105 protein-coding genes, 2 tRNA genes and 7 pseudogenes are annotated in these 113490 nt (G+C 59.9%); 59 read left to right on the forward strand and 55 right to left on the reverse strand.

What is annotated here, in order from left to right; genetic code table 11:
- A partial coding sequence (locus AACY52_RS05425) for an IS3 family transposase (RefSeq protein WP_146186410.1) occupies positions 1-98 on the forward strand: 98 nt, incomplete at its 5' end.
- A gap of 177 nt (positions 99-275) precedes the next feature.
- On the opposite strand, the gene AACY52_RS05430 is transcribed toward AACY52_RS05425, so the two are convergent.
- The 5 genes from AACY52_RS05430 to dapA all read right to left on the reverse strand — a co-directional run bounded on the left by AACY52_RS05430 (position 276) and on the right by dapA (position 3964).
- Positions 276-365 (reverse strand) — tRNA-Ser (locus AACY52_RS05430).
- 83 nt (positions 366-448) lie between these two features.
- Positions 449-1162, reverse strand: a complete 714-nt coding sequence (gene purC / locus AACY52_RS05435) for a phosphoribosylaminoimidazolesuccinocarboxamide synthase (RefSeq protein WP_339414938.1) — start codon at positions 1160-1162, stop codon at positions 449-451.
- Positions 1163-1189: 27 nt separating this feature from the next.
- Entirely contained in the window at positions 1190-1948 is a 759-nt protein-coding gene (locus tag AACY52_RS05440; protein ID WP_339414939.1) for an MBL fold metallo-hydrolase, read from the reverse strand.
- Between the two features lie 4 nt (positions 1949-1952).
- Positions 1953-3068: an outer membrane protein assembly factor BamC gene (bamC, locus tag AACY52_RS05445; RefSeq protein ID WP_339414940.1), complete on the reverse strand. Its 1116-nt coding sequence runs from the start codon at positions 3066-3068 to the stop codon at positions 1953-1955.
- A 17-nt stretch (positions 3069-3085) separates the two neighbouring features.
- A complete protein-coding gene (gene dapA, locus AACY52_RS05450; RefSeq protein ID WP_339414941.1) occupies positions 3086-3964 on the reverse strand; it encodes a 4-hydroxy-tetrahydrodipicolinate synthase in 879 nt (292 codons plus the stop codon).
- Positions 3965-4237: 273 nt separating this feature from the next.
- Here dapA and AACY52_RS05455 point away from each other — a divergent pair, with 273 nt between their 5' ends.
- Positions 4238-4798: a glycine cleavage system protein R gene (locus AACY52_RS05455; protein WP_003172487.1), complete on the forward strand. Its 561-nt coding sequence runs from the start codon at positions 4238-4240 to the stop codon at positions 4796-4798.
- Between the two features lie 10 nt (positions 4799-4808).
- Positions 4809-5282, forward strand: a complete 474-nt coding sequence (locus AACY52_RS05460; RefSeq protein WP_339414942.1) for a peroxiredoxin — start codon at positions 4809-4811, stop codon at positions 5280-5282.
- A 154-nt stretch (positions 5283-5436) separates the two neighbouring features.
- On the opposite strand, the gene AACY52_RS05465 is transcribed toward AACY52_RS05460, so the two are convergent.
- On the reverse strand, positions 5437-6507 hold the full coding sequence (locus tag AACY52_RS05465; protein ID WP_339427824.1) for an AI-2E family transporter: 1071 nt from the start codon (positions 6505-6507) through the stop codon (positions 5437-5439).
- Between the two features lie 31 nt (positions 6508-6538).
- Positions 6539-6778, reverse strand: a complete 240-nt coding sequence (locus AACY52_RS05470) for a sulfurtransferase TusA family protein (RefSeq protein ID WP_010212198.1) — start codon at positions 6776-6778, stop codon at positions 6539-6541.
- Positions 6779-6872: 94 nt separating this feature from the next.
- Between AACY52_RS05470 and AACY52_RS05475 the strand changes: the two genes are divergently transcribed.
- Positions 6873-8306: a M48 family metalloprotease gene (locus AACY52_RS05475; protein ID WP_339414944.1), complete on the forward strand. Its 1434-nt coding sequence runs from the start codon at positions 6873-6875 to the stop codon at positions 8304-8306.
- A gap of 64 nt (positions 8307-8370) precedes the next feature.
- Here the strand turns inward: AACY52_RS05475 and AACY52_RS05480 are convergent, their stop codons facing one another.
- The 4 genes from AACY52_RS05480 to rpoE form a co-directional block, all read right to left on the reverse strand.
- The gene (locus AACY52_RS05480) at positions 8371-9810 is read right to left on the reverse strand and encodes a DegQ family serine endoprotease (protein WP_339414945.1); all 1440 of its coding nucleotides are present in this window, start codon (positions 9808-9810) and stop codon (positions 8371-8373) included.
- Positions 9811-10045: 235 nt separating this feature from the next.
- On the reverse strand, positions 10046-11008 hold the full coding sequence (locus AACY52_RS05485) for a MucB/RseB C-terminal domain-containing protein (protein WP_339560334.1): 963 nt from the start codon (positions 11006-11008) through the stop codon (positions 10046-10048).
- 15 nt (positions 11009-11023) lie between these two features.
- Positions 11024-11611, reverse strand: a complete 588-nt coding sequence (locus tag AACY52_RS05490; protein WP_339414947.1) for an RseA family anti-sigma factor — start codon at positions 11609-11611, stop codon at positions 11024-11026.
- Positions 11612-11643: 32 nt separating this feature from the next.
- Positions 11644-12225, reverse strand: coding sequence for an RNA polymerase sigma factor RpoE (gene rpoE / locus AACY52_RS05495; protein WP_003172477.1), 582 nt, complete (start codon positions 12223-12225; stop codon positions 11644-11646).
- Positions 12226-12684: 459 nt separating this feature from the next.
- Here rpoE and nadB point away from each other — a divergent pair, with 459 nt between their 5' ends.
- Entirely contained in the window at positions 12685-14301 is a 1617-nt protein-coding gene (nadB, locus tag AACY52_RS05500) for an L-aspartate oxidase (RefSeq protein WP_339414948.1), read from the forward strand.
- On the opposite strand, the gene AACY52_RS05505 is transcribed toward nadB, so the two are convergent.
- Positions 14270-14716, reverse strand: coding sequence for a hypothetical protein (locus AACY52_RS05505; protein WP_339414949.1), 447 nt, complete (start codon positions 14714-14716; stop codon positions 14270-14272). The two genes, nadB and AACY52_RS05505, sit on opposite strands and share 32 nt — an antisense overlap.
- On the reverse strand, positions 14700-14954 hold the full coding sequence (locus AACY52_RS05510; RefSeq protein ID WP_339414950.1) for a succinate dehydrogenase assembly factor 2: 255 nt from the start codon (positions 14952-14954) through the stop codon (positions 14700-14702). The genes AACY52_RS05505 and AACY52_RS05510 overlap by 17 nt, the downstream gene beginning before the upstream one ends.
- A 139-nt stretch (positions 14955-15093) precedes the next feature.
- On the opposite strand from AACY52_RS05510, the gene AACY52_RS05515 reads away from it, so the two are divergent.
- Both AACY52_RS05515 and AACY52_RS05520 read left to right on the forward strand, forming a co-directional pair.
- Positions 15094-16035, forward strand: a complete 942-nt coding sequence (locus AACY52_RS05515) for a folate-binding protein YgfZ (RefSeq protein ID WP_339560335.1) — start codon at positions 15094-15096, stop codon at positions 16033-16035.
- 36 nt (positions 16036-16071) lie between these two features.
- Positions 16072-16890, forward strand: coding sequence for an HDOD domain-containing protein (locus AACY52_RS05520; protein WP_339414952.1), 819 nt, complete (start codon positions 16072-16074; stop codon positions 16888-16890).
- 3 nt (positions 16891-16893) lie between these two features.
- Here the strand turns inward: AACY52_RS05520 and AACY52_RS05525 are convergent, their stop codons facing one another.
- Together AACY52_RS05525 and AACY52_RS05530 are read right to left on the reverse strand one after the other, a co-directional pair.
- Positions 16894-18279 (reverse strand): sensor histidine kinase N-terminal domain-containing protein, encoded by a 1386-nt coding sequence (locus AACY52_RS05525; protein WP_339414953.1) that lies wholly within the window; start codon positions 18277-18279, stop codon positions 16894-16896.
- Complete coding sequence (locus AACY52_RS05530; protein ID WP_010212220.1) at positions 18272-18943, reverse strand: response regulator; 672 nt, start codon at positions 18941-18943, stop codon at positions 18272-18274. Before AACY52_RS05530 ends, AACY52_RS05525 begins: the two co-directional genes overlap by 8 nt.
- A 232-nt stretch (positions 18944-19175) precedes the next feature.
- On the opposite strand from AACY52_RS05530, the gene AACY52_RS05535 reads away from it, so the two are divergent.
- From AACY52_RS05535 to AACY52_RS05555, 5 genes are all read left to right on the forward strand, one after another.
- Complete coding sequence (locus AACY52_RS05535) at positions 19176-20159, forward strand: tripartite tricarboxylate transporter substrate binding protein (RefSeq protein WP_339414954.1); 984 nt, start codon at positions 19176-19178, stop codon at positions 20157-20159.
- Positions 20160-20219: 60 nt separating this feature from the next.
- The gene (locus AACY52_RS05540) at positions 20220-20678 is read left to right on the forward strand and encodes a tripartite tricarboxylate transporter TctB family protein (RefSeq protein WP_339414955.1); all 459 of its coding nucleotides are present in this window, start codon (positions 20220-20222) and stop codon (positions 20676-20678) included.
- Position 20679: 1 nt separating this feature from the next.
- Entirely contained in the window at positions 20680-22194 is a 1515-nt protein-coding gene (locus AACY52_RS05545) for a tripartite tricarboxylate transporter permease (RefSeq protein WP_339414956.1), read from the forward strand.
- Positions 22187-23215, forward strand: coding sequence for an AbrB family transcriptional regulator (locus AACY52_RS05550; RefSeq protein ID WP_339427822.1), 1029 nt, complete (start codon positions 22187-22189; stop codon positions 23213-23215). The genes AACY52_RS05545 and AACY52_RS05550 overlap by 8 nt, the downstream gene beginning before the upstream one ends.
- Before the next feature lie 162 nt (positions 23216-23377).
- Positions 23378-24316 carry a YncE family protein gene (locus AACY52_RS05555; protein ID WP_339414958.1) on the forward strand — a complete coding sequence of 313 codons (939 nt, stop codon included), beginning with the start codon at positions 23378-23380 and terminating at the stop codon, positions 24314-24316.
- 11 nt (positions 24317-24327) lie between these two features.
- Here the strand turns inward: AACY52_RS05555 and ung are convergent, their stop codons facing one another.
- A complete protein-coding gene (gene ung, locus AACY52_RS05560) occupies positions 24328-25020 on the reverse strand; it encodes a uracil-DNA glycosylase (protein ID WP_339414959.1) in 693 nt (230 codons plus the stop codon).
- Positions 25021-25156: 136 nt separating this feature from the next.
- Between ung and AACY52_RS05565 the strand changes: the two genes are divergently transcribed.
- Positions 25157-26269, forward strand: a complete 1113-nt coding sequence (locus AACY52_RS05565) for an enoyl-CoA hydratase/isomerase family protein (RefSeq protein ID WP_339427820.1) — start codon at positions 25157-25159, stop codon at positions 26267-26269.
- A gap of 55 nt (positions 26270-26324) precedes the next feature.
- Here AACY52_RS05565 and AACY52_RS05570 read toward each other — a convergent pair whose 3' ends face one another.
- Positions 26325-26687 carry a hypothetical protein gene (locus tag AACY52_RS05570; RefSeq protein WP_339414961.1) on the reverse strand — a complete coding sequence of 121 codons (363 nt, stop codon included), beginning with the start codon at positions 26685-26687 and terminating at the stop codon, positions 26325-26327.
- Between the two features lie 263 nt (positions 26688-26950).
- Between AACY52_RS05570 and AACY52_RS05575 the strand changes: the two genes are divergently transcribed.
- From AACY52_RS05575 to AACY52_RS05605, 7 genes are all read left to right on the forward strand, one after another.
- Positions 26951-28573 carry a methyl-accepting chemotaxis protein gene (locus tag AACY52_RS05575; RefSeq protein ID WP_339560336.1) on the forward strand — a complete coding sequence of 541 codons (1623 nt, stop codon included), beginning with the start codon at positions 26951-26953 and terminating at the stop codon, positions 28571-28573.
- Positions 28574-28658: 85 nt separating this feature from the next.
- Positions 28659-28871 (forward strand): cysteine-rich CWC family protein, encoded by a 213-nt coding sequence (locus AACY52_RS05580; RefSeq protein ID WP_339415050.1) that lies wholly within the window; start codon positions 28659-28661, stop codon positions 28869-28871.
- Positions 28871-29563 carry a pseudouridine synthase gene (locus tag AACY52_RS05585; protein ID WP_339438010.1) on the forward strand — a complete coding sequence of 231 codons (693 nt, stop codon included), beginning with the start codon at positions 28871-28873 and terminating at the stop codon, positions 29561-29563. The genes AACY52_RS05580 and AACY52_RS05585 overlap by 1 nt, the downstream gene beginning before the upstream one ends.
- Positions 29564-29868: 305 nt before the next feature.
- On the forward strand, positions 29869-30753 hold the full coding sequence (locus tag AACY52_RS05590) for an alpha/beta hydrolase (protein WP_339427819.1): 885 nt from the start codon (positions 29869-29871) through the stop codon (positions 30751-30753).
- A 188-nt stretch (positions 30754-30941) separates the two neighbouring features.
- Positions 30942-31015 (forward strand) — tRNA-Gly (locus AACY52_RS05595).
- A gap of 195 nt (positions 31016-31210) precedes the next feature.
- Positions 31211-31735 carry a DUF3833 domain-containing protein gene (locus AACY52_RS05600; RefSeq protein ID WP_339427818.1) on the forward strand — a complete coding sequence of 175 codons (525 nt, stop codon included), beginning with the start codon at positions 31211-31213 and terminating at the stop codon, positions 31733-31735.
- A 23-nt stretch (positions 31736-31758) separates the two neighbouring features.
- Complete coding sequence (locus tag AACY52_RS05605; RefSeq protein ID WP_049709535.1) at positions 31759-32064, forward strand: DUF6482 family protein; 306 nt, start codon at positions 31759-31761, stop codon at positions 32062-32064.
- A 203-nt stretch (positions 32065-32267) separates the two neighbouring features.
- Here AACY52_RS05605 and AACY52_RS05610 read toward each other — a convergent pair.
- Positions 32268-32728 (reverse strand): annotated as a pseudogene (locus tag AACY52_RS05610) (MFS transporter); the annotation flags it as partial.
- Positions 32725-33888 (reverse strand): MFS transporter, encoded by a 1164-nt coding sequence (locus AACY52_RS05615; RefSeq protein WP_339560337.1) that lies wholly within the window; start codon positions 33886-33888, stop codon positions 32725-32727. The pseudogene AACY52_RS05610 and the gene AACY52_RS05615, both read right to left, overlap by 4 nt.
- 95 nt (positions 33889-33983) lie before the next feature.
- On the opposite strand from AACY52_RS05615, the pseudogene AACY52_RS05620 reads away from it, so the two are divergent.
- The 3 genes and pseudogenes from AACY52_RS05620 (at position 33984) to AACY52_RS05630 (ending at position 36325) form a co-directional block, all read left to right on the forward strand.
- Positions 33984-34591: pseudogene (locus tag AACY52_RS05620) on the forward strand (LysR family transcriptional regulator).
- Between the two features lie 694 nt (positions 34592-35285).
- A complete protein-coding gene (locus AACY52_RS05625) occupies positions 35286-35786 on the forward strand; it encodes a methylated-DNA--[protein]-cysteine S-methyltransferase (protein ID WP_065874719.1) in 501 nt (166 codons plus the stop codon).
- A gap of 113 nt (positions 35787-35899) precedes the next feature.
- Positions 35900-36325: a low affinity iron permease family protein gene (locus AACY52_RS05630; RefSeq protein ID WP_339560338.1), complete on the forward strand. Its 426-nt coding sequence runs from the start codon at positions 35900-35902 to the stop codon at positions 36323-36325.
- A gap of 52 nt (positions 36326-36377) precedes the next feature.
- On the opposite strand, the gene AACY52_RS05635 is transcribed toward AACY52_RS05630, so the two are convergent.
- The 3 genes from AACY52_RS05635 to AACY52_RS05645 all read right to left on the reverse strand — a co-directional run bounded on the left by AACY52_RS05635 (position 36378) and on the right by AACY52_RS05645 (position 38442).
- Positions 36378-36905 carry a DUF4142 domain-containing protein gene (locus AACY52_RS05635; protein WP_339494980.1) on the reverse strand — a complete coding sequence of 176 codons (528 nt, stop codon included), beginning with the start codon at positions 36903-36905 and terminating at the stop codon, positions 36378-36380.
- A 186-nt stretch (positions 36906-37091) separates the two neighbouring features.
- On the reverse strand, positions 37092-37502 hold the full coding sequence (gene fos / locus AACY52_RS05640; RefSeq protein ID WP_339560339.1) for a fosfomycin resistance glutathione transferase: 411 nt from the start codon (positions 37500-37502) through the stop codon (positions 37092-37094).
- A 13-nt stretch (positions 37503-37515) separates the two neighbouring features.
- Positions 37516-38442 (reverse strand): LysR substrate-binding domain-containing protein, encoded by a 927-nt coding sequence (locus AACY52_RS05645; protein WP_339435935.1) that lies wholly within the window; start codon positions 38440-38442, stop codon positions 37516-37518.
- 68 nt (positions 38443-38510) lie between these two features.
- Between AACY52_RS05645 and AACY52_RS05650 the strand changes: the two genes are divergently transcribed.
- Positions 38511-38999 (forward strand): DMT family transporter, encoded by a 489-nt coding sequence (locus AACY52_RS05650; protein ID WP_339560340.1) that lies wholly within the window; start codon positions 38511-38513, stop codon positions 38997-38999.
- Here the strand turns inward: AACY52_RS05650 and AACY52_RS05655 are convergent.
- The 6 genes and pseudogenes from AACY52_RS05655 to yiaY all read right to left on the reverse strand — a co-directional run.
- A pseudogene (locus AACY52_RS05655) lies at positions 39000-39539 on the reverse strand (MFS transporter); the annotation flags it as partial.
- A 136-nt stretch (positions 39540-39675) separates the two neighbouring features.
- Positions 39676-40609: pseudogene (locus tag AACY52_RS05660) on the reverse strand (hydroxymethylglutaryl-CoA lyase).
- Positions 40606-41799, reverse strand: a complete 1194-nt coding sequence (locus AACY52_RS05665; protein WP_339497071.1) for a CaiB/BaiF CoA-transferase family protein — start codon at positions 41797-41799, stop codon at positions 40606-40608. The pseudogene AACY52_RS05660 and the gene AACY52_RS05665 overlap by 4 nt, the downstream one beginning before the upstream one ends.
- A gap of 113 nt (positions 41800-41912) precedes the next feature.
- Positions 41913-42825 (reverse strand): annotated as a pseudogene (locus AACY52_RS05670) (LysR family transcriptional regulator).
- Positions 42825-43499, reverse strand: coding sequence for an NAD(P)H-binding protein (locus tag AACY52_RS05675; RefSeq protein ID WP_339414973.1), 675 nt, complete (start codon positions 43497-43499; stop codon positions 42825-42827). The pseudogene AACY52_RS05670 and the gene AACY52_RS05675 overlap by 1 nt, the downstream one beginning before the upstream one ends.
- 92 nt (positions 43500-43591) lie before the next feature.
- Positions 43592-44740 carry an L-threonine dehydrogenase gene (gene yiaY, locus AACY52_RS05680; protein WP_339560341.1) on the reverse strand — a complete coding sequence of 383 codons (1149 nt, stop codon included), beginning with the start codon at positions 44738-44740 and terminating at the stop codon, positions 43592-43594.
- Positions 44741-44865: 125 nt separating this feature from the next.
- On the opposite strand from yiaY, the gene AACY52_RS05685 reads away from it, so the two are divergent.
- From AACY52_RS05685 to AACY52_RS05710, 6 genes and pseudogenes are all read left to right on the forward strand, one after another.
- Positions 44866-45882, forward strand: coding sequence for a DUF4917 family protein (locus tag AACY52_RS05685; protein WP_339414975.1), 1017 nt, complete (start codon positions 44866-44868; stop codon positions 45880-45882).
- A gap of 171 nt (positions 45883-46053) precedes the next feature.
- Positions 46054-46239: pseudogene (locus tag AACY52_RS05690) on the forward strand (dihydrodipicolinate synthase family protein); the annotation flags it as partial.
- Positions 46240-46360: 121 nt separating this feature from the next.
- Positions 46361-46900 carry an RNA polymerase sigma factor gene (locus AACY52_RS05695; protein ID WP_339414976.1) on the forward strand — a complete coding sequence of 180 codons (540 nt, stop codon included), beginning with the start codon at positions 46361-46363 and terminating at the stop codon, positions 46898-46900.
- A complete protein-coding gene (locus AACY52_RS05700; RefSeq protein WP_339560342.1) occupies positions 46897-47865 on the forward strand; it encodes a FecR domain-containing protein in 969 nt (322 codons plus the stop codon). The genes AACY52_RS05695 and AACY52_RS05700 overlap by 4 nt, the downstream gene beginning before the upstream one ends.
- Before the next feature lie 127 nt (positions 47866-47992).
- Positions 47993-50557, forward strand: a complete 2565-nt coding sequence (locus tag AACY52_RS05705; protein ID WP_339414978.1) for a TonB-dependent hemoglobin/transferrin/lactoferrin family receptor — start codon at positions 47993-47995, stop codon at positions 50555-50557.
- 207 nt (positions 50558-50764) lie between these two features.
- Complete coding sequence (locus AACY52_RS05710) at positions 50765-51664, forward strand: DMT family transporter (protein WP_339455684.1); 900 nt, start codon at positions 50765-50767, stop codon at positions 51662-51664.
- A 33-nt stretch (positions 51665-51697) separates the two neighbouring features.
- Here AACY52_RS05710 and AACY52_RS05715 read toward each other — a convergent pair whose 3' ends face one another.
- The 4 genes from AACY52_RS05715 to AACY52_RS05730 form a co-directional block, all read right to left on the reverse strand.
- A complete protein-coding gene (locus AACY52_RS05715; RefSeq protein WP_339414980.1) occupies positions 51698-52915 on the reverse strand; it encodes an SAM-dependent methyltransferase in 1218 nt (405 codons plus the stop codon).
- 215 nt (positions 52916-53130) lie between these two features.
- On the reverse strand, positions 53131-53748 hold the full coding sequence (locus AACY52_RS05720; RefSeq protein ID WP_339414981.1) for a TPM domain-containing protein: 618 nt from the start codon (positions 53746-53748) through the stop codon (positions 53131-53133).
- A gap of 28 nt (positions 53749-53776) precedes the next feature.
- On the reverse strand, positions 53777-54496 hold the full coding sequence (locus tag AACY52_RS05725) for a TPM domain-containing protein (protein WP_339414982.1): 720 nt from the start codon (positions 54494-54496) through the stop codon (positions 53777-53779).
- Positions 54497-54514: 18 nt separating this feature from the next.
- On the reverse strand, positions 54515-55126 hold the full coding sequence (locus AACY52_RS05730; protein ID WP_049709565.1) for a LemA family protein: 612 nt from the start codon (positions 55124-55126) through the stop codon (positions 54515-54517).
- A 244-nt stretch (positions 55127-55370) separates the two neighbouring features.
- Between AACY52_RS05730 and bglX the strand changes: the two genes are divergently transcribed.
- On the forward strand, positions 55371-57662 hold the full coding sequence (gene bglX, locus AACY52_RS05735; RefSeq protein ID WP_339414983.1) for a beta-glucosidase BglX: 2292 nt from the start codon (positions 55371-55373) through the stop codon (positions 57660-57662).
- A gap of 64 nt (positions 57663-57726) precedes the next feature.
- Here the strand turns inward: bglX and AACY52_RS05740 are convergent, their stop codons facing one another.
- Positions 57727-58884 carry a phosphatidylserine/phosphatidylglycerophosphate/cardiolipin synthase family protein gene (locus tag AACY52_RS05740; protein ID WP_339414984.1) on the reverse strand — a complete coding sequence of 386 codons (1158 nt, stop codon included), beginning with the start codon at positions 58882-58884 and terminating at the stop codon, positions 57727-57729.
- A 1-nt stretch (position 58885) separates the two neighbouring features.
- Positions 58886-59476, reverse strand: a complete 591-nt coding sequence (locus AACY52_RS05745; RefSeq protein WP_339414985.1) for a YceI family protein — start codon at positions 59474-59476, stop codon at positions 58886-58888.
- Positions 59477-59535: 59 nt separating this feature from the next.
- Between AACY52_RS05745 and AACY52_RS05750 the strand changes: the two are divergent.
- From AACY52_RS05750 to AACY52_RS05775, 6 genes and pseudogenes are all read left to right on the forward strand, one after another.
- Positions 59536-59622, forward strand: a pseudogene (locus tag AACY52_RS05750) (outer membrane lipoprotein carrier protein LolA); the annotation flags it as partial.
- Positions 59623-59914: 292 nt separating this feature from the next.
- Complete coding sequence (locus AACY52_RS05755) at positions 59915-60208, forward strand: DUF3077 domain-containing protein (protein WP_339497068.1); 294 nt, start codon at positions 59915-59917, stop codon at positions 60206-60208.
- Positions 60209-60402: 194 nt separating this feature from the next.
- Positions 60403-61815 (forward strand): PAAR domain-containing protein, encoded by a 1413-nt coding sequence (locus tag AACY52_RS05760; protein WP_339560343.1) that lies wholly within the window; start codon positions 60403-60405, stop codon positions 61813-61815.
- Positions 61812-62201, forward strand: coding sequence for a hypothetical protein (locus AACY52_RS05765; RefSeq protein ID WP_339438003.1), 390 nt, complete (start codon positions 61812-61814; stop codon positions 62199-62201). The genes AACY52_RS05760 and AACY52_RS05765 overlap by 4 nt, the downstream gene beginning before the upstream one ends.
- 18 nt (positions 62202-62219) lie before the next feature.
- A complete protein-coding gene (locus AACY52_RS05770; RefSeq protein WP_339560344.1) occupies positions 62220-63068 on the forward strand; it encodes a hypothetical protein in 849 nt (282 codons plus the stop codon).
- On the forward strand, positions 63065-63454 hold the full coding sequence (locus AACY52_RS05775) for a hypothetical protein (protein ID WP_339414988.1): 390 nt from the start codon (positions 63065-63067) through the stop codon (positions 63452-63454). Before AACY52_RS05770 ends, AACY52_RS05775 begins: the two co-directional genes overlap by 4 nt.
- Before the next feature lie 125 nt (positions 63455-63579).
- On the opposite strand, the gene AACY52_RS05780 is transcribed toward AACY52_RS05775, so the two are convergent.
- Together AACY52_RS05780 and AACY52_RS05785 are read right to left on the reverse strand one after the other, a co-directional pair.
- On the reverse strand, positions 63580-63894 hold the full coding sequence (locus AACY52_RS05780; protein WP_339414989.1) for an amidase: 315 nt from the start codon (positions 63892-63894) through the stop codon (positions 63580-63582).
- Positions 63891-64964: a serine hydrolase gene (locus AACY52_RS05785; protein WP_339415051.1), complete on the reverse strand. Its 1074-nt coding sequence runs from the start codon at positions 64962-64964 to the stop codon at positions 63891-63893. The genes AACY52_RS05780 and AACY52_RS05785 overlap by 4 nt, the downstream gene beginning before the upstream one ends.
- 185 nt (positions 64965-65149) lie before the next feature.
- On the opposite strand from AACY52_RS05785, the gene olsB reads away from it, so the two are divergent.
- Positions 65150-65905, forward strand: a complete 756-nt coding sequence (olsB, locus tag AACY52_RS05790; RefSeq protein ID WP_044272710.1) for an L-ornithine N(alpha)-acyltransferase — start codon at positions 65150-65152, stop codon at positions 65903-65905.
- The gene (locus tag AACY52_RS05795; protein WP_339415052.1) at positions 65905-66696 is read left to right on the forward strand and encodes a lysophospholipid acyltransferase family protein; all 792 of its coding nucleotides are present in this window, start codon (positions 65905-65907) and stop codon (positions 66694-66696) included. Before olsB ends, AACY52_RS05795 begins: the two co-directional genes overlap by 1 nt.
- Positions 66697-66741: 45 nt before the next feature.
- On the opposite strand, the gene AACY52_RS05800 is transcribed toward AACY52_RS05795, so the two are convergent.
- Positions 66742-67326, reverse strand: coding sequence for an ACP phosphodiesterase (locus AACY52_RS05800; protein ID WP_339414990.1), 585 nt, complete (start codon positions 67324-67326; stop codon positions 66742-66744).
- A gap of 154 nt (positions 67327-67480) precedes the next feature.
- On the opposite strand from AACY52_RS05800, the gene AACY52_RS05805 reads away from it, so the two are divergent.
- Genes AACY52_RS05805 through AACY52_RS05815 form a run of 3 tightly spaced genes read left to right on the forward strand, consistent with a single transcriptional unit; the run spans position 67481 to position 70072 of the window.
- Positions 67481-67807 (forward strand): helix-turn-helix transcriptional regulator, encoded by a 327-nt coding sequence (locus tag AACY52_RS05805; RefSeq protein ID WP_339414991.1) that lies wholly within the window; start codon positions 67481-67483, stop codon positions 67805-67807.
- A 13-nt stretch (positions 67808-67820) separates the two neighbouring features.
- Positions 67821-68987 (forward strand): MFS transporter, encoded by a 1167-nt coding sequence (locus AACY52_RS05810; RefSeq protein WP_339414992.1) that lies wholly within the window; start codon positions 67821-67823, stop codon positions 68985-68987.
- A 29-nt stretch (positions 68988-69016) separates the two neighbouring features.
- The gene (locus tag AACY52_RS05815) at positions 69017-70072 is read left to right on the forward strand and encodes an alkene reductase (RefSeq protein ID WP_339414993.1); all 1056 of its coding nucleotides are present in this window, start codon (positions 69017-69019) and stop codon (positions 70070-70072) included.
- Positions 70073-70434: 362 nt separating this feature from the next.
- Here AACY52_RS05815 and AACY52_RS05820 read toward each other — a convergent pair whose 3' ends face one another.
- Complete coding sequence (locus AACY52_RS05820; RefSeq protein WP_339414994.1) at positions 70435-71067, reverse strand: TetR family transcriptional regulator; 633 nt, start codon at positions 71065-71067, stop codon at positions 70435-70437.
- A 286-nt stretch (positions 71068-71353) separates the two neighbouring features.
- Here AACY52_RS05820 and AACY52_RS05825 point away from each other — a divergent pair, with 286 nt between their 5' ends.
- From AACY52_RS05825 to AACY52_RS05855, 7 genes are all read left to right on the forward strand, one after another.
- A complete protein-coding gene (locus AACY52_RS05825; RefSeq protein ID WP_339414995.1) occupies positions 71354-72502 on the forward strand; it encodes an efflux RND transporter periplasmic adaptor subunit in 1149 nt (382 codons plus the stop codon).
- Positions 72503-72505: 3 nt separating this feature from the next.
- Complete coding sequence (locus AACY52_RS05830) at positions 72506-75667, forward strand: efflux RND transporter permease subunit (protein ID WP_339414996.1); 3162 nt, start codon at positions 72506-72508, stop codon at positions 75665-75667.
- Complete coding sequence (adeC, locus tag AACY52_RS05835; RefSeq protein WP_339414997.1) at positions 75664-77121, forward strand: AdeC/AdeK/OprM family multidrug efflux complex outer membrane factor; 1458 nt, start codon at positions 75664-75666, stop codon at positions 77119-77121. Before AACY52_RS05830 ends, adeC begins: the two co-directional genes overlap by 4 nt.
- 193 nt (positions 77122-77314) lie before the next feature.
- Complete coding sequence (locus AACY52_RS05840) at positions 77315-79012, forward strand: molecular chaperone HscC (RefSeq protein ID WP_339560345.1); 1698 nt, start codon at positions 77315-77317, stop codon at positions 79010-79012.
- Positions 79013-79023: 11 nt separating this feature from the next.
- Positions 79024-80640 (forward strand): J domain-containing protein, encoded by a 1617-nt coding sequence (locus tag AACY52_RS05845; RefSeq protein WP_339414999.1) that lies wholly within the window; start codon positions 79024-79026, stop codon positions 80638-80640.
- Positions 80641-80782: 142 nt separating this feature from the next.
- Positions 80783-82033, forward strand: coding sequence for an OprD family porin (locus AACY52_RS05850; protein WP_339415000.1), 1251 nt, complete (start codon positions 80783-80785; stop codon positions 82031-82033).
- 321 nt (positions 82034-82354) lie between these two features.
- Positions 82355-83254: a polysaccharide deacetylase family protein gene (locus AACY52_RS05855; protein ID WP_339415001.1), complete on the forward strand. Its 900-nt coding sequence runs from the start codon at positions 82355-82357 to the stop codon at positions 83252-83254.
- A 48-nt stretch (positions 83255-83302) separates the two neighbouring features.
- Here the strand turns inward: AACY52_RS05855 and pcaC are convergent, their stop codons facing one another.
- From pcaC to pcaR, 11 genes are all read right to left on the reverse strand, one after another.
- Entirely contained in the window at positions 83303-83701 is a 399-nt protein-coding gene (gene pcaC / locus AACY52_RS05860; RefSeq protein WP_339415002.1) for a 4-carboxymuconolactone decarboxylase, read from the reverse strand.
- Between the two features lie 17 nt (positions 83702-83718).
- On the reverse strand, positions 83719-84522 hold the full coding sequence (pcaD, locus tag AACY52_RS05865; RefSeq protein WP_339415003.1) for a 3-oxoadipate enol-lactonase: 804 nt from the start codon (positions 84520-84522) through the stop codon (positions 83719-83721).
- 10 nt (positions 84523-84532) lie between these two features.
- On the reverse strand, positions 84533-85888 hold the full coding sequence (locus tag AACY52_RS05870) for a 3-carboxy-cis,cis-muconate cycloisomerase (RefSeq protein ID WP_339560346.1): 1356 nt from the start codon (positions 85886-85888) through the stop codon (positions 84533-84535).
- Between the two features lie 10 nt (positions 85889-85898).
- The gene (locus AACY52_RS05875) at positions 85899-87194 is read right to left on the reverse strand and encodes an MFS family transporter (protein WP_339415005.1); all 1296 of its coding nucleotides are present in this window, start codon (positions 87192-87194) and stop codon (positions 85899-85901) included.
- Between the two features lie 168 nt (positions 87195-87362).
- The gene (pcaG, locus tag AACY52_RS05880; RefSeq protein ID WP_339415006.1) at positions 87363-87929 is read right to left on the reverse strand and encodes a protocatechuate 3,4-dioxygenase subunit alpha; all 567 of its coding nucleotides are present in this window, start codon (positions 87927-87929) and stop codon (positions 87363-87365) included.
- A 1-nt stretch (position 87930) separates the two neighbouring features.
- Positions 87931-88635, reverse strand: a complete 705-nt coding sequence (gene pcaH / locus AACY52_RS05885; RefSeq protein ID WP_339415007.1) for a protocatechuate 3,4-dioxygenase subunit beta — start codon at positions 88633-88635, stop codon at positions 87931-87933.
- A gap of 17 nt (positions 88636-88652) precedes the next feature.
- Positions 88653-89855 carry a 3-oxoadipyl-CoA thiolase gene (pcaF, locus tag AACY52_RS05890; RefSeq protein ID WP_339415053.1) on the reverse strand — a complete coding sequence of 401 codons (1203 nt, stop codon included), beginning with the start codon at positions 89853-89855 and terminating at the stop codon, positions 88653-88655.
- Positions 89852-90631, reverse strand: coding sequence for a CoA-transferase subunit beta (locus AACY52_RS05895; RefSeq protein WP_339415008.1), 780 nt, complete (start codon positions 90629-90631; stop codon positions 89852-89854). Before AACY52_RS05895 ends, pcaF begins: the two co-directional genes overlap by 4 nt.
- Positions 90631-91488 carry a CoA transferase subunit A gene (locus AACY52_RS05900; protein ID WP_339415009.1) on the reverse strand — a complete coding sequence of 286 codons (858 nt, stop codon included), beginning with the start codon at positions 91486-91488 and terminating at the stop codon, positions 90631-90633. The genes AACY52_RS05895 and AACY52_RS05900 overlap by 1 nt, the downstream gene beginning before the upstream one ends.
- Before the next feature lie 186 nt (positions 91489-91674).
- Complete coding sequence (locus AACY52_RS05905) at positions 91675-93015, reverse strand: MFS transporter (RefSeq protein WP_339427812.1); 1341 nt, start codon at positions 93013-93015, stop codon at positions 91675-91677.
- Between the two features lie 142 nt (positions 93016-93157).
- Positions 93158-94000, reverse strand: a complete 843-nt coding sequence (gene pcaR / locus AACY52_RS05910) for a pca regulon transcriptional regulator PcaR (protein WP_314564805.1) — start codon at positions 93998-94000, stop codon at positions 93158-93160.
- A gap of 557 nt (positions 94001-94557) precedes the next feature.
- Between pcaR and AACY52_RS05915 the strand changes: the two genes are divergently transcribed.
- Together AACY52_RS05915 and AACY52_RS05920 are read left to right on the forward strand one after the other, a co-directional pair.
- Positions 94558-94758 carry a hypothetical protein gene (locus tag AACY52_RS05915; protein ID WP_003189295.1) on the forward strand — a complete coding sequence of 67 codons (201 nt, stop codon included), beginning with the start codon at positions 94558-94560 and terminating at the stop codon, positions 94756-94758.
- Between the two features lie 314 nt (positions 94759-95072).
- Positions 95073-96548, forward strand: a complete 1476-nt coding sequence (locus AACY52_RS05920) for an inorganic phosphate transporter (RefSeq protein ID WP_049709598.1) — start codon at positions 95073-95075, stop codon at positions 96546-96548.
- Positions 96549-96710: 162 nt separating this feature from the next.
- Here AACY52_RS05920 and ccoM read toward each other — a convergent pair whose 3' ends face one another.
- Together ccoM and AACY52_RS05930 are read right to left on the reverse strand one after the other, a co-directional pair.
- Positions 96711-96827 (reverse strand): cytochrome c oxidase subunit CcoM, encoded by a 117-nt coding sequence (gene ccoM, locus AACY52_RS05925; protein WP_305884516.1) that lies wholly within the window; start codon positions 96825-96827, stop codon positions 96711-96713.
- Positions 96828-96970: 143 nt separating this feature from the next.
- On the reverse strand, positions 96971-97132 hold the full coding sequence (locus AACY52_RS05930; RefSeq protein ID WP_017137225.1) for a hypothetical protein: 162 nt from the start codon (positions 97130-97132) through the stop codon (positions 96971-96973).
- Positions 97133-97262: 130 nt separating this feature from the next.
- Here AACY52_RS05930 and AACY52_RS05935 point away from each other — a divergent pair, with 130 nt between their 5' ends.
- The 3 genes from AACY52_RS05935 (at position 97263) to AACY52_RS05945 (ending at position 99868) form a co-directional block, all read left to right on the forward strand.
- Positions 97263-98129, forward strand: a complete 867-nt coding sequence (locus AACY52_RS05935; RefSeq protein WP_339560347.1) for a LysR substrate-binding domain-containing protein — start codon at positions 97263-97265, stop codon at positions 98127-98129.
- A 90-nt stretch (positions 98130-98219) separates the two neighbouring features.
- Positions 98220-98690, forward strand: a complete 471-nt coding sequence (locus AACY52_RS05940) for a RidA family protein (protein WP_339415011.1) — start codon at positions 98220-98222, stop codon at positions 98688-98690.
- Positions 98687-99868: an aminotransferase class V-fold PLP-dependent enzyme gene (locus AACY52_RS05945; RefSeq protein WP_339530460.1), complete on the forward strand. Its 1182-nt coding sequence runs from the start codon at positions 98687-98689 to the stop codon at positions 99866-99868. The genes AACY52_RS05940 and AACY52_RS05945 overlap by 4 nt, the downstream gene beginning before the upstream one ends.
- Here AACY52_RS05945 and AACY52_RS05950 read toward each other — a convergent pair.
- On the reverse strand, positions 99865-100206 hold the full coding sequence (locus AACY52_RS05950; RefSeq protein WP_339435920.1) for an aspartate-semialdehyde dehydrogenase: 342 nt from the start codon (positions 100204-100206) through the stop codon (positions 99865-99867). The two genes, AACY52_RS05945 and AACY52_RS05950, sit on opposite strands and share 4 nt — an antisense overlap.
- 219 nt (positions 100207-100425) lie before the next feature.
- Between AACY52_RS05950 and rapA the strand changes: the two genes are divergently transcribed.
- The gene (rapA, locus tag AACY52_RS05955; protein WP_339415014.1) at positions 100426-103272 is read left to right on the forward strand and encodes an RNA polymerase-associated protein RapA; all 2847 of its coding nucleotides are present in this window, start codon (positions 100426-100428) and stop codon (positions 103270-103272) included.
- A 175-nt stretch (positions 103273-103447) separates the two neighbouring features.
- Here the strand turns inward: rapA and AACY52_RS05960 are convergent, their stop codons facing one another.
- Positions 103448-104794: an MFS transporter gene (locus AACY52_RS05960; protein ID WP_339455705.1), complete on the reverse strand. Its 1347-nt coding sequence runs from the start codon at positions 104792-104794 to the stop codon at positions 103448-103450.
- 250 nt (positions 104795-105044) lie between these two features.
- Between AACY52_RS05960 and AACY52_RS05965 the strand changes: the two genes are divergently transcribed.
- From AACY52_RS05965 to AACY52_RS05975, 3 genes are all read left to right on the forward strand, one after another.
- Positions 105045-105410 carry a YkgJ family cysteine cluster protein gene (locus tag AACY52_RS05965; RefSeq protein WP_339437993.1) on the forward strand — a complete coding sequence of 122 codons (366 nt, stop codon included), beginning with the start codon at positions 105045-105047 and terminating at the stop codon, positions 105408-105410.
- 138 nt (positions 105411-105548) lie between these two features.
- A complete protein-coding gene (locus AACY52_RS05970) occupies positions 105549-107813 on the forward strand; it encodes a bifunctional diguanylate cyclase/phosphodiesterase (protein WP_339455707.1) in 2265 nt (754 codons plus the stop codon).
- 204 nt (positions 107814-108017) lie between these two features.
- Positions 108018-110195, forward strand: a complete 2178-nt coding sequence (locus tag AACY52_RS05975) for a hypothetical protein (RefSeq protein WP_339437991.1) — start codon at positions 108018-108020, stop codon at positions 110193-110195.
- A 39-nt stretch (positions 110196-110234) separates the two neighbouring features.
- On the opposite strand, the gene AACY52_RS05980 is transcribed toward AACY52_RS05975, so the two are convergent.
- Together AACY52_RS05980 and AACY52_RS05985 are read right to left on the reverse strand one after the other, a co-directional pair.
- The gene (locus AACY52_RS05980) at positions 110235-111323 is read right to left on the reverse strand and encodes a hypothetical protein (RefSeq protein ID WP_339415019.1); all 1089 of its coding nucleotides are present in this window, start codon (positions 111321-111323) and stop codon (positions 110235-110237) included.
- 251 nt (positions 111324-111574) lie between these two features.
- On the reverse strand, positions 111575-111886 hold the full coding sequence (locus AACY52_RS05985) for a DUF2288 domain-containing protein (protein WP_339435913.1): 312 nt from the start codon (positions 111884-111886) through the stop codon (positions 111575-111577).
- Positions 111887-112228: 342 nt separating this feature from the next.
- Between AACY52_RS05985 and AACY52_RS05990 the strand changes: the two genes are divergently transcribed.
- Positions 112229-113356, forward strand: coding sequence for a branched-chain amino acid ABC transporter substrate-binding protein (locus tag AACY52_RS05990; protein ID WP_339415021.1), 1128 nt, complete (start codon positions 112229-112231; stop codon positions 113354-113356).
- The last annotated feature ends 134 nt before the right edge of the window (positions 113357-113490 follow it).

Here is a 113490-nt window from a genome sequence, read left to right on the forward strand (position 1 = left end):
TAGAGGACTACATACACTACTACAATCATTCGCGAATCAGGCTGAAGCTAAGTGGCCTGAGCCCTGTGGAATACAGGACTCAAGCACGGCGGGCATAGAAGGCGTCCAACATTTCGGGGTCAGATCATATTTAGGTGGACACCATCGCCTCAAGCGACGGTGTCAGGAAGGTGTGTTGCCCGGACGGTTACCTAAAAATGCCCTAAATAAAACCTTTGAAACGAAAAAGCCCCCGCAATCTTCAATGATTGCGGGGGCTTAGTCTTGTTCAATAATGGCGGAGAGATAGGGATTCGAACCCTAGGTACCGGTGAAGGTACAACGGATTTCGAATCCGTCCCATTCGGCCACTCTGGCATCTCTCCAACGGCGCGCATCATAACAGCGTGGATCAGGAAAGCAAAGCGCCGAAGCGATTTTTTTCCGTGCTATCAGATGCTTGCGTCGATTAAAGCGGTACGCCGAGACGATTGGCGACTTCTTCGTAGGCTTCGATCACATCACCGAGGCCCTGGCGGAAGCGGTCTTTGTCCATCTTCTTCTTGGTGTCCTTGTCCCACAGGCGGCAGCCGTCCGGGCTGAATTCGTCGCCCAGGACGATGGAGCCATCGTGGAACACACCGAATTCGAGCTTGAAGTCGACCAGCAGCAGACCGGCGGCGTCGAACAGCTTGCTCAGCACATCGTTGACCTTGAGGGACAATTCCTTCATGCGCGCCAGTTGCTCAGCGGTGCCCCAGCCGAACGCCACGACGTGGGATTCGTTGATGAACGGGTCGCCCTTGGCGTCGTCCTTCAGGAACAGTTCGAAGGTGTATGGATTGAGCTTGAGGCCCTCTTCCACGCCCAGGCGCTTGACCAGGCTGCCGGCGGCGTAGTTACGCACGACGCATTCCACCGGGATCATGTCGAGCTTCTTGACCAGGCACTCGTTGTCGCCCAGCAGTTTGTCGAATTGGGTCGGAATGCCGGCCTCTTCGAGTTTTTGCATGATGAAGGCGTTGAATTTGTTGTTCACCATGCCTTTGCGATCAAGTTGTTCGATGCGCTTGCCGTCGAACGCCGAGGTGTCGTTGCGAAACAGCAGGATCAGGCGGTTGGCGTCGTCGGTCTTGTACACCGACTTGGCTTTGCCGCGGTAGAGTTCTTCACGTTTTTCCATGATGGGCTCCGCTTTGAGTGAGGTGGGCTAGGCGATGTGGCGCCAGTCGAGCCCTGAATCTTGATCGGCCAGTTGCAGCCAGTCCGGGTCGCACCCAAGGGTGTCGACAAAACATTGCCGGGCAAGCGTCGGCAGGTTGTTCTTGCTGCTCAAGTGGGCCAGGACCAAGTGTTGCAGGTCTTGCCAGCCCAACTCATACACCAGGTACGCGGCCTGGTGGTTGTTCAAATGTCCCAGTTCACCGCCCACCCGCTGCTTGAGAAAGTAGGGGTAATGACCGCGAGCCAGCAGGTCTCGGCAGTGGTTGGACTCGATCATCAACGCATCGAGGTTCCGGTAACCGTCCAGCACCTTGGCGCAGTAGGAACCCAGGTCAGTGAGCACGCCGAAGCGTCGCTCTCCGTCACTGAAAACATACTGCGTCGGTTCCTGAGCGTCGTGCGCCACGGCAATCACATCGATGCTCAGGGCACCGATTTGCAGTTGCTCGCCACCGGCCAGGAAACCCGCGGGTTCAATGGGTTTGCGCATCCCGCGCAAGGTGCCGCGACTGAGGTACACCGGAAGATTGTAGCGCCGAGACAGCAAACCCACGCCATGCACGTGGTCGGCATGTTCGTGGGTCACCAGAATCGCACTCAACTGCGTGGGGTGAACCCCCAGGCGCAGCAGGCGCCGCTCGGTTTCTTTTAAGGAGAAACCACAATCCACCAGCACATACGTGTCGTCATGGGCGACCAGCGTGCCGTTCCCTTGGCTACCGCTGCCGAGAACGGCAAAACGCATCGGATCAGCCCAGGTTGTCCTGAATCACGCCCAATACTTTGCGCGCTGTTTCAGCGGGCGCAACGGTATTGATGTTTTTCTCGACGGTGACTTGCACGCTTTCGCCCACTTTGCTCAAACGAACCTGATAACGCTCGGCGCGGGTTTCGACTTCTTCCTTGGTCGGCTTGCTGCCGAACAATTTGCTGAAGAAACCTGGTTCGTCATCTTTGCGCTCGGCCTTTTCAGCCACGTTGATGTAGTACAGGCCCAGGCTGCGGTTGATGTCTTCAACACGCCAAGGGCCCTGTTCCAACGCGCGGCCAACACTGGCCCAGGCACGATTGAGGTCTTCACCCAGGTTCAGCACAACGTTGCCGCTGCCGTCTTCAGTGAGGCTGACGCGGCTCGGGGTGTCGTAATCACGTGCGGCGAGCAGCGAAACGGAACCGCCCTTCTCGGAGATACGGCTCATGCTGGCCAACATCTCGTCGACCAGTGCCGAGTCGACACCGGGGTTAACCGAACGATTGGTGAAATCAACGTTGGCGGTGCTGCCGGCAGGACGCTCGGCGCTGACCACGTAGACTTCACTGGTATTGCGTTGCACACCTGGCTCGATGCGCACACGCACTCGGGCTTCGCTGTCGGCGGCTACACCACCGGCCTGCAGGCGCTTGGCCATGGTCGCGGACAGCTCGCTGCCCTGCTGCCATGCAGTGGTGAATTCACCGGTCTGCGGGCGTTGCTGATCAATGCGAAAACCGTTGTCCTGGAAGAACTGCACCGCCACCGGCCAGACTTCGGCGGGCGGGCGCTGAGCCACGATCCAGCGGGAGTCACCGCTTTTCTGCAGGCTGTAGTCACTGGCATCCGCCACGGCCGAGATCGGCTGTGGACGCGGCACTACGTACTCACCCTTGGTGGTGTCGTCGGCAACGTTGCGCGGGATCGGCAGCAAGGGGTCAAGGCGCTTGGCGACATTGACGCCAGGCGGCAACTCCATCGGCTTGGTGGGTTGGGCTTCCAGGTAATCGCTACCGCGGTCACGGAAGTAGCCATCCGGGCCCCAGATCCAACCGCAGCCACTGGTGCTGGAGATAATCAAGGCAAGTGCGGAAAGTCCGGCCAATCGCTTCATGCGTAATGCTTCCTCAATTAAACCAGGACGCCGGACTGGCGCAGGGCCTGTCGCAGCGGTTCGTGACAGGCTTCACTAAGACGAGTGAGCGGCAGACGGATACCGTCCGGCATCATGCCCATTTCAGTCAGCGCCCATTTCACGGGAATAGGGTTGGATTCGATAAACAGTGTCTTGTTGAGCGGCATCAGCTTCTCGTGGATCGCGCGGGCGGTCAGGGCGTCGCCGGCGATGGCGGCAGCGCACATCTCGCTCATGGCACGCGGGGCCACGTTGGCGGTCACAGAGATGTTGCCTTTGCCGCCGAGCAGGATCAGCTCGACCGCAGTGGCGTCGTCACCGGAATACACCAGGAAATCGCCACTCACGCCGGCCAGGATGTCCTTGGCGCGCTGCAGGTCGCCCGTGGCTTCCTTGATACCGATGATGTTCGGCACGGTGGACAGACGGATCACGGTATCAGCCTTCATATCGCACGCGGTACGACCCGGTACGTTATAGAGGATCTGCGGGATATCGACCGTTTCGGCAATGGCGCGGAAGTGCTGGTACAGGCCTTCCTGGGTCGGTTTGTTGTAGTACGGGGTCACCAGCAGGCACGCATCGGCGCCGGCCTTCTTGGCGTTCTTGGTCAGCTCGATTGCTTCGCGTGTGGAGTTGGCGCCCGTGCCGGCGATCACGGCAATACGGCCCGCAACACGCTTGACCACGAACTCGATCACTTGGATGTGTTCTTCCACATCGAGAGTGGCCGATTCACCGGTGGTGCCGACCGCCACGATGGCGTTGGTGCCTTCTTGCAGGTGGAAGTCCACCAGTTTGCCCAGGCTGTCCCAGTCGAGACGACCTTGTGCATCCATGGGTGTGACCAGTGCCACCATACTGCCCGCAATCATGCAACCGCTCCTGCCGGAAAAAGAGAGCCGTAATGGTACTGGCGCCAAGATGCTTGCACAAGCAAAGTACCGCCTGAGGATGCGTTCTGACGTAACTAAACGACGGACAATGCCATCATCGGGCCAAAGCACACCCTGAAGCACGATGAAATAGGACCGATCACGCAATGAAAACGCCACCTCCTATCCCTTGACGACGCTTTTCGCTACCCTTCATCCTTTGATCGATACCGCCCTTACAGTATCGACCGCTCATCGTTTTAGGAAGGCTGCATGTCCACCCCCACAGTTCGCGAACAATTCCTTGTTATCAGTGCCCTCGGCGCCAACCCCATGGAGCTGACTAACGTCCTGTGCCGCGCCAGCCATGAAAACCGCTGCGCCGTCGTAACCTCCCGCCTGACTCGTCATGGCGAGTGCAGTGCGCTGGTCCTGCAGATCTCCGGCACTTGGGATGCCCTGGCTCGCCTCGAAACCGGCCTGCCGGGCCTGGCAAAGAAGCATGACTTCACCGTCAATGTGGTACGCAGCGCCGCCCTGGAAAATCGTCCGCAGGCTCTGCCTTATGTGGCGTATGTCAGTTCGGCCTATCGCTCGGACATCGTCAACGAGCTGTGCCAGTTCTTCATCGACCACAATGTCGAGCTGGAGAACCTGACCTGCGACACCTACCAGGCCCCGCAAACAGGCGGCACCATGTTGAACGCCACGTTTACCGTGACCCTGCCGGCGGGCGTGCAGATCAGTTGGCTGCGCGATCAGTTCCTGGATTTCGCCGATGCCCTGAACCTCGACGCACTGATCGAACCGTGGCGCCCACAGAACCCAATGTAAGGAAGTTTTCATGGCCGTAGTCATCGACCAACCCATAGCCGATTTCGAAGCCCAGGCCACCAGCGACCAGACCTTCAGCCTCGCAGCCCTCAAGGGCAAGCAAGTGGTGCTCTACTTCTACCCGAAGGACAGTACGCCGGGCTGCACCACTGAAGGCCAGGGTTTTCGTGACCAGTACGCAGCGTTCAAGGCGGCCAACACTGAAGTGTTTGGCGTGTCGCGCGACAGCGTGAAGTCTCACGAAAACTTCAAAGGCAAGCAGGAGTTCCCCTTCGAGCTGATCAGCGACAAGGACGAAGCGGTTTGCCAACTGTTTGACGTGATCAAGCTGAAGAAGCTGTATGGCAAGGAATACCTCGGCGTGGATCGCAGCACGTTCCTCATCGACAAGAATGGCGTGCTGCGTCAGGAATGGCGTGGTGTGAAGGTGCCAGGGCATGTGGATGCGGTTTTGGCCGCGGCGCAGGCGCTGAACAAGCCTTGAGTCTGTAGTAAGCGGGCTTGTCCCGCGCTGAGTTGCGAAGTGCCCCCAACATAGCCGCCGCGTTTTTTTCAGATAAAACGCGGCTGCAGGTTTTAGGGCTGCTTCGCACCCCAGCGCGGAGCGAGCCCGCTCACTACAAGTTTGTGTCATACCGTTACAACAACGGCGCAACCACCGGCTCTTGACGCGGCCATGCATCCAGCACCGCCTTGAACAGCGTCGCCAGGGGGATCGCAAAGAACACGCCCCAGAAGCCCCACAACCCACCAAACAACAACACTGCGCAGATGATCGCTACCGGATGCAGGTTGACGGCCTCCGAGAACAGCAGCGGCACCAGCACGTTGCCGTCCAGGGTTTGGATAATCCCGTACACCGCCATCAAGTAGATGAATTGGTCGCTCCAGCCCCACTGGAACAAGGCAATCAATGTAACCGGCACCGTCACCACCACCGCGCCTACGTAAGGCACCACCACTGAAATCCCGACCAGCAATGCCAGCAAGGCCGCGTAGTTCAGGTCCAGGGCAATAAAGGCAATGTAGGTCACGCCCCCGCAGATAATGATCTCGATCACCTTGCCGCGTATGTAGTTGGCGATCTGCCGGTTCATTTCCTCGGCAACACGGGTAATCAGCGCTCGCTCGCGCGGCAGGTAGCCACTTACCCAACGGCCGATCATGGCGCGGTCCTTGAGGAAGAAGAACACCAGAATCGGCACCAGCACCAGGTAAATCATGATATTCACCAGCAGCGGCAAGCTGGACAGGGAAAAGGTCAGCGCCCATTGGCCGAACTTTCCGATCTCGCCGCGGGCCACTTCTATAGCCTGCAACACCTGCTCATCCGACACCAGGTGCGGGTAGCGTTCCGGCAACAGCAGCAACAGTGATTGCCACTTGGCGAGCATGCCCGGCAACTCATTGAACAGAGTGATCAGTTGATGCCATAGCAACGGCAGCACTACCACGATAAACAGCACCAACACGCCCATGAACAAGGCGAACACCAGCCCCACCGACACCCCGCCCGGCAGGCGCAACCGTTCCAGAGCGGTGACCAGGCCTTGCATCAGATAGGCCAGCACCATCCCCGCCAACACCGGTGCCAACATGCCACCCAAGGTGAGCACAGCCGTAAACGCTAGAAACAACAGAACCGCCAGCACCACGGCCTCCTCATCGGAGAAGTAGCGCTGGACCCAGTCTCGTAACACTTTGAACATCAATCAACCTCAGGTGGTGGGGGCAAACAGTTCAGGCCTTGCGCAACCAGTAACGGTACACACCGGCGGCGTCTTCTTCGTGCAACAGGGTGTGGCCGGCCAGCTTGGCAAACGTACGAAAATCACGCTGAGAGCCTGCGTCCGTGGCGATTACCTTAAGTACGGCGCCACTGGCCAGACGATTGAGTTCCAGCTTGGCCTTGAGCAAGGGCAACGGGCAATTGAGGCCGCTGGCATCAAGTTCGGCATCAAAAGCTACAGCGTCGGTCATGGTTTTACTCCGGGCACGCGTTGGGCTGCTTAGAATATCTGGTCCGAAGCTCAGTGTCCGGCTACAGTAAGCTCTTTGTCGAAAGGCTATGTGCATGACTTTTTTGCGCCCCACCCTGCTGACGCTGGCTTGCCTGCTGGCCTCCCCAGGCTTCGCTGACGACCTGCCGTCACTTGGCGACGCCAGTTCTGCCATTGTCTCGCCACAACAGGAATACCAGTTGGGCCGCGCCTGGCTGGCCTATCTGCGGGGCCAGGTCTCGCAACTCAACGATCCGCAGCTCAAGGATTACGTCGAAACCAGCGTTTACAAACTGGTGGAGACCAGCCAAGTCAACGACCGTCGGCTGGAGTTCATCCTGATCAACAGCCCGCAACTGAACGCCTTTGCCGCACCCGGCGGTATTGTGGGGGTCAATGGAGGCCTGTTCCTCAACGCTCAGACCGAAGGGGAATACGCTTCGGTGCTGGCGCATGAGCTGGCGCACTTGTCCCAACGCCACTTCGCCCGTGGCGTGGAAGCGCAACAACGCATGCAGCTTCCGATGATGGCAGCGTTGCTTGGCGGCATCATTGCCGCAGCCGCTGGTGCAGGTGACGCGGGTATTGCTGCGATTGCCGGCACACAGGCTGCTGCAATCCAAGAGCAGCGTCGGTTCTCGCGGCAAAACGAACAAGAGGCGGACCGCATAGGCATCCTCAACCTGGAAAAAGCCGGTTACGACCCGCGCTCCATGCCAACCATGTTCGAGCGTCTGATGCGCCAGTACCGCTTCGATGCCAAGCCACCGGAATTCCTGCTGACACACCCGGTCACCGAATCGCGAATCGCCGACACCCGCAACCGCGCCGAGCAGTCCAAGCCTGGCGGCAAAGAAGATAGCTTGCGCTATCAACTGATCCGCGCACGGGTGCAATTGCAGTACGAAGACACCCCAGGGCTCGCCGCCAAGCGCTTCCAGGCGCAGTTGGACGAGAACCCGAAAAACGATGTAGCGCGTTATGGTTTGGCTATCGCCCAGATCAAAGGCTCCCAATTCAAGCGAGCGCGGGAAAACCTGACAGCGTTGCTGGCCAAGGCACCGAACGACATTACCTACAACCTGGCGCTGATTCAGTTGGAGATCGACAACAATCATCTGCCCGATGCCCAGCAACGTACCGATCGGATGCTAGCCCAATATCCGGGCAACTATCCGCTGAATCAGATCCGAGTAGACGTGTTGCTCAAACAGAACCGCACTGCCGATGCAGAGAAGGCCTTGGACGGTTTGCTCAAATCCAGGCCCGACGATCCCGACGTTTGGTATCAGGTTGCGGAAACCCGAGGCTTGTCCGGCAATATCATTGGCCTGCATCAGGCCCGCGCCGAATACTTCGCATTGGTAGGTGACTTCCAGCAGGCCATCCAGCAGTTGGATTTTGCAAAGCGTCGCGCTGGAAGCAATTTCCCGCTGTCGTCGCGTATCGACGCGCGTCAGCGTGAACTGATCGAACAGGAGCGCCTGGTCAAAGGAATGATGAGCTAAATCCAGCGGCCAAAAAAAGCCCCGCCCTCGTTAAACGAAGGCGGGGCTTTTTCTTTTTACCGAGTTACTCGGCCAACTTGAAGGTTATGAAGCTGGCACGCCCCTGACGCAGCACTCGCATCGATACCGAGCGGTTCTTCGGCAGCGCCTTGGCGATGTCAGTGAACTGCTTGGTATTGTCGATTGCCTGATTATTCAGGTGGGTGATCACGTCACCTGGCTGCAGGCCAATCAGGGACGCAGGGCCATCCTGGACTTCCTTGATCACGACGCCGCTCTTGAGGTCGTATGTCTTCTTTTGTTCAGCGGTCAGTTCGGCGACAGCAATGCCCAGGCGATTGCTGCTGCGTTCGGCACCCGGCTTAGCGTTACCCAAGGCATCCAGTGCTGCCCCTTCTTCAGGGATTGCGCCAACAGTCAGCTCAACGTTCTGGCGCTTGCCCTCGCGGATCACTTCAAGCTTGGCCTTGCTGCCTGCCTTGAGCGCGCCTACCAGGTGCGGCAGGTCGGCCGACATGACAATTGGCTGGCCGTTCATGCTAAGGATCACGTCGCCGACTTGCAGGCCACCCTTGGCAGCCGGGCCATCGTCCTGGATCTGCGCGACCAGTGCACCGGCCGGCTTGTCGAGGCCGAAGGATTCAGCCAGGTCTTTGTTCACTTCCTGAATCACCACGCCCAACCAGCCACGGCTGACCTTGCCACCGCTTTTCAGTTGGTTGGAAACGTCCATGGCTACATCGATCGGAATGGCAAACGACACCCCCATGAAGCCACCGGAACGGGTGTAGATCTGCGAGTTGATCCCCACCACTTCGCCGGCCAGGTTGAACAGCGGGCCACCGGAGTTGCCCGGGTTGATCGGCACGTCGGTCTGGATGAACGGCACGTAGTTTTCGTTCGGGAGGCTGCGGCCAATGGCGCTGACAATGCCTTGAGTCACGGTATGGTCAAAGCCAAACGGCGAACCGATAGCGACTACCCACTGCCCGGCTTTCAGGTCCTGGGATTTACCCAGTTTCAACACTGGCAGGTCTTTGCCTTCAATCTTCAGCAAGGCCACATCGGATCTTGGATCGGTGCCTACCAGCTTGGCTTTCAGCTCACTACGATCAGCCAGGCGCACGAGAATCTCGTCGGCATCGGCAATCACGTGGTTGTTAGTGAGGATGTAGCCATCCGGCGAGATGATAAAGCCCGAGCCCAGGGACTGAGCCTCACGCTGGCCGCCACCGCCGCCACGGGGCGCGCGCTGTTGCGGCATGCCGCGCTCGAAGAACTCGCGCAGCATCGGCGGCAGGCCTTCCAGGTCCGGCATCTGCTGGTTGGAGACTTTGCGATCCGGCAGTTTTTGCGTGGTACTGATGTTCACAACGGCAGGCGATGCCTGCTCAACCAATTGGGTGAAGTCAGGCAACTCGACCGCTTGCGCAGGTAAGGCCTGACCCAGCACCAATACCGTGGCGACTATGGATAGGTACGATTTCAAACGTGGTATCGACATACAGCTCCCGTTACGACGAGCAGGGTTGAGCGACAGGGTTCAAGAAACGCCGAAAACTGCGACCGACATCTTTGTTCCGCGAACAAGACAAGGCCAGAGCCGACAAGCACTGACCTATAAAAAACATGAGGGATTTTTGCAAGTGAAAATGCTGATCCAGACATTTCATGTCTCTCGGCAGCCAACCTGGCATGCAACTACAGTGAAACGTCAGGATGAACATAGAATTAACGACTCACGGCTGGGCGACTGGCTTTTTTTCACCGCGTACCGACAATGCGATACGTTCTGCGGTGCCGATTGGAATCTCACCCACTACCGTCACCATCATTTCGCCGTCCACCGTATTCAGGCGGCGCGATACTGCAACGGTGGGCCCCAGTTGAGTGCGGGTTTCAGTGACGCTCACATCGCTGATTGGCTCGAGGAACACCGAGAAACGCGCCAGCCCGTCTTCATACATCAGGCTGTCGACGGTCGCTTTGGTCTGGGTGTCTTTTCGAGCACCGCTATTGGTCAGCTGAAACCCGGGCGGCAACCATTCCAGATGCCAGGTCTCGGTAGACTGCACCTCTGGGGCTTTATCATTGGCGACCGTAATGGATGTGCATTCGCTGCTAGGCTGCAGATCGCGGTCTTCAGGGACGAGCGACGTATTCAACCGCGTGAACTGGAAACGCTCGAGCAACTGCCCCTGATCATTGAGTAACAGTGATTTGAGCGGCAGCGCGGTTTCACGGTCCAGGTGCAGCTCAAAACCATAGCGGTATTGGTCACGGGAAGTGATTGACACGATCACCGCATTGCGACCGGCCACGCGGGATTTGCCAATAACGGCCATTTCGTAGAATTGATTGAGTTTTTTCGGATCAAGTGCACGTGATGGTGCATCGCGCGAATTGCCAAGGCCTGCGACAAGAGTGCCGCTGACACATTGCGTTCGACCATCCAACCGCACGACTTCCTGGGCAGAACCATCAAGCTGCAAGAGCCGCTCACGGACCTGACCATTCTGGACGCGATGCCAGATGTCATGAGTAGAAAAACTGCCGCTACGTTCGTAGACAAACGTACCTTGAAAGCTTTGCTGCTGTTCTGCACGCCCAAGTCGAGTCAACCAGTCTTGGGCTTCATCGGCATGGCCGGGGAGTGCAAAACAACCACTGAGCAAAAGCGTAAGGAGCGGTATGGCTCGCATAGAGCTCCTTACGGATTAGCGGTTTTCCAGGCTTGCTGCGCGAGCGTATGGCAGAGCGCTCTCAGTGCCTTTCAAGGCAGATTCCTGTGCATGTTGGCGCAGGTAGCCTGGAAGACGCTGATCTTGCCAGCCGGATTGCCCTTGCAACACACCGCTGGCCATAGGACCGGTGGAGTCAGAGCTTTCCTTGTAGCCGGCCAGTACCGCTGGGCCTTTGACTTGCGGACCGGCCATGACCGGTTGCTGAGTCTGCTGGGCCAGTTCGGCACCGGCGATTTCGTCCTGATTATACAGGCGAACACCGGCCAACACTGCGACAGTCACCGAGGCAGCCACTGCGAGGCGACCCAGGCTACGCCATGGACCACGAGCAGATTTTGCCGGAACGGCTTCATCAGCAAGCGCAGCAGAAACCGCCGCAGCAATATCCAGACGAGGGATTAGAAGATCCTTGTGCATTACCGCCCGAGCGACTTGGTAACGAGACCAGGTATCACGGGTTTCGGCATCATCAAATGCATTGAGCACTCGACGAAGTTCCAGTTCATCCGCTTCGTTATCCATCACTGCGGACAGCGATTCCTGCAGGGCATCACGACTCATGGCGGTTCCTCTCTTGGCTGTAGCCGCTGTCTTTAGTTCTCTTGCAACAGCGGTTGCAAGGCTTTATCGATGGCTTCCCTGGCCCGGAAAATCCGCGACCTTACAGTCCCCACCGGACACTGCATGACACTCGCAATGTCTTCGTAACTCAGACCATCGAATTCACGTAAAGTTAACGCCGTACGCAAATCTTCTGGCAGTTGCTGAATTGTGCGATGAACGGTGCCTTCGATCTCGTCGCGCAGCAACGCACGCTCCGGCGACTCGAGATCTTTGAGGCCGTGATCACCATCGTAAAATTCTGCATCTTCTGAACTTACATCGCTATCCGGCGGGCGGCGTCCGCGAGACACCAGATAGTTCTTCGCCGTGTTAATGGCGATTCGGTATAGCCACGTGTAAAACGCACTATCACCGCGAAAATTACCAAGCGCACGGTAAGCCTTGATAAAGGCCTCCTGTGCAACGTCCTGCGCTTCATGGGTGTCGTGCACAAACCGCACGATCAACCCGAGAATTTTGTGCTGGTATTTCAGCACTAGCAGATCAAAGGCCCGCTTGTCACCGCGTTGAACGCGCTCGACCAGCTGCTGATCCTCTTCCTGGGTTAGCATGAACACTCCTCGTTGTACTTGAAGGAGGCTTGCATAACTAAACGATCAGGCTTGCAAACATAGACTCGGACTTTTCGCAAAAGTTCTCCCCCTCAAAGCAAGTTTCCGGCATGCACTGATTTGGCACACACGAAAAACGCAGCACGGGCAACGCCGGCTGCGCGAATAATCTTGTCGCCGGTTTTCTGACGCGTCCAATGCTCCCGACGGGCCAATAAACTCAACGTTTCCCAGCTTCCGGGCAACCTGCTATTGAGTCGAGGCCTATGCAAAAAGTTCCCGTCTCACTAACCCGCCGATTTTACAGAAGCCGTGCACCGTAATCTCATATTGCCACGAATGCCCGACTATTGTGCCGCTCCACCCCTCTATATACTAGTAGTCCGTGTGACCCTTTGATTCGCCGATCCAGGCGTCCTGTTTGCGCCACCCCGGATCGCTTTTTGCGGAATCCTTTAAATGAGCCAACAGTTTCAACACGATGTCCTGGTGATCGGTAGCGGCGCGGCCGGCTTGAGCCTTGCGCTGACCCTCCCCAGCCACCTGCGTATTGCGGTACTGAGCAAAGGCGACCTGGCAAACGGCTCGACGTTCTGGGCCCAGGGCGGTGTCGCCGCCGTGCTGGACGACACCGACACGGTGCAATCCCACGTCGAAGACACCCTCAATGCCGGCGGCGGCCTGTGCAATGAAGAGGCGGTGCGCTTCACTGTCGAGCACAGCCGTGAGGCGATTCAATGGCTGATCGACCAAGGCGTGCCGTTCACCCGTGACGAACACGCTGGCAGCGACGACGGCGGCTTTGAATTCCACTTGACCCGCGAAGGTGGCCACAGCCATCGCCGAATCATCCACGCTGCCGACGCCACCGGCGCAGCCATTTTCAGGACGCTGCTCGACCAGGCACGCCAGCGCCCCAATATCGAGCTGCTTGAGCAACGCGTCGCCGTCGACCTGATCACAGAGAAACGCTTGGGCCTGGACGGCGAACGCTGCCTCGGCGCCTACGTGCTCAACCGTGTCAGTGGTGAAGTCGACACTTACGGCGCGCGCTTCACCATCCTGGCCTCAGGCGGCGCAGCGAAGGTCTACCTCTATACCAGCAACCCGGACGGAGCCTGCGGCGACGGTATTGCCATGGCCTGGCGCTCCGGCTGCCGGGTGGCCAACCTGGAATTCAACCAGTTCCACCCCACCTGCCTGTATCACCCACAGGCCAAGAGTTTCCTGATTACCGAAGCCCTGCGCGGGGAAGGCGCACACTTGAAACTGCCTAACGGCGAACGCTTCATGCAGCGCTTCGACCCGCGCGCCGAGCTGGCCCCGCGCGATATCGTCGCCCGTGCCATCGACCATGAAATGAAGCGCCTGGGCATCGACTGCGTCTACCTGGATATCAGCCACAAGCCCGAAGCCTTCATCAAGACCCACTTCCCCACGGTTTATGAGCGCTGCCTGGCGTTCAACATCGATATCACCAAAGGCCCGATCCCTGTGGTGCCGGCCGCCCACTACACCTGCGGCGGCGTGATGGTCGACAGGCATGGCCGCACCGACGTACCCGGCCTGTATGCGATTGGCGAAACCAGCTTCACCGGCCTGCATGGCGCCAACCGTATGGCCAGCAATTCGTTGCTCGAATGTTTCGTCTATGCGCGCTCCGCGGCGGCGGACATCCTCGAGCAGCTGCAACGCATCCCGGTGCCTGCCGCCCTGCCCCGCTGGGACGCCAGCCAGGTCACCGACTCGGACGAAGACGTAATCATCGCGCACAACTGGGATGAGCTGCGCCGCTTCATGTGGGACTACGTGGGAATCGTGCGCACCAACAAACGCCTGCAACGCGCGCAGCACCGGGTGCGTCTGCTGCTGGATGAGATTGAGGAGTTCTACAGTAACTACAAAGTCAGCCGCGACCTGATCGAGCTGCGCAACCTGGCCCAGGTAGCAGAGTTGATGATCCGCTCGGCCATGGAGCGCAAAGAAAGCCGCGGCCTGCATTACACCCTGGACTACCCGCAGATGCTGCCCGAAGCCCGGGACACTATTCTGGTGCCAACCACCTACGGCGGCTGAACTTCAAGCGCACCCGCAGGCGCCGATGCACATCGGCGACCTGCGCATCCGACGGCACACAGATAGAACGCACCCACCACGCTCCAGGCACCCGATAGCGCAGCACCACGATTAGCGGCAGCGCCAAGCTGTCGGGACGCAACTGCACGCTGTGCCAACCTCGCTCAGCACTGAGCAACTGCCAGCCATCGGCGTCGCGGCGCAGGCCACGAATCGACGAACGGTGTGTGAGCAGGATATGACGCGGTAAAACCCAGGCGGCATGCGCCAGGCACAGCAACATGCCCAGGCTTGAACAAGACAGATCAAGAAACAAAAGCGCACCCAACGCGAACAGCTGGGCGAGGAGATACGCCGCCAGCATCAGCCGTGAGGCCTGCCAGCGGCATTCAAACGTATTACTTGGGCTGAACACGGTCCAGAATCATCCGGACCATACGCTGCAGTTCCGGGTCTTCCGATTCAGCACGCTCCATAAACCAGCCGAACATGTCCTGATCTTCGCATTCCAGCAGCCTGACATAGAGGTCGCGATCCACCTTATTGAGCGTCGCATACACATCCTTGGTGAAAGGCACCAGCAACACGTCCAACTCCAGCATGCCACGACGGCTGTGCCAGTAGAGACGATTGATTTCTACATCTTCGACCATGGAGCGCTCCTCAAATAGAGCGCAAGTATACAGGCCCGACGGCACCGGAACAGTCGGCTTTGGTCGCCCATACGGAAACTATCCATTTGCCGGGCGCCCCTCTATGATGCACCCATGACTTTTTGACCTGCGATGACCCATGGCTGACTCTGCTTTCTTCTGCCCCCTGTCCCACGAAGGCGTTCTCGCCGTCCGCGGCGCCGACGCTGCCAAATTCCTTCAGGGCCAACTGACCTGCAACCTCAATTACCTGAGCGAGACCCAGGCCAGCCTCGGCGCGCGCTGCACACAAAAAGGACGTATGCAGTCGAGCTTTCGCATCCTGCTGCAAGGTGACGGCGTGTTACTGGCAATGGCCACTGAGCTGCTGGAACCGCAGTTGGCAGACCTGAAGAAGTACGCTGTGTTCTCCAAATCCAAGCTCACCGACGAAACCGCCGCCTGGGTGCGTTTCGGCCTCGTGAGCGCGAATCAGGCGTTGGCCAGCCTAGGCCTGGAACTGCCGGCCGAGACCGATAGCGTCGCCCGCAGCGATGCATTGATTGCCATCCGCGTGTCCCCTGAGCGCGCCGAACTCTGGGTACCCACCGAACATTCTGAGGCCGTGCACGAGCAACTGGCCAAGCAATTAAAAGAAACAGATTTGAATGATTGGCTCCTGGGTCAAATCCGCGCGGGCATTGGCCAGGTCATGCCGCAGACGCGCGAGCTGTTCATCCCGCAGATGCTCAACCTGCAAGCCGTGGGCGCCGTCAGCTTCAAGAAGGGCTGCTACACCGGCCAGGAAATCGTAGCGCGCATGCAGTACCTGGGAAAACTCAAACGTCGGCTGTACCGCTTGAGCCTCAATACCGCTGAAATGCCCGAGCCAGGCACGCCGTTGTTCTCTCCCAGCCATAACAGCTCGATCGGCGAAGTGGTCATTGCCGCAAAAGCTGACCAAAACGTTGAACTTCTGGCCGTATTGCAAGCCGAAGCTGCCGATAGTGGCGATGTGCATTTAGGCACGCTAGAAGGTCCCGCCTTACAGCTGCTTGACCTGCCTTACACACTCGACCGTGATCGAGAGATCCAGCGTTAGTCGCCATACCTTTTTGCAACACGCTAGAGAGCATGAATGAACGAGCTGGCGGAAAAAGTCCAACAGGCTTTAGTGACGGCCATCGACAACGATGACCTGGTTCTGCCGACATTGCCGGAAGTAGCCCTGAATATTCGTCAGGCCGCTGAAGACCCGGAAATCAGCATCAGCCACTTGAGCAAAGTGATCGGTCGCGATACCGCGCTGTCGGCTCGCCTGATAAAAGTGGTCAACAGCCCGTTGTTGCGTGCGACCCAGGAAGTCACCGACCTGCACACCGCCATCACCCGGCTGGGCACCAACTACAGCAGCAACCTCGCAATCGGCCTGGTCATGGAGCAGATTTTTCACGCCCGCTCCGATGTGGTTGATCAGAAAATGCGTGATGTGTGGCGTCGCAGCCTCGAAGTAGCGGGCGTCAGCTATGCCTTATGCCGCAGTCACAGCCAGCTCAAGCCCGACCAGGCGGCCCTCGGCGGCCTGGTGCACCAGATCGGCGTGCTGCCGATCCTGACGTACGCAGAAGACCACTATGAGCTGCTGTCGGACTCGGTCAGCCTCAACCATGTAATCGAGAGCATCCACCCGTTACTGGGCGACAAACTGCTAAGCGGCTGGGACTTTCCGGAAATGCTGGCGAAACTGCCCGGCCAGTACCTGGACCTGGAACGCGATTCGGCCAGACTCGACTACATCGATGTGGTGCAAGTCGCCGTGCTGTATTGCCATCGCGGCACCGATCACCCCCTGGCAAGCGTATCGGCCTCTACCCTGCCGGCGATCAAGAAACTGCGCATCGACCCCTACAGCGAATCCTTGCGCGCCGAGTTGGATGAAGCCCGCTCGATGTTCTAATGATCAGCCCGCGATAAAACTCACCCGCACCTTCAACCCGGCCTGCTCGCCATCGTGCAGGCTGATCTGCGCCAGATGCGCCCGGCAGATTTCACCGACAATCGCCAACCCCAGGCCTGACCCCATGCCTTGTTGGCTACGGCGGTAGAAGCGTTCGAACACCCGGTCCCGCTCATCCTGCGGAATACCGGGGCCGTCATCCTCCACTTCCAGCACCGCCGGTGCCGTTACACGCAGGATCACGTTGCCACCCGGCGGCGTGTGAGCCAAGGCATTGTCCACTAGATTGCTCAACAGCTCATTCAACAGCGTTGGCTCACCGCGCAACCACACCGGCTCGTCGGCTTCCAACGCCAACGCCACGCCGCGTGCGTGGGCCAACGGCGCCATGGCCATGCCCAGCTCCCGAGCCAATTGGCTAAGGTCAAGTAGCTGCGCGCCGCCTTCGGCAATCGCTCGGGCACCGTTTTCGATGCGTGCCAGAGACAACAGTTGATTGGCCAGATGAGTCAGACGGTCAGTGCCCTGGGCCGCGGATTCCAAAGTACTGCGCCAGATGGCGGGGTCTTCGGCGCGCAAGCCCAGTTCCAACCGGGCCTTCAGCGCTGCCAGCGGCGTACGCAACTCATGGGCCGCATCGGCAATAAACTGCGCCTGGCGCTCGAACTGGCCGCGCAGGCGCTCGGTGAAGTGGTTGAGGGACCGCACTAACGGGCCGAACTCGTGCTGCACTTCCACCAACGGCAAAGGACGCAAGTCGTCGGACTGGCGCTCCTCCACCGCCGTGCGCAAACGCTCCAATGGGCGCAACGCCGCACTCACGGCAAACCACACCAGCAACAACGCGCCGATGCCGAGCATGCCCAGGCGCAGCAAGGTGTCGGCCATCAGGCTGCGAGCCATGCTTACGCGCGCTTCATCGGTTTCGGCGACGCGGATTTCCGCCATGCCATTCATGTTGGGTTCAGAGACAGCCTTTAGCAGGCTCACCACACGCACTTCCTGGCCCTGATACACGGCGTCATAGAAACGTGCCAGTGCCGGATAGTCATCGGTGCGCGGCGTGCCCGGCGGTGGGCCGGGAAGGTTTTCGTAGCCGGAGATCAACTGCTGGTGGATGTCATTGACCTGGTAATAAATCCGCCCGGCACTGTCGTAGGCAAAAGTGTCCAGGGCGACGTAGGGCACATTGGCGCTCAAGGTGCCATCTACTTGGGTCAAGCCAGCGGCGATAGTGCGCGCCGAGGCCAGCAGTGTGCGGTCGTAGGCGGTATCAGCGGCCTCGCGGCCATTCCAGTAGGCGCTCATGCCGCTGGCGAACATCAACAACACCAGCAGCAGCGCCAGGTTCCACAGCAGGCGCCAGCGCAAGCTGCTGGGCTTATGCATCGCGAGCTTCCAGCAAGTACCCAAGGCCACGAAAGGTCACGATAGCGATGGGCTGGCCGTCGAGTTTCTTGCGCAGGCGGTGCACGTAGATTTCGATGGCATCCGGACTAGCCTCCTCATCCAGGCCGAACACCTGGGAGGCTAACTGCTCCTTGCTCATCACCCGACCCGGGCGAGCGATCAGCGCTTCGAGCACTGCTTGCTCACGGGAAGTAAGCGTCATCAGCTCGCCACCCACGGTGAAACGCCGGGTGTCGAGGTCGTAGACCAGCACGCCGCAGGCCTGCTGACGCTCGCCACCCAACACGCTGCGCCGCAGCAACGCCTTGACCCGCGCCTCCAGCTCCGTCAATTCGAAAGGTTTGGCGAGGTAGTCGTCAGCCCCCAGGTTCAGGCCGTGTACGCGGTCCTTCACATCACTGCGTGCCGTCAACATCAGCACCGGCAGGTTTTTTCCACGGGCGCGCAAACGCGCGAGCACCTCGAAACCATCCATGCGTGGCAGCCCCACATCGAGTATCGCCGCCGCGTATTCCTCGCTGCTCAGGGCCAGGTCCGCCGCCACCCCATCGTGCAGCACGTCAACGGTCAAACCCGTGCTCTTGAGCGCTTGCGCAACACTTTCAGCGAGTTGCAGATGGTCTTCAACCAGCAAGACACGCATGGATTTCTACCTCATTCAGGCGTGGTCGGCACCACGCATTGCCGGGCAGTTTACAGGCGCCGCCTGCCCTGTGAAGCCCGAAGACATTGAAAGGTGACTGAAAGGTTAGTGAAAGCTTCGCGCTTTAGCATCCAGCTACGGCAGGTTACGCCTGCCAAGCTATTTGAGTGATAGCAACCGAAAAACGCCTCGAAGCGTTTTCGTCCCAATAAGAACAATAATGGAGACAGGCATGACCCCTTCCCTTCGTAAATTCGCACTCGCCGCCGGCTGCATGCTGTTTGCCGGCCAACTGTTAGCCGCTGATGAACCCAAGCGCCCGGAATGTATCGCCCCAGCATCGCCTGGCGGCGGCTTTGACCTTACTTGCAAACTGGCGCAAAGCGCGCTGGTCAACCAGAAGCTGCTGAGCAAGCCGATGCGCGTCACCTACATGCCTGGCGGCGTCGGTGCCGTGGCCTACAACGCGGTGGTCGCCCAACGCCCTGCGGACGGCGGCACCCTGGTTGCGTGGTCCAGCGGTTCGCTGTTGAACCTGGCCCAAGGCAAGTTCGGTCGCTTCGATGAAAGCGCCGTGCGTTGGTTGGCAGCGGTCGGCACCAGCTACGGCGCCATCGCGGTGAAAGCCGATTCGCCCTACAAGAACCTCGACGATCTCGTCAAAGCCTTGAAGAAAGATCCAGGCAGCGTAGTGATCGGTTCCGGCGGCACTGTGGGCAGCCAGGACTGGATGCAAACCGCGCTGATCGCCAGAGCCGCCGGAATCAACCCGCGCGAGCTGCGTTATGTGGCCTTGGAAGGCGGCGGTGAAATCGCCACCGCTCTGCTCGGCGGCCACATCCAAGTGGGCAGCACCGACATCTCCGACTCCATGCCGCACATCTTGAGCGGCGATATGCGTCTGCTGGCGGTGTTCTCCGAACAGCGCCTGGATGAGCCGGAAATGAAGAATATTCCGACCGCCAAAGAGCAAGGCTACGACATCGTCTGGCCGGTGGTTCGCGGTTTCTACCTGGGGCCAAAAGTCAGCGATGCCGACTACGCCTGGTGGAAGGACGCGTTCGACAAACTGCTGGCCTCTGAAGAGTTCGCCAAGCTGCGTGACCAGCGCGAGCTGTTCCCGTTTGCCATGACCGGCCCGGAGCTGGACACCTACGTGAAGAAACAGGTGGCTGACTACAAAGTGCTGGCCAAAGAGTTCGGCCTGATCCAGTAATCGCCCTTCTGTAGCGCGGCCACGCCCGTTTAAACACGCGGCGTGGCCCAGGAGTTCAACATGCTCTTACAACGCATTTTTGCCGCCGTGTTGCTGCTGGCCTGCGCCGGCCTCGCAGCGATGGCGTGGCGCTATCACGCCGCATTTTCATACGAACCAGTCGGGCCACGCGCCTTCCCGCTGCTGATGCTCGGGCTGATGAGCCTGGCGCTGATCTACATGCTGATTCGCCCGCAGCCAACTCGCCATACCGAAGAAGAACCCGCGCTGGACCGTGCCACCTTGATCAAGATCGGCGTGTGCGTCGCGCTGTTGATCGTGTTCGCAGGCACCTTCGAACCTCTGGGCTTCATCCTCAGCAGTATGCTGATCGGCATCCCGATGGCACGCCTGTACGGCGGCCGCTGGTTGCCCAGTGTGGTGATCGTCAGCCTAATGGCCGTCGGGCTTTATCTGCTGTTCGATAAAGTCATGGATGTGCCGCTGCCCCTTGGCCTGCTCGACGTTCTGGAGAACTGATATGGATACTTTCGGCTACTTGGGCCAAGGCTTCGGCGTTGCACTGTCCCCCTACAACCTGATAACCGCGCTGTGCGGCACCCTGATCGGCACCGTGGTCGGCCTGTTGCCGGGCCTTGGCCCGATCAACGGCGTGGCGCTGTTGATTCCGATCGCCTTCGCCCTCGGCCTGCCGCCGGAATCGGCGCTGATCCTGCTGGCAGCCGTGTACCTGGGCTGCGAGTACGGTGGCCGGATCAGCTCGATCCTGCTCAACATTCCGGGCGAAGCGTCCACCGTGATGACCACCCTCGACGGCTACCCGATGGCCCGCAAAGGCCTGGCGGGTGTAGCGCTGTCGTTGTCGGCCTGGAGCTCATTCATCGGTGCGTTTATCGCTACCTGCGGCATGGTGCTGTTTGCGCCGCTGCTGGCCAAATGGGCGATTGCCTTCGGCCCGGCGGAATACTTCGTACTGATGGTATTCGCGATTGTCTGTCTCGGCGGCATGGCGGGTGATAAACCCCTGAAGACGTTTGTGGCGGCGCTGATCGGCCTGTTCCTCTCGGCGGTGGGCATCGACGCCAACAGCGGTGTGTACCGTTTTACCGGCGATAACATTCACCTCACCGACGGCATCCAGTTTGTGGTGTTGGTGCTGGGCTTGTTCTCCATCAGCGAGATCCTGTTGCTGCTGGAAAAAACCCACCGTGGTCAGGAAGCTGTGAAAGCGACCGGACGGATGATGTTCAACCTGAAGGAAGCGTCTTCTGTCTTTGTAGTAAACATCCGTTGCGGACTGCTCGGTTTCATCATGGGCGTGTTGCCCGGTGCCGGTGCGACCTTGGCCTCGGCGGTTGCCTACATGACCGAAAAACGCCTGGCCGGTGCCAGCGGTACATTCGGCCAGGGCGACATGCGCGGCCTCGCCGCTCCGGAAACCGCGATCGGAGCGTCCGCCTGCGGTGCGCTGGTGCCGATGCTGACGCTTGGCGTACCCGGCTCGGGCACCACGGCGGTGATGATCGGCGCACTGTCGTTGTACAACATCACCCCTGGCCCGCTGCTGTTTCAACAGCAACCGGATATCGTCTGGGGCCTGATCGCCTCGCTGTTTATCGCCAACATCATGCTGGTGGTCCTCAACATCCCGATGATCCGCATCTTCACGCGCATCCTGGCCGTGCCAAACTGGGCGCTGGTGCCAGTGATCGCGATCATCACGGCGATTGGTGTCTACGCCGTTCACGCGACCACCTTCGACCTGTTCCTGATGGTGGGTATCGGCATCTTCGGTTACATCCTGCGCAAGCTCGACTTCCCGCTGTCGCCGGTGCTGCTGGGCTTTATCCTGGGCGGCTTGATGGAGCAGAACCTACGCCGTGCGTTGTCGATCTCCAACGGTGACCTGCAAATCCTCTGGTCGAGCCCGATCACCTTTGGTGTGTGGGTACTGACTGCGCTGATGCTGGCCCTCCCGCTGGTGCGCATCTACCGCAAACGTGCCTTGCAGCGTCGTGCCGTGGCCGATGCCTGAGACCACCTTTAAACACTGGTGGGGAACACCGCTGGTCGGGCTGGCCGGCGGTTACCTGGCCAGCCTCGTCGGCTGGCCTTTGCCGTACATGGTCGGCTCGTTGCTGGCGATCATTCTGGTGCGTTGCCTCACGCCTTGGCAGTTGGCCGAGATACCCGGCGGGCGCAAATGCGGCCAATGGGTGGTGGGCATAGGCATTGGCCTGCACTTCACACCGGTGGTGATCGAGCAGGTGATGAGCCACTTCGGGCTGATTTTTTTTGGTGCGCTGGTCACCAGCCTGTCGAGCGTGGTCGGCGTTTGGTTGATGAGGCGTAGCGGTGAAGACCGCGCCACCGCATTTTTCTCCAGCATGCCGGGTGGCTCCGGTGAGATGGTCAACCTCGGCGCACGCAATGGCGCAGTGCTCAGCCGGGTCGCGGCGGGGCAAAGTTTGCGAGTGCTGGTGGTGGTGCTGTGTGTGCCGGCGATCTTCAAGTATTTGCTTGAAAGTGGCACGCCGCAGTTTCATCCGGCACCGGTGAGTTGGCCTTGGTTGTTAGCCCTGTTTCCGATGGGTGCGCTGATGGCCTGGGGCTGGCAGCGTTTGCGTCAGCCGAACCCGTGGTTGTTCGGCCCCTTGCTGGTGAGCGCCACTGCCAGTGTGGTCTGGGACCTGCATATCGGCCTACCCGACGGCGGCAGCCAGATTGGCCAATGGCTGATCGGCAGCGGTTTGGGCTGCCACTTCAATCGTCAGTTCTTTCGACGTGCGCCATCGTTCATGGGCCGCACCCTGATCGGCACGGCCTTGACCATGGCGCTGGCGACATTCGCGGCGGTGGGTTTGAGCGCCCTGACCCATCTGGACCTGCGCTCGCTGACCCTGGGCATGATGCCCGGCGGCATTGCCGAGATGAGCCTCACTGCCGAGACCCTGCAACTGTCGGTGCCGCTGGTGACGGCGATGCAGGTGATGCGCTTATTATTCGTGTTGTTTTTGGCAGAGCCGCTGTTCAGACACTGGAACCGCCTACCCTGAGCAGAGCCGCTGTGCAAAGGTCTCCCAGGAACCATGACCGCTCATCTGAACTGTCATTTTTCACAGGTAGTCAACCTCACTCACTGAGCGCTCAATCTGTGGTGCAGATCGCGTAAGTACACGTGATGACTGCACCCTTTCCGCCTACTCGAATTGCTCATCATGACCAAACACAATGAGCCACGCCCACCGACCTCTGACGACGCCGCAAAACCTGCAGCGATTGTGGAAACCATCGCAGTACCAGGCGACCCCAATAGCCTGGTGATGAACCGTGCAGGCACACGTCTGTATGTGACAAGCGCTACAACGGGATCCATCACCGTCCTCGGCACCCAACCTCTGCGGGTGATACAGACCCTAACAGGCCTGGGTTCTCCCATAAGGATAGTAATCAGCCCGGATGACTCCCGGGTTTATGTGAGTGACAACAGTGTCGCGACTGGAACCCCCATCAACGTCATCGAAACCCTGAATAACACCGTAGTCAAAACCATCACAGGGCTCATCACGGTGAATGGCATGGCGCGGAACTCAACGGGTACAAGATTATATGTGGCTGATCACGGCGATTCGAAACTGGTTGCCTTTGATACCAGCACCTATCAACGAGTGAGTGAGACACCGGTGCATGGCCCTAAAGACGTGGTGATCGCACCGGACAACACGCGTGCTCACGTCGCCACGGATAGTCACGGCTGGGCCATCGTCGACCTCGCGAGCAATAATGTCACCGCGTATATCGGCATCGCCGCCGGCACCCCCACGGCCATCGCTTACAGCCCGCGCTATCCAAACCTCTACATCACCCACCGCGAAAGTGGAAAGGTGACCGTTGGCAATGCCTTGATCCCCGACGTCAGCAAAGAAATCAGCAACCTTGAGGGGCCTTGGGCCATTGCCTTCAATCGGCTCAGCGAAATGGCGTATATCTCTGAAACAGACGGGCGTCGGATCAGTATTATTGACACGCGTCTGAACCGCGTCACCGGCACTATTGAAGGTTTCGACAAACCGCGGGGTATGGTTGTCGCCCCGGATGGCCGCAATCTATATGTCGCTGATATCGAGAATGGCTCGGTTTCGATGGTCAGGCTTTAGTACCGCGCGGATCAGACGAGCGGCAACCGCCACTCAATCGGTGCCTCGCCATTCTGCTCAAGAAACTTGTTGGTGCGGCTGAAATGCCCGCAACCCAAGAACCCGCGATACGCCGACAACGGCGACGGGTGCACCGAGGTCAACACGAGGTGCTTGGTCGCATCGACCAACTTCTGCTTGCCCTGCGCATGTGCGCCCCACAGCAAAAACACCAAATGCGGCTGATGTTCGCTGACCACTTCGATAACCCGATCGGTAAAAAACTGCCAGCCCTTGCCCGCATGGGCGTTGGCGTTGGCACGCTCCACGGTCATGGTGGTGTTGAGCATCAAAACCCCTTGGTCAGCCCAGCTTTGCAGGTAACCATGATTGGGGATGTCGATGTTCAGGTCGCGCTTGAGCTCTTTATAGATATTCACCAGCGACGGCGGCGTCGGCACGCCCGGTTGCACCGAAAAGCACAGCCCATGAGCCTGGCCGGGACCGTGGTACGGGTCCTGGCCGAGGATCACCACTTTGACCTTGTCCAACGGCGTGGAATTGAGCGCATTGAAAATCAGCGGGCCCGGCGGGTAGATTTCTTTTCCGGCGGCATGTTCCTGGCGCAGAAACTCGCGCAATTGGACCATGTAGGGCTTATCGAACTCATCGCGCAGGGCGTGTTTCCAGCTGGGTTCGAGTTTGATACGGTCGCCATCGGTCATAGTTGAATTGTCTTGTAAAAAAGAATGAGGCGAACCCTAGGAAAGCCGACTCCGCTTGTCAATTGATCTGACACCCCACCGGCACTTTCTTACTAAGCGATCATACTGATCCTTCACCTTCTCGCTTGAGGTCACGATGAACCTGCACTTCGAAGAGCTAACCGGCAGCGACGGTGCCCGCATCGGCATCGCCAGCCTCGATGCTGAACAGTCCCTCAATGCCCTCTCCTTGCCAATGATCCTCGCCCTCGGCGACCGCCTGGACACCTGGGCCAAGGACCCAAACATCGTGTGTGTGCTGTTGCGTGGCAACGGTCCCAAGGCGTTTTGCGCTGGCGGCGAAGTACGCAGCCTGGCCCAGGCCTGCCGTGAACATCCCGGCGAGGTGCCGCCATTGGCTGCGCAGTTTTTCGCGGCGGAATACCGCCTCGACTACCGCCTGCACACCTACCCCAAACCGCTGATCTGCTGGGGCCACGGTTATGTACTGGGCGGCGGCATGGGCCTGCTGCAAAGCGCGTCGGTGCGTATCGTCACCCCGAGCAGCCGGTTGGCAATGCCGGAGATCAGTATCGGCTTGTATCCGGACGTGGGCGCTAGCTGGTTCCTGTCGCGCCTGCCGGGCAAACTCGGCTTGTTCCTTGGCCTGACCGGCGCGCACATCAACGGTCGCGACGCCTTGGACCTTGGCCTGGCCGACCGCTTCCTGCGCGACGATCAACAAGACGAACTGCTGGACGGCCTGCTGCAACTGAACTGGCAGGAACAGACCTCGGTGCAACTCAATAGCCTGCTCAAAGCGCTTGCTCAGGAAGCCGTCGATCAGAAACCCGAAGCGCAATGGCTGCCGCGGCGCGCACAGATCGACGAATGGTTGGACGTGGGCGATGTGCGCTGTGCCTGGCGCGCCTTGAGCCAACTGCTTGAGCACGCCGATCCGTTGTTCAGCCGTGCCGGCAAAACGCTGACCGAGGGCTGCCCACTGACCGCCCATCTGGTATGGGAGCAGATCCAGCGCGCCCGGCATTTGTCCCTGGCCCAAGTGTTCCAGATGGAATACACCCTTAGTCTCAATTGCTGCCGCCATCCGGAGTTCAGCGAAGGCGTGCGTGCGCGACTGATCGACAAGGACCAGACGCCCCATTGGCATTGGCCCGATATCAATACCGTCCCAGAAACGGTGGTGCAGGCGCATTTCAATAAGGCGTGGGAAGGCCGCCATCCGTTGGCTGACTTGTCTGATTACTGATTATTGGCGCCCATAAAAAAGCGGCGCTTCATGCGCCGCTTGCCATGCGGGTCTGTCAACGGTGACCGCCGCGACCACCTCCGTGGTCGGAACCGCGACCATGCCCGCCATTACCCCAACGGTCGCTACCCCAGCCTTGATTCGGATAAGGCCGGTAACCGGCGCGCGGCCCGTAATAGCGCGGCGCAGGCTGGTAATAACGCGGTGCCGAGTAATAACGCGGTTGGGGCGCGTAATAGCGCGGCGAAGGGTAATAGTCACGGCGGTAAGGATACGCCGCGCCACCGCCGTAGTAGTACACCGGCGCCGGTGAGGTGTAGACCTCAGAACGGTAATAGCTCTGGCCTCCATCGTAATAAGGCACACAGGCAGAAAGGGTCAGACCGAGTAAAGCACTGAGCAGCAGTCGTCGATACATGGCGGCCTCCTGGACCGCGGAAGAGCACCTCCAGCGACGCTGAAGGGCGGCATTCAGCTTTCACTGAATGACGAAATATCTGACATCAAAAACCGAATCTGGTGCGTTTTCGCAACAGCTTGATACATCTGCGCGCACTTTAACGTTTCAGTAAATTTAGCTAGCTCGAAACTTTGCCAATTGCGATGATATTACTATGACATCGCGCGAAGCCAGGGAGGCTCTACCGTGCGCCTTTCGCGACTATCACCGAACTCGCCCCCATGAAAATATCAACCAAACTGCTGCTTTCATTCCTTCTATGTGCGCTGGTCACCCTCGGGGTCGGCCTGCTGGGCATCAAAGGGGGGGTGCGCCTCGCCACAGCATTGGAGCAGACGTTCTCCAACAATCTGGTGTCCGTCAGCAATACGGCGGCCACCCTCAATGGCTTGGTCGCGCATAACCGGGGCCTGTACCGATTGATGGATGCAAGCAAGGGCGACGTCTCCGCCCAGGACCGCGATCGCGTGCGCCAGGACATCGCCAACGAACTCAAGCACAGCCAGGCGGTTTACGCTGCCTACCGCGCAACACCGCTGGAAGATGACGAACGGGCAGCGGGAGATAAACTCGACCAGATTTGGCCCGCTTATATCAGCAGCTCCGAACGCATCATGGCGCTGCTCGACAGCGGCCAGGTCGAACAGGCCCGCACCCAGCTCAACACCGCCAACAACGAACTCTTCCGTGAGGCGCGCGAGTTGATCCGCGTGATGATCGAATCCAATAACCGCCAGATCAAGGAAGGCGTCATCGCCGCCGATGAGCTGCGCGGCAGTGCGTTGGCGTGGATGATCAGTGGCATTGCCCTGGCCTTCATCATTGCCATCACCATTGGGGTGTTGATCACCCGCCTGATCACCCGCCCTATCGCCCAGGCTGTGGAAAGCGCACAACGCATTGCCAAGGGCGACCTGACCCAGGCCATCCTCACCGAACGCACCGACGAAGCCGGGCAATTGCTGATGGCACTGGCGGATATGCAGGGCGGCTTGAAAAGCACCCTGATGGAAATCGCCAACGCTTCCGACCAGCTCGCTTCAGCCGCCGAAGAATTGAGTGCGGTCACCGATGAAAGCAGCCGTGGCCTGACCCGTCAGAATGATGAGATCCAACAGGCCGCTACGGCCGTGAACCAGATGACCGCTGCGGTAGACGAAGTGGCGAGCAACGCCGTATCGACCTCAGAGGCTTCGCGCCAGGCCACCAGCGAGGCCGAGGACGGTCGCCAGCAAGTCGAACAGGCCGTGTCCGGCATGAGTTCGATGGTGAGTGAAATCAACGATTCCACGCAATCGGTCGCAGATCTCGCCGGGCAAGTGCGGGAAATCGGCAAGGTGATCGACGTGATCCGTGGCATCGCCGACCAGACCAACCTGCTGGCCCTCAATGCCGCCATTGAAGCGGCCCGTGCGGGCGAGCAAGGTCGCGGTTTTGCAGTGGTCGCCGATGAGGTGCGTGCACTGGCGCATCGCACTCAGATCTCCACGGTCGACATCGAAAAAATGATTGGCGAAGTGCAAGTCGGCGCTGATGGTGCGGTCGCGGCAATGAACAAGAGCCTGACCTGGGCCAACAATACCCAGGCCCTTGCACAAAACGCCGGTGAAGCACTGCAACGCATCACCGCCAGTGTGGCGATGATCAATGAACGCAACCTGGTGATCGCCTCCGCGTCGGAGGAGCAGGCCCAGGTGGCACGCGAAGTAGACCGCAACCTGCTGAATATCCAGGACCTGTCCACCCAGACGGCCGCCGGTGCCAACCAGACCAATGCCGCCAGCCAGGACCTGTCGCGCCTGGCCACGTCCTTCAATGCACTGGTCAGCAAGTTCCAGCTCTAAGTAGCCTGTGCGGGGTCGGCCCTGTATCGTGCAAGGCACACCGGAATTCTCCGGAACCTTGCCTGATCCAAGCCCGAACCTGCCGATGACCACGCCAACCCTCTGCCCTGCCTGCGGCGCCCGCAACGACTGTACCCTGGCTGACCCACGTACGGTCGACCGGGCCTGCTGGTGCTACAGCGTCACCATCGACCCGGCCGTGCTCCAGGCCCTGCCCGATGAATTGCGCAACAAGGCCTGCTTGTGCCCGCGCTGTGCCAGGGTGGATGAGCAATTACGCGGGGCAGAGCCGACGTAATGCGGGTTGATCGTTTCCTCAGTAACCTGCCGCGCTTCAATCGCCAGCAAGTGCGTTTGCTCTTGGTGGAACGACGGGTGTCGGTCGATGGCGTGGCAGTCAGCGATCCTCATCATGAGGTGCGCGAATTCAGCCGCGTCTGCGTCGACGATGAAGTGCTGCAGGCGGGTAAACCCGCACGCTACTTCATGCTGCATAAGCCTCAGGGTTGTGTGAGCGCCACGGCAGACCCGCAACACCCGACCGTCCTGGATTTATTGAATGAGCCCGACAAAGCCGACTTGCACATCGCCGGCCGCCTGGATTTCAACACGACGGGGCTGATGCTGATCACCAACGACGGCCAATGGTCGCGCCGACTGACGCAACCGCAAACCAAGTTGCCCAAGGTCTACCGGGTGGAGACCGAGCAAGACATCAGCCCTGCGTACGCGATTACCTTTGCCAAAGGCCTGTATTTCGCTTTCGAAGACCTGACCACGCAACCCGCAGGGCTGGAACTGCTTGGGCCGAGAACCGCTCGTCTCAGCATAATCGAAGGGCGCTACCACCAGGTGAAGCGCATGTTCGGGCACTTTGATAACAGGGTGATCGGCCTGCATCGCGAGCAAATGGGCCCTTTGGTGCTGGATGCTGCCCTTGCGCCAGGCGAGTATCGGGCGCTGACTGACGACGAAATCCGACAAGTCTGACGACCGTTCGGCCGGTGGTGACAAAAAATCTTCTCATCGCCTTGCGGGGTGGCACCTCTGCTGCTTGAATCAGGATCACCAGTTTAAATATGACTGGCGAGTCGCCTATAACCTCCAAGAAACACAGTGCCCCGCCCGCGCTTGATCTACGGGCCTTCCCGGCAAACAGCCCGCCATAACAACACCCGTCGGCCAGCCGTCATCGGATCGACATGGGCCTCCCACTTCAAGGCGTATGCCTACCTGTCACAAAGCTCGTGCAGAGTTACCTGCGCGCCCTACCCGCTTGCCAGGAGTCTTACGACATGAGGCCAGAAATCGCTGTGTTGGATATACAGGGTCAGTATCGGGTTTACACGGAGTTCTATCGCGCGGACGCTGCTGAAAAGACCATCATCCTGGTCAACGGCTCCATGGCCACCACGGCATCCTTCGCTCAAACCGTGAAAAGCCTGTACCCGCAATTCAATGTGGTTTTGTACGACCAGCCCTACGCTGGCCGCTCCAAAATCCATAATCGCCATGAGCAGATGCTGACAAAGGAAGTCGAAGGCCAGATTCTGCTGGAGCTTATCGACCACTTCGCCGCCGAACACGTATTGTCATTTTCCTGGGGCGGCGCCGCCGCGTTGGTTGCCCTCGCCCATCGCCCTCGTCGGGTTGAAAAGGCCGTGATCAGTTCGTTCTCGCCGGTGATCAACGCCCCCATGCGCGACTACCTTGAACGCGGCGTCGACTACCTCGGCAACCTCGACCGCGACCGCGTCGGCCATCTGGTCAACAGCACCATCGGCAAACACCTGCCGTCGCTGTTCAAACGCTTCAACTACAAACACGTCAGCAACCTGGCCGAGCATGAATACGGGCAGATGCACTTTCACATCAGCCACGTGCTGAACAGTGACCGGCTGTGTTACGTCAAAGCGGCCAGGCAAATCGCCGTTCCCGTGTTGTTTGTGAACGGCGAATGGGACGAATACACCAGCGCCCAGGATGCCAAGCTATTTGGTCAGTACGTGGCTAACAGCAGCTTCAGCACCATTCAGGCGACCGGGCATTTTCTGGATATGGAGCACAAGGCGGCGTGCCGCGACAGTCGGGATGCGGTGGTGGGCTTTCTGAAACCTGAGCGGCAGGTCAGCCGGTTGCGGTATCACCAAGGCCAGACGCAGCATGCCTTCGCGATCTGAAATGAGACCCACTGTAGGCGCGAGCTTGTATGGGAGCCGGCTTGCCTGCGATAGCATCACCGAAGTGTGACTGACACACAGAGGTGCCGGTATCGCGGGCAAGTCAGCAACTGCGCTTGTAACTCACACATTTTTGAAGAAAAACTTCAAATCCTGGCGAACATCTGGTACAAAGTCAGCCGCTCTGAGCGGGTATAGTTTAATGGTAGAACAGTAGCTTCCCAAGCTTCCGACGAGGGTTCGATTCCCTCTACCCGCTCCACACGAATTCTCGTTCCGCGTCAGGTCTTTTATTGACGGGAAAACAAAAAACCGGTCCTGTAAGGCCGGTTTTTTTATGCCTGCGATTTGAGGTATCCGTTATTCCTGTCGCGCAAACCTGTACAAATCTATATTTCTGTACAAGTATCTATTCAACACGCTGGCAATTCGCCGCGCGCGATCACGGAGCCGGGCAATGACTCGTCTACTGGTTTCATTGTTGCTGATATTGAGTTTGAGCAGTTGCGCCAACGTCGAGGTCGAGCACTACGCTGACCAGCAGCCGCAACTGGATTTGGAGCGTTTCTTCAGCAAGCCCGTCAAGGCCTGGGGGATTTTCCAAAAGCGTTCCGGGGAGGTCGCCAAGCGCTTTGAAGTGAACATAGCCAGCCGACGCGAGGGGAACGCCCTGATTCTCGACGAACGCTTCCTGTACAGCGATGGCACACGTCAACAACGCGTGTGGACACTGACACCGGATGGCCCGGGACGCTGGAAGGGCCGAGCGGGTGATGTGGTCGGCGAGGCAATCGGCGAAGTGGCGGGTAACGCACTGCGTTGGCGCTACCGACTCAACCTGCCGGTGGACGGCTCGGTCTACGAGGTGAGTTTTGATGACTGGATGTACCTGATGGACGAGAACACCTTGATCAACCGCTCCAGCATGACCAAGTTCGGCGTCGAATGGGGCCAGGTCACGTTGTTCTTTCGTCGCCAATAAATAACTCGCAGTGAGGCTCAATCATGAATATGCACAGGCTGACTGAATTGGCGGTAAAAGGTGAAATTCGCGAGCTGGAGTTACTGTCGCTGGAGGGTGGTTTCTACATCGCGCGTGTCAGGCTGGATGACGCTGAAATGACATTGCTCGGCGATGATGCCAAGCCGCTGCGCATCGGCTCTACCACGCATTTGCGCGACCTGTTACAACGGGTTCCGCCGTTTCCCTGCGTGCTGGTGCAGCAGTGCGTGCACGATGAAATGTGCGGTGTTCGGGAAGGGCCGATTGGCGCGTTGCGCATTCCGTTTTCGCTGACCTCATCTCTTTAAAGCGCTATGCATTTTTTGGCTTCCCTCCCCCTTGGTATGGGCGGCCCGGGAAGGCAAGCCTATACAGTGCGCGAACGGCCCTGCGCACAAGCACCATTGAGCAGGGCCCCGGCAGCATCACCATCAACCCGGTCAGTGGCAAATACACGGCGGCAACGATTAGCAACGCCGTGCTGCTTTCCGTCAGCTATACCGATGCGCGCGCCAAGATCGCCGCTGAAGTTGTATTTAGACAGCGCCTGCTTGATCCAACCACCGTCCTCGTAGACGTCGCTGATCATTGAGGAGGCGAGCGGTTGTTGGGTGCTGGCGCCCAACCCACCCAACAGCAGCGCCAGCAATAACATCGCCAGTCCGCGGGCCTGGCCCACCAACAAGTAAGCCACGCGCGCAAGCACGGTGCCGCTCACCAGCATCGGTACACGCCCCAACGCTTCGCGGCGTGACTGACCATGAGCTGGGACGCCGCCATCATCCCGGAATAGGCCCCGCGTAACAGTCCGATTTACGCGTAGGAAAGCGCGAACTGCGCCTGCCAGATCGGCAGCAGCACGTAGATGACATCGGTAAGGCCGTCATGCACGGCATGCGCACCGCAGCCGGCGATCAGCGTGCGACGGCGGGTTGATGATGCGGCAGCAGGCACCTCGACGGTATCGTTCATGGTATTGGGATCGGTTCAGGTTTAAGGGGTTTCCAACCGGTCAGGGCAATCAGCAAGGTCAATACCTGGAAGGTCATAATCAGCGCCACGCACCCGGCCCAGCCCCAGCGTTCCCAGATCAACGCCGGGACAATCGCACCGCAACTTCCGCCCAGGTAATAACACGTGAGGTACACGCCCACGGCGCCCGCTTTGTTGTCACGGGCGGTAGCGGTGGTGAACGCGTTGGCGGCTGCCTGGGCGAGGAATACGCCGGTGGAGCTGAGCGCCAGGCCCACGACGATGCACCACAAGGAAGGCACTAACGTCAGCGCTGAGCCGGTGATGCCCAGCACCGCAGCCACGCTCAGCAGTTCGCCGTGAGGCCGGGCTTTACTGAGGCGACCGGCGATGGGGATCACGACCAGCGCCAGCAGGAACACGGTGTAAAGCGTGCCCAACGCCGCAGGTCCCAAGTTGAATGGCGGTAATCCGAGGTACAAACCGGCGTAGGTAAACGCTGCGACTTGGGAGAACAACACGCAAAAACCTACAGCGTAAGCAGCCAGCAAGGGCTTGCGAAAAACGGCCGAGAAAGCGGTTTTAACCTTCGCCGTTCGCACACGACTGATCGGCAACAAGAACGGGATAAACCCACCCACCATCAGGCTCAGCACCGCCAGCAACTCGAAGGCTTCGCGCCAGCCCACGTATTCAGTCATCACACCCGTGACAAAACGCCCGGCAAACCCACCCAGTACGGTGCCTGCCACATACAGGCTGGTGACCTCCGTCACCGTGCCGCCACTCCAGCGGTCGCCGATGTAAGCCACGCTGGTGGCAAACACCACCGGGATCAACATACCTTCGACAAACCGCCACACCAGCACTTCGGCAAAACTGTCGGCGTAGGCGGTCATCAGCGCCGGCACCGCCAACAGCAAAGCCGCCACGCTGATCACCGTGCGTTGCTCAAAGCGCCCGGTCAGTCGGCTGACAAACGGTGCAGTGATCGCCACGGCCAGCGTCGTCACGGTGATACTCCATCCCGCCGCCCTGGCACTGACCTGAAACTGCGCGGCAAAGGTCTGCAGGATGCTCTGGGTGGCATAGAGGTTGAGGAACGCCGCGCAGCCACACAGGAACAGGGCAAGGCGGGCACAATGCAGGCGCGGTTTCATGAAACCTCTCGTTTTATTTTGTGAGGTCTTTATAGAATGGCCGGCGGATCTTAAACCAATACCGATTACGAACCGATCGATACCCAAGGATCAGGATGCTCGATCTACGCAAGCTGCGGTACTTTCTGACGGTAGCTGAAGAATTGCACTTCGGTCGCGCGGCCATTCGCCTGCACCTGGCTCAGCCACCGCTGACCCGGCAGATCTCGGCGCTGGAAACCGAGCTGGGCTTCAAGCTGTTTGATCGCACCAGCCGCAGCGTCACCCTCACGGCTCAAGGGCGGTCATTCCTGCCCTACGCGCGCGACTTGTTGGAGCAGGTGATTGCCAGCAAGCTGGCTACGGGCACCGCCGGGCAGCTAGCCTTGGGGTACGTCAGCTCCATCGCCCTGTCGGACCTGTTCAGCCAGACGATACAGGCGTTTGCGCAGCGTTTTCCCGACGTTCAGCTGACCTTGGTGGAGTGCGCCTCCGGCAGACTGGGCGGCAGATCACCTCTATCATCGCGCTGGTGGCGGCTGGGCAAGGTGTGGCGTTGGTACCGACGTGTACGCAGAGCCTGATGAATAAAGGCGTGACGTACAGGCCGTTGATGGAGGGGGATGCGTATGCACCGTTGTTGGTGCTGACTCGAAAGGAGAAACAGAACTTATCGATCCGAGCCTTTATGAGCGTGATTGATGAGGTGGTGCGGGCTGGATAACGCATCAACTCTCCAACGCTAATTCACTCGCCGCTATCGGAAAGTTCGTTCAAAACGAATGGGGATCGTGGCGTTGATCACCGAACGTTGGTGGTTACAGTAAGTACCCTTTTGAGGGCTAAACGATGCACTATCCCATCGCAATATCGACCGGCGATGAAAACTCCGCTTGGAGCGTGGAAGTGCTTCAGCAGAGGCATTGATTAAGCTCATTCCTACAGGGACGAGAAAGTTCGCCTATCACCATGGGAAACCTTAACCAGAATAGGACAAAGCAGGATGCTCCCGTGCGGACAAAAAACGTCAACGCAGGTGTTTAGAAAAGTCGTAGGGCTGGTGCTGATCATCCCATTGCTAGCCGCACTGATGCCTATTCCCCCGATAGGCCTGGGCCGTTTTGTATTGATAGCGGCAGTTGCCGGGTCTATCTATGGCGCGTGGTACGCAAGGCAGCACGCTGGTCGAGGCCTGGCAATCGGCGCGGCCATCATCGCGCTACTCAATCTTGGTTCACTGGTCGCACTGTCAACGCCCTCGATAGCCTGGTTTGTCTACCTGGTCTCCTGGGTCTATGGGTCGGGCAATTGGATTCACTGGCGCTTGTAGCGGGCGCAGAATTACACCGCAAGAAACAAGGTTCCCCCACGGTTAGCAAGACGGATAATGGCGCCATACAGCATCAAGGATTATGCCCATGCCTTATGAATACAAGCTCATGCCCTCCCCTGTGGGCCAACTCACCCTGGTGGCGCGCAATGGCAAACTCGGCGCCATCCTGTGGGAAACAGAGCGCGCCAACCGTGTGCGCCTGGGTGAGTTGCACGAGGCCAATGACAGCCCGGTGCTGTTGGAAGCCGAACGCCAACTCAAGGAATACTTCGCCGGTACCCGTAACCGATTCGAGCTGGAACTGGACTTCGATGGCACCGACTTCCAGAAACAAGTCTGGCAAGCGCTGCTGACCATTCCTTTCGGCGAAACCCGCAGCTACAGCCAGATTGCCCAACAGATCGGCAACCCAAAGGCAGTACGTGCGGTGGGTGCTGCCAATGGCAGGAATCCGATCTCGATCATTGCACCCTGTCATCGCGTCATCGGCGCGTCGGGCGGGCTGACCGGGTTCGCCGGGGGGCTGCAAGCCAAGCAGTATTTGCTGGCGCTGGAAGGCACGGGCCAGGCGCAATTAGCCTTCTAAAAACAGCCGCCGACAAAAACGTACAACGTTGTTCACCGGGCTAAATGTAAAAAGAAATTTCAAAGAATTCCTGCGGTCCAGTCTTTCATCACCCCCTACCAAGGAAACCGGTCATGAAATTCTCCACAGTCTCCCAATCCCTCTCCCGCTGGGCGGGCAGCCCACGCACGTTCTACGCGGCGGTGGCGTTGATCCTGGCGTGGAGCCTGAGCGGGCCGTATTTTCACTACAACGACACCTGGCAACTGATCATCAACACCTCGACCACCATCATCACGTTTTTGATGGTGTTCCTGATCCAGAACACGCAGAACCGCGACAACGACATCCTGCATATCAAGATCGATGAACTGCTACGCGTGTCCAAGGATGCTCAAAACGCTGTGCTCAGTCTGGACGGCCTGGACCGTAAAGAACTGGAAAAGCTGCGCCAGGAGTACCGCAGCCTTGGCAAGGCTGGCACCGTGAACCTGAACAGCAGTGGTGGCTATGCTGGCGACGATGCCGGGCCGAATAAAACTGATTTGAACCAGTCATGAAAACGGCGGTTGGAGAACATCCAACCGCCGTTTTTCATTTCAAGTGACGGATTCAGCCGTCGCTTTGATGACCTTTAGCATGGGTCGAAGCCAATGCACGGGCTTTCTGCAAACGCTCCTCCAACTTAGGCAGCGTCTCGTCCACCAAGGCTTTTATTTCAGGTACATCCGATGCCGCGCCTTCCCGTTTGAACAGGGCGATGGCGTCTTCGTTTTCCTTCACCTGTTGCGCGGTGTAGGCCGCATCAAAGGAGTCGCCGTCCTTGAGTTCAGGCATCAGCGTTTCGGCTTTATCGACGATTTTCTCCCGCGGGGCCACAGGCAGATCGAGCTTCTTGGCGATGGCCGCCAGATGCTGGTTGGCCAGGGTGCGCTCGTTGATCACCTCAATGGTGTAGTCCTTGATTTCCTGGGACGATGTCTTGGCGTGGGCCATGCGACTGGTTTCGATATCGGCCATACCTTTGGCCGAAGCCTGCTCAATGAATTCAGCAGGCGACTGGGCGAAAGCATTGCTGGCGCCGAGGCCCAGCAGCATCGCGAAACTGGCGGTGCGTAACCGGATAGCCATGCGGCTCATGATGGGTTCCTCCAGGGCAAGAATAGGTGCGGGAGAACACAGCCCGCCCTCAATTCGAATTTTTAGGGCAGCAAAGGTTTAGAAAAAACTTTTCAGTGCGACGAACGGTCATCTTAAAATCCGGCTGGTTTGCTGCCTGCACGACCTGCCAACACGTGCGCTTGAGCGTTTACGCACGTGCCCGCCCTACGGGTAAAACGTCATTCCGGCATAAGGCTTTTCGCGGCACGCGCGTAGCCGTGAGGCCAGGTCGCCGACATGGGCTTCGAGCTTGTGGCCATCGGGGTCGAGGAAATAGAACGAAGCGCCTTCACTGCGGTTGTCGCGCCACTCTTCAACATCAACCGTTCGCAGGCGCTCGATCAGCGCCGCGAAATCAGCCGCAGCGACGGTAAACGCATAGTGGGTGTAATCGGCGGCTGGATTCGCGTCGCGCAATGGATCCAGCGATAAACACAGCCATGAACCCGGCAGTGAGAGGTAGGCGCCGGCGTCCCATGTGGCGTCGAGCTGAAGGTACAACAGCTCATGGTAGAAGCGGACGCTGCGATCCAGATCGGTGACGGCCAGGGTCAGGTGGTTAAAGCCTGAGAGCATGTTGTTTTTCCTGTCAGCGGTGATCTTCGGACAATACACCCTGCACCTGCCCAATCAACCACTGCAACCCCGAATCCCCACCCCGCCGCGCATGCCACGCCAATTCAAATGCAAACGACGGAATATGAAACGGTGGCAGCACCGCCAGCAAGTGCTGATGATCGATATCGAGCAAGCCCCGGGACGACACCGTAAGGATCAGGTCCGTGCCCCGTATCAACTGCGGCGCCACGCCCCAATGCGGCAGGCTGATCGCCACATGCCGACGCTCACGAATCGCTGTCAGCGCTCGCTCGATTTCCGGCGTGCCGCTGCCGCGCATCTCCAACAACACGTGCGGACGTGACAGGTAGGCGGGCAAATCCAGCGTGCCGCGCTCCGGCAGGCTGCTGCGGTCCACCAGACAGGTGTAGTGCTCTTCGAACAACGGCGTAGTACGCAGTTCGGCGGGCATGTCGGGAAACACGCCGGCGGCCAGGTCGAGGTCGCCATTGAGCACCCCCTCCACCATGCCTTCACGGCTGGCCTGGATGATTTGCAGATCGATACCCGGCGCCTCACTGCGCAGCGTACGCACCAGATCGGGTAGGAAAATCGCCGCACTGTAGTCAGACATTGCCACACGAAACCTGCGCTTGGCCGATGCCGGCTCAAAGCGATTCGGCGCCAGCAGGGCTTGCACCTGAGCCAGGGCTTCAGCCAGTGGCGTGGCCAATTCCAGCGCGCGAGCGGTCGGCACCAAACTACCGCCCTGACGCACCAGCAGCGGATCGCCGAGCAGGTCACGCAAGCGCGCCAGCGCATGGCTGACGGCCGGTTGGCTCAGGTGCAGACGCTCGGCGGCACGGGTGACGTGTTGCTCGCTGAGCAAGGCGTCAAGGATCACCAACAGATTGAGGTCGATGCGGCGCAGATCATTCATCAGCTGCATGCTCACCATAAGAAATTGGAATTTAAATTTGCGTGACGAATAACCTAGAGTCCAGCAAAACCTCTGGGAGAGTCGAAATGACAACGTTACATTGGGTAGGTTTATTGGCGCTGGCCGTGATTGCCGGGGCCGTGGTGCCGTTTCAGAGTGCGATCAACGCCACCGTCGGGCGCGGGCTCGGCCACCCGTTGTGGGCCACCCTGGCGTCGCTGCTGGTGAGCATCATCGTGTTGCTGCCGGTGATTATGGCGATGCGTCTGCCGCTGCCGAGCCTGACGTTTATCATCCAGGCGCCACTGTGGATGTGGGCGGGTGGCGCGTTCGGCGTGTGCTTTATTTCCCTGGCGTTGATGTTATTGCCTAAGCTCGGCGCCTCGGGGTTTATCGCGTTGGCCATGGCCGGGCAGATTCTTGCGTCGCTGGTCCTCGATCACTTTGGTCTGTTCGGCCTGGCTGAGCGCCAACTGACAACGCCCCGCGTGCTGGGGGCGTTGTTGTTAATCGGCGGCGTGGCGTTGATTCAGTTCAGCGCCACACCCGCCCCCGCTCTGGCAACGACGGGTTGATCAACCCTTATCGAGGGTGCGCAATTTTTGCGGCAGGCCCCACAGCAAGAGCGCCGCCGCCAACAACGCGCACACGCCGATCACATACAGCGCCGGGGTGGTGCTGCCGGTGAGGTCCTTGATGCGCCCCACCATCACCGGGCTGACAATCCCACCGAACTGCCCGAGGGTATTGATCACCGCAATACCGCCCGCCGCGCCTGCGCCGGCGCCCGCCAGCAACTTGGGTGGCAGGGTCCAGAAGGTCGGGATCGACGCGATGATGCCAGCGCCCAACATGCCCAGGGCAATGATCAGGAAGGTGGTGTGGTCGGCGAAAAACCCGGCGCTGAAAAAGCCCACCGCACCGAGTACCACCAGGCCGCAGACAAACTTGCGACGCTCGCCGGTAGCGTCCGACAGTCGCCCGATCACCACCATGCTGATGGCGCCGCAAACATAAGGAATCGCCGTGAGCAGGCCGATCATCACCGGGTTCTGGGTGCCCGCGCTGCGGATCAGTTGCGGTGCCCAGAAGTTGAGGCCGTACGACGCCAGGCGACCTTGCTGACCAGGGCTTTTTCGGCATCGATTTCAGCAGCCGGGCGCGCGCCGGCCTCCAACGTATTAGTGCTCATGGTTTCTCTCCAGCGGGCTGCTCACAGGCGCCCAATTGTTTTTGTTGTCTGGTGTAGCGTTACAACGTGGCGATGTAGGCCGGCGGCGCGTGCAGGTCGCAATTGCGCCCTGCCTTCGCCACCTGGCCAGGAAGTTCGTGGCCCAACAAGGCCGGCAAGCGGCGGGACATTTGCAGCAGGTGCGGCAGGTCGATACCGGTGTGAATGCCGACTTCCTCGCACAGGTTGACCAAATCTTCGGTGCAGATATTGCCCGATGCCCCCGGCGCAAACGGGCAACCGCCCAAGCCACCGAGCGCCGCGTCAAAACGACGGGCACCAGCCTCGTAAGCCGCCAGCACATTGCACAAACCCAGGCCGCGGGTGTTGTGAAAATGCAGGGTCAGGTCACTGGCAGCTATGCGCTGCAACACACGCTTGACCAGGCTCGCCACCTGACGCGGGTTGGCCATGCCCGTGGTATCGGCCAGGCTGATGGCCCAGCGCTTGATAGGCCTCGATAATCTTCAGCACGCGGTCTTCGTCGATCTTGCCTTCGAACGGGCAACCAAAGGTGGTGGCGATGCTGGCGTTGAGCCTCACCGGGTGGTCGGCGGCAACGCTGACGATATCGCCAAACGCCGCCAACGACGCCTCGCAGCGCATGCGCATATTGGCCAGGTTGTGGGTCTGGCTGGCGGACATCACCAGGTTCAGTTCATCGGCGCTAGACGCGATAGCGCGCTGCGCCCCCTTGAGATTCGGGATCAACGCCACATAGATGACACCTGGCTTGCGCTTGATGCCCTGGAACACTTGCTCGCCATCACGCAATGCCGGGATGGCCTGGGGCGAGACAAATGAACCGGCCTCAATCCGTGAAAAGCCCGCCAGGGAAAGCTGGTCGATCAGGGCGATTTTGTCGGCCGTCTCGACCCAGGTCGGCTCGATTTGCAGGCCGTCGCGCGGGGACACTTCCTGCACAATCAGCGGGTCGGAATAATCAGAAATCATTGCACCACTCCCGTGCTTTTCAGACGTTGGATATCAGCGCCGGCCAGGCCCAGGCTGCCGAGAATTTCGTCAGTGTGTTGCCCCAGGGTCGGGCCCTGCCAGTTCACGCCGCCCGGGGTTTGCGAGAGTTTGGGCACGATGCCGGGCATCTTCACTGACACACCGCCGGGCAACTCGGCAGTGAGCAACATGTCACGCGCCTGGTAGTGTGGGTCGCTGACGATGTCCGCCACCGAATAGATACGCCCGGCCGGCACTTCGGCGGCCTCCAGGGCGCTGAGCACTTGGTCGATGGGCAGACTGCTGGTCCAGTGGGTGATCGCGGCGTCGAGCAAACTGCTCTTGGCGGCGCGGCCATCGTTGTGGGCGAATTCTGGGGCTTCAGCCAGGTCGGCGCGGCCGATGGTGGTCATCAAGCGTTTGTAGATCGGGTCGCTGTTGCCGGCAATCACCACATAGGCACCGTCGGCCGTCAGGTAGGTATTGGAAGGCGCAATGCCGGGCAAGGCGCCGCCGCTGCGTTCACACACATGGCCGAGCATGTCGTATTCCGGCACCAGGCTTTCCATCAGGTTGAACACGCTTTCGGCCAGGGACACATCGACAATCTGCCCATCGCCCTGCCCCGTCTTGACCCGCAACAACGACATCAGCGCGCCGATCACGCCGTGCAACGAGGCCAGGGAATCACCGAGGCTCACACCGACCCGCGCGGGCGGCGAATCCGGGTTGCCGGTGGTGTAGCGAATGCCGCCCATGGCCTCGCCGATGGCACCGAAGCCAGGGCGGTCGCGATAAGGGCCGGTCTGGCCATAGCCAGAAATACGCACCAGCGTCAGCTTGGGGTTGAGGGCGTGCAGTACATCCCAACCCAGGCCGAGCTTTTCCAGGCCGCCGGGGCGCAGGTTTTCGATGAGGACGTCGGCGTCGCCGAGCAGTTGCTTGATCAAGTCCAGCCCTTCTGGCGACTTGAGATCCAACGCCAGGGACTTCTTGTTACGCGACTGCAGGTACCACCACAGCGACGTGCCTTCGTGCAGCTTTCGCCATTTGCGAAGCGGATCACCCTGGCCCATGGCTTCGATCTTGATCACCTCCGCGCCAAACTCGGCCATCAGCCGGGCGGCGAACGGCGCGGCAATCAGGGTGCCGATCTCGATCACCTTGATACCGTTCAGGGGAGCCGTCATGGGGTGTACCTCTTATTCTTGGAATGTGTCGCCAAGACTAGAGGGCCGGTGCAGAAAAAATCCAACCGTCAGTTGGCAAGGCGCGTTCGCGAAAGGCGAACACTGTAATTCGCTTACACCGGCATCTTGCGCAGATAGTCAAACAGCAGCCGGCTGACCGGTGACAGCTGCGCCTCATCACGCACCACCAGGATCAGGCTGCGATCCGACCAGTCATCCGTCAACGGCACAGCATGTAACCCCAATGCGCGACCGAAAAGTTCATAGGCCTTCTGCGGCAGGATGCCAATCCCCATATTCGCCTGGACCATCCGGCACATCGCATCAAACCCCGGCACATGAATGCGCAGGCGCAGCATCTTGCCCGCCTCGCGCGCGGCGGCGTGGGTGCGCATATTGATGGAGCTGGCGGCGTGCAGGCCGACGTAATCGCTGTCCAGGGTTTGGGCAAATGCCAGGGTTTCTCGGGTTGCCAGCGGATGATCCGCCGGCATCAGCACGACCAATTTGTCGTGCCGATACGTCACGCTCGGCAGGCCCTTGGTGTCGGTGTCAATGGAGCAAATCCCCAGGTCCGCCACGCCATCCAGAACGCCTTGCACCACGCCGTTGCTGGGGCGCTCTTCCAAGTCGGTTTTCACTTCGGGGTGCTGCTCGGAAAAGTCCCGCAAACCTTCAGGAAGGAACTGAATGATCGCCGACAGATTGGCCAGCATCCGCACATAGCCGCGCACGCCGTGGCTGTGTTCGCCCAATTCCAGGCCCATTTTTTTCGACGTTGAACAGCATCTGCCGTGCATGGTGCAACAGGGTTTCGCCGGCTGCGGTCAACTCCATGCCCTTGGCCCGCCACACAAACAGGCTTACGCCCAGCACCTGTTCCAGTTCCATCCAACGCTTGCTGGCAGCCGAAACGGCAATGGCTTCACGGTTGGCGGCACGGGTCAGCGTACCTTCCTCAAAGACCGCGACAAACAATTGCAGCGTGATCAGGTCCAGCCGACGCACCAGGCCTTTGTGCATCATCAGCGACGCTCGCTGGCCAACCGATTGATCTCGGCCTGCTCCACCACTTGCTGCGACGCACCATGACTCGCCACCTGCAACATAGCCCGGCCGACGGTCTCGGTGCTTACCACCCAACCCGGTTTTATCCGCCGGACAAACGACAACAACGGCCCAAGCACCGAATAGAAGGTCTGGTACAACGGCGTCTTCGAGCGCACGCCATGCAAGGGCTGGATCACCCCCGGCCGAAACAGATACACCGCCTTGAACGGCAGGCGCAGCAGGGCATTCTCGGTCTTGCCCTTGACCCGCGCCCACATCGACTTACCCGCCTCGGAACTGTCGGTACCGGCGCCGGATACATAGATAAAGGTCATCTGCGGATTGAGCCGCGCCAGGGTGCTGGCCGCGACCAGGGTGAGGTCATAGGTGAGGCGGGTGTACTTGGTTTCATTCATCCCTGCCGACGAAACGCCGAGGCAGAAGAAGCACGCATCAAAACCTTGCAGCAGGTTTTCCAAGGGCTGGAAATCCAGCATGTCGCCGTGCAACACCTGATGCAGCTTGCCGTGTTCCTGGGTCAAGGGCGTGCGGCCCACGGCGATGACTTCCTGAACGTCGGCGGCCAATAGGCACTCGCGTAACACGCCCTGACCGACCATGCCGGTGGCGCCGAATAGCAGAACTCTCATAGGGGGACCTCAGCGGCAAGCCGCAAGCTTCAAGCTCAAGTTGAATGCAGTTCAGCCTGTAGCTTACCGCTTGCAGCTCATAACTACCCCATTCAGAACGCGTTACGAAAGATCTCCTCAATCTGACGCTGATCCGCCCGCCGTGGGTTGGTCAAACCACAGGCATCCTTGAGCGCATTGGTAGCCAGCAGCGGAATGTCCTGCAACTTGGCGCCCAATTCTCGCAGGCCCGCCGGGATTTCAACGTCCGAGGCCAGGCTACGAATCGCGGCGATGGCGGCTTGTGCGCCCTCTTCGTCGGTGATGCCCTTGATGTCGGCGCCCAATGCGCGGCCCACGTCGCTCAGGCGTTTGGCGCTGACGCTGGCGTTGAAGCTTTGTACGTGGGGCAGCAACACCGCATTGCACACGCCGTGGGGCAGGTCGTAGAAACCACCCAACTGGTGCGCCATGGCGTGAACAAAACCCAGCGATGCATTGTTGAACGCCATCCCGGCGAGGAACTGCGCGTAGGCCATGTTTTCCCGTGCAGTCTTGTCGCTGCCGTCGCGTACGGCCAGGCGCAAGTTGGCGCTGATCAGTTCGATGGCCTTGATCGCGCAGGCGTCGGTGATGGGTGTGGCGGCGGTGGACACGTAGGCTTCGATGGCATGGGTCAAGGCGTCCATGCCGGTGGCAGCGGTGAGGCCCTTGGGCATGCCGACCATCAGGCTCGGGTCGTTGACCGACAGCAGCGGTGTGACGTTGCGGTCGACGATGGCCATTTTCACGTGGCGGGTTTCGTCGGTGATGATGCAGAAACGGGTCATCTCGCTGGCGGTGCCGGCGGTGGTGTTGATGGCCACCAGCGGCAGTTGCGGTTTGCTCGACTGATCGACGCCTTCGTAGTCGCCGATATGCCCGCCGTTGGTGGCGCACAGGGCGATACCCTTGGCACAGTCATGGGGCGAGCCGCCGCCCAGGGACACCACGAAGTCGCAGTCGCTCTGTTGCAACAGCGCCAGGCCTTTCTCGACGTTTTCCACGTTGGGGTTGGGCTTGGCGCCGTCGTAGATCACTGAGTCGATGTCCTGCATCGCCAGTTTCTCGGCGATCATGCTCGCGACGCCCGCCTTGGCCAGGCCGGTGTCGGTGACGATCAGTGCCTTGTGAAAGCCGTAGTTGCGGATGGCGATCATGGCTTCGTCGAGGCAGTCGGTGCCCATGATGTTGACGGCGGGAATGAAGAAGGTGCTGCTCATGGCGAATCCTCGTATGACGTTTATGCCTACAGCATCGACCTCACCTGCCTACGCCATCTTGATCAGGATCAACACCCGCTCGTGATAAAGTCACCGTCCAGCCGATTTCGAGTAGACCCGCCGCAATGAAGGATTTCCAGGATATTGACGCCCACCTTGAAGACTGGAGCGCACTGCGCAGCAGCACCGACTTCAGCGGGATTCTGATCGGCAACGGCGCAAGCCGAGCGATTTGGGAAGACTTTGCCTACGATTCGCTGTTCGAAAACGCGCGCACCATCGAAGAAAAACCCCTGAGCCCCTCCGAACTCAGTGTGTTCGATGCCCTGCACACCCGCAGTTTCGAGCAAGCGCTGGGTGCGTTGAAAACCACCAGTCGAGTCAACAAGGCCCTGGCGGTGAGCTCGGCGGCGCCGCGTAATCGCTATTACGCGATCAAGGAAGCCTTGATCAATACGATCCACACCGTGCATATCCCGTGGAGACTGGTGCAGCCGTCTACGTTGGCGACGATCAACAGCGAACTGGCCAATTACGCCACGGTGTTCACCAGTAACTACGACTTGCTCAACTATTGGGCGATCCTGCACACGCCGGGCATCGACGACTTGTTTCGCAGCGCCGACGCCAGCTTCGACCTGCGCAACACCCGCACCGACGCCACGCGCATCCTCTACCTGCATGGCGGCCTGCACCTGGTGCGCAACCTTGATGGCACCGCGCGCAAATTGCCGACCACCGAGAGCACGTTGCTCAGCAGTTTTGCCATCAACAACACGATCAAGACCCTCGATGATGTGCCGCTGTTTGTCAGCGAAGGCAAGGTTGAGGAGAAGCTCAAGACCATCCGCAGCTCGGACTATCTGTCGTTTTGCTATGAGCAGTTGCTGACGCATGAGGGCGCGCTGTGCATCTTTGGCCATGACTTGGGGTCGCAGGATAAGCATCTGGTGGATGCGATTCGCCAGGCAAAGCTGACGACTTTGGCGATCTCGGTTTCGGGGCGCAGCGATGGGTTTATCCGCCAGCAGAAACGGCGGTATTCAGCGTTGTTTGACGGGTCTGGAATTGAACTGAAGTTCTTCGCGGCGCGCACGCATCCATTGGGTAATACGGCGCTGTCAGTGCCTGTCGAACGCTGATCCCCTGAACGAAGAAGATCAACTGTGCGAGCAAGTCGAATCGTCGCACCGCCGCTCCCACATTGCACTGCATTTCAAATCAGAATCGCGTCACTCTTCGGCGCTGTGAACGACCACCAGCACTGCGCCTGCAGGCACTGGTCCAGATGCAAAACACCCTGGCGGATAATACGTGGACCGACCCTCATCAGCGTCTGCGACCTGACCACCGCGAAGGCCGTACGCCGCGCCCGCTACGCCGAAGCCAATGGCGCCGATGCAGTGATGGTGCTGTCGGCGTCTTACTGGAAGCTCAGCGAAGCGGAAATCCTCGCCCACTATGCAGCGATTGGCGACAGCATCGGCGTGCCGATCGTGTTCCCACAGGAACGTCTCCACATTTTTGACTGAGGACATCTGTTACAGAGAGACAAATAACAATAATTCTCGATATCATTCACGACCTTTTCCAAATCGTGCTTCCTCAAGAAGGATATCCATGTCTCGTCCCAAGCCCGACCCGTTGTCGGCCGATGCCTTTCGCGGATTTTATACAGATATCCTGTATTTCCTGCGCAGACGCACGGACAACGCCAGCGACGCGGCGGACATGACGCAGGATGTCTTTACCCAGTGGCTGGACTACCGCGACCGGGCCAAGGTCGAGCAGCCACGGGCGTTTCTGTTCCAGATGGCGCGCAACCTGCTGCGTGATCACTGGCGCAAACAGAAGGTGCGGCACTGCGTTCACGTTGATCAGGCCGATATGGACGCGGAACCTGTCACCGACGAGCAAAACGACCCCATGGCCGCCGCGCAACGCTTGCAACGGCTGGAACAGTTGAAAGAAGTCCTCGCGGGACTCTCGCCCCGCCGGCGAGAAGCCCTTATGCTGCACCGCTTCGAAGGCTTGAGCCAGGCGCAGATCGCCGAGCGCATGGGCATTTCCACCAGCATGGTGGAAAAACACATCGCTTTTGCCCTGCTGCATTGCAAGCGACGCCTTCAACAAGAACCCGGCACGGAGCAGCCAGAATGAATCGCCTGAGCGACACCGAGCTCTTGGACATCGAAGCCAGCGACGCCATCGATGCCCAAGCCGCCAGCTGGTTTGCCCGCAACCGCAATGATACGGGGCGCGCCGAGCGCAAAGCGTTTGCCGCCTGGCAGGCCGAGCCCGCCCATGCCCGCGCCTATGCCGAATTCGAGCAACTGTGGGCCGACCTGGAACAGTTACAGCAACTGAACAAGCCCGTGACGCTGCCCAAGCGCAAACCGTCGGTATGGCGCCCAGCCCTGGCCGTGGCCGCCGCCTTGCTGTGCGCGGTGCTGGCGCCCCACATCGGCGCGCCCCGCGAGCTGTATCACACCCAAGTGGCGGCGCACGCCAAAGGCATGCGCACCCTCAACCTGCCCGACGGCAGCACCTTGTATGTGAATGCCAACACCCGCGTACGTGTGGACTTCAGCGCGCACCAGCGCATCGTGCACCTGGACAAGGGCCAGCTGTATATCGAAGTGGCCGCCGACAAGGAACGACCGTTGTTCGTGCAAGCGGGTGAAGCGAGCGTGCGCGTGGTCGGCACCGGCTTTGACGTGCGCCGCAGCCAACAGCAACTGGTGATCAGCGTCGCCCATGGCCAGGTCGCTTTCGAGCCGGATGCAAAAAGCCCGGTCACGCTGCTTGGCGCCCAGCAACGTGCTATCTACCGCTATGCCAATGGTACGTTGCAGCAGCAAACCCTTCCCTTCGAGGAGGTCGCTGACTGGCGCAGTGGACACTTGTCGTTTCGCAACCGCGAACTTGCCAGCCTTATCGACGAGTTGAGCCTTTATCGCCCTCAGGCACCGTTGCAGGTCAGCAACGCCGTGGCGCACCTGAAGGTCTCGGGCAATCTTGATGTGAATGATCCAGACGCCCTGCTCAACGCCCTGCCCGCCCTGTTACCGGTGAAAACCGTGGCGTCGGCGGACGGCATTATCAAAATCGAACCGAGCAAATAACCGCGCAAATTCTTATTTGAGAATATTTTTCATTTGCAGGTGTGGATTTTTTTATCTGCCCCGTCTTCCTCCGGTCTGCATTCGACACGCACGCCTTTTCGGCCATTTGGCCACACCGGGGGATTTCATGTTTCGCGCGCCTTGCCACGCTTCGCACCTGTTGCTTCGACCAACCCTCATCGCCACCTGCCTGGCATTCAGCCTCAATGCCCAAGCCGAGCCATTCAAGCTGCCCGCCCAGGCGCTGGCGACATCCCTGAGCCAGGTAGCGCAGCAGGCGAAAATCCAGCTGTTGTTCGATGAAGCGCTGTTCAGGAACGTGCAAGCGCCGGCACTCGACGGTGACTTCACCGCGGAAGTGGCGCTTCGCACCTTGCTGAAAAATGGTGAATTCATGCTGATCAAAGTCGGCAACACCTATGTGGTAAGGCCCGAAGAGGCGAAAACCACCCAGAGCGGTGCGATTCAGTTGGACGCCCTGAGCGTGATCGGCACCGGTACCGAGGTCGACGCCAGCACCGTAGGCCGCTCCACCTTGAGCCAGGCCGATATTGACCGTTATCAGCCCGACAACATCCCTTCACTGCTGCAGACTTTGCCCGGTGTGTTCATGGGCGGCTCACCCAAGCCAGGTGGCCAGACCATGAACATTCGCGGCATGGGCGATGCAGAAGATGTGCCGATGAGCGTGGATGGCGCAACCAAAAGTGGCTTCGAGCGCTATCAACAAGGCACGGTCTTCATCGAGCCCGAGTTGATCAAAAGCATTGAGGTGGAGAAAGGCCCCTACTCGCCGTTCACCGGTAACGGCGGCTTCGGCGGCACGGTCAACATGACCACCAAGGATGCGCCAGACTTGCTCAAGGACGGGCGTAACGCCGGGGCGATGGCCAAGTATGGCTACTCCAGCAACACTCACGAGCAGGTGTACAGCGGCGCGGTATATGGCCGCACCGACGATGGTCGCATGGATGGCCTGATTTACCTGACCAAGCGCGACGGCGACGACTTGAAGCTCGCCGGCACGCCGCCCGACCCGCGCAATAAATACCCGATCAACCCCAAGCGCCTGCCCAACAGTGCACAGGATGTAGAGGGCAAGTTGTTCAAGGTCAATGCCCACTTTACCGACGAACACAGCATGGGCCTGTCCTACTCCCGTGCCAAAAGCGAGCGCATGGCGCCGTTCTCGGCTAAATCCTACCCGTCACCGCCAACGCAATCGGCGATCGACCGGTATGGCTACAAAGGCGCTCTGATACGTTTCCTGGCCGACCGTGAAACCGTGGACACCACCTGGTCGGGCAAATACCAGTACCAGCCGCTGAACAACCCATTGATCGACTTGAAGCTCAGCTACTCGTTCTCCAAGACCGACCAGACTGACGAACGCGCCGAAAATGCAGTGATGGGTCTGAGCACCGGTGGACGCAAGATGGAAACGTCTTACGCAGACCGCATCTTTGAGCTGCGCAATATCAGCCTGTTGACCACCGGCCCGCTGGAACACGCAGTGACCACTGGCGTGCAGATCCGCAAGCACGACCGCGAAACCGAAAGCTGGATGCCGGGCGCGACCTACAACACCGCCAGATACAACTATGGGCATTTCCAGCCGTATTTCATGCCGCACGGCAAGGTCGACACAAATTCGCTCTACCTGCAGGACGCGATCACGCTTGGGGATGTGACCCTCACCCCGTCCCTGCGCTATGACCACGTGCGTAACCGCGGCGAAGCCAACGATGCGCCGTACTACAGCAACCCGGACCCGCGCGTCGGCCATGACTACAGCGACCGCACCTACACCGGATGGTCACCGCGCCTGGCCGCGTTCTGGAACGTGACCCCGGATGTGGCCTTCTTCGCCAGTTGGAACCGCACGTGGCGTGCGCCGGTCATCGATGAACAGTATGAAGTACAAGGCGCCGCCAGCACGCGCAGCGCCACAAGCCTCAACCTCAAGCCCGAGCGCATTACGGCGATTACCGTGGGCAACGTCACCAACTTCTCGCGCATCTTCACCCGCGATGACAACCTGCAACTGCGCACCACGCTGTTTCACAACCGCATCGAAGACGAGATCATGAAGGCCACCGGCATCGGCTGCGAACGGCAAATGACCGTGCCGGGCAATATCAATTCGGTGTGCACCGACACGGCGTCCAGAACCAACTATCGCAACGTCGGCGGCATGACCATCAAGGGCGTCGAGCTCGAAAGCTACTACGACTCGACATACGTGTTCGGCTCTGTGACTTACTCCTGGGCTACAGGTAAACGCGACAACCCCTACACCAACCCTTGGGCTACCGACCGTCATGTGTGGGCACGCGATATTCCACCGGCCAAATGGGTCGTGGTGCTGGGTACCAAAATCCCGAGCTGGGACGCGCAAGTGGGCTGGCAGGGCCAGTTCGTGCGCAAGACCGATCGCGTGCCCACCGACATTTACCCAGGCGGCTTCAACTCCAGCATCGGCGACTTTATCTACGACCAAACCGAGAACGCCAGCTACGACACCCAGGGTCTGTTCGCCAATTGGAAACCGCAGCAAGCCGGCCTCAAAGGCACCGAGATCAACTTCACCGTCGACAACCTGTTCAACCGCAGCTACCAGCCGGCCCTCAGCGGCGAGGGCGTCTACAGCGAAGGGCGCAACGCCAAGATCAGCATCACGCGCTTCTTCTAAATGTGGATGCCGGGCTTGCCCGCGATGCAGACACCTCGGTGTATCAGGTAGGCCCAAGTGATGCTATCGCAGGCAAGCCAGCTCCCACTCCCCCCACCCGGGACTCAACTGTACGGATAAATCCTCACCCAGCTGTAGACCCGCAATCAGCGGGGGTTGTGGCTAGATGGGTTTCCCTTGAAACCCTCCAGTTTTCGGTTCTTCCCTATGAGCTCGCGCGAAAACACCGGCATGGCCCTCGGCCTGCTGGGCGTCATCATCTTCAGCCTGACCCTGCCCTTCACCCGCATCGTGGTGCAGGAAATGCACCCGTTGCTCAACGGCCTGGGCCGCGCGCTGTTCGCGGCGATCCCGGCGGCAGCGCTGTTGTTGTGGCGGCGCGAACGCTGGCCGAGCTGGCGTCAGGTGCGCGGGCTGTGCCTGGTGATCGCGGGCGTGATTCTGGGCTTTCCGGTGCTGTCGGCCTGGGCCATGCAAACCTTGCCAGCGTCCCATGGCGCGCTGGTCAATGGTCTGCAACCGTTGTGCGTAGCGCTGTATGCGGCGTGGCTGTCCCATGAGCGGCCGTCAAAAGCCTTCTGGGCCTGCGCGGCGCTGGGCAGTGCACTGGTGTTGAGTTATGCGCTGATCACCGGGGCCGGCAGTATTCAAGCGGGCGACCTGCTGATGCTTGGCGCGGTTGCCGTGGGCGGCCTGGGTTATGCCGAAGGCGGGCGACTGGCCAAGCAGATGGGTGGCTGGCAGGTGATCTGCTGGGCGCTGGTACTGTCGACGCCGGTGTTGATCGGCCCGGTGTGGTACTTGGCAGCGCAGCATCAAGGGGCGATTTCCATGCGCACGTGGTGGGCGTTTGGTTATGTGTCGCTGTTCTCGCAGTTTTTGGGGTTCTTCGCCTGGTATGCCGGGTTGGCCATGGGCGGGATTGCACGGGTCAGTCAGATTCAGCTGTTGCAGATCTTCTTCACCATCGCGTTCTCGGCGCTGTTCTTTGGTGAACACATCGAGCCGATTACCTGGGTGTTTGCGTGTGGGGTCATTGTGACGGTGATGCTGGGGCGCAAGACGGCGGTGCAGCCTGCGCCAGCTCCCAAGCCGAGCGCGGCCTGAATATGGGAGCCCGCATTTTGATTCGCATCGTGCTCAGGTCAGGTACCCATCCGCGCGCAGCAGGGTTTCCAGGCAGTGCTCGGTGATGTGGTAGAACGCCTTCAGTTCCTGGATTTTCTCCAGCAACTGCGCGTTGTCCATCGGCTCCGCGCGCTTCACCGCGAGGATCATCTTGTTCTTGTTGGTATGTTCCAGCGAGATGAACTCGAACACCTTCGTCTCATAACCACAGGCCTCCAGGAACAACGCGCGCAAACTGTCGGTGACCATTTCCGCCTGCTGGCCCAGGTGCAGGCCGTATTGCAGCATCGGTTTAAGCAGCGCCGGGCTCTGGATCTGCAGGCGAATCTGTTTGTGGCAGCACGGCGAGCACATGATGATCGACGCGCCGGAGCGGATGCCGGTGTGGATCGCATAGTCAGTGGCAATGTCGCAGGCATGCAGGGCGATCATCACGTCCAGCTCGCTCGGCGCCACGCTGCGCACGTCGCCACATTTGAACACCAGCCCGGGGTGTTCCAGGCGGGCGGCGGCGGTGTTGCACAGGGTCACCATGTCTGCGCGCAGCTCGACGCCCGTCACCTCACCCTCGGCCTTGAGGGTGTTGCGCAGGTAGTCGTGGATGGCGAACGTCAGGTAGCCCTTGCCCGAACCAAAGTCCGCCACGCGTACGGGCTGGTCCAGTTTCAACGGGGATGAGGTCAGCGCATGGCTGAACACTTCGATGAACTTATTGATCTGCTTCCATTTGCGCGACATAGACGGGATCAGCGCCTGCTTGGCGTCGGTCACACCCAGGTCGGCGAGAAACGGCCGGTTCAGGTCGAAGAAGCGATTTTTCTCGCGGTTATGCTCGGCCGAGGGCGCCTCACGCAGTTGCTGCGGCTTGCTTTTGAACAGCGAGCTTTTGTTCTTCTTGCTGTATTCCAACTGGGCTTCGTCGGTCAGCGACAGCAGGTGGGCGTTTTTGAACTGCGCCGGCAGCAGCTCGGCAATCGCCGCCACGGCCTCTGCCAACGGGAAGTTTTTGGTGATGTCGCGGGTCTTGTAGCGGTAGACGAAGGACAGGCATGCCTGCTCCTTGACCACTACCGGTTTGATGATCAGCCGCTGCAGCTCGGCTTCTTCACCGACGTATTTGGCCAGCACCAGCTTGATAAAGGCGTTTTGCGCGAGGCTTGCGCTGAGCAGTTCGATGAACTCGGCGTGATGGTCCGGCGCAGGGCGGGCAGGTTGAGCGGTGACAGACATGAACAAAAACGCCTCGGGCAGGGAATGCCGGGCATTTTAGGGGGGATGGCGGTTTAGGGCACGGGGTTATTTGATCAACGGTCATTGGACTGGATAACACAATCCAATGCGGGACCGGGCTTGCTCGCGAATGCGGTGTATCAGTCGACGGATGTCTTGACTGACACTGCGCGTTCGCGAACAAGTCGAAGCGTCGAACCGCCGCTCCCACATTTTTATTCGAGTACGACCAAGCGATTCGGCAGTTCATTACGGGTTTGGGTGACCGGCACATGCACCTTCAACAATTCACCACAGGCCTCAATGCAACTGATAAACCCGGCCAACGTCTGCCCCTGTTTTACCTGCTGGGTAAACGCCTTGACGATGGCGTCCCAACTGCTGTCATCCAGGTGCCTGGAAATCCCGTCATCGACCAGAATCTCCACATAGCGCTCGGCCTCGCTGACAAAAATCAGCACACCGGTGCTGCCCAGCGTGTGGTGCAGGTTCTGCTCCAGGAACTGCCGCCGCGCCAGGTTGGACGCGCGCCAGTAGCGCACCGAACGCGGAATCAAGCGCGTGGTGACCTTGGGCAAGCGGAACACCAGGCACAACACGATGAATGTCGCCCATTGCGCCAACAGCAAGGTGTACATGCTCAGGTAACCCGACACGTAATGCACCACGCCCGGCACCACCAACGCGATCAGGCTCGCCCACAACAGCGGGATATAGGCGTAGTCATCGGCGCGGGCGGCCAGCACGGTCACCAGTTCGGCGTCGGTGGTTTTTTCCACGCGGGCGATCGCTTCGGCGACTTGGCGCTGCTCGTGTTCAGTCAGTAATGCCATGGTTGTAGGTGCTCTCTCATTATTGTCATTACCAGCCGCCCGAGGCCCCCCCGCCGCCGAAGCCGCCGCCGCCGCCCCGGAAACCACCACCGCCACCACCGCCGCGCCCGCTGCTGCTGAGAATCGACAGCAGGATCGCACCCACCGGCAGCCCCATCCGGTTGCACAGCCACAGCACGCCGATCAGCAGGACAAACAGGCCGATGGAAAGCCCGGGATTATCCTTGGCAAAGTTGCCATCCGCCACATGGGCTGGCACGGCCAAGGGTTCTCCGCCCACCACTTGCACCATCGCAGACACGCCCTCGCTGATGCCTTTGCTGTAGTTACCGGCCTTGAACGCCGGTGCAATCACCTGATTGATGATCACCCACGACTGCGCATCGGTGAGGACGCCTTCCAGGCCGTAACCGACTTCGATGCGCAATTTGCGCTCATCGCGGGCGACGATCAACAGCGCGCCGTTATCCTTGCCTTTCTGGCCGATACCCCACTGGCGAGCCAGTTGATAACCGAAGTCCTCAATCGGTACGCCCTGCAAGTCAGGCACGGTGACCACTACGATCTGGTCGCCGGACGTCTGTTCCAGCGCCTGCAGCTGCTGTGTCAGCTGCTGGCGCGTGGCCGCGTCGATCATATCGGCGTTATCCACCACCCGCCCGGTCAGCGCCGGGAAGGTCAGGGCTGCCTGGGCCACGCCCACACAGGCCAACAGCCACAGCGCCAGGCCTATCCGTAATAAACGCATCGACACCTCAATGCAGCTTTATTTGAACTTCACTTGCGGCGCTTTATCGGCATCGGCACTGGTGGCCTCAAACGTGGCGCGGACCGGCAAGTCACTGTACATCACGCTGTGCCACAGACGGCCAGGGAAGGTGCGGATCTCGGTGTTGTAGGCCTGCACGGCCTGGATAAAGTCGCGGCGAGCTACGGCAATACGGTTTTCGGTGCCTTCAAGCTGCGATTGCAGGGCCAGGAAGTTCTGGTTGGCCTTCAGGTCCGGGTAGCGCTCGGACACCACCATCAAACGGCTGAGTGCACCACTCAAGCCATCCTGTGCTTGCTGGAACTGCTTGAGTTTTTCCGGATTGTCGAGGGTGCTGGCATCCACCTGGATCGACGTGGCCTTGGCCCGCGCTTCAATCACGGCGGTGAGCGTGTCCTGTTCATGGGCAGCATAGCCCTTGACCACTTCCACCAGGTTGGGAATCAGGTCGGCGCGGCGTTGGTACTGGTTCTGCACCTGGCCCCAGGCGGCCTTGGCCTGTTCGTCCAAGGTCGGGATGTTGTTGATGCCACAACCGCTCAGCACGCTGCTGATCAATAGCAAAACCGCGGCTTTCAAGCCCCAGCGGTAACCTTGTGCTGCTTGCATGGTGTTTCTCCTCCCCAATCTTGATGGAATGTTACGACTAACCCTATGCACCACGCGCTTGGGGCATAATCCGCCACCACTGGAATGCATCGAGCCAATCAGCTACAAAGATGCCCAGCGCGAACAAGAGTTCAGAGTGTGCTGCATTTATCTGAAGAACACCCGAACAACAATAGACGCTCCCCACATTTTGGCCGATCAGCATTCACCCCAATGCTGTGCAGTGAGCCGAAAAAGGATATTCATGAAAAAGCTGTGTTTGCTCGGCCTTGTTGCCACTCTGGCCAGTCACCCCGTATGGGCAGAAACAAAGCCTGCTGCGCTTAAAGACAAGGACGCCTTTGTCAGCGACCTGCTCAAGCAGATGACCCTGGACGAAAAGATCGGCCAATTGCGCCTGATCAGCATCGGCCCCGAGATGCCCCGCGAGCTGATCCGCAAGGAAATCGCCGCCGGCCGTATCGGTGGCACCTTCAACTCCATCACCCGCCCGGAAAACCGTCCGATGCAGGACGCGGCCATGCGCAGCCGGCTGAAGATCCCGATGTTCTTCGCCTACGACGTGATCCACGGCCACCGCACGATCTTCCCGATCAGCCTGGCCCTGGCGTCCAGCTGGGACATGGAGGCCATCGGCCGCTCCGGGCGCATCGCTGCCCAGGAAGCCGCCGCCGACAGCCTCGACATCACCTTCGCGCCGATGGTCGACATCTCACGCGACCCGCGTTGGGGCCGCACCTCCGAAGGTTTCGGTGAGGACACCTACCTGGTTTCACGCATCGCCGACGTCATGGTCAAGGCGTTCCAGGGCGTGAGCCCCGCGAATGCCGACAGCATCATGGCCAGCGTCAAGCATTTCGCCCTGTATGGCGCGGTGGAAGGCGGTCGCGACTACAACGTGGTCGACATGAGCCCGGTCAAGATGTACCAGGACTACCTGCCGCCGTACCACGCGGCGATCAAGGCCGGTTCGGGCGGCGTGATGGTGGCGTTGAACTCGATCAACGGCGTGCCTGCCACCGCCAACACCTGGCTGATGAACGACCTGCTGCGCCGGGACTGGGGCTTCAAGGGCGTGGCCGTGAGCGACCATGGCGCGATCTTCGAGCTGATCAAGCACGGCGTAGCCAAGGATGGGCGCGAAGCCGCCAAGCTGGCGATCAAGGCCGGCATCGACATGAGCATGAACGACTCGTTGTATGCCAAGGAATTGCCGGGGCTGCTCAAGTCCGGCGAGATCGAACAGAGCGACATCGATAACGCCGTGCGCGAAGTGCTCGGTGCCAAATATGACATGGGCCTGTTCAAGGACCCGTACCTGCGCATCGGCAAGGCCGAGGATGACCCGGCCGACACCTACGCCGAAAGCCGCCTGCACCGTGCCGACGCACGCGACATCGCACGCCGCAGCCTGGTGTTGCTGAAAAACCAGAACAACACCCTGCCGCTGAAAAAATCCGCGACCATCGCCCTGGTCGGCCCGCTGGCCAAGGCGCCTATCGACATGATGGGCAGTTGGGCCGCCGCCGGACGGCCTGCGCAATCGGTGACGCTGCTCGACGGTTTGAACGCGGTGATCGGCGATAAAGGCAAGATCATCTATGCCCGTGGCGCCAACATCACCAACGACAAGGCCGTGGTCGACTACCTGAACTTCCTCAACTTCGATGCGCCGGAAGTGGTGGACGACACCCGCCCTGCCCACGTGATGATCGACGAGGCCGTGAAGGCCGCCAAGGATGCCGATGTGGTGGTGGCTGCCGTGGGTGAATCCCGTGGCATGTCCCACGAATCCTCGAGCCGCACCGACCTGAACATCCCGCAAAGCCAGCGCGACCTGATCAAGGCCTTGAAAGCCACCGGCAAGCCGCTGGTACTGGTGTTGATGAACGGCCGCCCGCTGTCGATTGTTGAAGAGAACCAACAGGCCGATGCGATCCTGGAAACCTGGTTCGCCGGCACCGAAGGCGGCAACGCCATCGCCGACGTGCTGTTTGGTGACTACAACCCGTCGGGGAAGCTGCCGATCACGTTCCCACGCTCGGTGGGGCAGATTCCGACCTACTACAACCACCTGACCGTCGGCCGACCGTTCACCCCAGGCAAACCGGGCAACTACACCTCGCAGTACTTCGATGACACCACCGGGCCCCTGTTCCCGTTTGGCTATGGCCTGAGCTACACCACGTTCACCCTGTCGGACATGGCGCTGTCGTCCACCACGCTGAACAAGACCGGCAAGCTCGACGCCAGTGTCACGGTGACCAACACCGGCAAGGTGGATGGCGAAACCGTGGTGCAGTTGTATATCCAGGACGTGGCCGGCTCGATGATCCGCCCGATCAAAGAGTTGAAAAACTTCCAGAAGGTCATGCTCAAGGCGGGTGAGGAGCGCACGCTGCACTTCACCATCACCGAGGAAGACTTGAAGTTCTACAACACCCAGCTCAAGTTCGCCGCGGAGCCGGGTGAGTTCAACGTGCAGATTGGCCTGGACTCCCAGGAGGTGCAGCAGCAGACGTTTGAATTGCTCTGAAGCCTGACACGGTCAAAAAATGTGGGAGCAAGCCCGCTCCCACATTTGTTTAGCGGTATTCTTCTTAACCGCGTCTATCGAGCAAATTCACCACCAACCGATCAACCCATCCCCACACCCGTTGTTTCACCCGCCGCCACAATGGCCGCGACTTCCACGCCTCCAGGCTCACCACCTGGCTCTGGGCAAAATCTCGTTCAAAACTCTCTTTAACTGCCAGCGTCAGCTCAGGGTCCAACGCCTCCAAGTTGGCCTCCAGGTTGAGACGCAGGTTCCAGTGATCGAAGTTGCACGACCCAACGCTGACCCAGTCATCCACCAGCACCATTTTGAGGTGCAGAAAGCACGGCTGGTACTCAAAGATCTGTACACCCGAGCGCAGCAAACGCGGGTAATAACGGTGCCCGGCGTAACGCACAGACGGGTGATCGGTGCGCGGGCCGGTGAGCAGCAAACGCACATCCACCCCGCGCCCGGCCGCGCGGCGCAAAGCGCGACGAACGCTCCAGGTCGGCAGAAAATAGGGCGTGGCCAGCCAGATGCGCTGGTGACTGTTATTCAGGGCGCGGATCAGCGATTGCAAAATATCGCGATGCTGACGGGCGTCGGCGTAAGCCACACGACCCAGGCCCGGCCCAGTCGCCGGCAACTTGGGCAAACGCGGCAAACCAAAGTGAGTGGAGGGCTTCCACTCCCGGCGCGCTGCGTTGGCGTGCCATTGACGGTCGAACAGCGCCTGCCAGTCCAGCACCAGCGGGCCGCTGATTTGCACCATCACTTCATGCCAGTCGGCGGTGTCTTGGCCCGGCGTCCAGAATTCATCCGTCACCCCCGTGCCGCCGACCACGGCAATGCTCTGGTCGATCAGCAACAGCTTGCGGTGATCGCGGTAAAAGTTACGCATCCAGCGACGCCAGCTCAGGCGGTTGTAGAAACGCAGCGCCACACCGGCGTCGGTCAAGCGTTTGCGCAGCCCGAGGGTGAACGCCAGGCTGCCGTAATCATCGAACAGGCAACGCACCTGCACGCCACGCTCGGTCGCCTGCACCAGCGCCTGCACCAGCGCTTCGGCGCAGGCCCCGGCTTCCACCAGATAGAGTTCAAGGTCCACTTGCCGCTCGGCGCGGGCGATGCCCACCAGCATCTGCGGGAAGAATTGCGGGCCGTCGATCAGCAACTCGAACCGATTGGCGCTGCGCCATGGAAACACCGCGCCGCTCATGTCAGCGCGCGGTAAAGATCAGCACCGCACCCACCGGTACCGACAAACTGATCGACGCAAGCCCCGCCGCCTTGCGCAACGCCGCCACACCCGGCGCCAGATCGAAATCTTCGGCATGCAGCACCACCGGTTCCAGGGTCACCACTTGGAAACGTCGGTCGTCCAAGCGCGTGGCCAGCAACTCGGCGCTGTAGGTCTGGGTTTTGCCATGCAGGGTCACGGACAGCGGCAGGCGCAATTCCAACTGCGCTCCGGGCGCGAGATCATTGATGGGTTGCAGATTGATCTGTGCGCTGATCAACGCTTCGGGGAAGGTCTTGATCTCGAACAGCTGATTGCGCATGCGCTCATCGCGCAGCGGAATGCCGCTGTTGACCGACTCCACTTCCACTTCCAACTGCGCCGCACCTTTGCTGTCGACCTTGCCGTGCAGCACTAGGAAGCGGTGGACTTCAGCAATCTCGGTGTTTTTGGTGGTAACGAACGATAGGCGCGAGGATTCGTTATCCAGGTACCAGTCGGCGTGGGCGGGCAGCGCAAAGGCGGCCAAGAGAGCGAAGGCCAGGGGCTTGATTAAAGACGCGTTGAACATAAAGACTCGGATAAGAAAACCTGCGCGAACAGTAGCAAAGCCCTCCTGTAGGAGCGAGCTTGCTCGCGAAAAACGTTAACGATGACACGGGGAACCTGACACCCAACGGCGCTCTCGGGCTTTTCGCGAGCAAGCTCGCTCCTACAAAAAGCCATTTGCCACCGGGTTGCGACGTCGCTCGCATAGCGTTAACCTCTGCCACGTCGCTGCTCATCAGCGACCGGGCGTGGAATCCCGAGAAAGAAGACGCTACAGCGTCGTCATGCAATCAGTCGGCGCTTTTTTGTGCCCGCTGTTTGTGCTTTATGGCGGCTGTACGTGGGAGGCCTTGTGCCTGCCGAGTCGCTTCTTCTCGGATTCCAACCTGCGTACAGCTGCCACCTCCACGCTTGGAATCGTGACTGGCAGCTTTTTTGGTTGTACCAAAGGCGCAAGCTTATGCCGTACGAAATACCCTCAGCCGAAACCATCGGCGCCGCCACCTTCGCAGACTGCGGAGAAAACAAAAACCACCTGAAACTGTTCCGCGTCAACGCCGGGGTTCCTCTTGTGGAAGCCCTCGAACACGCCTCCCACGTGCTCTACTACGCCAAAATGCTCTCCCTTGAAGCCGCCATGGACCCAAGGGCCGAGAGGTTTGCGTTCGCCTCGCATTACTTGGGCGAAATGGGCAAAGCCATCATCGATGACCTGCTGCTGGCGATGCAGCCCGGCACTCCACCTGTGCAATAAGTAATACGCGCCCGATGTACGGCATCGGGCGCCGCAATCCCACCAGATTAATACGACGAAACTCACGGAATCGTCCGACTTTACCCTAAGTAAATCCCTCTCCAAAGTCTGGCTTGCCACTGACTTACTCGTTCTCGTTTACCTCGATTGAGGAAGGTGTAGCAACAACGACTTGGATGATATGGGGCAAGAAAATGAGCAAAGGGCACTATGTTGTTTTAGGGGACCAAACGACGTGCGGCGGACGAATTCTCGAGGGGGATCCAACATTCAAGTTACATGGCCTTCACCGTGCTCTGGAAGGTGCTCGGGTCACTTGCGGAAATCATGCCGGAAACGTCCGGATCCTAGGCGGCATTACCAATATGAGGCGCAAGGGAAAACGTGTTGCCGGCACGCTGGATAGCGTGAGCAGTTGCCCCTGTGGAGCCCGGTTGATTCCTTCGGTGTTAAAGGCCACCTACGAAAAGCGAGAAGCAGAACCGCCAGCGAGTCAGCGGGTTGCTCAACCGAATGATACAGCTGTAAACGGCAACCCAGAAACGCCGTCTCAATCTGCTTTCACGCCTTCCGGTCGTACAGTGCCAACGGCATTCAACGGGGCGCTGGGTCAGGAACCAGGCTTCTATATCGTGCCCAAGAGCATGTCCCGCGAAGCATTGGAGGCCACACTTTTTTCGACAATTGATCCGGCTGTGATGCGTAAGTTTCAATCACTGAATCCCAACACCGGCAACGTCAAAGCCGGCTCGATGATCGTGCTCAGCGATCCGAACAATACTTCCTGCACCTATCAGGAAGCGCAACTGATGCAGGCTGCACAACAAGTCAGCGAATCTCTGGATTCGCTGACGCCTGATGAGGCCGACTTTCTGTATCGACACGGTGCCGAAATCGCCGGTTTCATCGGGCACACCTCAACCTGGCTCGGCGTCAGCGCTGTGGTGATGGAAAAGCATCTGAACAACCTGCGCGAGACGCTGCAGGCTATGGAGCGGCTGCATCAGGACAGTTATCGACAGCACGGACATCTTAGATCAGCGCAGTTCTTTGCTGATCGTCAGCGGTTGATGAGTCAGTTGGATGCGCATTTGCTCAACTCCACTCGCTTGCGCGGGCAGACCACCTTGGGTGATCACCCCAAGTTGAAAACCGCCCTGGGTATATCCAGTCGAAGTCTGGTACTTCACTGGGACAAAGCGGGCGGACCGGGGCAGATTCCGGGGTATGCCGCTCATGTGGAGGCGGTCAGTCGTGCCACGAAGTATATGAAGGCAGGTGGTTACATCGGTATTGGTCTTGGCGGTATCTCCTCGCTGCTAGCTATTGAGCAGGTGTGTAACGGGGATTCTGGGGCTGCGTGTGAGAAGGTTAAGTTTACAGAGGGAGGAAAGTTCGCTGGGTCAGCTGCAGGTGGTGCTTTCGGCGGAGGAATCGCCAAATATGCGAGTGGCCCGATCTGTGTAGCGCTAGGTGCTACTACTGGTATAGGGGGGATAGTCTGCATAGCGACAGTAATAGGAGCTGGCGCTTGGGTGGGTACGACTTACGGTGGTGGAGGGGGCGAGTATTTGGGAGACAAGATTTATGAGGTTTCTCAACCATGACCAGTATCGACACTTGGTCACCTTGGATTGCGATACTTGTGACTGGGGGGCCAATTATTCTCGGGGTTCTGAGCACTGCATACACTCTTTACCTGAGCCACCGTCACTTGGATGCCATGAAGGAGGCCCTGAAGAATAGCCGCTACATTTATCTATGGGGGCCAAGTTTGGGGAGACGGGGCGTGATTTGGTCTCTTTTGGAAATAGCGAAAATCGCAGGAATGGTCACATGGTCAAAAGCATATATCCGAATTGGAGATGTAAACCCTGTTGATCTTGAAAACTTTCCACCCTACCTGAAACGTCTTTTGGTCATTGATGCGGCGATGAAAATCGTTGGTTTTAGCTGGATTATTGTCGTCGGCATATTGCTGAAACTGAAGTAGTGGGTGATTGATAAATAAGTGCTCAGCGATCCGAACAATACTTCCTGCACCTATCAGGAAGCGCAACTGATGCAGGCTGCACAACAAGTCAGCGAATCTCTGGATTCGCTGACGCCTGATGAGGCCGACTTTCTGTATCGACACGGTGCCGAAATCGCCGGTTTCATCGGGCACACCTCAACCTGGCTCGGCGTCAGCGCTGTGGTGATGGAAAAGCACATGAACAACCTGCGCGACACTCTCCAAGCTATCGAACGTTTACATCAAGAAAATTATCGCCAGCACGGCCACCTCAAGTCGTCGCAGTTCTTCACCGATCGCCAGCGTCTCATGAACCAGCTAGATGCCCATCTGCTCAACTCCACGCGCTTACGTGGCCAAACCACCCTGGGCGATCACCCCAAGTTGAAAGCGGCCCTCGGCATTTCCAGTCGTAGCTTGGTGCACCATTGGGACAAGGCCGGTGCGCCGGGGCAGATTCCGGGTTATTCCGCGCATGTGGAAGCGACCAGCCGCGCTACCAGATACATGAAGGCGGGTGGTTACATCGGGATTGGGCTTGGCGGCGTATCCTCCTTGCTGGCGATACAACAGGTTTGCAATAACGATTCCAGGGCGGCTTGCGAAAAGATCAAGTTCACAGAGGGTGGACAGTTCGCAGGCTCGGTTGGCGGCGGCGCATTTGGCGGATCGGCAGGCGGTGTTGCTGGTGGCGCGATCTGTCTTGCACTTGGTGTTACGACCGGTATAGGAGGCGTTGTATGTGTCGCGACTTTAGTTGGGGCAGGCGCATGGGCGGGTACGACTATCGGCGGTATGCGTGGAGAACAGATAGGCGAAAAACTGTACGAAAAAACTTTGCCATGACAACGGATGAGTCTTGGAACGCCTGGTTAGAAATCTGGCTTTTGGCCAGCCCATTCCTTCTTGGATTTACTGGTCTCGCGCTTAATCTATATCTTACTCACCGTCACATGGATGCCATAAAAGAGGCTTTGAAAAACAGCCGTTATATCTATCTTTGGGGAGACAGCCTTGGGAAGCGCGGTTTGATTTGGTCTCTTTTGGAAATGTCACAAATTGCCGGAATGATCCTGATGCCAAAGGTGCATATCCGGCATGGCAACTTGGATCCAGTGGACTTTGAAAACTTCCCACCCTATCTAAAACGTCTTTTCATAATCGTTACAACGCTAATCTGTACGGCTCTGATTTGGTTGGCGGCTGCATACATTCTGGCAAAGCTCAGGTAACCCAAACGGGCCTCACCCGAGGCCCGACATCAGCAAAGAATCAGACGCAATACCAGCCAACACGTAAGTTGACTGACCCACCGCCTTCGCGAGCAAGCCCGCTTCCACAGGGGTAATGTGGGGCGTCAGGGCGTCAGGCGGCAACCCTGGCGGTCCCCCAACCACCGCGCACTGTGCGTACGCCCCAACCCACTCGCCGTCACTTCACTGCGCGCCGGGTTGTCGCTGAATGCGCTGGTCGGCACGTATTGCTTTACATACCCACGGCAATACTCGGCCGGGTTGTTCGCCACGTACCGACACGAGCAATACTCCTTGGCGGTGTACGCCGCGATGATGTCGGGGAAGGCTTGCAGGTTGACGCGCTCGTGCCAGATCCACCCCAGCAGGGCGAGGAGCAGCAGGAGGAACAGGCTGGCGAACGGACGACGGCGGATCATGGTTGCACCGCCGCAAGCACGCGCTTGAGCAGTTCGTTGTGGCGGTAGCTGCCGTCGCGGTCGTCGCCATAGCGCACGATCACCAGGCGTTCGTCGGGCATCACGTACAGCGCCTGGCCCCAATGGCCGAGGGCGGCGAAGGTGTCGGCGGGGGCGTCGGGCCAGGGCCGTGGAGTGCCTTGATTGAGCCACCAATGGCCGCCAGGGACGGCTTCGTCCTGGCCGGCTTTGTATTTATCGAACGGCTGGCGATTGAAGGTCACCCAATCCTTTGGCAGCAACTGTTGATCCCCCCAACGCCCATCCCGCGCCATCAGCAGGCCGACGCGCGCCAGGTCGCGGGCGGTGAGGTAGGCGTAGGACGAGGCGACAAAGGTTTCATCGGCGTCGGTTTCCCACGTGGCACTGCGGATACCCAAGGGCTTGAACAGTGCGTCCCAGGGGTAACTCATATAAGCCTTGAGGCCGAGCATGCCTTTGAGGGCGGCGGACAGGATGTTGGTGTCGCCGCTGGAGTAACGAAAGGCCTGGCCGGGTGCGCTGGCCGCCTCCGTGTCCGCTGCAAAGTCAGCCATATCGGCGCGGCCACGGGTGTAGAGCATCGCCACCACCGAAGAGTTCAGTGGCGCGTATTCGTAGTCTTCCTGCCAGTCCAGGCCCGAGGCCCAGTGCAGCAAATCGGCCATGGTCACGGTTGGGTGTTGCTTCATCGGCGGGTAGAAGCGCGCGACCGGGTCGGTCAATTTAAAGCGGTTATCGCCATAGGCCACGCCCAGCACGGTGGCCATCAGGCTTTTACTGATGGACCAGGTGAGGTGCGGCGTGCTGGCCGTGGTGGGCGCGGCGTAGCGTTCGTAGATAACCTCGCCGTCGCGGATCACCAGCAACGCGTCGGTGCGAATGCCTTGGCGAGTGGTGTCGTCTCGCGCAGGGAAAGCGTAGGCATCCAAGGCGTCGACGGCAGGACCTGCGAGCGGTGTGCCCTTGGCCCATTCTTTGTCGGGCCAGGTTTCGGCGTGGACGGTAACGGTGACGAGTAGCAAGGCAACGCACAACAGGCCTCTGACCATGGACGCAAACTCAAGGAGGGCATTCAAGCCCGCGAGCCTAGCGCAGGCCAATGACAGATTTGCTACACGGAGGCTGTCACCCAACCGTCACCGTAAGTTCATGGAGATGACACCGAGCCTACATAGCCTGACTTTGGACAACAAAGTCGACTGGCCGCAACCTGGCCGGCACCCGGAGACTCGCTATGACTCAGATCGCCCGCATCAGCGACAAAGGCAATGAACGCCGTCTGCAAGCCGAACGCCTGGTGGGCGCCAAGGCCTTGCAGGAAGCCCAGGCCCTGCGGTTCAACGTGTTCAGCGGCGAGTTCAACGCCAAGCTGAAAGGCGCGGAACTGGGCCTGGACATGGATGACTATGATGTTCACTGCAGCCACATCGGCGTGCGGGACTTGAACAGCGGTCGATTGGTCGCCACCACCCGTTTGCTCGATCACCAGGCCGCCAGCACCCTGGGACGATTCTACAGCGAAGAAGAGTTCAGCCTGCACGGTTTACTGCACTTGCAGGGCCCGATCCTGGAAATCGGCCGCACCTGCGTCGACCCCGCCTACCGTAACGGCGGCACGATCGCCGTGTTGTGGGGCGAGTTGGCCGAAGTGTTGAACCAAGGCGGCTACAGCTACCTGATGGGGTGCGCAAGCATCCCGATGCACGACGGCGGCATCCAGGCTCACGCGATCATGCAGCGTCTGCGCGAACGCTACCTGTGCAACGAACACCTGCGTGCCGAACCGAAGAAACCACTGCCGGCACTGGACCTGCCGTCCAACGTAATCGCCGAGATGCCACCGCTGCTCAAGGCCTATATGCGCCTGGGTGCGAAGATCTGCGGCGAGCCGTGCTGGGATGAAGACTTCCAAGTGGCCGACGTGTTCATCCTGCTCAAGCGCGATGAGCTATGCCCGCGTTACGCCCGCCACTTCAAGGCCGCCATGTGATGAGCCGCCTGCGGATTTACGGGCGCATTGCCCGCGTGTTGGTGGTGGTGGCGCTGGGCTTGAGCATGGCCAGCGTGTTTGGCCTGTTTGAGCGTTTGGGCGTAGCCAACTCGATGGTGCGCCGCCAGCGCTGGTCGCGGTTCTTCATGGCGCGCCTGACCAATGCCCTGCCCTTTCGCGTGACGGTGCACGGCGAGTTGCCAACGCAGCCGATGCTGTGGGTGAGCAACCACGTGTCCTGGACCGATATTCCGCTGCTGGGCGCTGTGGCACCGATGTCGTTCTTGTCCAAGGCCGAAGTGCGCACCTGGCCGGTGGCCGGCTGGTTGGCGGCTAAAGCGGGCAGCCTGTTTATCCGCAGGGGTTCGGGTGACAGCCAGTTGATCCGCAAGCAGATGACCCGTCATCTGGAGCAACAGCACCCGCTGCTGATGTTCCCGGAAGGCACCACCACCGACGGCCGCAGCCTGCGCACGTTCCACGGGCGCTTGCTGGCCAGTGCGATCGATGCGGATGTGTCGCTGCAACCGGTGGCGATCCGTTATTTGCGCGACGGCCAAGCGGACCCACTGGCACCGTTTATTGGCGATGATGATTTGCTGTCGCACCTGATGCGTCTGTTTGGCAATGACCAGGGTGATGTGGAGATTCACGTGCTCAAGCCTATTGCCTGTGCCGGGCAGGAACGTGCGGCGCTGGCTTATCAGGCGCAGCAGGCGGTGCAGATAGCGTTGTTCGGGCCGCTGCCGGAGGCAGAACAAGTGGATGCTCGACCGGCGTTCGCGGCCTGAGGCGAGCAGGGTCAAAATAATGTGGGAGCGGGCCCGCCCCCACATTTAGATCCCAATAGTCAGTTGGGCTTGTGCAAATTTCTGCAGCTCGGGGTAGAACACTCGAAAGTCTTCACTCAACGGCTCATATAACACCTGCAACTCCTGCATGGCATGTCGCAGTTCCTCGGGCTGTGTCAGCCGCCGCGAGATCCCGCGCAACACCTGCTCCATCACCGCAAACTCGCGGTAAGAACCCAACCAATCATCCGCCGCCATATACGGCGCAATCTGCGCCAGCCGCCCCGGCAACTGCGGCTCGGCCGCCAGCACGCGGTACACCTGGGACGTGAAGCGCTCCAGCGGCTGGTCAGCATACAGCGCCCAATCCCGCGCCAGGCAGTGGTCGAAAAACACATCGAGGACGATCCCGGCATAGCGCCGGCGGGTCAGGCTGAAGCGTGACAACGCCTCACCCACCAACGGGTGACTGTCGGTAAAACGATCAATCGAGCGGTGCAGCTGGATCGCCGATTCGATTTGCGGGCCGAACTGACCCTGCAGGCGCCCTTTGACGAAATCGCCATACAGGCTACCCAGCAATTGCGCAGGAAGTTGGCCGCCCAAGTGCAGATGTGCGAGATAATTCATGGCGCGCACTCTATCACTGCCAGCAACGTATCGTTATAACCCGATATACCGATTAAGCCTAGGTTCAGATCAAAATCATATTGGTATATCGGGATAGAGCGATTTAAAGTTCGCCTCATCGCGATATAACGCTTTACGAAACCGAGCACCTGCCATGTCCATCGACCTCGACGAAATAATAAAAGCCCTGGCGCACCCAGTACGACGAGACATCCTCACTTGGCTGAAAGACCCGAAAGTGCAGTTCCCCGAGCAACTGCACAACCACGAATACGGCATCTGCGCCGGTCAGATCGATCAGCGCTGCGGCTTGTCCCAGTCGACCGTGTCGGCCCACCTGGCCACCTTGCAACGCGCAGGTTTGATCAGCAGCCAGAAGGCCGGCCAGTGGCACTTTTTCAAACGCAACGAGGAAACCATCCAGGCCTTCCTTGCGGCGCTCATCACTGAACTCAGCGCTGACGAAAACGTAGCGTTGTAACAAGGAAACGATAATGCCCCTCTCGCTACTCATACTGGCCCTCAGCGCCTTCGCCATCGGTACCACCGAGTTCGTCATCATGGGCTTGCTGCCCGATGTAGCGGCGGACCTGGGTGTGTCGATTCCCGGCGCAGGCTGGCTGGTCACCGGCTACGCCTTGGGTGTGGCCATCGGTGCACCGTTCATGGCACTGGCCACCGCCAAGCTGCCACGCAAGGCGGCACTGGTAGCGTTGATGGGTATCTTCATTATCGGCAACCTCCTCTGCGCCCTGGCCAGTGACTACAACGTGCTGATGTTTGCCCGCGTCGTCACCGCACTGTGCCACGGTGCTTTCTTTGGGATTGGTTCAGTGGTAGCGGCCAACCTGGTGCCGGCCAACAAGCGTGCCTCGGCCGTAGCCTTGATGTTCACCGGTTTGACCCTGGCCAACGTGCTTGGCGTACCACTGGGTACCGCACTGGGCCAAGAAGCCGGCTGGCGCTCGACGTTCTGGGCGGTGACGGTGATGGGTGTGGTGGCGTTGATTGGCTTGATCCGTTTCCTGCCCGCCAAGCGTGATGAAGAGAAACTCGACATGCGCGCCGAACTGGCCGCGCTCAAAGGCGCCGGCATCTGGCTGTCGCTGAGCATGACCGCGCTGTTCGCCGCGTCTATGTTCACCCTCTTCACCTACGTTGCGCCGCTGCTAGGCGATGTCACCGGCGTGTCGCCCACAGGCGTGACCTGGACCCTGCTGCTGATCGGCCTGGGCCTCACCGTGGGCAATATCATTGGCGGCAAGCTGGCGGACAAACGCCTGGCGGCCACCCTGATCGGCGTGTTCATCAGTATGGCGGTAGTTTCCACCGCGCTGACCTGGACCAGCGTCGCCATCATCCCGACTGAAATCACCTTGTTTCTGTGGGCCACCGCCTCGTTCGCCGCCGTGCCTGCGTTGCAGATCAACGTGGTGACCTTTGGCAAGGCCGCACCGAACCTGGTGTCCACCCTGAACATCGGCGCCTTCAACATCGGCAACGCCCTTGGCGCCTGGGTCGGCGGCAGTGTGATAGCCCACGGTTTCGGCCTGACCAGTGTGCCGTTAGCCGCAGCGGCCCTGGCGATCCTCGCGCTGGTGGTGACCCTGATTACTTTCCGTCAGAGCGGCGATGCCGGCCTGGCCCCTGCGACCAACTGATCCACTTCAAAGACAAAGGTATTTTCCCGATGACGACTATTTTCGATCCGATCAAACTGGGCGACCTGGAACTGTCGAACCGCATCATCATGGCGCCGCTGACCCGCTGCCGTGCAGACGACGGTCGCGTACCCAACGCGCTGATGGCCGAGTACTACGTGCAACGCGCTTCCGCCGGGCTGATCCTCAGCGAAGCCACTTCCGTGACGCCGCTGGGCGTGGGCTACCCGGATACCCCAGGCATCTGGTCCAACGACCAGGTACGCGGCTGGGCCAACGTGACCAAGGCGATTCATGGCGCAGGCGGCAAGATCTTCCTGCAGCTGTGGCATGTGGGCCGTATTTCCCACGAGTCGTACTTGAACGGCGAAACTCCGGTTGCACCGAGTGCGATCCAACCTAAAGGACACGTCAGCCTGGTGCGCCCACTGGCCGACTACCCGACCCCTCGCGCGCTGGAAACCGCTGAAATCGCCGACATCGTCGACGCATACCGCACCGGTGCCGAGAACGCCAAGGCCGCCGGTTTTGACGGCGTGGAAATCCACGGTGCCAATGGCTACCTGCTCGACCAATTCCTGCAAAGCAGCACCAACCAGCGTACCGACAACTACGGTGGCTCCCTGGAAAACCGTGCACGCCTGCTGCTGGAAGTGACTGACGCCGCCATCGAAGTCTGGGGCGCCGGTCGCGTGGGTGTGCACTTGGCACCACGCGCCGACTCCCATGACATGGGCGACGACAACCTGGCGCAGACCTTCACCTACGTCGCCAGCGAATTGGGCAAGCGTGGCATCGCCTTCATCTGCTCGCGTGAAAAGGAAGGCGCTGACAGCCTCGGCCCACAACTCAAAAAAGCCTTTGGCGGTATGTACATTGCCAACGAACGCTTCACCAAGGACAGCGCCAATGCCTGGCTGGCTGAAGGCAAGGCGGATGCGGTGGCCTGGGGCGTGCCGTTTATTGCCAACCCGGACTTGCCAGCGCGGCTGAAGGCGGATGCGCCGCTGAATGAGCCACGCCCGGACACCTTCTACAGCAAGGGCCCGGTCGGTTATATCGACTACCCGACGCTGGCGCTCTGACGTAACGTGCTGAAATGAAAAAGCCCCGGTTCGCAGGAACCGGGGCTTTTTTACTCGTACCTTGAACACACCAACGACCCCATGTGTGCGGGCTTGCCCGCGATGGCGGTGTTTCAGTAACAGGTGAAGTGACTGATCCACCGCCATCGCAGGTAAGCCAGCTCCCACATTTCGAATGTGTGCAGCCAGGGGTAACATTCCTTCACAGCCCTGCAACAAAATCGCTACAAAATACTTAGCCGGCTACCTATCAACCACCCGCCAGCCCGTATATAAAGTCATCCCACCAATCAGGCAGAAGGACGATTGACCATCCTTATGCTTTACTCGTGACACAACCTGACGCAATTACGCATGTTGTCTCAATTGCGCAGGCTGGGGCTCCAGCGCAGCATGTCCAGCCCTGCGTCCACCCAGCGCTCGGCTTCCTGATGTAGCTGGAAGCTGTCGGGGACCAGCAGCCATTGGCCGATCAGCCCGTTGATGTAGGCGTGGATACACACCGCGCCACGGGTGGTGTCGAGGTTTTCCGGCAGTTGCCCGCGATGGACCGCGTTACGCAATGTCAGGCTGATGCGCAGGTTGCATTCCAGGCTGTGGGTCTGACGCTGGCGGCGCATGTCGCACATTTCATCGGTGAATTCGCACTTATGGAACAAGATCTCGTTGATGCGCCGGGTTTTCGGGTCCAAGGCCACTTGATGGAACAAATGAATCAGCAGCTTGCGCATGCAGCCCAGCGGGTCGAGTTCGTCCTCGCTTTCACTGGCCCTGGCCAATTCGTCCAGCGGCTCATGAAGGGTATCGAGCAGCGCCTGCAGCAAATCGGATTTGTTGCTGAAATGCCAGTAGATAGCACCCCGCGTCACACCGGCCAGCGCGGCGATGTCCGCCAGCGTAGTGCGCGCAACGCCGCGCTCATAGAATGCTTGCTCGGCGGCTTGGAGGATCTGGCTGCGCGTTTCCTGAGCTTCCTCTTTAGTGCGACGAACCATGGCAGTAAAACCTCAATCAGGACACTTGAGACTATCGTTAAGGCAGAATTAATCGCCGGTAATGATCATCTGAATATTTGTGGGACGACACCGTCATGGGTGCCGAACGTAATGGAATCGAGGCTTTGGGCGTTGCTTTGTCAACATTGCGCAAAGCCTGTCAAGAGTTTACAAACAACCATGAACGTAAGTATATTGCGTAGCAAGCTACTTATCCACTCGCCATTTGTTTTTTACCTTTCCACACTGCTGGTGCGCACTCTGCGCGCCTGACCCGAGGATCTTCATGCAACTTAAGCCAGCTGTTACCGCTCTGGTCACTGCCGTCGCCCTGGCATCGCTGCTCAGCGGATGTAAAAAGGAAGAAGCGGCTCCGCCCGCTCAAACCCCTCAGGTCGGCGTGGTCACCATTCAACCGCAAGCCTTTACCCTGACAACCGAGTTGCCAGGCCGTACTACCGCCTACCGCATCGCGGAAGTTCGCCCGCAGGTCAACGGCATCATTCTCAAGCGCCTGTTCAAGGAAGGCGCGGACGTGAAGGAAGGGCAACAGCTCTACCAGATCGACCCATCGATGTATGAAGCCACTCTGAAAAGCGCGCAAGCCACCCTGACCCAGACCAAATCCATCACCGACCGCTACAAGCAGTTGGTCGATGAGCAAGCCGTGAGCCGTCAGGAATACGACACCGCCGTCGCCAACCGCATGACCGCAGAAGCAAACGTTCAAAGCGCGCAGATCAACGTGCGTTACACCAAGGTGTACGCGCCGATCGCCGGTCGCATCGGCCGTTCTTTGGTCACCGAAGGCGCGCTGGTCAGCAACGGCCAAGCCGACTCCATGGCCGTCATCCAGCAACTCGACCCGATCTACGTCGACGTCACGCAGTCTTCGGTAGAAATGCTGAAACTGCGCCGCGACCTGGAAAGCGGCCAGCTGGAAAAAGCCGGCGCCAATGCCGCCAAGGTCAAGCTGACCCTGGAAGACGGCAGCGACTACGGCCAGGATGGCAAGCTGGAATTCTCCGAAGTGTCGGTTGACCAGACCACCGGTTCCGTGACCCTGCGCGCCGTGTTCCCCAACCCTGACCACACCCTGCTGCCTGGCATGTTCGTACACGCCCAGTTGAAAGCCGGCGTGAACAGCAAGGCGATCCTGGCTCCGCAACAAGGCGTAACCCGCGACCTCAAAGGCATCCCGACGGCCCTGATCGTCAATGCCGACAACAAAGTCGAGCAGCGCGTCCTGGTCGCCAACCGCACCGTCGGCGCCTACTGGCTGGTGGAGAAAGGCTTGAACGCCGGTGACCGTGTGATCACCGAAGGCTTGCAGTACGTCAAGCCTGGCGCCGAAGTCAAGGTTAAGGAGGCGGATAACGCCAAGCCTGCGGGAACGGTTGCTGCTCCTGCTGCCACTACGGGCAAAGGGGAGTAATTCATGTCGAAATTTTTTATCGACCGTCCCATTTTCGCCTGGGTAATTGCCCTGGTGATCATGCTGGTCGGGGCACTGTCGATCCTGAAGTTGCCCATCAACCAATACCCGGCCATCGCGCCAACCGCCATCGACATCCAGGTGACCTACCCAGGCGCGTCGGCACAAACCGTGCAGGACACCGTGGTGCAGGTGATCGAGCAACAGCTCAACGGTATCGACAACCTGCGTTATGTCGCCTCGGACAGTAACTCCGACGGCAGCATGACCATCACCGCGACGTTCAACCAGGGTACCAACCCGGACATCGCCCAGGTTCAGGTGCAGAACAAACTGAACCTGGCGACCCCACTGCTGCCGCAAGAAGTGCAGCAGCAGGGTATCCGCGTGACCAAGTCGGTGAAGAACTTCCTGATGGTGATTGGGCTGGTGTCGGAAGACGGCAGCATGAACAAGGACGACTTGTCCAACTACATCGTGTCCAACATCCAGGACCCGATCTCGCGGACCGCGGGTGTCGGTGACTTCCAGGTGTTCGGTTCGCAGTACGCCATGCGTATCTGGCTGGACCCGGCCAAGCTGAACAACTTCCAGTTGACCCCGGTCGATGTCAGCACGGCCATCTCCGCACAGAACGTCCAGGTCGCCACCGGCCAGTTGGGCGGCCTGCCTGCCCTACCCGGCAACCAGCTGAACGCAACCATCATCGGCAAGACCCGTCTGCAAACCGCAGAGCAATTCGGCAACATCCTGATGAAGGTGAACAGCGACGGCTCCCAGGTTCGCCTGCGTGATGTGGCCCGTATCGAACTGGGTGGCCAGAACTACAGCATCAGCGCGCAGTTCAACGGTAATCCGGCTTCCGGTATGGCGATCAAGCTCGCTTCGGGTGCTAACGCCCTCGACACCGCCAAGGCTATCCGCGCCACAGTGGCGTCCCTGGAACCGTTCTTCCCGCCAGGCATGAAGGCGGTGGTGCCGTATGACACCACGCCTGTAGTGACCGAATCGATCTCCGGCGTGGTGCACACCCTGGTCGAAGCGATCGTGCTGGTGTTCCTGGTGATGTTCCTGTTCCTGCAGAACTTCCGCGCCACCATCATCACCACCATGACGGTGCCGGTGGTATTGCTGGGTACCTTCGGGATCCTCGCGGCGTTCGGCTTCACCATCAACACCCTGACCATGTTCGGCATGATCCTGGCCATCGGCTTGCTGGTGGACGATGCCATCGTGGTGGTGGAAAACGTTGAGCGGGTAATGGCCGAGGAACACCTGTCGCCGAAAGAGGCGACGGTCAAGTCCATGGGCCAGATCCAGGGCGCCTTGGTGGGTATTGCCCTGGTGCTGTCGGCGGTACTGTTGCCGATGGCCTTCTTTGGCGGCTCGACCGGTGTGATCTACAAACAGTTCTCCATCACCATTGTTTCGGCCATGGCGCTGTCGGTACTGGTTGCCCTGATCTTCACCCCGGCCTTGTGCGCCACCATGCTCAAGCCGATCGACCCTGAAAAACACGGCCAACCCAAGCGCGGTTTCTTCGGCTGGTTCAACCGCACCTTCGACCGTGGCGTACTGAGCTACGAGCGCGGCGTGGGCAACATGATCAAGCACAAGATCCCGGCGTTCCTGGTGTACGCACTGATCTTCGCCGGCATGATCTGGCTGTTCATGCGCATCCCTGCCGCGTTCCTGCCCGATGAGGACCAGGGCGTGATCTTTGCCCAGGTGCAGACGCCTGTGGGTTCTTCGGCTGAACGTACGCAGAAAGTCATCGATGACATGCGTAGATACCTGCTCAATGACAAGGAAGGCGAGCCTGGCGAAGGCAAAGGCGTGAAATCGGTGTTTACCGTAAACGGCTTCAACTTCGCCGGTCGTGGCCAGAGTTCGGGCCTGGCCTTCGTGATGCTCAAGCCGTGGGATGAACGTGATGCGTCCACCTCCGTGTTTGAAATCGCCAAGCGCGCCCAGGGTTACTTCATGCAGACCTTCCAGGACGCCATGGTATTCGCCATTGTGCCGCCGTCTGTTCTGGAACTGGGTAACGCCACCGGTTTCGACGTGTTCCTGCAAGACCAGGGCGGTGTCGGCCATGAGAAGTTGATGGCGGCCCGTAACCAGTTCCTGGGCATGGCTGCCCAGAGCAAGATCCTCGCAGGTGTGCGCCCCAACGGCGTGAACGATGAGCCGCAGTATGAGCTCACCGTCGATGACGAGAAGGCCAGCGCCCAGGGCATCACGTTGTCGAACATCAATCAGACCCTGGCAATTGCCTTGGGTGGCAGCTACGTCAACGACTTCATCGACCGTGGTCGGGTGAAGAAAGTCTACGTGCAAGGTGAAGCCGCCAGCCGCATGTCGCCTGAAGACCTGAACAAATGGTACGTGCGCAGCGACTCCGGGAAGATGGTGCCGCTGTCGGCCATCGCCTCGGGCAAGTGGATCTACGGCTCGCCGAAGCTCTCGCGCTATAACGGTGTGGCGGCGATGGAGATCCTCGGCACCCCGGCACCGGGCTACAGCACCGGTGACGCCATGACGGAAGTCGAACGCATCGCCAAGCAATTGCCGGCGGGTATCGGCTACGCCTGGACGGGCTTGTCGTACGAAGAACGCTTGTCCGGTTCCCAGGCACCTGCGCTGTACGCTTTGTCGCTGCTCGTGGTGTTCCTGTGCCTGGCGGCACTGTACGAAAGCTGGTCGATCCCGATTGCGGTGGTACTCGTAGTGCCGCTGGGCGTGGTGGGTGCGTTGATCGCCACCAGCATGCGCGGGTTGTCCAACGACGTGTTCTTCCAGGTGGGCCTGTTGGTGACGGTGGGCCTGGCGGCGAAAAACGCCATCCTGATCGTGGAGTTCGCCAAAGAGCTTCACGAACAGGGCAAAGGCATCGTCGAGGCGGCCATCGAGGCGTCCCGTATGCGTCTGCGTCCGATCATCATGACCTCCATGGCGTTCATCCTCGGCGTACTGCCGCTGGCGATCTCCTCAGGCGCAGGTTCAGGCAGCCAGCACGCGATCGGTACCGGTGTAATTGGCGGTATGATCACGGCCACAGTGTTGGCGATCTTCTGGGTGCCGTTGTTCTTTGCAACCGTGTCCGCCATCGGCGACCGTAAACCGAAAGAAACCAAGCAAACTCCTAAAGAGGCTGGCCAATGAGCAAGTCGCTACTTTCCCTAGCCGTCACGGCATTCGTGCTCAGTGGCTGCTCGCTGATACCTGACTATCAGCGCCCCGAAGCGCCAGTGGCCGCGCAGTTCCCGCAGGGGCCGGCGTATTCGTCGGCCCAGGCACCGAGCCAGGCCGCTGCCGAACAGGGCTGGAAGCAGTTTTTCCATGACCCTGCCCTGCAACAGTTGATCCAGACCGCGCTGGTGAACAACCGTGACCTGCGCGTTGCGGCCCTGAACATCGACGCCTACGCGGCGCAGTACCGCATCCAGCGTGCCGACCTGTTCCCGGCAGTGTCGGCTAATGGCAGCGGCAGCCGCCAGCGTGTGCCGGCCCGTGCCTCCCAGACCGGCGAAGCGAACATCACCAGCCAATACTCGGCCACCCTCGGGATCAGCTCTTATGAGCTGGACCTGTTCGGTCGCGTACGCAGCCTGAGTGAAGAAGCGCTGCAGAAGTACTTCGCCACTGAAGAAGCCCGCCGCAGCACCCAGATCAGCCTGGTGGCCAGCGTGGCCAATGCCTACCTGACCTGGCAAGCCGATAAGGAACTGCTCAAGCTGACCCAGGACACCCTGGGCGCCTTCGAGCAGAGCTTCAAGCTCACCTCGCGCAGCAACGAAGTCGGCGTGACCTCGGCCCTCGACCTGAGCCAGGCACGCACCTCGGTGGAAAACGCCCGGGTGCAGCTTGCCCGGTATACGCGCCAGGTGGCCCAGGACGAAAACAGCCTGACCCTGCTGCTGGGCACTGGCCTGCCGGCGAATATCGCCAGCAAGCCGCTGTCGGATGACCTGCTCAGCGAAGTGCCGGCCGGGTTGCCCTCGGACCTGCTGCAACGTCGTCCAGACATCCTGCAGGCCGAGTACAACCTCAAGGCGGCCAACGCCAACATCGGCGCCGCCCGTGCTGCGTTCTTCCCGAGCATCAGCTTGACGGCCAACGCCGGCACCCTGAGCCCGGACCTCGGCGGCCTGTTCAAAGGCGGCTCGGGCACCTGGTCGTTCGCTCCGCAGATCAACATCCCGATCTTCAACGCCGGCAGCTTGCGCGCCAGCCTGGACTACTCGAAGATCCAGAAAGAGATCAACGTGGCGAACTACGAGAAGGCGATCCAGACCGGCTTCCAGGAGGTCTCCGACGGCCTCGCCGCGCGTGAGACCTACAAGCAGCAACTGGAGGCCCAGCGTGGCTTTGTCGCGGCCAACCAGGATTACTACCGCCTGGCCGAGCGTCGCTACCGCATTGGTGTCGACAGCAACCTGACGTTCCTTGACGCTCAGCGCCAACTGTTCAGTGCCCAGCAGTCGCTGATCACCGACCGCCTGGCGCAGTTGAACAGCGAGGTCAACCTGTACAAGGCCCTCGGCGGCGGCTGGAACGAGCAGAGCGCGAAGAACGAGCCGTTGAAAGAAGAAGCACCGGCACTGAAGTTGTTCTGATGCGGTTGTAAAAAAGTAACGCCGCTGTAAACAAAACCGCTTCCCTCACCGGAAGCGGTTTTTTTATGCCTGATGGGTGGCCGCCGGCTTTTGTAGTGAGCGGGCTCAAACGCCCATTGCCTTGCTTTTCGCCCAACCTTTCAGGATAAAATTGGTCACAGATTCTTACAGACCACAGAGGGCGCTTGTCGTAATGATCGTAGGAATCGACCTGGGGACCACCAACAGTCTCGCCGCTGTCTGGCGCGGTGATACCGCCGAATTGGTGCCCAATGCCCTTGGCCAGTTGCTGACCCCAAGCGTGGTCGGTCTGGATGATCAAGGCCGTGTCCTGGTAGGCCAGGCTGCCAAAGAACGCCTGCACACTCACCCGCACCTGACCACGTCGTTGTTCAAACGCTACATGGGCAGTGCCACCGAAGTGCGCCTGGGCGGCCGCTCGTTCCGTCCGGAAGAACTTTGCGCATTGGTGCTCAAAAGCCTGAAGGAAGACATCGAGCGCACCTACGGCCATACCGTCACCGAAGCCGTGATCAGCGTGCCCGCCTATTTCAGCGACGGCCAACGCAACGCCACACGCATCGCCGGTGAACTGGCAGGGCTCAACGTCGAAAAACTGATCAACGAACCCACCGCTGCCGCCCTCGCCTACGGCCTGCATCAGCGCGACAAGGAAACCTCGTTCCTGGTCTTTGACCTCGGTGGCGGTACCTTCGACGTGTCGATCATTGAGTTGTTCGACGGCGTGATGGAAGTCCGTGCCAGTGCCGGCGACAACTTCCTCGGCGGCGAAGACTTCGACACCCTGCTGCTGGAACACTTCGTCGACAGCCAGCGCAACGCCCAAGGCTTCCCGCCCACCAGCAGCGTACTGCAAGCCCTGCGCCGCGAAGCTGAACGCGTGCGCAAGGCCCTTGGGCAGGACGACAGCGCCGACTTCGCTCTGCGTGTCGATGGCCAGCAATGGGTAAAAACCATCACCCAACAGGAACTGGCCAAGCTCTACACGCCGCTGCTGGAACGCCTGCGCGCACCGATCGAACGGGCCCTGCGTGATGCGCGGATTCGTGTGGGCGACCTGGATGAAATCCTGCTGGTGGGCGGTACCACGCGCATGCCGCTGGTGCGCAAACTCGCCGCCGGGTTGTTCGGGCGTTTCCCGTCCATCAGTCTCGACCCGGACCAAGTGGTCGCCCATGGCGCTGCGATCCAGGCGGCGCTCAAAGCCCGCTCCGCCGCATTGGAAGAAGTGGTGCTGACCGACGTCTGCCCCTACACCTTGGGCATCGAAACCTCTAACCAGTACGGTAGCCATATCGAGAGCGGCCATTACCTGCCGCTGATCGAACGCAACAGCAGCGTGCCGGTGAGCAGGGTCAAAAGCGTGGTCACCCTGTCTGACGACCAGACCCGCGTACTGCTGAAGATCTACCAAGGCGAAAGCCGCCTGGTCAAAGACAACATCGAGCTGGGCCAACTGGAAATTCCCGTGCCCAAGCGCAAGGCCGGTGAAGTCTCGCTGGACGTGCGCTTCACTTACGACAACAACGGCCTGCTGGAAGCCCAGGTGAGCATTCCGCTGACCGGCGAGCAACATTCGCTGGTGATCGAGAACAACCCTGGCGTGCTCAGCCCCGAGGAGATCCAGCAACGCCTGCAAGCCCTGGCGCAGTTGAAGGTTCACCCGCGCGACCAACAGGTCAATACCGTACTCACCGCGCGGCTCGAGCGGCTCTACCAGGAAAGCCTCGGCGAACTTCGCGAGCAGCTTGGGCACTGGGCCGGGCAGTTCCAACAGGTGCTCGATTCCCAGGATGAACGCCGCATCCGTGAAGCCCGCAGCGAACTGACCCGGCAACTTGAGCAACTCGACAACGGGTTCTGGCGCTGAGGGAACACACCATGGATTGCTGGACCGTGCTGCAACTGTCGGAAGACGCTGACGAGCGCACCATCAAGCGCAGCTATGCGCGGCTGCTGAAAAGCTGCCGGCCGGATGACGATGCCGCAGGCTTCCAGCGATTGCGCGAAGCCTATGAAGAAGCACTGGCCTACGCACGCTGGCGAGCCGACTGCGAAGAACAGCCAAACATCGCCGCAACGCCCGCTGCCGAACAGGCCTACGGTAACCTCAACGACCTCGCCGAGTTGATGGACGTCAGCGTCCTGCACCCTGCCTCTTTCGAAGCGCCCAAGGCCGACCCGGCGCATGCCCTGCTCAGTGGACTCAACGTCAGCAACTTCATCGAACGCTGGAACCTGGCCAATCAGCAGGACTGCACCGACGCTTTCCAGGTTGGCTTGCTGCGCCACTGCTTTGAAGCACCGGGCGAACGCAGTCCTATCGCCCAATGGGCGGTACACAACCTGGAATGGCTGACCCCGTGGCAGCAGGTGGCAATGACCACTTGGCAATACGATGCGCTGACCAGCGAACTGCTGCAGGACTACCGCCACACCTTGCAGGAACTGCTGGAGCAAAAGGCCGAGCGCGAGTTCATCACCCAGCTCACGCAGTTCAACAACCAGCCCTGGCTGCGGGTGTTCGACCTGCAACAGCAGTGGCAACGCATCATCCTGCACCTGCTCCACGACACCACTTGGAGCGTGCCGCTGTTCGAGCGGGTGTGCCAGGTGTTTGGTTGGGACGACCAGAAAGGCGTCTACCCGGAACCGGCGTGGATGTGGCGCGAATGGGTGTCGCGTTGTGAGCAGGAAAGTTTCTATGTTCACCTGCAAGACAAAGCCCAGGACAAACGACGCACGTCCGCCGATGCCTTCGCCGCGCGCCTGCTGCTGACGCCCATGAGCGCCACCCAACAAAAACGCATGATCGACGGGTTTGGCGAAAACGAGTGGAACGCCTGCCAGCACTTGGCTCAAACCCTGACCTGGCGCTACCCGCAATTGGTTGAACGCCTGCCCCAGGCCGACCTGTTCTTCTGGCGCAAGTACGTGCCCCGCCCCATCTACACCCAGGTGTTTATCCGGCTGTGGGCCGTGTTCGCGCTGGGGTTTGGCCTGAGTATTGCGCACGACAAACCCGACAACCTTGACGGGATGTCGGTGGTCATTTTCATGCTGATGGCATTCGTACCGGCGGCCATTGGCTTCCGCGTCACCCAACTGTGGTCCGGGATGAGCTCAACCTACCGGGTTCAGGATGTGTGGCTGAGCCAGCACCTGATTCCCAAGCGGCTCAACCCCAATGACTACTGGCTGGTGATTCGCCATGGTGTACCACAGGCGATCATGCTGGTGGCCTGCGGGTTGATGCTCGGCGTGCTGGGCATGCTCACCTACGCCGGTATGGTCCTGATCAACCTGCAGCACAAAAAACGCATCGGCCACATGAGCCAGAAATTCAGCGAAGGTTACCCGTGGTTGAACGGCTTGCACTGGGCCTTCTGGAGCCCGTTGCAAGCGGTGTTCCTGGTGGTGATGGTCGCGTTAATCATTGCTGCGCAGCACTACTTGCCGCCAGTGCCCTGGACCCACTTCGATCTGCCCAAGCGATAACCGGAAATGCCGGGACTGAGCGCCCGCCAACTTGCGTTCGATCATCGCCCACAACCCGTCCTCCCCCAATTGAATCGCCCCCGCACCGCCCCGCACCATGGCCGCCACCTGCATAAACCCAATAACAACAGGCCCTTACGCCATGAGCACTTTCCACCCGCGCCAGCTCCTGCTGGCAACCGCTGTCGCCAGCCTTGCCCTGCCCGTCGTCGCCGAAGAACACGGCTTTCTCGAAGACGCCAGCGCCAACCTCAACCTGCGTAACTTCTTCTTCAACCGCAACTTCACCAACCCCACTAAAGCCCAGGGCAATGCGCAGGAGTGGACGCAGAGTTTCATCCTCGACGCCAAGTCCGGTTTCACCCAAGGCACCGTGGGTTTTGGCGTGGATGTACTGGGGCTGTATTCGTTGAAGCTGGACGGTGGGCGCGGCACCGGGGGTACCCAGTTGCTGCCGTTGGACCATGATGGCCGCCCTGCGGATGAGTTCGGACGCCTCGGTGTAGCGTTCAAGGCGCGCATCTCCAAGACCGACGTGAAGGTCGGTGAATGGATGCCGGTGCTGCCTATCCTGCGCTCGGACGATGGTCGCTCCCTGCCGCAAACCTTGCGCGGCGGGCAGATCACCTCCAGGGAAATCGACGGCCTGACCCTCTACGGCGGCCAGTTCCGCGCCAACAGCCCGCGTGACGACAGCAGCATGACCGACATGTCGATGGTCGGTAAAACCGCGTTCACTTCCGACCGCTTCAACTTCCAGGGCGGCGAGTACGCGTTCAATGACAAACGCACGCAGATCGGCCTGTGGAACGCGCAGCTCAAGGACATCTACAGCCAGCAGTTCGTTAACCTGACCCACAGCCAGCCATTGGGCGACTGGACCCTGGGCGCCAACCTTGGCTTTTTCTATGGCAAGGACGACGGCAGCGCCCGCGCAGGCGAGCTGGACAACAAGACCTGGTCCGGCCTGTTCTCGGCCAAGTACGGCGGCAACACCTTCTATGTCGGCCTGCAAAAACTCACCGGCGACAGCGCCTGGATGCGCGTCAACGGCACCAGCGGCGGCACCCTGGCCAACGACAGCTACAACTCGAGCTACGACAACGCCCAAGAGAAATCCTGGCAGGTGCGTCACGACTACAACTTCGCCACCCTCGGCGTGCCCGGGCTGACCCTGATGAATCGCTATATCAGCGGCAGCAATGTGCACACCGGGACGATCACTGATGGCAAGGAATGGGGCCGCGAAAGCGAATTGGGCTATACCGTGCAAAGCGGCGCCGCGAAAAACCTGACAGTGCGCCTGCGCAATTCGAGCATGCGGCGTGACTACAGCAACAATGAGTTTGATGAGAATCGGTTGATCATCAGCTATCCGATCAGTCTGCTGTAAACCCGAATGACATGTATCGGGGAACGATCTGACGCGTCCGACCGATTCCAAGAGACAGGGTCAGCAACTGGCTCCGCGAAAAGGACAATACATGGGCGTTTCAAAACCTGTTACACACGCTCACCCGAGCCACCCCAAAGGGGCACACAGTTCGACGACTGCGCGCCATGAGGTCTTCAGCAACAGCCAATACCTGGGCTGACGCCGATCAGCGCTCGCCTGTCAGACTGTCACCTCACACAGCCGATCTTGCTGTATCGTGCGCGCCTGCCGCTGCTGATCCCACCCAACAGCGGCCTTCTATTTGAGCCCGCGCCCGCCATGAAATCCTTCGCCATCGCATCCGCCATGCTAGCCCTGGCCCTGAGCCTCAGCGGCTGCATCGGCGCCCCCATCGCCCTGACACCGCAGACCGAACAACGCCTGCAAGCTCAGGCGCCGATCCGCTTTCTACTGACCTTCGATGACGGCCCCAGCGCATCGGGCTACAACAACCCGAGCCGTTCGGTGGTGGCCGACCTGGCGCAGAACCCGGTATTGCCGGGGATCAAGGCGGTGTTTTTCCTGCAAACCGAAGCAGCCCGCTCCGGTGGCAGTTCGCGGGGCCGCAAGACGATGGAGCGTGAATACGCGGGCGGGCATATCCTGGCCTTCCACACGGCCACGGCGTTTCATACCAACCATCGTTGGCTGAATGACGCGACACTTGAAAGCACCCTCACCCAGGGCGCCGCCGACATTGCCGCCATCACCGGTGCACCGCCCACGCTGGTACGTCCACCGTTCTGGAACTACGACCGCCGCACCTTCGCCGCCTACAAGCGCCATGGCATGCACGTGTTGTTGACCGACCTGAGCGCCAATGACGGCAAGATCTGGGGCTTCAACGGCAGCCCACGGCGCCGGGCGAATGTGTATCGGCAACTGTCGGTGGTGCGCGAGCGCATCGCATTGGGGCAACTGCCGACCGTGGACGGCGTGATACCAGTGGTGGTGACGTTCCACGACATCAACCGCTATACCGCGATCCATATGCAGGAGTACTTGCAGATCCTGCTGGACAGCGCGCGCGTCACTGGCATGAAGACGGCCGCTGCGCCGTTCTACACCGACACCGCCCAGCTTCAGCGCGCGGCGTTGGCAAGGACCGTGAAGGATGTGAGTGAAGAGGTGCATCTGCCGGGTGTGTGGCACTGGGTGTGGGATGCGGATTCCCACTGATTCCCGGTGCGATAGAGGCCAGCGCCCACATTTGATCGTATTTCAGGTTCAGTCTTGCTCGCGCGACTCCACCCCCAGCTCATCCCACACCGACTCAGCCAAATGGAACGTCGCATTCGCCGCCGGAATCCCGCAGTAGATCGCGCTCTGCATCAGCACTTCCTTGATCTCAGCACGGGTCACGCCATTGCTGGCGGCGGCGCGCAGGTGCAGCTTGAGTTCTTCGCTGCGGTTCATGCCGATCAGCATGGCGATGGTGATCAGGCTGCGGGTGTGCCGAGGCAAGCCGGGACGGGTCCAGATATCACCCCAGGCATGGCGGGTGATCATTTCCTGGAACTCACTGTTGAACTCGGTCAGGGCATTGAGGCTGCGGTCGACATGGGCATCACCCAGCACTTCGCGACGCACTTGCAGGCCTTCGGCATAACGTTGTTTCTCGTCCACAAAAAACTCCTGATTCACTAGGAAACGCGATCTGTAGTGCGTAAAAATTCGATAACGCGCTCGCTGAACGCAGCACCGGCCTGAACGTTGGACAAATGCGCTGCGTAGAACTCAGCGTACTCGGCACCCTGCACATGGTTCTGGATAAAGTGGCTGCCCGCAGGCGGTGTGACTGCGTCTTCAGTGCCGGTAATCGCCAGGGTCGGCACTTTGATAAAGGCCAGTTGGTCGCGAAAATCCGCATCCCGCACCGCTGCGCAGTTGGCGGCGTAACCCTCAGGCGAGGTCGCCGCAAGCATGTCGGTAATCTGCCGGGCCTGGTGCGGGTTGGCCGCCGCAAAGTCGGCGGTAAACCAGCGCGCAATCGACGCATCGCGCAGCGCAACCATCGCCGCTGCGCCATCGCGCAGCACCCTCTCGATGCGTGGGTTCCAAACGTCGGGCGTGCCAATCTTGGCCGCAGTGTTGCACAGCACCAGGCGATGCAGGCGGCCGCCCGCGTTGATGCCCAGCCACTGGCCGATCAAGCCACCCATGGACAAGCCGCAGAAATGTGCGCGTTGGATGGCCAGTGCGTCGAGCAGCGCGATCACGTCGTGACCGAGTTGCTCGATGCTGTAGGGCCCAGGACTGACCAAGGATTTGCCATGGCCACGGGTGTCAAAACGCAGCACGCGAAAATGTTTGGTGAAGACCGGGATCTGGATGTCCCACATGTGCAGGTCGGTGCCCAATGAGTTGGAAAGCACCAACACTGGCGCGTCCACAGGCCCGTCCAATTTGTAATGCAGTTCGCCCTCGGCGAGTTGTAAAAATGCCACTGTGGTCTCCTCAAGCAAAGTGTTCGGCTACAGCGCGGGTGACCCAGGTGCGGGCCTGGCCCAGGTAATGGGCGGGATCAAGCAAGCGGTCCAGCTCAGCCGCTGACAGCTCGGCGGTGACTTGCGGCTCATCCGCCAATACCGCGCGCAGATGCCGGCCTTCTGCGACGGCGCGTTTGCAGCATTGCTCCAGCAGATGGTGTGCAGTTTCACGGCCCAGGCGCTGGGCGAGCACGATGCTGACGGCTTCGGCCAGCACCAGGCCTTGGGTCAGGTCGAGGTTGTGCGCCATGCGTTGCGGGTCGACTTCCAACCCTTCGCTCACCAGCAAGGCCTGTTGCAACCCGCCGGAGACCAACCGGCAAATCTCCGGCAAGGTTTCCCATTCGGCATGCCACAGGCCCAGGCTGCGCTCGTGCTCCTGGGGCATGGCACTGAACATTGTCGCCACCAACCCGGGCACACGGGTCGCGGCGCTGATCAGCACTGCGGCGCCCACCGGGTTGCGCTTGTGCGGCATGGTCGATGAGCCGCCTTTGCCCGGCGCGGAGGGCTCAAAGAGCTCCGCCGCTTCGGTTTGCATCAGCAGGCTGATATCGCGGCCCAGTTTGCCGAGGCTGCCAGCGATCAGGCCAAGCACGCTCGCGAATTCCACCAGACGATCCCGTTGGGTGTGCCAGGGCTGTTCGGGCAAGGTCAGTTGCAGCTCTGTTGCCAGCGCCTCGGCCACCGGCATGGCCTGTTCGCCCAGCGCTGCGAGGGTTCCGGAGGCACCGCCGAATTGCAGCACCAGCAAGCGCGGTTTCAGTTCGGCGAGACGTTGCCGACTGCGCGTGACTGCCCCCAGCCAACCGGCGATTTTCATCCCCAGGGTCACCGGCGTCGCATGCTGCAACCAGGTCCGCCCAGCGAGTGGCACGGTCGCATAGCGCTTGGCCTGGGTGGCAAGAATGTCGCCCAGGCGCGCCAGGTCCGTTTCGATCAATGCCACGGCCTGGCGCAGTTGCAGCACCAGCCCGGTGTCCATCACATCCTGGCTCGTCGCGCCCAGGTGCACATAACGTTCGGCGCCGGGGTCTTCAGCGGCAATCAACTTGCCCAATGCCTTCACCAACGGAATCGCCGAATTCCCCGCCGTGGCAATCGCCACGCCGAGGGCATCGACGTCATACAGCGACGCCAGGCACGCCTGGGCGATCGGTGCGACCGCGGCCTGGGGGATCAAACCGACCCGAGCCTCGGCCCGGGCCAACCCCGCCTCAAAATCCAGCATGCCCTGCAAACGTCCCCTGTCGCAGAACACCTCGGCCATGCTGTCCGCCGTGAAATAAGCGTCGAACAATTGATTGCTCGTGCGCAGCGTCATAGCTCATCCCTTAAAGATCGTGATGCAAGTACTCCGCCTGTTTAGGCAGGCGCAAGCTGAACAGGAAAGCCACTGCCATCATGCCGGTGACGTACCAGTAAAAAGTGTTTTCCATGCCCATGGATTTCAGGCCCAAGGCCACGTATTCCGCCGAACCGCCGAAGATCGCATTGGCCACCGCATAGGCCAGGCCCACACCCAATGCACGTACGTGCGGTGGGAACATTTCCGCTTTCACCAGGCCGCTGATAGAGGTATAGAAGCTGACAATGGCCAGCGCCAGGGAGATCAGCACAAAAGCCAGGAACGGGCTGGTCACGGTTTTCAGGGTCAGCAGGATCGGTACCGTGCACAGGGTGCCGAGGGCACCGAACCAGAGCATCGAGTTACGCCGGCCGATCTTGTCCGAAAGCATGCCGAACAGTGGCTGCATGCACATGTACACGAACAGCGCGCCGGTCATGATGTAGCTGGCGGTCTTGGCATGCATCCCGGCAGTGTTCACCAGGTACTTCTGCATGTAGGTGGTAAAGGTGTAGAAAATCAGCGAGCCGCCGGCGGTGTAGCCGAGCACGGTGATAAACGCCGCCTTATGGTTGCGGAACAGCGCGGCGATGCTGCCGGCGTCCTTGTCCTGGCGCATTTCCTTACTGGCGGTTTCCTTGAGGGTGCGACGCAGCAGCAGCGAGATCATCGCCGCCACCGCGCCGATCACGAACGGAATCCGCCAGCCCCAGGCGCGCAATTCGTCTTCGGTGAGGATCTGTTGCAGGATCACCACCACCAGCACAGCCAGCAATTGCCCGCCGATCAGGGTTACGTACTGGAACGAGGCGAAGAAACCGCGCTGGCCCTTGAGCGCGACTTCACTCATATAGGTCGCGGTGGTGCCGTATTCGCCACCCACTGACAAGCCTTGGAAAAGTCGTGCCGCCAACAGCAACGCCGGGGCCCAGGCGCCGATGTCTTTGTAAGTCGGCAGGAAGGCAATGACCAGCGAGCCGGCGCACATCATCAGCACCGAGATCATCATCGAGTTCTTACGGCCGTGCTTGTCGGCCACCCTACCAAACAGCCAGCCGCCGATAGGCCGCATCAGGAACCCGGCGGCGAACACACCCGCAGTGTTGAGCAGTTGGACCGTGGGGTCGTCCGACGGGAAAAACGCTGGGGCGAAGTAGATGGCGCAGAAGGCGTAGACGTAGAAGTCGAACCATTCGACGAGGTTGCCGGACGAAGCACCGACAATCGCAAAAATCCGTTTGCTGCGTTCTTCTCCGGTGTAGTGACTGGTGGTTGTTGTCATGTTTTTTTCACTCAGTGGGAACGGTTATAGCCTAGACATACTTTGCAACAACCATGTTCCGCATTTGAAGCAGTGACAAGTTTCAAGCGGCAAGCTGCAAGAGAAGAGCGACAGCGATCGCCTGCTTTTCCTTGTAGCTTGCCGCTTGAAACTTGCCGCTGCTACCGATCAATAATCGAAGAACACCGTTTCCTTATTCGTCCCCTGCAACACCACATTCCACTGATGCACACCCGCCGCATCCGGCTTGGCAATCAAGGTGCTACGCCGCTCCGCCGCCACACACGCCAACAACGGGTCATCCCCATTCATCGGCTCACCGTCAAAATAAATCCGCGTCAGCAGGTGCTTCACCAACCCTCGCGCAAACACCAGCACGACCAGATGCGGCGCCTGGGTCGTGCCCTTCAACCCCGGCACGGCGCCCGGCTTGATGGTGGTAAAGCGAAATCGCCCTTCTGCATCCACCGGCACGCGGCCGAAACCTTCGAAGTTCGGGTCCAGCGCTTTGTCCTGCTCATCTTCGGGGTGGTCATATTTACCGGCGGCGTTGGCCTGCCAGACTTCAAGCATGGCGTCGTTGACGACATCGCCGTTGCCATCCACCACTTGCCCGCTGATCGCCACACGCTCGCCAAGGGTGGCGGCCACGGTCAGGTCTTCGCGGTTCAGCCAGGTCAGGCCAATGTGGTAATAAGGCCCAACGGTGTGGGACGTGGTCGCGTTGAGTGTCATCTTATTTCTCCATCGGCGTGGCGTCGCGGCCGCGAAGGACAATGTCCCAACGGTAGCAGAGGGCGTAGTGCGGGACGGTTTTTTCCAGGTCGAAACGGGCGATCAGGCGTTCCTTGGCCGAGGTATCCGGCACGCAGTTGTAGATCGGGTCGTATTCCAACAGCGGGTCGCCGGGGAAGTACATCTGCGTGACCAGGCGCGTCAGCACACTCGGGCCAAACAGCGAAAAGTGGATATGCGCCGGGCGCCAGGCGTTGTGGTGATTGCCCCATGGGTAGGCACCGGGCTTGATGGTCTGGAACTGGTACCCGCCGTCAGCGTCGGTCACGGTGCGACCGGTGCCGGTGAAATTCGGGTCCAGCGGTGCATCGTGCAGGTCGCGTTGGTGGTTGTAGCGGCCGGCGGCGTTAGCCTGCCAGATTTCCACAAGAATGCCCGGCACCGGCAGGCCATTCTCGTCCAGCACGCGGCCGTGAATGATGATGCGCTCGCCCTGGGGTTCGCCCTCATGCTGGGCAGTGAGGTCATTGTCCTTCTCATTGATCCGTTCGGCGCCGATCGTCGGGCCGGTGATTTCCGACAAAGAGTGTGGCAAGAACACCAACGGCTGGGACGGCGAGCGCAGGTTTGTCGACTGGTAGGCCGGGTGCAGGTAATCAGGTTGGGTGCCCGCTTGCGGGCGTCGGTATCCGGGCTTGTCACTCATGGAACAATCCTCTCGTGTTAGATGCGTTCAATCGCCAGGGCCAAGCCTTGTCCGACGCCCACGCACAGGGTCGCCAGGCCTTTGCGGCCGCCGGTTTTTTCGAGTTGATGCAAGGCGGTCAGCACCAGCCGCGCGCCACTCATGCCCAACGGGTGGCCGAGGGCGATGGCACCACCATTCGGGTTGACCTGCGGCGCGTCGTCGGCGATGCCCAGTTCACGCAGCACCGCCAGGCCTTGGCTGGCGAAGGCTTCGTTGAGTTCGATCACATCAAAGTCGGTGACCGCCAGGCCCAGCCGCTCCACCAGTTTGCGCACCGCCGGCACCGGGCCGATGCCCATCACGCGCGGTGCGACGCCAGCGCTGGCCATGCCCAACACGCGGGCGCGGGCGGTCAAGCCGTGTTTCTTGACGGCGTCGGCGGAGGCCAGGATCAACGCTGCCGCACCGTCATTCACACCCGACGCATTGCCAGCGGTGACGGTTTTGTCAGGGCCGTTGACCGGTTTGAGTTTGGCCAGGGTTTCCAGCGTGGTGTCACGTGGATGTTCATCCTGCTCGACAACAGTCTCGCCTTTTTTATGGGCAACCCGCACCGGCACGATTTCTTCGGCGAAGAACCCAGCGGCTTGCGCGGCAGCGGTGCGTTGCTGACTGCGCAGGGCGAAGGCGTCCTGGTCGGCGCGGGATACGTGGTAATCGTCAGCGACGTTATCGGCGGTCTGCGGCATGGCATCCACGCCGTACTGGGCCTTCATCAACGGGTTGATAAAGCGCCAGCCGATGGTGGTGTCTTCCAGCTTCATGTTGCGCGAAAACGCCGCGTCGGCCTTGCCCATCACGAACGGCGCACGGGACATCGACTCGACGCCACCGGCAATCGCCAGCTCCATTTCACCGCTGGCAATGGCGCGGAAGGCCGTGCCGATGGCGTCCATGCCCGAGGCGCACAGGCGGTTGAGCGTCACGCCTGGAATGCTCTCCGGCAGGCCCGCCAGCAACAGCGCCATGCGTGCCACGTTACGATTGTCTTCGCCGGCCTGGTTGGCACAACCGAGGAACACCTCATCAACCGCACTCCAATCCACCGAAGGGTTGCGCTCGATCAGCGCTTTGATCGGCAACGCCGCCAAATCATCGGCACGCACGGTGGACAAGCCACCGCCGAAACGGCCGATGGGGGTACGAATGGCGTCACAGATAAATACGTCGCGCATCAGGCTTCTCCCGGCGCTTGGCCATGGGCCGCCGCGGTACGTGCTTCAAGGTCACGCAAAGCGGTCAGCTCTACATCGGTCGGTTCAGCGGTGGTGTCGACCTTGTCGGCAAATCGAATCGCCCAGCCGGTCGCCGCCACTACCTGTTCACGGGTAACACCGGGGTGCAGCGCGGTAACCACGAATTCGTGGGTGCCCTCTTCAGGCTCCATAATGCACAGGTCGGTAATAATCCCTACCGGTCCCGCGCCTGGCAGGCCCAGGCGTTTGCGCGAGTCGCCGCCTTCGCCGTGGCCGACCGAGGTGATGAAGTCCAGCTTGTCGACAAACGAACGCGCCGACTGTTTGAGGATGATCAGCACGCTCTTGGCGGAACCGGCGATCTCCGGCGCGCCACCGGCACCCGGCAGGCGCACTTTAGGCTGGTGGTAGTCACCGACCACGGTGGTATTGATATTGCCGAAACGGTCGACCTGGGCCGCACCAAGAAAGCCCACGTCAATGCGCCCGCCCTGCAGCCAATAGCGAAAGATCTCACCGGTCGGCACCACGGTGTCAGCGGTTTCCGCCAGCTCGCCGTCGCCGATGGACAGCGGCAATACGCTGGGCTTGGCGCCAATCGGGCCGGACTCGTAGATCAGCACCACATCCGGCGACGAGGTCAGGCGCGCCAGGTTGGCCGCCTTCGACGGCAGGCCGATGCCAACAAAGCAGACGGAGCCGTTCTTGAGGCGCCGCGCGGCGGCGACGGTCATCATTTCATGGGTCGAGTAAGCCATTACTTGGCCTCCTGGGCGGCGGCCAGCTTGGCCTGGAATTCAGTGAAATCGGCAGTGCCATGGATGTATTCGTCAATCCAGGCGGTAAAGGTCCCACGGTCGCGTGCGATTGGGTCCCACGCCTGATAGAAGCGGTTATCCCGCTCGTTGTAACCATGGGCGTAGGAAGGGTGGGCGCCACCGGGTACATGGCACACCGCAGTCAGGGCCCAGGTCGGCAACACGCAGCTGTTCATCGGCGCGTTGAGGTCATCGACGATTTCCTCGACGGTGACGATGCAACGCTTGGCCGCCAGTGCCGCTTCCTTCTGCACGCCAAGAATGCCCCAGAGCAACACGTTGCCCTTGCGGTCGGCTTTTTGCGCATGGATCACGGTGACATCCGGACGCACCGACGGCACCGCAGCGAGCACTTCGCCGGTGAACGGACAGGTCACGGTCTTGATCAGCGGGTTGACCTTGGGCAAGTCGGAACCGGCGTAGGCACGCAGTACCGCGAAGGGTAGGCCGGAAGCACCGGCGACGTAGGCATTGGCCAGGTCGGCGTGGCTGTGCTCTTCGATCTCCAGCGGTTGCGGCCATTGCTTCTCGACCGCATCGCGCAGGCGATGCAGGGAGCCAACGCCCGGGTTGCCGCCCCAGGAAAAAATCAGCTTGCGGGCGCAACCGGCACCGATCAACTGGTCGTAGACCAGGTCAGGCGTCATACGCACCAGCGTCAGGTCTTTCTTACCCTGACGAATGATTTCATGACCCGCTGCCGTAGGGATCAGATGAGTGAAGCCTTCCAGAGCGACGGTGTCGCCGTCGTTCACAAATTGCTTCACCGCGTCACGCAGCGCGAGGATTTCAGCCATGGGGTTCGGGCTCCCAGTGTGGATCGAAAAAGGCGCTGAGGTGGCGCCGAAGTGCTTGAAGATTAAGCTGGGGAAATGAGCCAAACAATCCGATAATCGACTAAGCGTTCGATAATCGAACATATTGTTGCCTTGCTAATCATCTGAAGGGACTCGGTCAATGTGGGAGCTGGCTTGCAATACGCATCAGGTCGCGTCGGCGTGGCTGACCATGCCTTTGATCACCACGGCGGCCGTCGCCAATGCAGCCGGAATCACCAGCGCGGTGAGCACCTGCTCGAAGTTCCAACCCAAGCCAAGCAAGGTGGCGCCCATCCAAGCGCCAAGGATCGCGCCGAAGCGGCCGATGCCGAGCATCCACGACACGCCGGTGGCGCGCCCCTGGGTCGGGTAGAAGCGTGCGGCCAGGGACGGCATTGCCGACTGCGCACCGTTGACGCACATCCCGGCGATCAGCACCAAGGTCGCCAGCACGGTGATATTGCCCAGGCTCTGCCCTACCGCGTAGGCAAACACCCCGGCCAGCAAGTAGAAAATGCCGATGACCTTGTGAGGGTTGAACCGGTCCATCGCCCACCCCACGCCCACCGCGCTCAACACACCACCAAACTGGAACAAGGCGCCGATAAACGCGGCCTGCTCCATGCTGGCGCCGCTGTCGCGCATGAGCGTCGGGAGCCAACTGGTGAGCAGGTACACGATCACCAGGCCCATGAAGTAGGTGAGCCACAGCAATAACGTACCGACGCTGTAGGTGCCGGAAAAAATCACCGCGAACACGTTGCGCGCCTTGACGGTTTTTTGTTCAGGCACGCTGAAGCGGGTGGCCTGGGCAACGATTGAAGGCTCGATGGGTGACAAGGTTTTGCGCACCTTGTCGGAGCCGCGATTGCGCACCACCAGAAAACGCGCCGACTCCGGCAGCCACACCAACAACACCACCGCCAGGATCAACGGCAGGATGCCGCCGATCAGCAGCAGGCTGTGCCAACCGAACGCCGGGATCAGCTTGGCCGAAATAAACCCGCCGCCGGCCATGCCCAGGTTGAAGCCGCAGAACATGCTGGTCACCAGCAGCGACTTAAGGCGTTCCGGGGTGTATTCGGACAGCAGCGTGGTGGCATTCGGCATGCCGGCCCCCAGGCCCAGCCCGGTGAGAAAGCGCAGCACCAGCAACTGATCAACGTTGGCGCTGTAGGCAGACGCCAGGCTGAACGCACCAAACACCAACACCGCGCCTACCAGCACCACCTTGCGCCCGAAGCGATCCGCCAGCGGGCCGGAGCCGAGCGCGCCGAAGACCATTCCGATCAACGCGGCGCTCATCACCGGGCCGAGGCTGGCGCGGTCGATGCCCCAATCCTGGGACAGCGCAGGCGCGATAAAGCCCATGGCGGCCGTGTCGAGGCCATCAAGGAAGACAATCAGGAAACACAGGATCACCACGCGCCACTGATAGCGTGACAGTGGCTGGGTGTTGATGAAGGACTGGACGTCCAGCGTGGTACCGACAGAGGGCTGAGTCATTATTGTTATTTCCACACCGATGGCGGGCTGACGACCTGGGGTCGTCGTTATTATTTGGCGCTGACAGCGCTGCCGCACCTTAATAAGCCTGAGGAAACACCGTCAATTGATCAAACCAGGATCTGTGCGGTCACCGAACAGCTTAGGCAAACAGCTGCGCACTCAGCTCGCAGCTGGCACTCAGCATGCTCGGCAAGAAGCGCTGTTCCAGCTCAGCACGGCTGACCCGTCCGGCGTGGGTGCTGACGTTCAGCGCGGCCAACACTTGGCCCGAGGCGTCATACACCGGCACGGCGATGGAACGCAGGCCCTGCTCAAGCTCTTGGTCGACGATGCACCAGCCCTGTTGACGCACTTGCTGCAGACATTCGAACAAGGCCTGCGGCGTGGTCAAGGTGCGGCTGGTCTTGGTTTGCAGGTCGGCGTGGTCGAGATAATCCTGCAGCGAGGCGTCGTCCAGCGCCGCGAGCAATATGCGGCCCATGGAGGTGCAATAGGCCGGCAACCGCCCACCCACCGACAGGTCCACGGAAATCAGGCGCTGGGTGGTGGCCGAACGGGCGATATAGAGGATGTCGTCGCCTTCGAGGGTGGCCATGTTGCAGGCTTCGTGAAGCTGCTCACTCATGCGGTCCAGGTACGGTTGGGCCGAGACCGCCAGTGGCGTGGACGACAGGTAGGCATGGCCCAGGGTCAGGACTTTGGGCAGCAGCGAATAGGTACGCCCGTCGGTGGTGGCGTAACCGAGCTTGATCAAGGTGTGCAGGCAACGGCGCACGGCGGCGCGGGGGATCTCGGTGCGATGACTGATCTGGGCGATGGTGAGATGGCGCTTGCGCTCCTGGAACGCTTGCACCACCGCCAGGCCACGGGCGAGGGAGGTCATGAAGTCCGGATCACCGGTGAACGCCTGGATACGCTTGGCCGGGGACGCAACGATCGGCGGCGCCACTGACGCGAAAGAGTTGCGCAATTGATCGTTCATGTCGGGGTCCTTACTCTTATTGTCAACCGCAGGGGAGGTTTGGCTGCTATTACAAGTCGCGTCGGCCGCGTGCACAAGGCGGGGCCGAGAACATTGTGCGATTATCGGACAGTCATTCGATTATCGCAATTTGCTGGCGCCCTCCCCTGGCCAGCCAGCGGAACGCAGTAAAATGAAGTCAGACTTAATAAAGTCTGAAGTTGGGTTCATTTTATGACGCCAGAATTCACGAAATTAGCGACACACCCGTGTAACAAAATGCTCACACAAAGTTGACGCTTTTTAACTTTATGCCGATAGTGTTATTCAAATGCACCGCTATAATGCACCCTGTGTACAGGTCTGCCCGGTTTACTCTCGAAAGCAGCGCTCGCCCGGTGATGCACGCTGTGCATTGACGACCGCAACTACCTGCTTTGAATGACTGCACTAACAGTGTGGCCGCCCGTCCCTATTTCAAACTCGGACATTTTCACGGTTCAACTTGGAAGACGCCAGGAACGGCATTCAGGCATAACGCTGCAACGTATTTACACTCAACTTAATTAGGTAACGATGTGACGAAAGATGAACTGCGCGCGGAACTTGAGCGCCAGGAGCAACGTTACAAGGACGTTTACGGCGGGGAAGTCACCACCTACGCCGCCCAGCCTGAGCCTGAACGCAAACCCTGGCGCAAGCGAGCCAGTCTCCTCGACCAGGCGTTTGCCCAAGAAATCCAAAAGATTGAACAGGAACTCAAAACCGAAGAGCCATAAGCGATTCGGTTTGGCACTCAAGGTTTTGGCCTCGGTTGCTGGCATATAGCCAGCAACCGGCCACCTTGCATTGCACCACCAGCTGTAAAATTTCATACAAATGTTTCAGACGTGACGTTTTTGTGACAACCCCCTACCCCGCAACCCCTCTGCTTTATGAATCAAAGACTTGCCAAAGCCCCGAAATCCCTGGGATGCGCACCCTAGCGCCGGTTTTTTTCAAGGAAGATTGTTACCGATGAGCAGCTAGTGCATCGATTACTGAGGTTTTCTGGCATAATCGCGCCCCCTTACGACCGGGTCAGAAAACCTTCATGATCGATTTATTCAGCGGACTGGATGCTTGGGTTCTAGTGAGCCTGCTGCTCGCCCTGGCCTTTGTCCTCGCCTTCGAGTTCATCAATGGCTTTCATGACACCGCTAACGCGGTGGCCACAGTCATCTATACCAAAGCCATGCCGCCGCACCTGGCCGTGTTCTTCTCCGGGGTGTTCAACTTCCTCGGCGTGTTGCTCGGTGGTGTCGGTGTCGCCTACGCCATCGTGCATTTGCTGCCGGTGGAGTTGCTGATTAATGTGAACACCGGCCATGGATTGGCGATGGTCTTCTCTTTATTGGCTGCGGCGATCACCTGGAACCTGGGCACCTGGTACTTCGGTATTCCCGCGTCCAGCTCCCACACCCTGATCGGCTCGATCCTTGGTGTCGGCCTGGCCAATGCGCTGATCAACGACATCCCCCTGGCTGACGGTGTGAATTGGCAGAAGGCGATCGATATCGGCGCCTCCCTGGTGTTCTCGCCGATGGCCGGCTTTCTGGTCGCAGCCCTTGTGCTGATTGGCCTGAAGTGGTGGCGCCCGCTGTCGAAGATGCACAAGACCCCGGACCAGCGCCGCAAACTTGATGACAAGAAGCACCCGCCGTTCTGGAACCGCTTGGTATTGGTGATTTCTGCCATGGCGGTGAGCTTCGTGCACGGCTCCAACGACGGTCAGAAAGGTATCGGCCTGATCATGCTGGTGCTGATCGGCATCGTGCCCGCGCAGTTTGTACTCGACCTGGGCAGCACCACTTACCAGATCGAGCGTACCCGCGACGCGACCTTGCACCTGAACCAGTTCTACCAGCGCAACCACGAGACTCTGGGTGAATTCCTGGCCTTGGGTAAAAGCGTGAAGGATGACCTGCCGGGCAAGTTCCGTTGTAACCCGCAGCAGACCGAGCCGACCATCAACGCGCTGCTGGGTACTTTGAAAGGTGTCTCCGACTACCATTCGTTGACCGCCGATCACCGCATTGAAGTGCGCCGCTACCTGCTCTGCCTGGACGATACCGCAAAGAAAGTCGGCAAATTGCCAGGTCTGCCGGCGCGTGAGAAGTCCGACCTCGACAAGCTGCGCAAAGACCTGACCGCCACCACCGAATACGCGCCGTTCTGGGTCATCCTCGCCGTCGCACTGGCCTTGGGCCTGGGCACCATGGTGGGCTGGAAACGTGTGGTACTGACCATCGGCGAGAAGATCGGCAAGCAGGGTATGACCTATGCCCAAGGCATGTCGGCACAGATCACCACCGCGACCATGATTGGCTTTGCCAACATCTTCGCGCTGCCAGTGTCCACTACCCACGTGCTCTCTTCGGGCGTGGCCGGCACCATGGTCGCGAACAAAAGCGGCCTGCAAGGCGGCACCGTCAAAACCATCCTGATGGCCTGGGTATTGACGCTGCCGGCAACCGTGGGCTTGTCGGCCGGGTTGTTCTGGCTGGCCTCCTGGGCACTCGGTAGCTGATAGCCTAGCAGCCATAAAAAAGGTGCGATCCGCGAGGGTCGCACCTTTTTTTATGCCCCGACTCCATACCCAAAGTTGATCTTCAGCGATCAAATAACAGGCAAAAAAAGGGCGACCGAAGTCGCCCAAAATGCCTTGCGTGCTCATGTAACCCGGAAAAACCTATGATTTTTTACGCTTGTTCGCGTCTTTCCAGATAAAAAATCCAAACCCTACAAAAAACATCACCATGAGGCTCACTGTCAGCACTCCGGCAAACACCACATTATCGAAAAACATGACCGGCCTCCTGCACTTGCCCTGTTGCGATAGGGCTAAGTTAATGGAGAAGGCGGATTGAAAAATTGACGGGGATCAATGTCGCCCACGACGGGGCGTAAAGAAGGGAAATAACTGACCTGCATCAACGGATGCAGGCTGTTTCAACGCTTTTTGGGCTTGTTCTTAGGTTTCTTCTTCACTTTGCCGAGCGGCATTGCCTGTTCAAACGCTTGGCGTACTTCATTCAAGCGCTTGTCATTGAGGTCGTGCACCCGCTTGGCGCGTTCGGCATTCAGGTCGATCAGTTTGTCGTCTTCACTCATGGCTTGGCTTACGTGGTGGCTAGAATGGCTCAATAATGCGGCCTCCCCCGCCCAACGGCAAATCAGCGGGCGACAAAAGGCAGGCCATCCCACAAAATCGGTACTTTTCCCTATCAGGAGACGCACTCAGGTGGCACTGCACAAGGACCTTCCGCCGTTGCTGGCGCTGCGCGCCTTTGAAGCCGTGGCGCGGCATTTGAGTTTTATCAAGGCCGCGAACGAGTTGTCGGTGACCCAGAGCGCCCTGAGTCATCAAGTACAGAAACTTGAGCAACACTTGGGCAAACCGCTGTTTATCCGACGCACGCGCGCGATTGACCTGACTGCCGACGGCCAACGTTACTACGATGAAATCAGCCCGGCCCTTGGCGCCATTGCCGCCGCTACCCGTGCCCAACGCGTGCCCCCTAGCGCCACGGTATTGCGCATCGGCTTGCTGGCCTCCTTTGCCACCCTGTGGCTGGCACCACGCCTGGCCGGTTTTCTCAACCGCTACGCGCACATCCAAGTGGAGTTGTTGCCGGCGATCCAGCTGGCGAACGTCGCAGCCGCCGAGGTCGACCTGGCCATCCGCTATGGCAAGGGCGATTGGCCCGATGTACAGGCCACGCTACTGATGCCGGAAATCCTCTCCCCGGTGTGCAGCCCGGCGTTCAAGGCCCGGCATGACGGCCCGCTGCTGATGGCCACTTCGCACCGCCCGTTTGAATGGACCGATTGGTCTGAGCATTACCACGTCGACCTCGCCAACCACCCCCGTGTGATGCTGCACGACTACAACATCGTGGTTGAAGCCGCTTTGGCTGGCCAAGGCATCGCCATGGGCCGTCATCGCCTGATCGAGCGCAAGCTCCTGGACGGCAGCCTGGTACAAGCCTTCGATTGGCCGCCCTATCACAGCGACATTGGCTACTGGCTCGTCGCCCCGCAGGGCACGACGAGTGAAGCAGCCGTATGTTTCAGCCAGTGGCTGAAGGAAACCTGCGCCGACGCGTGAGTGATTTCGATACGTCGCGTGAGATCTATCCGTTTGTCGCCTATCTGAGCAACCAACATGCTGAAACCTCCTGACTCAAGAGGATTCATCATGAGCGACTCCATCCGCCAACGCGTGCAAGCGCTCGGTCTCACGCTGCCCGTCCCCAGCCAACCGGCTGCCAACTACATCAGCCACGTCATCAGCCAGAACCAGTTGTTCATCTCTGGGCAAATTCCACTGGTGGACGGTAAACCTGCCTACGTGGGCCGGCTGGGTGAATCCTTGAGTGACGAAGAAGGCGCACAAGCGGCGGAACTCGCCGTGTTGAGCCTGCTGGCTCAGTTGAACGATGCGCTGGGTGATGACCTGTCACGCCTGATGCGCACGCTGCGCCTGGGCGTTTTTATCGCCAGCCACGCTGATTTCAAGCAACAGAGCGTGGTCGCCAATGGTGCCTCCAACCTGTTGGTCAACGCCCTCGGCGAAAAAGGTCGGCATGTGCGTACCGCCGTGGGCGTTTCCAGCCTTCCGGCCGGCGTGGCGGTGGAGGTTGATGCGATTTTTGAGTTGCGCCCATGAGCCCGCGCGAAATCCAACAATTGCGGGATGCAACACCAGGCTGCCAGTCCGGCATCGTGCATTTCAACCATGCCGGCGCCTCGCTGCCCAGCCAGGCGACCCTCGACGCAATCATCGCGCAGCTGCAACGCGAAGCCCGCGACGGTCCGATGGAGGCCGGCGAACACGGCGAGGCGCTGCTAGAAAAAGCCCGCAGCGCCGCCGGGCAGTTACTCAATGCGCCGGCGTCCTCAATTGCCTTTGCCAGCAGCGGTTCGACCGCCTGGAGCATGGCCTTCCAGGCCTTGGGCCGCTGGCAGCCCGGCGACCGCATTCTGGTGGGCCGTCACGAGTGGGGCGGTAACCTGGCGAGCATGGAACTGGCCGTGCAAGCCGGAGCACGGATCGAAGTCATCCCCTGCGATGACAGTGGAGCGGCCTGCCCAGTGGCGCTGGCATCAATGATCGATGCCCATGTGAAGTTGATCGACCTCACTTGGCTGCCGGCCAACGGTGGCCTGATCAACCCCGCCCAGGCCATCGGCGAGGTCGCCAGGCGCCACGCCATCCCTTATTTCATCGACGCCGGCCAAGCCGTCGGCCAGATGCCAGTAGATGTGCAGGCGCTGCAGTGTGATGTGCTCAAGTCGGCCGGTCGAAAACACCTGCGCGGGCCACGTGGTACAGCGCTGTTGTATGTGCGCCCGGCGTTTCTCGAGCGATTGAAGCCTGCTCAGCGTGACGTGTTTTCAGCGCCATGGACCGCCCAGGGGTTCGACCTGCGCAACGATGCCCGCCGCTTTGAAACCAGCGAGACGTCGTTTGCCTTGCTGGCCGGGCTGGGCAATGCGTTGCAGGAGATGAATCGACTGGGCATCGAGCGTGTCTGGGAGCAAGTGTCGCAGACCAGTGAGCGAATTCGCGAAGCGTTGCGTGAGATGCCGGGCATCTCCCTGCATGACTTGGGCGCCCGTCAATCAGGCTTGATCGCTTTCAACCTGGCCGGTTGGGACGCCTTCGAACTCAAACGGCGCCTGGGCTTGAAGCGCATCAATATCGGCGCTAACGGCGTGGCGTATACCCCGCTGGATATGCAAGCGCGAGGCCTGCAAAGCGTGGCGCGGATTTCAGTCAGCCCGCTCAACAACGAGGACGATATCGCGTTGCTGTCAGCGGCCTTACGCGAGTTGCGCGACTAAACCTCGACATCGACCCACAGGCCCTGGCGCGGCGCGTCTTCGATCAGTGGAATCACCGGCACGGTGTTGTCGGCGTTGAGCACATCCCCCGGAATGGCCAGGTGCTGCTCTGGATCTTCATCGGCTTCACGCCGGCGCTTCTGTTGTTCCTGCTGGCGGCGTTGTTCTTCGCGCAGCAAAAACGCCGAAGTCTCGGCGTCGCCCTTTTTCAGGTCGATGGTGCTCTCATTGGAGCTCGGCTGAACGGGCACCACGGGCGGGATATCCGGCTTCTGGCGCACCGGATCAAGTTGTGACGTCACCGGCACAACGCTGACGGGCAACATGGGTGGCAGCATAATGATTACTCTCCTGATCAACAGGCTGTCGGCGGGTTGCAGGGTGACTTGAGCAGAAGCTCGCCAGGCTGTGACCCAGTCGACACTGGCAAGTGCCCGCCACCCGTCGATTCAGCGCTGAATGCGTCCACCAAACGGAGTAGTTTTTGTCAGAGTCCTTTGGATGAGGGCCTTGTTCCGTTAAGATAGTCGGCTTTTTCACGGCGGGAGTCAGGCAGCATGGCGCAGCAGTATCAACCGGGGCAACGCTGGATTAGTGACAGCGAAGCAGAGCTGGGGTTAGGCACCGTTCTGGCACAGGACGGCCGCTTGTTGACCGTGCTCTATCCGGCCACTGGCGACACTCGCCAGTATGCGCTACGGAATGCGCCCCTCACCCGCGTAAGGTTTTCGCCGGGCGACTCCATCACCCATTTCGAAGGCTGGAAGATGACCGTGCAGGAAGTCGACGATGTCGACGGCTTGCTGGTGTACCACGGCCTCAAAGGGGAGAACGAGCAGGTCACCCTGCCGGAAACCCAACTCTCCAACTTTATCCAGTTCCGCCTGGCCAGCGACCGTCTGTTCGCCGGGCAGATCGACCCGCTGGCCTGGTTCTCGCTGCGCTACCACACCCTGGAACATACCAGCCGCCAATTGCAGTCCTCGCTGTGGGGCCTGGGCGGCGTGCGCGCGCAACCTATCGCGCACCAACTGCACATCGCCCGTGAAGTCGCTGACCGTATCGCGCCTCGGGTATTGCTGGCCGACGAAGTAGGCTTGGGCAAGACCATCGAAGCCGGCCTGGTGATCCATCGCCAACTGCTCTCGGGCCGCGCCAATCGCGTTCTGATCCTCGTCCCGGAAAACCTGCAGCACCAGTGGCTGGTAGAAATGCGCCGGCGCTTCAACCTGCAAGTCGCGCTGTTCGACGAAGAACGTTTTATCGAAAGCGATGCCGCCAACCCGTTCGAAGACACCCAACTGGCGCTGGTCGCGCTGGAATGGCTGGTGGACGACGAGAAGGCCCAGGACGCACTGTTCGCGGCTGGCTGGGACTTGCTGGTCGTCGACGAAGCCCACCACCTGGTGTGGCATGAAGAGAAAGCCAGCCCCGAATACACATTGGTCGAACAGTTGGCTGAAGTGATTCCCGGCGTGCTGCTGCTCACCGCCACCCCGGAACAACTGGGCCAGGACAGCCACTTCGCGCGCCTGCGCCTGCTGGACCCGAACCGTTTCCACGACCTGCACGCCTTCCGCGCCGAAAGCGAAAACTATCGCCCGGTGGCCGAAGCGGTACAAGAGCTGTTGGACAAAGGTCGCCTGTCGCCAAAAGCCCACAAGACCATCCAGGGTTTCCTCGGCAACGAAGGCGAAGCACTGCTCACCGCCGTCAACGATGGCGACACCGAAGCCAGCGCGCGTTTGGTGCGTGAGCTGCTCGACCGCCACGGCACCGGGCGCGTGCTGTTCCGTAACACCCGCGCCGCCGTGCAGGGCTTCCCGGAGCGTAAGCTGCACGCTTACCCGCTGCCGAACCCGGACGAATACCTTGAGCTGCCGCTGGGCGAGCACGCCGAGCTTTATCCGGAAGTCAGCTTCCAGTCGCAGCCGGACATCGAAGAAGAAAACCGCTGGTGGCGCTTCGACCCACGGGTCGAGTGGCTGATCGACCAGCTGAAAATGCTCAAGCGCACCAAGGTCCTGGTGATCTGCGCCCACGCCGAAACCGCGATGGACCTGGAAGACGCCCTGCGAGTGCGCTCCGGCATTCCGGCCACGGTGTTCCACGAGGGCATGAACATCCTCGAGCGTGACCGCGCCGCCGCTTACTTCGCCGATGAAGAGTTTGGCGCCCAGGTGCTGATCTGCTCCGAGATCGGCAGTGAAGGCCGTAACTTCCAGTTCTCCCACCATTTGGTGCTGTTCGACCTGCCGTCCCACCCTGACTTGCTGGAACAACGGATCGGCCGTCTGGACCGGATCGGCCAGAAGCATGTGATCGAACTGCACGTGCCTTACTTGGAAACCAGCCCGCAAGAGCGTCTGTTCCAGTGGTACCACGAAGCGCTGAACGCGTTTCTCAATACCTGCCCGACCGGCAACGCCTTGCAGCACCAGTTCGGCCCGCGCCTGCTGCCGCTGCTGGAAAACGGCGACGACGGCGAGTGGCAAGCCTTGATCGACGAGGCCCGCGCCGAACGCGAGCGCCTGGAGCAGGAGCTGCACACCGGTCGCGACCGCTTGCTGGAGCTCAACTCCGGCGGCGCGGGTGAAGGTGATGCACTGGTGGAAGACATCCTTGAACAAGACGACCAGTTCGCCCTGCCGATCTATATGGAAACCTTGTTCAACGCGTTTGGCATCGACAGCGAAGACCATTCGGAAAACGCGCTGATCCTCAAGCCCAGCGAAAAAATGCTCGACGCCAGCTTCCCCCTGGGCGACGACGAAGGTGTGACCATCACCTACGACCGGAACCAGGCACTGTCGCGCGAAGACATGCAGTTCATCACTTGGGAACACCCGATGGTGCAAGGCGGCATGGACCTGGTGCTGTCCGGCTCCATGGGCAACACCGCCGTGGCGCTGATCAAGAACAAGGCCCTCAAGCCGGGCACCGTGTTGCTGGAGCTGCTTTACGTCAGCGAAGTGGTAGCGCCGCGCGCGCTGCAACTGGGTCGTTACCTGCCGCCGGCGGCACTGCGCTGTCTGCTGGACGCCAATGGCAACGACCTGTCGGGCCGCGTGTCGTTCGAAACCCTCAACGACCAGTTGGAAAGCGTGCCTCGGGCCAGCGCCAACAAGTTTATCCAGGCCCAGCGCGACCATCTGACGCCACGGATCAACGCCGGCGAAGAGAAGATCACCCCGCGCCACGCCGAGCGCGTAGCCGATGCCAAACGTCGCCTGGCGGCGGACACTGACGAAGAGCTGGCGCGCCTGACCGCGTTGCAAGCGGTCAACCCGACCGTGCGTGACAGCGAGCTGGTTGCCCTGCGCAACCAGCGCGAGCAAGGCTTGGCCATGCTGGATAAAGCGGCGCTGCGACTGGAGGCGATTCGGGTGTTGGTGGCGGGTTGATTACCGCCCTACTCCGCTAACAAGAAGGCCCGCGCAATGCGGGCCTTTTTTATTCGCTTGAGCATATTGCTGCCTGTGATGGCCTCTTCGCGAGCAAGTCGAATCGTCGCACCGCCGCTCCCACAGGGGAACGCATTCCAAATGCGGGCTTGCTCGCGAAAGGGTCAACTCGGTCTCAAGCCGTAGCCACAGCAGCCGGCACCTGCACCGCCACCAACCCCTCTTTCATCCGCTTGGCATCCCGCACAAAACAGCGCGACGCCTGAAACAAAAACAACATGGTCAAGAACAGCGCCACCGGAATCAGGTACATGGCGTCATGCAAACCCACCGCTTTATAGGCCTCCGTCATCTGTTCCGCCCCCGCCGCATACATCGCAGAATGGGCAAAATGATCGGAAAGCCCACCCACGACGATCGGCCCCATCCCCCCACCCAGCAAGTACAACCCGGCAAAAAACAGCGCCATCGCCGTGGCCCGCAGGCGCGGTTCCACCACGTCCTGAATCGCCGTGTACACGCAGGTGTAGAAGTTATAGGCAAACAACCAGCCCACACTGAACAACGCCACAAATACGCCAATCTCGATGCGCCCGGCGTACAACGCCCAGGCGGTGGTCACGGTGGAGATGATCAGGCTGAACGCGGCGAACAACAGCCGGCCATTGGCAACGCGTTGATGGATCTTGTCGGCGATCCAGCCGCCGAGGGTCAGGCCCACCAGGCCGGTCAGGCCGACGATCACCCCGGTGGCCACGGCGGCGTCTTGCAGCGGCATCAGGAAGTAACGCTGCAACATCGGCACTAGGAACGAGTTACAGGCGTAGGTGGCAAAGTTAAAGCACAGCCCGGCCAGCACCAGCCACAGGAAGGTGGGCACCGCCAGCACGCGGCGAACCGGGCGATCGATGCGTTCCTGGGAAACCTGCACGGTTTCCGCCGCGCCGCGCTTGGGCTCCTTGATATAGAACATGAACACCGCAAGGATCAGCCCCGGCACTGCCGCGATAAAGAACGGTGCGCGCCAGCTGTCAAACGCCTTGACCATCCAACCGATGGTGAAAAACGCCAGCAATAGCCCCAATGGCAAGCCCAGCATGAAAATGCCCATGGCCCGCGCGCGACGGTGCGCCGGGAACAGGTCGCCAATCAGCGAGTTGGCCGCTGGCGCATAGCTGGCTTCGCCGATGCCGATGCCCATGCGCACCAGCAAAAACGTCCAAAAACTGCCGACCAGGCCGTTGACCGCCGTCAGCCCGCTCCAGGCGAACAGGCCCCACCCCATCAGCTTGCTGCGCGAGCCGGTGTCGGCCATACGCCCCAGGGGCAAGCCGGCGATGGCGTAGACGAGGGTGAAGGCGGTGCCGATGATGCCGAGCTGGAAGTCGCTCAGGTGCCATTCCATACGGATTGGCTCAATGATGATCGCCGGAATGGTGCGGTCGAAAAAGTTGAACAGATTGGCCAGGAACAGCAGGAACAGAATGCGCCAGGCATTCGCCGCTTGGGTCGAGTTCTGCATGGGTCCGTCTCTTTTATTGTTATGAGAGCTGCGATGCCCGCTGCATCCTGCCCGGTACCTGCAACATAGTCAGGCGGGCGGCGGTTGTCTGTAATGATTCGTAAAGCTGATAGGGCATGATTTCACCCGGTGCTGCGGGACTTTGGCTACGAAAATATAAGTCCGCGCCCCCCTTCCCAACCGCCATGGCACGGATAGAATGGCGAGCCTTCCCGTAGTCCCCCCTCTCCTTATCCTATTGATGACGCCCATGTCCGAAGCCAGTCCGTGTCTGAGTTGCGGTGCCTGCTGTTCATACTTTCGTGTGTCTTTCTTCTGGGGAGAGTGCGCCTCATCGGGGGGCACGGTGCCCGACGACCTGGTGGTGCAAATCAACCCAACGCGCGTGGCGATGATCGGTACCGACAAGAAGCCCGTCCGCTGCTGCAGCCTTGAAGGTGAAGTGGGTAAAGGGACGAGTTGCTCGATCTATGAGCAACGCTCAAGCCCCTGCCGCGAGTTTGACGCGTCGTGGAGCCAGGGCCTGCAGAACGTCGATTGCGATGCCGCACGCGCCGCGTTTGGCTTGGCGCCGTTGCAAGCGCCCTTCGAATTGGCGCTGCCCATCAGCGCTTAGCATCAAACGCTATGAGCAGGATGCCAAAATAATTCAGAGCAAAGTGCCATCACCCATGGCAAATTCCCTAAGGCCTCTATACTCGACCTAATAGGTCATCGCCGTAGGCAGTGACGTGACGCTATGACAGGGCATGCTATGGAATGGCTGGGTCTGCATTTTTTCACCGGGCTTCCAGAAAGCGGGCATTTATTACTCAATTGCAGTCATAACCCCTTTTTGGTGCTATTGGCCTACCTCGTCGCTTGCGCGGCAGGCTTCGGCACGCTCGACATGGCTGAGCGCGTAGGTCATGTCGAGGACCCGACCGCGCAGCGCCATTGGCGCTGGCTCGGCGCCAGTTGCCTGGCTGGCGGGATATGGTCCACCCACTTCATCAGCATGCTGGCCTTCCAGGCGCCTATCGCGATTCACTACGACCTGTTGATGACGTTCGCGTCCTTGCTCATCGCGCTGATCGCCTCGTTGATCGCCATGCAGACCCTCAGCCATCCTCGCCTGCGGTTGCACCAGTATGGGCTGGCCTCCCTATGGATGGGCGCCAGCATCGCCTTGATGCATTACGTCGGCATGTCGGCCATGCGTTCCCAGGCCCAGCTGTATTTTGAGACAGAGTTGTTCATAGCCTCGGTGGCCATCGCCATGGGCGCAAGCCTGGCTGCGTTGTTACTGTCGAGCTACCTGCGCACCGGCACCGGCATGTTTCATCAACTGCTCAAATACACCGCCAGCCTGGTATTGGGCGCGGGAATCCTGAGCATGCATTTTACCGGCATGGCCGCGATGCAATTAATAGTGCCCACCGGGGCTGACCTCTCATTGCCTTCGGGTAACAACCCTATCCAGCTGGGCTTGTCGGTGGCGGTCATCACCCTGCTGGTGATTGGCAGCAGCATCAGTGCTGCCCTGGCCGACAAGAAACTGCAGCATAAGGAACGCGACCTGCGCCGGGTTAATGCGTTGCTCAGCGAACTGGATCAGGCGCGCGCTTCATTGCAACAAGTGGCCCATTACGACGCCCTGACCAGCCTGCTCAATCGCCGGGGTTTCAATCAGATCTTTGCAGAGAAGCTTGCCGAAAAAACCGCCTCCCACGGCATGATGGCGGTGATTTTTCTTGATATCGACCACTTCAAACGCATCAACGACAGCCTCGGGCATGACGCAGGTGACCAGTTGCTCACCGTGCTGGCCGCGCATATCAAGGGCTCGGTGCGCAGCCATGCCGACGTGGTTGCGCGGTTCGGCGGCGATGAGTTCTGCATCCTGATCAGCATCCACCACCGCGACGAAGCCCGGCACCTGGCCCAGCGCATCATGCAACAGATGAAAGAACCCATCGAGCTGGCCGGTCGACGCATGGTAATGACCACCAGCATCGGCATCAGCCTGTTCCCCGATGACGGCCTCACCTGCGAGGAGCTGCTGAAAACTGCCGACCTGGCGCTGTATCAGTCCAAGGACACTGGGCGCAATAACCTGAACTTCTTCAGTTCCAACCTGAAAGCTCGCGCCTTTCTCGAGCTGCAATTGGAAGAGGAACTGCGCGGCGCTTTGCGCACCCACAACCAACTGGTGCTGTTCTATCAACCGATCTTTGACATGAAACTGGGCAAAGTTACGCGGCTGGAGGCCCTCGTACGCTGGCAACATCCAAAGCACGGCCTGCTGGCGCCAGATCGGTTTATCGGCATCGCCGAAAACAATGGGCTGATTGCCGAGTTGGACCACTGGGTGTTGCGCCAAGCCTGTCATGACCTAAGAATGCTTTCTGACAGAGGCTATACCGAACTGACGATGTCGGTGAACTGCTCGGCCCTGAACCTCGCCCGTGACGAGCTGGCGGATGAAATCGAAGATGCGCTGCGCTTCAGCGGCGTCGCCGCCACCCGCCTGGAGCTGGAAGTCACCGAAAATGCGCTGATGGGCAATATCAGCAGCACCCTGACGCTGCTGCGGCAAATTCGCGCGCTGGGCGTGTCACTGGCCATCGACGACTTTGGCACCGGCTACTCGTCCCTCGCCTACCTCAAGCGCCTGCCGCTCAATACCTTGAAGATCGACCGCTCGTTTATCCAGGATATTCCCAAGTCCACCACGGATATCGAGATCGTTCAGGCAATTATCGGCATGGCCCACACCCTGCACTTGCAGGTAATCACTGAAGGCGTCGAAACCCAGGCGCAATTCGAGCTGCTGCTCAAGCATGACTGCGATTTCGTCCAGGGTTACCTGCTGAGCCCAGCAGTGGCGGCCAGTGACATCATTGGTGTGATCCAGAGCATCAACATGCGTAACCCGATCTACCCGCGCAGCGTGGTGGACACCAAAGACAACAGCTCGCCGAAAGAAACGTCCTCAAGCCGCGGCGGCTCAAAGTCCATCGTCAGGCCAATTCGCTGACGCCCAACATTTGGCATTTCGCCATCATTCGCCTAAAGAACGCCGACAAACGGCCGATTCATCAGAGTCCGGCCAGGTTTTCCCTGGAGAAACCAGGGTTATCCCCCTTCGCCCAAGACAAGGACGCACTGCAAAGTCGCGAACACCCATTCCGTGATGGCCCTTTGATTTGTTTCAGCCATCCGTCCAGGCACATGGCGCAAAATGACCTCTAAAAATAGCTCTGCCACCGTGGTATCCGACGTGTTGCTCCCAGCTCCTGCGGACAAACCCTCAGGTTCAAAGTCATTGAGCACCGCCCGGCCGCTGGCCACCCAGCAATACCTGTACTTCACCGAAACCAATACCGACCGCATCCTCGACAACCTCGATGGCCTGCGTGACATGGTGTTCCCGCGCCCGCCCCACCAGGAAGGCGACAGCGATCCGCGCAATGAGCAGGAATTCCCCTCGGTGTGCCTGATCGGCCTGGGCCGCTGCGGTTCGAACATTGCGCTGGACGTGGCGGAGTTGGTGTACAACGCGCGCAAGTTCTATTTGAACGAGTTCAGCAACGAAGACAAGTCGCAGGACAAGGGCTACAGCCCGGCCCAGTGGATCCGCAACAACCTGCGCCTGGGCAGCGGCAAGGCGAGCAAACCGGTGTTCCTGGTGGAACCACTGGTGATGCTCGGCGACCTGGACAAGGACATCGCAGGGCGCATCCGCTTCTCGCGCAAGGGCGAAAAAAGCGGCTTCCTGCGCGACTACAGCAAGATGAAAATCATGGACCTCTCGGAAGTCCATGCCGGTGGCGCCGGTAACGCGCCGATCCTCGGCCAGTACCTGGCCAAGATCATCCTCAATAAAGACACCCAGCGTTTTTCCAGCCCCGACTGGAAGATGATCCACTCGTACCTGATCGACTCCTGCGGCATCAAGGCCAACCAGTCGCGCCTGTACTTCTCGATCTTCAGCGCCGGCGGCGGCACCGGCTCGGGCATGGCCTCGGAATTCGGTCTGGCCCAGCAACACTCGTACATGAACAAGACATTCGACACCAAGCCCGCCGACGAGCACGACAGCAAAAGCGGCCACGCGTTTGTGTTCGAGCCGATCTTCACCAGCGGCATCTGCGTGCTGCCGAATATCTCCGACCACCGCAGCGAAATGTCCGAGGCGCTGCACATCAACGCCGGGCGACTGCTGTGCAAATACCTGTCGGAAGAATGGGACTTCTCTTACAACTTCGACAACGAAGACAGCAGCGAAGCCAGTGTGAAGGGCCGCATCCGGCCGTGGAACGCGATGATGCTGATCTCCAACGACATCATGCGCTACGCCGAAGAGAGCGATGACGGCAATATTCAGAACATTGACGTCAATGCCATGGAAAAACACGCCAACCAGTACATTTCCCAGCAGATCTTCAACATCCTCACGGCCCAGGCCGTCACCACCGACTACGACCAGAACTACTTCCGCCGCGCCGGCATCGACATCGGCGAAACCATTCGCCTGGATGCCAACGACCTGTTCATGAGCCTGGCCGGCCCGGTGGCGATTGCCTACGCCGAGTCCGTGGTTCCGGAAACGCCGGCACCGTCGAATGACAAATTCAAGGTATTCGAGAAAGAGCCACAGCGCCTGAACATCGACGACCTGTTCTTCCGTTCCATCGACCTGCCGCACTTCAACAAGGTCACCCAGGCCATCGAAGGCATCAGCCTGTTGCCGATCGAATCCAAACGCTACAAGGCCTCCCTGGAGCAGTACAAGAACTCCGGCTACGACGCGGCAGCGCTGCATGACCTGCACTTCTTCAAGAACTGCTCGTCAGTGGTCTCGATCGTGTCCCTGCCCAAGGACTACAAGCTGTCCTACATGGACCTGAACCGGCTCAAGACTCACCTCAACAGCCTGTTCCCCAACACCACGCTTAAGCGCTACGCCTTGGTGATCGGTGCCTCAGCCAACTTGTCGCTGACCACCCTGATCGCGAAAAGCCCGTGCCTGTCGGATGACTTCCTGACGCTGATCGTGGCGTTTATCAAACGCTGCTTTGCGCGCAACCCGTACCGTTTCGATGACACCCTGGACAACTCGATCCTGGACTTCATCATCCACGAGGACTTCGACGAAGACCGTATCGACGAGCTACTCAACGAGTTCGAGAACCCGGCGAAGATCCTCGACACCAACTGGTACGCGATCAAGCCGATGTATGAGAAGAAGTACCGCGAGTTGATCAACGACAAAGACAAGTTTGTGTCGATCAATGACATCCGCCTGTCGCGGGACTGCGTGAAGAAGGCCATCAAGTACTTGCGTGAGATTTATCGTCACCGGATCGGGAAGACCAAGGTTATTTCGCTGAATAACCACACCGGTAAGACCGGCTGAGGCATTGCGACGGCGCCGCTGGGCGCCGTCGCTGTCTGACTAGGCTCTTCGTTGTTGCAGGTAATCGACGATCGCTTGTTCGTCTGCAGCCTTGGCAGGTCGTGGCAGTTGCTTCGGCCAACCGGTGTCGTGCGTCCCGAAAAACTTCTTCTGCTCAGCCTCATCCCAACCGCGAATTTCACGCGAAGCCGACTCCCACCAGCCCTGCCGGCACACCTCGTAATACGGATGCTCAGGTGCCGCGCTGCCGTAGAGTAAGTCGCGACCGACCCTTTTCAAATGTTTGCGGTGATTGCGCAGCTTCCATTTAATCAGCAGCCGCTGCCAGGCTGATGGCACGGGCTTGACCTGTGGCACGTCCAGGCAACGCGCGACCAGTTCAGGCCCGAAGGTCTCGCCATGAAGGCTGAAAAAGTGCGCTTGCATGGCATGGAAGAAGCGCTTTTCGGCGTAGTAGTGATAGACCAGCTTCTTGGACTCACGCACCGTCTTGCCACGCATCGCAAAGGAAATCGCGACTTGCTCGATGGTGTGGATGTCGAAGGATCCCTGGGTCCACTCGTCGATCCAGCGTATCGCGGCTTCGAGCAGCGGCGCATCGGTGTCACATACACCGCACAGGCCACTGTTGTAAAGCTTGAAGCTGTTGCTGGCAGACACACCATGGGCATGCAGGTGCTTGCCCAGCTTGAGGTAGTCCGGGCGCTTGCAGACGTAGCTCCAGTCGTATTCAAACTCGTCCATCACATACTGGCCAGGCTCGATGAGTTCGAACACACGGTGAGGCGACTTCAGGAACAGCGTATCGGTATCGACGAACAAGGTTTTGTCCGCCAACGTCAACCCTTGGGCGATCGCACACGCCTTGCGTCGATGGAGGTAGCCGTTGTGGCCCTGCCATTGGCTCAGGGTCTGCTCGTCCAACTCGAGGGTCTCCACCGGCCAGCCGGTGAAGTCCTGCGGCCGATCAGTCATGACCCGGATGCACAGCGGCTCGCCAGGCTTGAGCTGCGCCAGGGCAGTAAGAATGCTGAACTTGGCCTCTCGCCGGTAAACCTCTTGTTTACCGTAGATAAGGTATAGCAACTGGTGCGAAGGTTTCGCTGAAGGGGGCAGCGCTGACGGCATGACTAGCTCCGAATAACAAGCGGCGAACTCTACCGGATTTCACCCTTTTCTACCCTGCGATCTCACCGCTACCGGGTACTTGTTCACACCGAGAAACAATTCTGCAGCCGTTTCGGCCTTTGGAAAACTGTTCCCATGACGTGCGCGTCATCCTGGGCTGTGACCTTTCTTCACGGCAAGATGCCATCACGACGCCAGCGGTTACCCCGCTACACACTTTTAAACGGGCAAAACGCGCACCGTTTTAGTGCTCACCTCCTAGGCGCTGCCCTTTCCTGGATCAGGATCCAAGGCGAAACCACCACCGCCCACAAGCCTGGATCACGCTCCACCAGGTCCAGCGCCCGCGTCGCAGACACTTCGCCAAGGCTCCCGGCAGCCAGCCAGGCAGCGACTTTGTCGCGGTTATCTTCGGCCATGCCTTCGGCGGCCTCGATCAAATCCAGGCCGGCATCGACCCACAATAGGGCACCCTTGGCAAAGAACGGTTCAAGCTCCTTCCAGGATATTTCGGCGGTTTCGCCGAGCAGCTTGGCATAGAGGGTGCTAGGTTCTTGCGTCATGGGACTTCACCTGAAGAAAAAATCGGCGCAATCATAACGTCACGCATCAGGTAGAAAAACCCAGTTGCAAATGAGTTACCGATTGAAAGTGTCAGGAAAGCCAAGGATTGCCCGGAACTCTGGCATCACCCCGCCGCAATTCTGTCTTTTTCTTTCATTTATGCGACACGCCCGGGTTTTGCCCCCAGCAGCCAGCTTTTCAAGCGATCAACCGGCGCTCTACACTGTACCGGTACAGTTGCCAGGGCACTGCCGGGGGGATATCCGAGATATCTGATCCGGTTCTGCAGCTCACCAAGGCCGCTAGAACTATAAAAAATACAACAGTAAGAGTGGAGCACTATGAATAAGGCTACTAAGCAGATTTCCAAACTGTTTGCCGCTATGGTCCTGGCTGGGGTTGCCGGCCATTCGTTCGCAGCCGATACCATCAAGATCGGTATTGCGGGCCCTAAAACCGGCCCAGTGACGCAATACGGCGACATGCAATTCATGGGTGCCAAGCAAGCCATCGCCGACATCAACGCCAAAGGCGGCGTCGATGGCAAAATGCTCGAAGCCAAGGAATACGACGACGCTTGCGATCCTAAACAAGCCGTTGCCGTAGCCAACAAAGTGGTCAACGACGGCGTCAAGTTCGTGGTCGGCCACCTCTGCTCCAGCTCCACTCAGCCCGCCTCCGACATCTATGAAGACGAAGGCGTGATCATGATTACCCCGGCGGCTACCAGCCCGGAAATCACTGCCCGTGGCTACAAGCTGATCTTCCGCACTATCGGCCTGGACAGCGCTCAGGGGCCTGCGGCTGGCAACTACATTGCCGACCACGTGAAGCCGAAAGTCGTTGCTGTGATTCACGACAAACAGCAATACGGTGAAGGCATCGCTACCGCCGTTAAACAGACTCTCGAGAAAAAAGGCGTCAAGGTTGCCCTCTTTGAAGGCATCAACGCTGGCGACAAAGACTTCGGTTCCCTCATCCAGAAGCTCAAGCAAGCCAACGTCGACTTCGTCTACTACGGCGGTTACCACCCTGAGCTGGGCCTGATCCTTCGCCAAGCCAAGGAAAAAGGCGTAAACGCCAAGTTCATGGGCCCTGAAGGTGTCGGTAACGACTCCATCTCGCAAATCGCCCAGGGCGCTTCCGAAGGCCTGCTGGTCACCCTGCCGAAGTCTTTCGACACCGATCCGGCCAACAAGGCAATCGTTGAAGAGTTCGCCAAGAACAAGCAGGACCCAACCGGTCCGTTCGTGTTCCCGGCCTACTCGGCTGTTGAAGTCATCGCCGGCGGTATCGCTGCCGCGAAGTCTGAAGACACCGCCAAAGTGGCTGCAGCCATCCACGCAGGCACGTTCAAGACCCCTACCGGCGAGCTGACGTTTGACGCCAAGGGCGACCTGAAGGACTTCAAATTCGTGGTCTACGAATGGCACTTCGGTAAACCAAAAACCGAAGTTTCCCCTCAGTAAGCCAGGCGTTACTGGTCCAACAAGCCCACTGTGAGAGCAGTGGGCTTTGTTTTACGAGGTTTATGGGCCTGTCACTCGCGATCCGGGGGCTGGCTCACCTGAAAATCTTAAAACCGTCACCAGCGGTTCGCTGG

The organism is Pseudomonas sp. EA_65y_Pfl1_P113 (genome assembly GCF_963970525.1).
GTDB lineage: Bacteria > Pseudomonadota > Gammaproteobacteria > Pseudomonadales > Pseudomonadaceae > Aquipseudomonas > Aquipseudomonas tritici.

Excerpts from the sequence above, each read along its gene's own strand:
- purC (WP_339414938.1), bottom strand. The coding sequence starts at position 1,162 with ATGGAAAAACGTGAAGAACTCTACCGCGGCAAAGCCAAGTCGGTGTAC.
- AACY52_RS05440 (WP_339414939.1), bottom strand. The coding sequence starts at position 1,948 with ATGCGTTTTGCCGTTCTCGGCAGCGGTAGCCAAGGGAACGGCACGCTG.
- bamC (WP_339414940.1), bottom strand. The coding sequence starts at position 3,068 with ATGAAGCGATTGGCCGGACTTTCCGCACTTGCCTTGATTATCTCCAGC.
- dapA (WP_339414941.1), bottom strand. The coding sequence starts at position 3,964 with ATGATTGCGGGCAGTATGGTGGCACTGGTCACACCCATGGATGCACAA.
- AACY52_RS05455 (WP_003172487.1), top strand. The coding sequence starts at position 4,238 with ATGTCCACCCCCACAGTTCGCGAACAATTCCTTGTTATCAGTGCCCTC.
- AACY52_RS05460 (WP_339414942.1), top strand. The coding sequence starts at position 4,809 with ATGGCCGTAGTCATCGACCAACCCATAGCCGATTTCGAAGCCCAGGCC.
- AACY52_RS05465 (WP_339427824.1), bottom strand. The coding sequence starts at position 6,507 with ATGTTCAAAGTGTTACGAGACTGGGTCCAGCGCTACTTCTCCGATGAG.
- AACY52_RS05470 (WP_010212198.1), bottom strand. The coding sequence starts at position 6,778 with ATGACCGACGCTGTAGCTTTTGATGCCGAACTTGATGCCAGCGGCCTC.
- AACY52_RS05475 (WP_339414944.1), top strand. The coding sequence starts at position 6,873 with ATGACTTTTTTGCGCCCCACCCTGCTGACGCTGGCTTGCCTGCTGGCC.
- AACY52_RS05480 (WP_339414945.1), bottom strand. The coding sequence starts at position 9,810 with ATGTCGATACCACGTTTGAAATCGTACCTATCCATAGTCGCCACGGTA.
- AACY52_RS05485 (WP_339560334.1), bottom strand. The coding sequence starts at position 11,008 with ATGCGAGCCATACCGCTCCTTACGCTTTTGCTCAGTGGTTGTTTTGCA.
- AACY52_RS05490 (WP_339414947.1), bottom strand. The coding sequence starts at position 11,611 with ATGAGTCGTGATGCCCTGCAGGAATCGCTGTCCGCAGTGATGGATAAC.
- rpoE (WP_003172477.1), bottom strand. The coding sequence starts at position 12,225 with ATGCTAACCCAGGAAGAGGATCAGCAGCTGGTCGAGCGCGTTCAACGC.
- nadB (WP_339414948.1), top strand. The coding sequence starts at position 12,685 with ATGAGCCAACAGTTTCAACACGATGTCCTGGTGATCGGTAGCGGCGCG.
- AACY52_RS05510 (WP_339414950.1), bottom strand. The coding sequence starts at position 14,954 with ATGGTCGAAGATGTAGAAATCAATCGTCTCTACTGGCACAGCCGTCGT.
- AACY52_RS05515 (WP_339560335.1), top strand. The coding sequence starts at position 15,094 with ATGGCTGACTCTGCTTTCTTCTGCCCCCTGTCCCACGAAGGCGTTCTC.
- AACY52_RS05520 (WP_339414952.1), top strand. The coding sequence starts at position 16,072 with ATGAACGAGCTGGCGGAAAAAGTCCAACAGGCTTTAGTGACGGCCATC.
- AACY52_RS05525 (WP_339414953.1), bottom strand. The coding sequence starts at position 18,279 with ATGCATAAGCCCAGCAGCTTGCGCTGGCGCCTGCTGTGGAACCTGGCG.
- AACY52_RS05530 (WP_010212220.1), bottom strand. The coding sequence starts at position 18,943 with ATGCGTGTCTTGCTGGTTGAAGACCATCTGCAACTCGCTGAAAGTGTT.
- AACY52_RS05535 (WP_339414954.1), top strand. The coding sequence starts at position 19,176 with ATGACCCCTTCCCTTCGTAAATTCGCACTCGCCGCCGGCTGCATGCTG.
- AACY52_RS05540 (WP_339414955.1), top strand. The coding sequence starts at position 20,220 with ATGCTCTTACAACGCATTTTTGCCGCCGTGTTGCTGCTGGCCTGCGCC.
- AACY52_RS05545 (WP_339414956.1), top strand. The coding sequence starts at position 20,680 with ATGGATACTTTCGGCTACTTGGGCCAAGGCTTCGGCGTTGCACTGTCC.
- AACY52_RS05550 (WP_339427822.1), top strand. The coding sequence starts at position 22,187 with ATGCCTGAGACCACCTTTAAACACTGGTGGGGAACACCGCTGGTCGGG.
- AACY52_RS05555 (WP_339414958.1), top strand. The coding sequence starts at position 23,378 with ATGACCAAACACAATGAGCCACGCCCACCGACCTCTGACGACGCCGCA.
- ung (WP_339414959.1), bottom strand. The coding sequence starts at position 25,020 with ATGACCGATGGCGACCGTATCAAACTCGAACCCAGCTGGAAACACGCC.
- AACY52_RS05565 (WP_339427820.1), top strand. The coding sequence starts at position 25,157 with ATGAACCTGCACTTCGAAGAGCTAACCGGCAGCGACGGTGCCCGCATC.
- AACY52_RS05570 (WP_339414961.1), bottom strand. The coding sequence starts at position 26,687 with ATGTATCGACGACTGCTGCTCAGTGCTTTACTCGGTCTGACCCTTTCT.
- AACY52_RS05575 (WP_339560336.1), top strand. The coding sequence starts at position 26,951 with ATGAAAATATCAACCAAACTGCTGCTTTCATTCCTTCTATGTGCGCTG.
- AACY52_RS05580 (WP_339415050.1), top strand. The coding sequence starts at position 28,659 with ATGACCACGCCAACCCTCTGCCCTGCCTGCGGCGCCCGCAACGACTGT.
- AACY52_RS05585 (WP_339438010.1), top strand. The coding sequence starts at position 28,871 with ATGCGGGTTGATCGTTTCCTCAGTAACCTGCCGCGCTTCAATCGCCAG.
- AACY52_RS05590 (WP_339427819.1), top strand. The coding sequence starts at position 29,869 with ATGAGGCCAGAAATCGCTGTGTTGGATATACAGGGTCAGTATCGGGTT.
- AACY52_RS05600 (WP_339427818.1), top strand. The coding sequence starts at position 31,211 with ATGACTCGTCTACTGGTTTCATTGTTGCTGATATTGAGTTTGAGCAGT.
- AACY52_RS05605 (WP_049709535.1), top strand. The coding sequence starts at position 31,759 with ATGAATATGCACAGGCTGACTGAATTGGCGGTAAAAGGTGAAATTCGC.
- AACY52_RS05615 (WP_339560337.1), bottom strand. The coding sequence starts at position 33,888 with ATGAAACCGCGCCTGCATTGTGCCCGCCTTGCCCTGTTCCTGTGTGGC.
- AACY52_RS05625 (WP_065874719.1), top strand. The coding sequence starts at position 35,286 with ATGCCTTATGAATACAAGCTCATGCCCTCCCCTGTGGGCCAACTCACC.
- AACY52_RS05630 (WP_339560338.1), top strand. The coding sequence starts at position 35,900 with ATGAAATTCTCCACAGTCTCCCAATCCCTCTCCCGCTGGGCGGGCAGC.
- AACY52_RS05635 (WP_339494980.1), bottom strand. The coding sequence starts at position 36,905 with ATGAGCCGCATGGCTATCCGGTTACGCACCGCCAGTTTCGCGATGCTG.
- fos (WP_339560339.1), bottom strand. The coding sequence starts at position 37,502 with ATGCTCTCAGGCTTTAACCACCTGACCCTGGCCGTCACCGATCTGGAT.
- AACY52_RS05645 (WP_339435935.1), bottom strand. The coding sequence starts at position 38,442 with ATGGTGAGCATGCAGCTGATGAATGATCTGCGCCGCATCGACCTCAAT.
- AACY52_RS05650 (WP_339560340.1), top strand. The coding sequence starts at position 38,511 with ATGACAACGTTACATTGGGTAGGTTTATTGGCGCTGGCCGTGATTGCC.
- AACY52_RS05665 (WP_339497071.1), bottom strand. The coding sequence starts at position 41,799 with ATGACGGCTCCCCTGAACGGTATCAAGGTGATCGAGATCGGCACCCTG.
- AACY52_RS05675 (WP_339414973.1), bottom strand. The coding sequence starts at position 43,499 with ATGAGAGTTCTGCTATTCGGCGCCACCGGCATGGTCGGTCAGGGCGTG.
- yiaY (WP_339560341.1), bottom strand. The coding sequence starts at position 44,740 with ATGAGCAGCACCTTCTTCATTCCCGCCGTCAACATCATGGGCACCGAC.
- AACY52_RS05685 (WP_339414975.1), top strand. The coding sequence starts at position 44,866 with ATGAAGGATTTCCAGGATATTGACGCCCACCTTGAAGACTGGAGCGCA.
- AACY52_RS05695 (WP_339414976.1), top strand. The coding sequence starts at position 46,361 with ATGTCTCGTCCCAAGCCCGACCCGTTGTCGGCCGATGCCTTTCGCGGA.
- AACY52_RS05700 (WP_339560342.1), top strand. The coding sequence starts at position 46,897 with ATGAATCGCCTGAGCGACACCGAGCTCTTGGACATCGAAGCCAGCGAC.
- AACY52_RS05705 (WP_339414978.1), top strand. The coding sequence starts at position 47,993 with ATGTTTCGCGCGCCTTGCCACGCTTCGCACCTGTTGCTTCGACCAACC.
- AACY52_RS05710 (WP_339455684.1), top strand. The coding sequence starts at position 50,765 with ATGAGCTCGCGCGAAAACACCGGCATGGCCCTCGGCCTGCTGGGCGTC.
- AACY52_RS05715 (WP_339414980.1), bottom strand. The coding sequence starts at position 52,915 with ATGTCTGTCACCGCTCAACCTGCCCGCCCTGCGCCGGACCATCACGCC.
- AACY52_RS05720 (WP_339414981.1), bottom strand. The coding sequence starts at position 53,748 with ATGGCATTACTGACTGAACACGAGCAGCGCCAAGTCGCCGAAGCGATC.
- AACY52_RS05725 (WP_339414982.1), bottom strand. The coding sequence starts at position 54,496 with ATGCGTTTATTACGGATAGGCCTGGCGCTGTGGCTGTTGGCCTGTGTG.
- AACY52_RS05730 (WP_049709565.1), bottom strand. The coding sequence starts at position 55,126 with ATGCAAGCAGCACAAGGTTACCGCTGGGGCTTGAAAGCCGCGGTTTTG.
- bglX (WP_339414983.1), top strand. The coding sequence starts at position 55,371 with ATGAAAAAGCTGTGTTTGCTCGGCCTTGTTGCCACTCTGGCCAGTCAC.
- AACY52_RS05740 (WP_339414984.1), bottom strand. The coding sequence starts at position 58,884 with ATGAGCGGCGCGGTGTTTCCATGGCGCAGCGCCAATCGGTTCGAGTTG.
- AACY52_RS05745 (WP_339414985.1), bottom strand. The coding sequence starts at position 59,476 with ATGTTCAACGCGTCTTTAATCAAGCCCCTGGCCTTCGCTCTCTTGGCC.
- AACY52_RS05755 (WP_339497068.1), top strand. The coding sequence starts at position 59,915 with ATGCCGTACGAAATACCCTCAGCCGAAACCATCGGCGCCGCCACCTTC.
- AACY52_RS05760 (WP_339560343.1), top strand. The coding sequence starts at position 60,403 with ATGAGCAAAGGGCACTATGTTGTTTTAGGGGACCAAACGACGTGCGGC.
- AACY52_RS05765 (WP_339438003.1), top strand. The coding sequence starts at position 61,812 with ATGACCAGTATCGACACTTGGTCACCTTGGATTGCGATACTTGTGACT.
- AACY52_RS05775 (WP_339414988.1), top strand. The coding sequence starts at position 63,065 with ATGACAACGGATGAGTCTTGGAACGCCTGGTTAGAAATCTGGCTTTTG.
- AACY52_RS05780 (WP_339414989.1), bottom strand. The coding sequence starts at position 63,894 with ATGATCCGCCGTCGTCCGTTCGCCAGCCTGTTCCTCCTGCTGCTCCTC.
- AACY52_RS05785 (WP_339415051.1), bottom strand. The coding sequence starts at position 64,964 with ATGGTCAGAGGCCTGTTGTGCGTTGCCTTGCTACTCGTCACCGTTACC.
- olsB (WP_044272710.1), top strand. The coding sequence starts at position 65,150 with ATGACTCAGATCGCCCGCATCAGCGACAAAGGCAATGAACGCCGTCTG.
- AACY52_RS05795 (WP_339415052.1), top strand. The coding sequence starts at position 65,905 with ATGAGCCGCCTGCGGATTTACGGGCGCATTGCCCGCGTGTTGGTGGTG.
- AACY52_RS05800 (WP_339414990.1), bottom strand. The coding sequence starts at position 67,326 with ATGAATTATCTCGCACATCTGCACTTGGGCGGCCAACTTCCTGCGCAA.
- AACY52_RS05805 (WP_339414991.1), top strand. The coding sequence starts at position 67,481 with ATGTCCATCGACCTCGACGAAATAATAAAAGCCCTGGCGCACCCAGTA.
- AACY52_RS05810 (WP_339414992.1), top strand. The coding sequence starts at position 67,821 with ATGCCCCTCTCGCTACTCATACTGGCCCTCAGCGCCTTCGCCATCGGT.
- AACY52_RS05815 (WP_339414993.1), top strand. The coding sequence starts at position 69,017 with ATGACGACTATTTTCGATCCGATCAAACTGGGCGACCTGGAACTGTCG.
- AACY52_RS05820 (WP_339414994.1), bottom strand. The coding sequence starts at position 71,067 with ATGGTTCGTCGCACTAAAGAGGAAGCTCAGGAAACGCGCAGCCAGATC.
- AACY52_RS05825 (WP_339414995.1), top strand. The coding sequence starts at position 71,354 with ATGCAACTTAAGCCAGCTGTTACCGCTCTGGTCACTGCCGTCGCCCTG.
- AACY52_RS05830 (WP_339414996.1), top strand. The coding sequence starts at position 72,506 with ATGTCGAAATTTTTTATCGACCGTCCCATTTTCGCCTGGGTAATTGCC.
- adeC (WP_339414997.1), top strand. The coding sequence starts at position 75,664 with ATGAGCAAGTCGCTACTTTCCCTAGCCGTCACGGCATTCGTGCTCAGT.
- AACY52_RS05840 (WP_339560345.1), top strand. The coding sequence starts at position 77,315 with ATGATCGTAGGAATCGACCTGGGGACCACCAACAGTCTCGCCGCTGTC.
- AACY52_RS05845 (WP_339414999.1), top strand. The coding sequence starts at position 79,024 with ATGGATTGCTGGACCGTGCTGCAACTGTCGGAAGACGCTGACGAGCGC.
- AACY52_RS05850 (WP_339415000.1), top strand. The coding sequence starts at position 80,783 with ATGAGCACTTTCCACCCGCGCCAGCTCCTGCTGGCAACCGCTGTCGCC.
- AACY52_RS05855 (WP_339415001.1), top strand. The coding sequence starts at position 82,355 with ATGAAATCCTTCGCCATCGCATCCGCCATGCTAGCCCTGGCCCTGAGC.
- AACY52_RS05870 (WP_339560346.1), bottom strand. The coding sequence starts at position 85,888 with ATGACGCTGCGCACGAGCAATCAATTGTTCGACGCTTATTTCACGGCG.
- AACY52_RS05875 (WP_339415005.1), bottom strand. The coding sequence starts at position 87,194 with ATGACAACAACCACCAGTCACTACACCGGAGAAGAACGCAGCAAACGG.
- pcaG (WP_339415006.1), bottom strand. The coding sequence starts at position 87,929 with ATGACACTCAACGCGACCACGTCCCACACCGTTGGGCCTTATTACCAC.
- pcaH (WP_339415007.1), bottom strand. The coding sequence starts at position 88,635 with ATGAGTGACAAGCCCGGATACCGACGCCCGCAAGCGGGCACCCAACCT.
- AACY52_RS05895 (WP_339415008.1), bottom strand. The coding sequence starts at position 90,631 with ATGGCTTACTCGACCCATGAAATGATGACCGTCGCCGCCGCGCGGCGC.
- AACY52_RS05900 (WP_339415009.1), bottom strand. The coding sequence starts at position 91,488 with ATGGCTGAAATCCTCGCGCTGCGTGACGCGGTGAAGCAATTTGTGAAC.
- AACY52_RS05905 (WP_339427812.1), bottom strand. The coding sequence starts at position 93,015 with ATGACTCAGCCCTCTGTCGGTACCACGCTGGACGTCCAGTCCTTCATC.
- pcaR (WP_314564805.1), bottom strand. The coding sequence starts at position 94,000 with ATGAACGATCAATTGCGCAACTCTTTCGCGTCAGTGGCGCCGCCGATC.
- AACY52_RS05920 (WP_049709598.1), top strand. The coding sequence starts at position 95,073 with ATGATCGATTTATTCAGCGGACTGGATGCTTGGGTTCTAGTGAGCCTG.
- ccoM (WP_305884516.1), bottom strand. The coding sequence starts at position 96,827 with ATGTTTTTCGATAATGTGGTGTTTGCCGGAGTGCTGACAGTGAGCCTC.
- AACY52_RS05930 (WP_017137225.1), bottom strand. The coding sequence starts at position 97,132 with ATGAGTGAAGACGACAAACTGATCGACCTGAATGCCGAACGCGCCAAG.
- AACY52_RS05940 (WP_339415011.1), top strand. The coding sequence starts at position 98,220 with ATGAGCGACTCCATCCGCCAACGCGTGCAAGCGCTCGGTCTCACGCTG.
- AACY52_RS05945 (WP_339530460.1), top strand. The coding sequence starts at position 98,687 with ATGAGCCCGCGCGAAATCCAACAATTGCGGGATGCAACACCAGGCTGC.
- AACY52_RS05950 (WP_339435920.1), bottom strand. The coding sequence starts at position 100,206 with ATGCTGCCACCCATGTTGCCCGTCAGCGTTGTGCCGGTGACGTCACAA.
- rapA (WP_339415014.1), top strand. The coding sequence starts at position 100,426 with ATGGCGCAGCAGTATCAACCGGGGCAACGCTGGATTAGTGACAGCGAA.
- AACY52_RS05960 (WP_339455705.1), bottom strand. The coding sequence starts at position 104,794 with ATGCAGAACTCGACCCAAGCGGCGAATGCCTGGCGCATTCTGTTCCTG.
- AACY52_RS05965 (WP_339437993.1), top strand. The coding sequence starts at position 105,045 with ATGTCCGAAGCCAGTCCGTGTCTGAGTTGCGGTGCCTGCTGTTCATAC.
- AACY52_RS05970 (WP_339455707.1), top strand. The coding sequence starts at position 105,549 with ATGGAATGGCTGGGTCTGCATTTTTTCACCGGGCTTCCAGAAAGCGGG.
- AACY52_RS05975 (WP_339437991.1), top strand. The coding sequence starts at position 108,018 with ATGACCTCTAAAAATAGCTCTGCCACCGTGGTATCCGACGTGTTGCTC.
- AACY52_RS05980 (WP_339415019.1), bottom strand. The coding sequence starts at position 111,323 with ATGCCGTCAGCGCTGCCCCCTTCAGCGAAACCTTCGCACCAGTTGCTA.
- AACY52_RS05985 (WP_339435913.1), bottom strand. The coding sequence starts at position 111,886 with ATGACGCAAGAACCTAGCACCCTCTATGCCAAGCTGCTCGGCGAAACC.
- AACY52_RS05990 (WP_339415021.1), top strand. The coding sequence starts at position 112,229 with ATGAATAAGGCTACTAAGCAGATTTCCAAACTGTTTGCCGCTATGGTC.